112 protein-coding genes, 1 pseudogene and 1 riboswitch (1 of these 114 running past the window's edge) are annotated in these 112,307 nt (G+C 71.0%); of the genes and pseudogenes, 60 read left to right on the forward strand and 53 right to left on the reverse strand.

Translation table 11 applies throughout. The annotated features are described in order from the left end of the window. Positions 1-371: zinc ribbon domain-containing protein (locus ABD340_RS23690; protein ID WP_344591684.1), on the forward strand; the 371-nt coding region annotated here is incomplete at its 5' end. 42 nt (positions 372-413) lie between these two features. Here ABD340_RS23690 and ABD340_RS23695 read toward each other — a convergent pair. The 5 genes from ABD340_RS23695 to ABD340_RS23715 form a co-directional block, all read right to left on the reverse strand. Beyond that, positions 414-1,109, reverse strand: a complete 696-nt coding sequence (locus ABD340_RS23695; protein WP_344591685.1) for a response regulator transcription factor — start codon at positions 1,107-1,109, stop codon at positions 414-416. A 51-nt stretch (positions 1,110-1,160) separates the two neighbouring features. Then, positions 1,161-1,643, reverse strand: a complete 483-nt coding sequence (locus ABD340_RS23700; RefSeq protein ID WP_344591687.1) for a hypothetical protein — start codon at positions 1,641-1,643, stop codon at positions 1,161-1,163. An 80-nt stretch (positions 1,644-1,723) separates the two neighbouring features. Next, positions 1,724-2,590, reverse strand: coding sequence for an NAD(P)H-binding protein (locus ABD340_RS23705; protein ID WP_344591689.1), 867 nt, complete (start codon positions 2,588-2,590; stop codon positions 1,724-1,726). A 212-nt stretch (positions 2,591-2,802) separates the two neighbouring features. Beyond that, positions 2,803-4,746 (reverse strand): DNA helicase RecQ, encoded by a 1,944-nt coding sequence (gene recQ, locus ABD340_RS23710; RefSeq protein WP_425547428.1) that lies wholly within the window; start codon positions 4,744-4,746, stop codon positions 2,803-2,805. A 46-nt stretch (positions 4,747-4,792) separates the two neighbouring features. Next, positions 4,793-5,458, reverse strand: a complete 666-nt coding sequence (locus ABD340_RS23715; RefSeq protein ID WP_344591690.1) for an HAD family hydrolase — start codon at positions 5,456-5,458, stop codon at positions 4,793-4,795. A gap of 200 nt (positions 5,459-5,658) precedes the next feature. Here ABD340_RS23715 and ABD340_RS23720 point away from each other — a divergent pair, with 200 nt between their 5' ends. Further along, positions 5,659-6,168 (forward strand): hypothetical protein, encoded by a 510-nt coding sequence (locus tag ABD340_RS23720; RefSeq protein ID WP_344591691.1) that lies wholly within the window; start codon positions 5,659-5,661, stop codon positions 6,166-6,168. A 122-nt stretch (positions 6,169-6,290) separates the two neighbouring features. Here ABD340_RS23720 and ABD340_RS23725 read toward each other — a convergent pair whose 3' ends face one another. Both ABD340_RS23725 and ABD340_RS23730 read right to left on the reverse strand, forming a co-directional pair. Further along, positions 6,291-6,971 carry a response regulator gene (locus tag ABD340_RS23725; RefSeq protein WP_344591692.1) on the reverse strand — a complete coding sequence of 227 codons (681 nt, stop codon included), beginning with the start codon at positions 6,969-6,971 and terminating at the stop codon, positions 6,291-6,293. Then, positions 6,941-8,272 carry a sensor histidine kinase gene (locus tag ABD340_RS23730; RefSeq protein ID WP_344591694.1) on the reverse strand — a complete coding sequence of 444 codons (1,332 nt, stop codon included), beginning with the start codon at positions 8,270-8,272 and terminating at the stop codon, positions 6,941-6,943. The genes ABD340_RS23725 and ABD340_RS23730 overlap by 31 nt, the downstream gene beginning before the upstream one ends. A 110-nt stretch (positions 8,273-8,382) precedes the next feature. On the opposite strand from ABD340_RS23730, the gene ABD340_RS23735 reads away from it, so the two are divergent. Genes ABD340_RS23735 through ABD340_RS23745 form a run of 3 tightly spaced genes read left to right on the forward strand, consistent with a single transcriptional unit; the run spans position 8,383 to position 12,323 of the window. Beyond that, on the forward strand, positions 8,383-9,672 hold the full coding sequence (locus tag ABD340_RS23735) for an SGNH/GDSL hydrolase family protein (protein WP_344591695.1): 1,290 nt from the start codon (positions 8,383-8,385) through the stop codon (positions 9,670-9,672). A 50-nt stretch (positions 9,673-9,722) separates the two neighbouring features. Continuing rightward, positions 9,723-10,403, forward strand: a complete 681-nt coding sequence (locus ABD340_RS23740) for an ABC transporter ATP-binding protein (protein ID WP_344591910.1) — start codon at positions 9,723-9,725, stop codon at positions 10,401-10,403. A 3-nt stretch (positions 10,404-10,406) separates the two neighbouring features. Further along, the gene (locus ABD340_RS23745) at positions 10,407-12,323 is read left to right on the forward strand and encodes an FtsX-like permease family protein (protein WP_344591696.1); all 1,917 of its coding nucleotides are present in this window, start codon (positions 10,407-10,409) and stop codon (positions 12,321-12,323) included. A gap of 187 nt (positions 12,324-12,510) precedes the next feature. On the opposite strand, the gene ABD340_RS23750 is transcribed toward ABD340_RS23745, so the two are convergent. The 3 genes from ABD340_RS23750 to ABD340_RS23760 form a co-directional block, all read right to left on the reverse strand. Further along, positions 12,511-12,897 carry a Pycsar system effector family protein gene (locus tag ABD340_RS23750; RefSeq protein ID WP_344591698.1) on the reverse strand — a complete coding sequence of 129 codons (387 nt, stop codon included), beginning with the start codon at positions 12,895-12,897 and terminating at the stop codon, positions 12,511-12,513. 492 nt (positions 12,898-13,389) lie between these two features. After that, a complete protein-coding gene (locus ABD340_RS23755; protein WP_344591699.1) occupies positions 13,390-13,872 on the reverse strand; it encodes a hypothetical protein in 483 nt (160 codons plus the stop codon). A gap of 223 nt (positions 13,873-14,095) precedes the next feature. Further along, positions 14,096-14,641 (reverse strand): 2OG-Fe(II) oxygenase family protein, encoded by a 546-nt coding sequence (locus ABD340_RS23760; protein WP_344591700.1) that lies wholly within the window; start codon positions 14,639-14,641, stop codon positions 14,096-14,098. A gap of 402 nt (positions 14,642-15,043) precedes the next feature. Between ABD340_RS23760 and ABD340_RS48030 the strand changes: the two are divergent. From ABD340_RS48030 to ABD340_RS23775, 3 genes and pseudogenes are all read left to right on the forward strand, one after another. Then, positions 15,044-15,424, forward strand: a pseudogene (locus tag ABD340_RS48030) (methyltransferase domain-containing protein); the annotation flags it as partial. 15 nt (positions 15,425-15,439) lie between these two features. Further along, positions 15,440-15,622 (forward strand): hypothetical protein, encoded by a 183-nt coding sequence (locus tag ABD340_RS23770; RefSeq protein ID WP_344591703.1) that lies wholly within the window; start codon positions 15,440-15,442, stop codon positions 15,620-15,622. Positions 15,623-15,652: 30 nt separating this feature from the next. Beyond that, positions 15,653-15,850 (forward strand): hypothetical protein, encoded by a 198-nt coding sequence (locus ABD340_RS23775; RefSeq protein WP_344591705.1) that lies wholly within the window; start codon positions 15,653-15,655, stop codon positions 15,848-15,850. A 90-nt stretch (positions 15,851-15,940) separates the two neighbouring features. On the opposite strand, the gene ABD340_RS23780 is transcribed toward ABD340_RS23775, so the two are convergent. Next, positions 15,941-16,411, reverse strand: a complete 471-nt coding sequence (locus ABD340_RS23780) for an RICIN domain-containing protein (RefSeq protein ID WP_344591706.1) — start codon at positions 16,409-16,411, stop codon at positions 15,941-15,943. 216 nt (positions 16,412-16,627) lie between these two features. On the opposite strand from ABD340_RS23780, the gene ABD340_RS23785 reads away from it, so the two are divergent. Further along, positions 16,628-17,044, forward strand: coding sequence for a phage holin family protein (locus tag ABD340_RS23785; protein WP_344591708.1), 417 nt, complete (start codon positions 16,628-16,630; stop codon positions 17,042-17,044). Here ABD340_RS23785 and ABD340_RS23790 read toward each other — a convergent pair. The 3 genes from ABD340_RS23790 to ABD340_RS23800 all read right to left on the reverse strand — a co-directional run bounded on the left by ABD340_RS23790 (position 17,031) and on the right by ABD340_RS23800 (position 22,820). After that, positions 17,031-19,121 carry a coiled-coil domain-containing protein gene (locus tag ABD340_RS23790; RefSeq protein ID WP_344591709.1) on the reverse strand — a complete coding sequence of 697 codons (2,091 nt, stop codon included), beginning with the start codon at positions 19,119-19,121 and terminating at the stop codon, positions 17,031-17,033. The genes ABD340_RS23785 and ABD340_RS23790 overlap by 14 nt on opposite strands. 1,280 nt (positions 19,122-20,401) lie before the next feature. Continuing rightward, entirely contained in the window at positions 20,402-21,409 is a 1,008-nt protein-coding gene (locus tag ABD340_RS23795) for a hemolysin family protein (protein ID WP_344591710.1), read from the reverse strand. Between the two features lie 73 nt (positions 21,410-21,482). Continuing rightward, entirely contained in the window at positions 21,483-22,820 is a 1,338-nt protein-coding gene (locus ABD340_RS23800; RefSeq protein ID WP_344591711.1) for a hemolysin family protein, read from the reverse strand. A 314-nt stretch (positions 22,821-23,134) separates the two neighbouring features. Here ABD340_RS23800 and ABD340_RS23805 point away from each other — a divergent pair, with 314 nt between their 5' ends. Further along, a complete protein-coding gene (locus ABD340_RS23805) occupies positions 23,135-24,370 on the forward strand; it encodes a hypothetical protein (protein ID WP_344591713.1) in 1,236 nt (411 codons plus the stop codon). A gap of 19 nt (positions 24,371-24,389) precedes the next feature. Here the strand turns inward: ABD340_RS23805 and ABD340_RS48035 are convergent, their stop codons facing one another. Next, positions 24,390-24,785: a hypothetical protein gene (locus ABD340_RS48035; RefSeq protein WP_425547429.1), complete on the reverse strand. Its 396-nt coding sequence runs from the start codon at positions 24,783-24,785 to the stop codon at positions 24,390-24,392. On the opposite strand from ABD340_RS48035, the gene ABD340_RS23810 reads away from it, so the two are divergent. From ABD340_RS23810 to ABD340_RS23835, 6 genes are read left to right on the forward strand one after another with little or no spacing between them, the layout of a single operon-like run. After that, positions 24,721-26,838, forward strand: coding sequence for a serine/threonine-protein kinase (locus ABD340_RS23810; RefSeq protein ID WP_425547430.1), 2,118 nt, complete (start codon positions 24,721-24,723; stop codon positions 26,836-26,838). The genes ABD340_RS48035 and ABD340_RS23810 overlap by 65 nt on opposite strands. Then, a complete protein-coding gene (locus tag ABD340_RS23815; protein WP_344591716.1) occupies positions 26,839-28,161 on the forward strand; it encodes a PP2C family protein-serine/threonine phosphatase in 1,323 nt (440 codons plus the stop codon). After that, the gene (locus tag ABD340_RS23820; protein WP_344591717.1) at positions 28,158-29,558 is read left to right on the forward strand and encodes a VWA domain-containing protein; all 1,401 of its coding nucleotides are present in this window, start codon (positions 28,158-28,160) and stop codon (positions 29,556-29,558) included. Before ABD340_RS23815 ends, ABD340_RS23820 begins: the two co-directional genes overlap by 4 nt. A 4-nt stretch (positions 29,559-29,562) precedes the next feature. Next, positions 29,563-30,375, forward strand: a complete 813-nt coding sequence (locus tag ABD340_RS23825) for an FHA domain-containing protein (protein WP_344591718.1) — start codon at positions 29,563-29,565, stop codon at positions 30,373-30,375. Continuing rightward, positions 30,372-31,925, forward strand: coding sequence for a hypothetical protein (locus ABD340_RS23830; RefSeq protein ID WP_344591719.1), 1,554 nt, complete (start codon positions 30,372-30,374; stop codon positions 31,923-31,925). The genes ABD340_RS23825 and ABD340_RS23830 overlap by 4 nt, the downstream gene beginning before the upstream one ends. A gap of 24 nt (positions 31,926-31,949) precedes the next feature. Then, positions 31,950-32,774, forward strand: a complete 825-nt coding sequence (locus ABD340_RS23835) for a glutamate ABC transporter substrate-binding protein (RefSeq protein WP_344591720.1) — start codon at positions 31,950-31,952, stop codon at positions 32,772-32,774. Positions 32,775-32,785: 11 nt separating this feature from the next. Here the strand turns inward: ABD340_RS23835 and ABD340_RS23840 are convergent, their stop codons facing one another. Beyond that, positions 32,786-33,142, reverse strand: a complete 357-nt coding sequence (locus ABD340_RS23840) for an STAS domain-containing protein (RefSeq protein WP_344591722.1) — start codon at positions 33,140-33,142, stop codon at positions 32,786-32,788. Between the two features lie 413 nt (positions 33,143-33,555). Here ABD340_RS23840 and ABD340_RS23845 point away from each other — a divergent pair, with 413 nt between their 5' ends. The 7 genes from ABD340_RS23845 (at position 33,556) to hisC (ending at position 39,035) form a co-directional block, all read left to right on the forward strand. Next, positions 33,556-34,230: a lysophospholipid acyltransferase family protein gene (locus tag ABD340_RS23845; protein WP_344591723.1), complete on the forward strand. Its 675-nt coding sequence runs from the start codon at positions 33,556-33,558 to the stop codon at positions 34,228-34,230. Between the two features lie 76 nt (positions 34,231-34,306). Beyond that, positions 34,307-35,023, forward strand: coding sequence for a hypothetical protein (locus ABD340_RS23850; RefSeq protein WP_344591724.1), 717 nt, complete (start codon positions 34,307-34,309; stop codon positions 35,021-35,023). 78 nt (positions 35,024-35,101) lie between these two features. Next, positions 35,102-35,302 carry a hypothetical protein gene (locus ABD340_RS23855; RefSeq protein ID WP_344591725.1) on the forward strand — a complete coding sequence of 67 codons (201 nt, stop codon included), beginning with the start codon at positions 35,102-35,104 and terminating at the stop codon, positions 35,300-35,302. Positions 35,303-35,446: 144 nt separating this feature from the next. Continuing rightward, positions 35,447-36,781 carry an SPFH domain-containing protein gene (locus tag ABD340_RS23860; protein ID WP_344591726.1) on the forward strand — a complete coding sequence of 445 codons (1,335 nt, stop codon included), beginning with the start codon at positions 35,447-35,449 and terminating at the stop codon, positions 36,779-36,781. Between the two features lie 83 nt (positions 36,782-36,864). Continuing rightward, entirely contained in the window at positions 36,865-37,539 is a 675-nt protein-coding gene (locus tag ABD340_RS23865) for an NUDIX hydrolase (protein WP_344591728.1), read from the forward strand. Between the two features lie 76 nt (positions 37,540-37,615). Next, positions 37,616-37,930 carry a DUF6401 family natural product biosynthesis protein gene (locus tag ABD340_RS23870; RefSeq protein ID WP_344591729.1) on the forward strand — a complete coding sequence of 105 codons (315 nt, stop codon included), beginning with the start codon at positions 37,616-37,618 and terminating at the stop codon, positions 37,928-37,930. A gap of 31 nt (positions 37,931-37,961) precedes the next feature. Further along, entirely contained in the window at positions 37,962-39,035 is a 1,074-nt protein-coding gene (gene hisC / locus ABD340_RS23875) for a histidinol-phosphate transaminase (protein WP_344591730.1), read from the forward strand. Between the two features lie 341 nt (positions 39,036-39,376). Here the strand turns inward: hisC and ABD340_RS23880 are convergent, their stop codons facing one another. Both ABD340_RS23880 and murA read right to left on the reverse strand, forming a co-directional pair. Then, positions 39,377-40,705: a transcriptional regulator gene (locus ABD340_RS23880; protein WP_344591732.1), complete on the reverse strand. Its 1,329-nt coding sequence runs from the start codon at positions 40,703-40,705 to the stop codon at positions 39,377-39,379. 763 nt (positions 40,706-41,468) lie between these two features. Then, positions 41,469-42,755 (reverse strand): UDP-N-acetylglucosamine 1-carboxyvinyltransferase, encoded by a 1,287-nt coding sequence (gene murA, locus ABD340_RS23885; RefSeq protein WP_344591912.1) that lies wholly within the window; start codon positions 42,753-42,755, stop codon positions 41,469-41,471. Between the two features lie 282 nt (positions 42,756-43,037). Between murA and ABD340_RS23890 the strand changes: the two genes are divergently transcribed. After that, positions 43,038-44,072, forward strand: coding sequence for a suppressor of fused domain protein (locus ABD340_RS23890; RefSeq protein ID WP_344591733.1), 1,035 nt, complete (start codon positions 43,038-43,040; stop codon positions 44,070-44,072). A gap of 87 nt (positions 44,073-44,159) precedes the next feature. Here the strand turns inward: ABD340_RS23890 and ABD340_RS23895 are convergent, their stop codons facing one another. Next, complete coding sequence (locus tag ABD340_RS23895) at positions 44,160-44,624, reverse strand: hypothetical protein (RefSeq protein WP_344591735.1); 465 nt, start codon at positions 44,622-44,624, stop codon at positions 44,160-44,162. Between the two features lie 202 nt (positions 44,625-44,826). On the opposite strand from ABD340_RS23895, the gene ABD340_RS23900 reads away from it, so the two are divergent. After that, the gene (locus tag ABD340_RS23900; RefSeq protein WP_344591737.1) at positions 44,827-48,216 is read left to right on the forward strand and encodes an AAA family ATPase; all 3,390 of its coding nucleotides are present in this window, start codon (positions 44,827-44,829) and stop codon (positions 48,214-48,216) included. Between the two features lie 113 nt (positions 48,217-48,329). Here the strand turns inward: ABD340_RS23900 and ABD340_RS23905 are convergent, their stop codons facing one another. Further along, a complete protein-coding gene (locus tag ABD340_RS23905; protein ID WP_344591738.1) occupies positions 48,330-49,241 on the reverse strand; it encodes an NmrA/HSCARG family protein in 912 nt (303 codons plus the stop codon). Between the two features lie 94 nt (positions 49,242-49,335). On the opposite strand from ABD340_RS23905, the gene ABD340_RS23910 reads away from it, so the two are divergent. Beyond that, positions 49,336-49,893 (forward strand): TetR/AcrR family transcriptional regulator, encoded by a 558-nt coding sequence (locus ABD340_RS23910; protein ID WP_344591739.1) that lies wholly within the window; start codon positions 49,336-49,338, stop codon positions 49,891-49,893. Between the two features lie 509 nt (positions 49,894-50,402). Here ABD340_RS23910 and ABD340_RS23915 read toward each other — a convergent pair. Then, positions 50,403-51,299, reverse strand: coding sequence for a B12-binding domain-containing radical SAM protein (locus tag ABD340_RS23915; RefSeq protein WP_344591741.1), 897 nt, complete (start codon positions 51,297-51,299; stop codon positions 50,403-50,405). Between the two features lie 205 nt (positions 51,300-51,504). On the opposite strand from ABD340_RS23915, the gene ABD340_RS23920 reads away from it, so the two are divergent. After that, complete coding sequence (locus ABD340_RS23920; protein WP_344591742.1) at positions 51,505-51,999, forward strand: hypothetical protein; 495 nt, start codon at positions 51,505-51,507, stop codon at positions 51,997-51,999. Here ABD340_RS23920 and ABD340_RS23925 read toward each other — a convergent pair. The 4 genes from ABD340_RS23925 to purD are packed head-to-tail and all read right to left on the reverse strand — an operon-like array spanning position 51,992 to position 56,230. Next, the gene (locus tag ABD340_RS23925; protein ID WP_344591744.1) at positions 51,992-52,846 is read right to left on the reverse strand and encodes a phosphoribosylaminoimidazolesuccinocarboxamide synthase; all 855 of its coding nucleotides are present in this window, start codon (positions 52,844-52,846) and stop codon (positions 51,992-51,994) included. The two genes, ABD340_RS23920 and ABD340_RS23925, sit on opposite strands and share 8 nt — an antisense overlap. Further along, complete coding sequence (locus ABD340_RS23930) at positions 52,843-53,610, reverse strand: MOSC domain-containing protein (protein WP_344591745.1); 768 nt, start codon at positions 53,608-53,610, stop codon at positions 52,843-52,845. Before ABD340_RS23930 ends, ABD340_RS23925 begins: the two co-directional genes overlap by 4 nt. 4 nt (positions 53,611-53,614) lie before the next feature. Beyond that, on the reverse strand, positions 53,615-54,925 hold the full coding sequence (gene purB, locus ABD340_RS23935) for an adenylosuccinate lyase (protein ID WP_344591746.1): 1,311 nt from the start codon (positions 54,923-54,925) through the stop codon (positions 53,615-53,617). A gap of 48 nt (positions 54,926-54,973) precedes the next feature. Beyond that, the gene (gene purD, locus ABD340_RS23940) at positions 54,974-56,230 is read right to left on the reverse strand and encodes a phosphoribosylamine--glycine ligase (RefSeq protein WP_344591747.1); all 1,257 of its coding nucleotides are present in this window, start codon (positions 56,228-56,230) and stop codon (positions 54,974-54,976) included. Positions 56,231-56,655: 425 nt separating this feature from the next. On the opposite strand from purD, the gene corA reads away from it, so the two are divergent. Beyond that, on the forward strand, positions 56,656-57,753 hold the full coding sequence (corA, locus tag ABD340_RS23945) for a magnesium/cobalt transporter CorA (RefSeq protein ID WP_344591749.1): 1,098 nt from the start codon (positions 56,656-56,658) through the stop codon (positions 57,751-57,753). Between the two features lie 12 nt (positions 57,754-57,765). Here corA and ABD340_RS23950 read toward each other — a convergent pair whose 3' ends face one another. The 6 genes from ABD340_RS23950 to fbaA form a co-directional block, all read right to left on the reverse strand. After that, complete coding sequence (locus tag ABD340_RS23950; protein WP_344591751.1) at positions 57,766-58,692, reverse strand: glycerophosphodiester phosphodiesterase family protein; 927 nt, start codon at positions 58,690-58,692, stop codon at positions 57,766-57,768. Between the two features lie 68 nt (positions 58,693-58,760). Beyond that, on the reverse strand, positions 58,761-60,044 hold the full coding sequence (locus ABD340_RS23955; protein WP_344591753.1) for an adenylosuccinate synthase: 1,284 nt from the start codon (positions 60,042-60,044) through the stop codon (positions 58,761-58,763). A gap of 101 nt (positions 60,045-60,145) precedes the next feature. Then, positions 60,146-60,568, reverse strand: coding sequence for a DUF3151 domain-containing protein (locus ABD340_RS23960; RefSeq protein ID WP_344591755.1), 423 nt, complete (start codon positions 60,566-60,568; stop codon positions 60,146-60,148). A 25-nt stretch (positions 60,569-60,593) separates the two neighbouring features. Further along, positions 60,594-61,094, reverse strand: a complete 501-nt coding sequence (locus ABD340_RS23965) for a GNAT family N-acetyltransferase (RefSeq protein ID WP_344591756.1) — start codon at positions 61,092-61,094, stop codon at positions 60,594-60,596. A gap of 63 nt (positions 61,095-61,157) precedes the next feature. Beyond that, positions 61,158-61,613 carry a winged helix-turn-helix transcriptional regulator gene (locus tag ABD340_RS23970; protein ID WP_344591757.1) on the reverse strand — a complete coding sequence of 152 codons (456 nt, stop codon included), beginning with the start codon at positions 61,611-61,613 and terminating at the stop codon, positions 61,158-61,160. A gap of 124 nt (positions 61,614-61,737) precedes the next feature. After that, complete coding sequence (fbaA, locus tag ABD340_RS23975; RefSeq protein ID WP_344591758.1) at positions 61,738-62,760, reverse strand: class II fructose-bisphosphate aldolase; 1,023 nt, start codon at positions 62,758-62,760, stop codon at positions 61,738-61,740. 293 nt (positions 62,761-63,053) lie between these two features. Here fbaA and ABD340_RS23980 point away from each other — a divergent pair, with 293 nt between their 5' ends. Both ABD340_RS23980 and ABD340_RS23985 read left to right on the forward strand, forming a co-directional pair. Continuing rightward, entirely contained in the window at positions 63,054-63,776 is a 723-nt protein-coding gene (locus ABD340_RS23980; protein WP_344591759.1) for a DedA family protein, read from the forward strand. Between the two features lie 105 nt (positions 63,777-63,881). After that, positions 63,882-64,271, forward strand: coding sequence for a RodZ domain-containing protein (locus ABD340_RS23985; protein WP_344591760.1), 390 nt, complete (start codon positions 63,882-63,884; stop codon positions 64,269-64,271). Positions 64,272-64,288: 17 nt separating this feature from the next. Here ABD340_RS23985 and pyrE read toward each other — a convergent pair whose 3' ends face one another. Then, entirely contained in the window at positions 64,289-64,834 is a 546-nt protein-coding gene (pyrE, locus tag ABD340_RS23990; RefSeq protein WP_344591762.1) for an orotate phosphoribosyltransferase, read from the reverse strand. Positions 64,835-64,932: 98 nt separating this feature from the next. Here pyrE and ABD340_RS23995 point away from each other — a divergent pair, with 98 nt between their 5' ends. Beyond that, on the forward strand, positions 64,933-65,466 hold the full coding sequence (locus tag ABD340_RS23995) for a hypothetical protein (protein WP_344591763.1): 534 nt from the start codon (positions 64,933-64,935) through the stop codon (positions 65,464-65,466). Between the two features lie 59 nt (positions 65,467-65,525). Here the strand turns inward: ABD340_RS23995 and ABD340_RS24000 are convergent, their stop codons facing one another. The 5 genes from ABD340_RS24000 to ABD340_RS24020 all read right to left on the reverse strand — a co-directional run bounded on the left by ABD340_RS24000 (position 65,526) and on the right by ABD340_RS24020 (position 74,053). Then, the gene (locus tag ABD340_RS24000) at positions 65,526-66,167 is read right to left on the reverse strand and encodes a tetratricopeptide repeat protein (protein WP_344591764.1); all 642 of its coding nucleotides are present in this window, start codon (positions 66,165-66,167) and stop codon (positions 65,526-65,528) included. Between the two features lie 90 nt (positions 66,168-66,257). After that, complete coding sequence (locus tag ABD340_RS24005) at positions 66,258-67,970, reverse strand: NYN domain-containing protein (protein ID WP_344591766.1); 1,713 nt, start codon at positions 67,968-67,970, stop codon at positions 66,258-66,260. 563 nt (positions 67,971-68,533) lie between these two features. Continuing rightward, positions 68,534-69,982 carry a sigma-70 family RNA polymerase sigma factor gene (locus ABD340_RS24010; RefSeq protein WP_344591768.1) on the reverse strand — a complete coding sequence of 483 codons (1,449 nt, stop codon included), beginning with the start codon at positions 69,980-69,982 and terminating at the stop codon, positions 68,534-68,536. 284 nt (positions 69,983-70,266) lie between these two features. After that, positions 70,267-72,006: an alkaline phosphatase D family protein gene (locus ABD340_RS24015; RefSeq protein ID WP_486303565.1), complete on the reverse strand. Its 1,740-nt coding sequence runs from the start codon at positions 72,004-72,006 to the stop codon at positions 70,267-70,269. 250 nt (positions 72,007-72,256) lie between these two features. Further along, entirely contained in the window at positions 72,257-74,053 is a 1,797-nt protein-coding gene (locus ABD340_RS24020; RefSeq protein WP_344591770.1) for an acyl-CoA dehydrogenase family protein, read from the reverse strand. A 73-nt stretch (positions 74,054-74,126) separates the two neighbouring features. Between ABD340_RS24020 and ABD340_RS24025 the strand changes: the two genes are divergently transcribed. Then, positions 74,127-74,864 carry a PaaX family transcriptional regulator C-terminal domain-containing protein gene (locus ABD340_RS24025; protein ID WP_344591771.1) on the forward strand — a complete coding sequence of 246 codons (738 nt, stop codon included), beginning with the start codon at positions 74,127-74,129 and terminating at the stop codon, positions 74,862-74,864. Positions 74,865-74,978: 114 nt separating this feature from the next. Then, entirely contained in the window at positions 74,979-76,451 is a 1,473-nt protein-coding gene (locus tag ABD340_RS24030) for an amino acid permease (RefSeq protein WP_344591772.1), read from the forward strand. On the opposite strand, the gene ABD340_RS24035 is transcribed toward ABD340_RS24030, so the two are convergent. The 3 genes from ABD340_RS24035 to ABD340_RS24045 are packed head-to-tail and all read right to left on the reverse strand — an operon-like array spanning position 76,448 to position 78,177. Continuing rightward, complete coding sequence (locus tag ABD340_RS24035; protein ID WP_344591773.1) at positions 76,448-77,575, reverse strand: zinc-dependent alcohol dehydrogenase family protein; 1,128 nt, start codon at positions 77,573-77,575, stop codon at positions 76,448-76,450. The two genes, ABD340_RS24030 and ABD340_RS24035, sit on opposite strands and share 4 nt — an antisense overlap. Then, positions 77,572-77,988: an acyl-CoA thioesterase gene (locus tag ABD340_RS24040; RefSeq protein WP_344591775.1), complete on the reverse strand. Its 417-nt coding sequence runs from the start codon at positions 77,986-77,988 to the stop codon at positions 77,572-77,574. Before ABD340_RS24040 ends, ABD340_RS24035 begins: the two co-directional genes overlap by 4 nt. Before the next feature lie 30 nt (positions 77,989-78,018). After that, positions 78,019-78,177 (reverse strand): hypothetical protein, encoded by a 159-nt coding sequence (locus ABD340_RS24045; protein ID WP_344591776.1) that lies wholly within the window; start codon positions 78,175-78,177, stop codon positions 78,019-78,021. Positions 78,178-78,342: 165 nt separating this feature from the next. On the opposite strand from ABD340_RS24045, the gene ABD340_RS24050 reads away from it, so the two are divergent. After that, complete coding sequence (locus ABD340_RS24050) at positions 78,343-78,936, forward strand: hypothetical protein (RefSeq protein WP_344591777.1); 594 nt, start codon at positions 78,343-78,345, stop codon at positions 78,934-78,936. Positions 78,937-78,988: 52 nt separating this feature from the next. Here the strand turns inward: ABD340_RS24050 and ABD340_RS24055 are convergent, their stop codons facing one another. Then, a complete protein-coding gene (locus tag ABD340_RS24055; RefSeq protein WP_344591778.1) occupies positions 78,989-79,441 on the reverse strand; it encodes an ATP-binding protein in 453 nt (150 codons plus the stop codon). 99 nt (positions 79,442-79,540) lie between these two features. Between ABD340_RS24055 and ABD340_RS24060 the strand changes: the two genes are divergently transcribed. Both ABD340_RS24060 and ABD340_RS24065 read left to right on the forward strand, forming a co-directional pair. Further along, positions 79,541-80,350, forward strand: a complete 810-nt coding sequence (locus tag ABD340_RS24060; protein WP_344591779.1) for a helix-turn-helix domain-containing protein — start codon at positions 79,541-79,543, stop codon at positions 80,348-80,350. Beyond that, entirely contained in the window at positions 80,347-80,538 is a 192-nt protein-coding gene (locus ABD340_RS24065; RefSeq protein ID WP_344591780.1) for a DUF397 domain-containing protein, read from the forward strand. The genes ABD340_RS24060 and ABD340_RS24065 overlap by 4 nt, the downstream gene beginning before the upstream one ends. Positions 80,539-80,639: 101 nt before the next feature. Here ABD340_RS24065 and ABD340_RS24070 read toward each other — a convergent pair whose 3' ends face one another. Together ABD340_RS24070 and ABD340_RS24075 are read right to left on the reverse strand one after the other, a co-directional pair. Beyond that, positions 80,640-81,890 carry an alpha/beta hydrolase family protein gene (locus tag ABD340_RS24070; RefSeq protein WP_344591782.1) on the reverse strand — a complete coding sequence of 417 codons (1,251 nt, stop codon included), beginning with the start codon at positions 81,888-81,890 and terminating at the stop codon, positions 80,640-80,642. 163 nt (positions 81,891-82,053) lie between these two features. Continuing rightward, the gene (locus ABD340_RS24075; RefSeq protein ID WP_344591784.1) at positions 82,054-82,671 is read right to left on the reverse strand and encodes a TetR/AcrR family transcriptional regulator; all 618 of its coding nucleotides are present in this window, start codon (positions 82,669-82,671) and stop codon (positions 82,054-82,056) included. Positions 82,672-82,752: 81 nt separating this feature from the next. Between ABD340_RS24075 and ABD340_RS24080 the strand changes: the two genes are divergently transcribed. From ABD340_RS24080 to ABD340_RS24100, 5 genes are all read left to right on the forward strand, one after another. Beyond that, positions 82,753-83,667 carry an alpha/beta hydrolase gene (locus ABD340_RS24080; RefSeq protein WP_344591786.1) on the forward strand — a complete coding sequence of 305 codons (915 nt, stop codon included), beginning with the start codon at positions 82,753-82,755 and terminating at the stop codon, positions 83,665-83,667. Between the two features lie 20 nt (positions 83,668-83,687). Continuing rightward, positions 83,688-83,954, forward strand: coding sequence for a hypothetical protein (locus ABD340_RS24085; protein ID WP_344591787.1), 267 nt, complete (start codon positions 83,688-83,690; stop codon positions 83,952-83,954). A gap of 505 nt (positions 83,955-84,459) precedes the next feature. After that, complete coding sequence (locus ABD340_RS24090; RefSeq protein ID WP_344591788.1) at positions 84,460-84,777, forward strand: hypothetical protein; 318 nt, start codon at positions 84,460-84,462, stop codon at positions 84,775-84,777. Positions 84,778-84,863: 86 nt separating this feature from the next. Beyond that, entirely contained in the window at positions 84,864-85,610 is a 747-nt protein-coding gene (locus ABD340_RS24095; RefSeq protein ID WP_344591789.1) for an FkbM family methyltransferase, read from the forward strand. 40 nt (positions 85,611-85,650) lie between these two features. Next, positions 85,651-86,157 (forward strand): pyridoxamine 5'-phosphate oxidase family protein, encoded by a 507-nt coding sequence (locus ABD340_RS24100; RefSeq protein ID WP_344591790.1) that lies wholly within the window; start codon positions 85,651-85,653, stop codon positions 86,155-86,157. On the opposite strand, the gene ABD340_RS24105 is transcribed toward ABD340_RS24100, so the two are convergent. The 3 genes from ABD340_RS24105 to ABD340_RS24115 all read right to left on the reverse strand — a co-directional run bounded on the left by ABD340_RS24105 (position 86,147) and on the right by ABD340_RS24115 (position 87,490). Next, positions 86,147-87,046, reverse strand: a complete 900-nt coding sequence (locus ABD340_RS24105; protein ID WP_344591792.1) for a phosphotransferase enzyme family protein — start codon at positions 87,044-87,046, stop codon at positions 86,147-86,149. The two genes, ABD340_RS24100 and ABD340_RS24105, sit on opposite strands and share 11 nt — an antisense overlap. A gap of 6 nt (positions 87,047-87,052) precedes the next feature. Continuing rightward, the gene (locus tag ABD340_RS24110; RefSeq protein ID WP_344591793.1) at positions 87,053-87,241 is read right to left on the reverse strand and encodes a hypothetical protein; all 189 of its coding nucleotides are present in this window, start codon (positions 87,239-87,241) and stop codon (positions 87,053-87,055) included. Positions 87,242-87,346: 105 nt separating this feature from the next. Then, positions 87,347-87,490 (reverse strand): hypothetical protein, encoded by a 144-nt coding sequence (locus tag ABD340_RS24115; RefSeq protein ID WP_344591794.1) that lies wholly within the window; start codon positions 87,488-87,490, stop codon positions 87,347-87,349. Between the two features lie 12 nt (positions 87,491-87,502). Between ABD340_RS24115 and ABD340_RS24120 the strand changes: the two genes are divergently transcribed. From ABD340_RS24120 to ABD340_RS24160, 9 genes are all read left to right on the forward strand, one after another. Continuing rightward, positions 87,503-87,781, forward strand: a complete 279-nt coding sequence (locus ABD340_RS24120) for a dihydrofolate reductase family protein (RefSeq protein ID WP_344591796.1) — start codon at positions 87,503-87,505, stop codon at positions 87,779-87,781. 196 nt (positions 87,782-87,977) lie between these two features. Next, the gene (locus ABD340_RS24125; RefSeq protein WP_344591797.1) at positions 87,978-88,373 is read left to right on the forward strand and encodes a DUF6069 family protein; all 396 of its coding nucleotides are present in this window, start codon (positions 87,978-87,980) and stop codon (positions 88,371-88,373) included. Positions 88,374-88,392: 19 nt separating this feature from the next. Further along, positions 88,393-88,749, forward strand: coding sequence for a YciI family protein (locus ABD340_RS24130; protein WP_344591798.1), 357 nt, complete (start codon positions 88,393-88,395; stop codon positions 88,747-88,749). 6 nt (positions 88,750-88,755) lie between these two features. Continuing rightward, entirely contained in the window at positions 88,756-90,447 is a 1,692-nt protein-coding gene (locus tag ABD340_RS24135; RefSeq protein ID WP_344591799.1) for a sigma-70 family RNA polymerase sigma factor, read from the forward strand. A gap of 228 nt (positions 90,448-90,675) precedes the next feature. Then, positions 90,676-92,253: an MFS transporter gene (locus ABD340_RS24140; protein WP_344591801.1), complete on the forward strand. Its 1,578-nt coding sequence runs from the start codon at positions 90,676-90,678 to the stop codon at positions 92,251-92,253. Positions 92,254-92,311: 58 nt separating this feature from the next. Continuing rightward, a complete protein-coding gene (locus tag ABD340_RS24145) occupies positions 92,312-92,458 on the forward strand; it encodes a hypothetical protein (RefSeq protein ID WP_344591803.1) in 147 nt (48 codons plus the stop codon). 50 nt (positions 92,459-92,508) lie between these two features. Next, positions 92,509-92,916, forward strand: a complete 408-nt coding sequence (locus tag ABD340_RS24150) for a nitroreductase/quinone reductase family protein (protein ID WP_344591805.1) — start codon at positions 92,509-92,511, stop codon at positions 92,914-92,916. A 203-nt stretch (positions 92,917-93,119) separates the two neighbouring features. After that, on the forward strand, positions 93,120-93,491 hold the full coding sequence (locus tag ABD340_RS24155) for a PH domain-containing protein (RefSeq protein WP_344591807.1): 372 nt from the start codon (positions 93,120-93,122) through the stop codon (positions 93,489-93,491). A gap of 386 nt (positions 93,492-93,877) precedes the next feature. Next, a complete protein-coding gene (locus ABD340_RS24160) occupies positions 93,878-94,297 on the forward strand; it encodes a hypothetical protein (RefSeq protein WP_344591808.1) in 420 nt (139 codons plus the stop codon). A gap of 113 nt (positions 94,298-94,410) precedes the next feature. Here the strand turns inward: ABD340_RS24160 and ABD340_RS24165 are convergent, their stop codons facing one another. After that, on the reverse strand, positions 94,411-95,406 hold the full coding sequence (locus ABD340_RS24165; protein ID WP_344591810.1) for a ribonucleotide-diphosphate reductase subunit beta: 996 nt from the start codon (positions 95,404-95,406) through the stop codon (positions 94,411-94,413). After that, complete coding sequence (locus tag ABD340_RS24170; protein WP_344591811.1) at positions 95,406-97,619, reverse strand: ribonucleoside-diphosphate reductase subunit alpha; 2,214 nt, start codon at positions 97,617-97,619, stop codon at positions 95,406-95,408. The genes ABD340_RS24165 and ABD340_RS24170 overlap by 1 nt, the downstream gene beginning before the upstream one ends. 107 nt (positions 97,620-97,726) lie before the next feature. Further along, positions 97,727-97,982, reverse strand: a riboswitch (cobalamin riboswitch). Positions 97,983-98,088: 106 nt separating this feature from the next. On the opposite strand from ABD340_RS24170, the gene ABD340_RS24175 reads away from it, so the two are divergent. The 3 genes from ABD340_RS24175 (at position 98,089) to ABD340_RS24185 (ending at position 100,318) form a co-directional block, all read left to right on the forward strand. Beyond that, positions 98,089-98,700, forward strand: coding sequence for an MFS transporter (locus ABD340_RS24175; RefSeq protein ID WP_344591813.1), 612 nt, complete (start codon positions 98,089-98,091; stop codon positions 98,698-98,700). A gap of 163 nt (positions 98,701-98,863) precedes the next feature. Continuing rightward, complete coding sequence (locus ABD340_RS24180) at positions 98,864-99,433, forward strand: copper resistance CopC family protein (protein WP_344591815.1); 570 nt, start codon at positions 98,864-98,866, stop codon at positions 99,431-99,433. 117 nt (positions 99,434-99,550) lie between these two features. Next, positions 99,551-100,318, forward strand: a complete 768-nt coding sequence (locus ABD340_RS24185; RefSeq protein ID WP_344591817.1) for a group II truncated hemoglobin — start codon at positions 99,551-99,553, stop codon at positions 100,316-100,318. A 7-nt stretch (positions 100,319-100,325) separates the two neighbouring features. Here ABD340_RS24185 and ABD340_RS24190 read toward each other — a convergent pair whose 3' ends face one another. Continuing rightward, complete coding sequence (locus tag ABD340_RS24190; protein ID WP_344591819.1) at positions 100,326-101,669, reverse strand: MFS transporter; 1,344 nt, start codon at positions 101,667-101,669, stop codon at positions 100,326-100,328. Between the two features lie 94 nt (positions 101,670-101,763). Here ABD340_RS24190 and ABD340_RS24195 point away from each other — a divergent pair, with 94 nt between their 5' ends. From ABD340_RS24195 to ABD340_RS24210, 4 genes are all read left to right on the forward strand, one after another. Next, positions 101,764-102,420, forward strand: a complete 657-nt coding sequence (locus ABD340_RS24195) for a TetR/AcrR family transcriptional regulator (RefSeq protein WP_344591821.1) — start codon at positions 101,764-101,766, stop codon at positions 102,418-102,420. Positions 102,421-102,503: 83 nt separating this feature from the next. Next, complete coding sequence (locus tag ABD340_RS24200; protein ID WP_344591823.1) at positions 102,504-104,186, forward strand: AMP-binding protein; 1,683 nt, start codon at positions 102,504-102,506, stop codon at positions 104,184-104,186. Between the two features lie 202 nt (positions 104,187-104,388). Then, positions 104,389-106,035: an AMP-binding protein gene (locus tag ABD340_RS24205; protein WP_344591824.1), complete on the forward strand. Its 1,647-nt coding sequence runs from the start codon at positions 104,389-104,391 to the stop codon at positions 106,033-106,035. Positions 106,036-106,193: 158 nt separating this feature from the next. After that, positions 106,194-106,646: a hypothetical protein gene (locus tag ABD340_RS24210; protein ID WP_344591825.1), complete on the forward strand. Its 453-nt coding sequence runs from the start codon at positions 106,194-106,196 to the stop codon at positions 106,644-106,646. A 25-nt stretch (positions 106,647-106,671) separates the two neighbouring features. On the opposite strand, the gene ABD340_RS24215 is transcribed toward ABD340_RS24210, so the two are convergent. Further along, positions 106,672-107,886: an RNA-guided endonuclease InsQ/TnpB family protein gene (locus ABD340_RS24215; RefSeq protein ID WP_344591827.1), complete on the reverse strand. Its 1,215-nt coding sequence runs from the start codon at positions 107,884-107,886 to the stop codon at positions 106,672-106,674. Positions 107,887-108,061: 175 nt separating this feature from the next. Further along, positions 108,062-108,457, reverse strand: coding sequence for a hypothetical protein (locus ABD340_RS24220; RefSeq protein ID WP_344591829.1), 396 nt, complete (start codon positions 108,455-108,457; stop codon positions 108,062-108,064). 104 nt (positions 108,458-108,561) lie between these two features. Here ABD340_RS24220 and ABD340_RS24225 point away from each other — a divergent pair, with 104 nt between their 5' ends. Both ABD340_RS24225 and ABD340_RS24230 read left to right on the forward strand, forming a co-directional pair. Further along, positions 108,562-109,371 (forward strand): alpha/beta fold hydrolase, encoded by an 810-nt coding sequence (locus tag ABD340_RS24225; protein ID WP_344591831.1) that lies wholly within the window; start codon positions 108,562-108,564, stop codon positions 109,369-109,371. A gap of 100 nt (positions 109,372-109,471) precedes the next feature. Next, on the forward strand, positions 109,472-109,666 hold the full coding sequence (locus ABD340_RS24230; RefSeq protein ID WP_344591832.1) for a hypothetical protein: 195 nt from the start codon (positions 109,472-109,474) through the stop codon (positions 109,664-109,666). Positions 109,667-110,364: 698 nt separating this feature from the next. Here ABD340_RS24230 and ABD340_RS24235 read toward each other — a convergent pair. Beyond that, on the reverse strand, positions 110,365-110,814 hold the full coding sequence (locus ABD340_RS24235; protein WP_344591833.1) for a hypothetical protein: 450 nt from the start codon (positions 110,812-110,814) through the stop codon (positions 110,365-110,367). A 418-nt stretch (positions 110,815-111,232) separates the two neighbouring features. Between ABD340_RS24235 and ABD340_RS24240 the strand changes: the two genes are divergently transcribed. Further along, positions 111,233-111,565 carry a hypothetical protein gene (locus tag ABD340_RS24240; protein WP_344591835.1) on the forward strand — a complete coding sequence of 111 codons (333 nt, stop codon included), beginning with the start codon at positions 111,233-111,235 and terminating at the stop codon, positions 111,563-111,565. A gap of 318 nt (positions 111,566-111,883) precedes the next feature. Here the strand turns inward: ABD340_RS24240 and ABD340_RS24245 are convergent, their stop codons facing one another. Beyond that, positions 111,884-112,307: the end of a TPR end-of-group domain-containing protein gene (locus ABD340_RS24245; protein ID WP_344591836.1), read on the reverse strand. 2,099 nt of this gene lie beyond the right edge of the window; 424 of the gene's 2,523 nt are visible here — the last part of the coding sequence; the start codon falls outside the window, past its right edge — the gene reads right to left on this strand; the stop codon is at positions 111,884-111,886.

Genomic DNA, 112,307 nt, shown 5'->3' on the forward strand with positions numbered 1-112,307 from the left:
GGCCGGGACGCAACGTCGCCGCCAAGGCGGGGCTGAACCGGGGCATCCTGGCCGCCGGTTGGGGGATGCTGGTCGAGCGGCTGGAGCACAAGGCCCCCGGCCGCGTCCACAAGATCGATCCCGCCTACACCTCGCAGCGCTGTTCGGCGTGCGGGACCACGGATCGGGAGGCGCGCGAGAGCCAAGCGCGTTTCCGGTGCCGGTCCTGCGGCCACGCCGGCAACGCCGATGTGAACGCGGCACGCAACATCGCCCACGAGACCAGACTCGGACTCGTGTGCACGACGGCCGGACCGGCCGCCGCTGCGCGGGGACGCTCCGGATCGCCGGGGCGGACGAACCGCGAACCTCAACCTGTCCCCCTCTCCTGAGGCCACGGGTTGGAATCCCCCTCGTTCACGAGGGGGAGGAGGTCAAGGGCGGAGGGCGTACCCGACGCCGCGCCGGGTGTGGATAAGCGGCGGGCCCAGCGGGTCGAGCTTGCGCCGCAGGTAGCTGATGTAGGTCTCCAGGACCTGCGCGTTGCCGTGGTGGTCCCAGCCCCAGACGTTCTCCAGCAGCTGCGTCCGGGTGAGGACCTGTCCGGAGTTGCGCATCAGGTAGGCCAGCAGTTTGAACTCTGTGGGCGACAGCTCGATGTCGACGCCCGCGCGCCGCACCGTCCAGCGGGCCTCGTCGAGTTCCAGGTCGGCGACGCGCAGCGCCCCGTCGTCCGGCTCCGGGGGCGGGTCGTGCGCGGCTGCGCGGCGCAGCACCGCGCGGACTCTCGCCACCAGGGCGTCGATCGAGAACGGCTTGGTGACGTAGTCGTCGCCGCCCAGGGTGAGCCCGGTGACGGTGTCGGACGGGGTGTCCCGCGCGGTCAGGAAGATCACCGGCACCTGGTCGCCCCCGGTCCGCAGCCGGCGGCAGACCTCGAACCCGTCGATGTCGGGCAGCATGACATCGAGCAGGATCAGGTCCGGCCGCCGGCCGCGGGCCTCCCGCAGCGCCTCGGCCCCCGAGCGCGCCAGGCAGGTGTCGAAACCGTGGAACCGCAGGGCGGTCTGGATCAGGTCGCGGATGTTGGCCTCGTCCTCCACGACGAGCACCCGCCGGCTCTCGCTCATGGGCTCCCGCATGTCGTCGATCCGGTTCGTTCCGCGGTCGACGGTACTGCCCTACTTCTTCTTGGGCACCACGACGATCTTGGCGGTGCGGGTCGTCCCGGCGCGCTCGCCGATGACCATGACGCGGTCGCCGGCGGCGAGGGCCGCGGCGTTGGACTTCTTGCCGTTCTCGCGCACCCTGGTCTTGCCGTCTGTCGTCCACGTCCAGGCGACGCCGTCGGCGCTGCGCACCGTCAGGCCGGCGCCGGACCGGCCGGTGATCTCGCCGCGCTGCCAGGTGCGCACACGGAACGCGTTGTCCTTGCCGCGCACGGTCGCCTCGCCGTGCACGCCGCGGGCGGCCCACCGGGCCCGGTGCCGCCAGGGCCGCTGCTCGCCGTGGCGGCCGTCCTTCGGCTTGGCGGACGTGGTCGTGCCCGGCGACGGCGACTGATCGGCGGAGGCGGCCGGCACGGCGAGGTACAGCCCGAGGCCGAGCAGGCTCGCCGCGCCCAGCCCGGCCGCCAACGACTTCCTGTTCACTTTGGCTCGCATGATCCCCATCCCATCGGCGGCGCCTGGCAGTAGGCCATGGAGAAACCTGGGAGAAGGCTGGGAATCGGCTGCCCGTCCCCTCAGCGGAAGCCGTCGGCGTGCTCGCGCGCCCATTCGGCGAACGTGCGGGCCGGACGTCCCGTGACCGCCTCCGAGGTGGGCAGCGGCCCGTAGGCCGACAGGTCGATGTCCTTGGCGTCCGCCGGGTCGGCGTCGCCGCCGGAGTAGTCGGTGAAGCCGAGCAGGAAATCGGCGTTCTCGGCCGCGAAGCCGCCCTGCTTCCGGTAGGACTCCCGCGCCTCCTCCGGGGTGACGACCTCGAAGCCGACCTCCTCGCCGAGGGCCGCGGAGATCGTGCGGACCTGGTCGCGGTACGAGATGAACTCCGGCCCGTTGAGGTCGTACGCGGCGCCCGCGTGGCCGTCGTCCAGCAGCGCGACGGCCGCGACGTCGGCGATGTCCCGCTCGTGGACGGGGCACCAGGCCGCGTCCGGGTTCGGGTCGCGGACGACGCGTTCCGCCCGGATGGACGGGCCCCACAGCCACAGCTTGTTGAGCATGAACTCGCCGGGGCGCACGTGCGTCCAGTCCATCCCGGACGCCTCCACGGCCTGCTCGACGGGCAGGTGGAAGTCGGTGTCGAACCCGCCGGTCACCGCGCCCGACGACAGCACCACGACGCGCCGGACCCCGGCCTCCTCGGCCAGCCCGACGACGTCCCGCGCGGTCTTCGCGACGGGGAAGAGGTACATGCGGTCGACGCCCCGAAGGGCGCCGGCGAGCGTCTCGGGCCGGTCGAGGTCGCCCGCGACGACCTCCACCGAAGCGGGGAACGCCGCCTTGGACGGGTCGCGGGTCAGTGCCCGCACCTTCTGGTCGTCTTGGACGAGCCGCTCCACCACAAGCCGGCCGACGCCACCGGTCGCGCCGGTCACCAGGATCGTCATCGCGTCCCCCTCGTTTCGGGCATGACGACAAAGCCCCAGGTCAGGGCGTTTGTCGGGAAGAGGCCTCAGCTTGCCCGGAGCGCGCGCGGAAAAGCAAACGCGAACATGACGTTCACATTCGCTCGTGACCTGCGTCCTCGCGCTTTCCGGCGAATACGCGAAAAGCCGAAAACCGGGCGCTGAGCTGGGCCTTCGAAAAAAGTCGGGGAATTTCAGTCGGTGCCGTTGAGGGTCTCCAGGATCTGCTCCCCGTACTTGGCGAGCTTGTTCTCGCCGACCCCGTTCACCTTGCTCAGCCCGGCCAGTGAACCCGGCCGCGCGGTGGCGATCTCGCGCAGCGTCGCATCGTGGAAGATCACGTACGCGGGCACGCCCTGCTCCCGGGCCGTCGCGCCCCGCCAGGCGCGCAGCCGCTCGAACACCGGCACCGCCTCCTCGGGCAGCTCGACCGGCGCCTTGCGCTCCCGGCCGCCCTTGCCCGACCCGGCCCCGGCCTTCGCCGGCTTGGCCCGCTCGCGCTCGCGCCGCATGGGCACCTCGCGCTCGCCGCGCAGGACCGCGGCGCTCTCCTCGGTCTCCACCAGCGCGCCGAAGTTGCTCTCCACCGCCATCAGCCCCTGCGCGAGCATCTGCCGGACGACGCCGCGCCACTCCGCCTCGCCCAGGTCCGCCCCGATGCCGAACGTGCTCAGCTCGTCATGGTCGAACTGGATGATCTTGGCGTTCTTCTTCCCGCGCAGGATGTCGATCACGTGCCCGGCGCCGAACTTCTGGCGCCGCTCCCGCTTCAGCCGCACCACCGTCGACAGCACCTTCTGCGCGGGGACCGTGCCGTCCCACGTCTCGGGCGGCGACAGGCAGGTGTCGCAGTTGCCGCACGGCCCGGACTCCTGCCCGAAGTAGTCCAGCAACCGCACGCGACGGCACGAGGCCGCCTCGCACAGCGCCAGCATCGCGTCCAGATGCAGGGTCGACCTGCGGCGATGCGCGTCGTCGCCCTCAGAGGACTCGATCATCTTGCGGAGGTTGACGACGTCCTGCAGCCCGTACGCCAGCCACGCCGTGGACGGCAGCCCGTCGCGCCCCGCCCGGCCCGTCTCCTGGTAGTAGCCCTCGACCGACTTCGGCAGGTCCAGATGCGCGACGAAACGCACGTCGGGCTTGTCGATGCCCATCCCGAACGCGATCGTCGCCACCACGACCAGGCCGTCCTCGCGCAGGAACCGCGACTGGTTCGCCGCCCGCGTCGCCGCGTCCAGGCCCGCGTGGTACGGCACCGCGTCGATCCCGTTCGAGGTCAGGAACTCCGCGGTCTTCTCCACCGAATTGCGCGACAGGCAGTAGACGATGCCCGCGTCGCCCGCGTGCTCGGTCGTCAGCAGCCGCAGCAACTGCCGCTTGGCGTCGGACTTCGGCTCGATCCGGTACTGGATGTTGGGACGGTCGAAGCTCGCCACGAAATGGCGCGCGTCCTTCAGGTCCAGCCGGGTCGCGATCTCGTCGCGGGTCGCCTGGGTCGCGGTGGCGGTCAGCGCGATCCGCGGCACGTCCGGCCAGCGCTCGTGCAGGCCCGACAGCATCAGGTAGTCGGGGCGGAAATCGTGCCCCCACTGCGCCACGCAGTGCGCCTCGTCGATGGCGAACAGCGACACCGTGCCCCGTTCGAGCAGGCTCACCGTCGCCTGGACGCGCAGCCGCTCGGGCGCCAGGTAGAGCAGATCCAGCTCGCCCGCCAGGAACTGAGCCTCCACCATGCGGCGCTCGTCCAGGTCCTGGGTGGAGTTGAGGAACCCCGCCCGGACGCCCAGCGCCCGCAGCGCGTCCACCTGGTCCTGCATCAGCGCGATCAGCGGCGAGATGACGACGCCGACGCCCTTCCTGACCAGCGCCGGGATCTGGTAGCACAGCGACTTCCCGCCGCCGGTCGGCATCAGCACCAGGGCGTCGCCGCCGTCGATCACGTGGTCGATGATCTCCTGCTGGCCGTCCCGGAACGCGTCGTAGCCGAACACCCGCCGCAGCGTCCCGAGCGCGTCGCCGCCCTCGAACACCGGGCCCGGCGCGAAACCGTCCTCGGGGACCGGTTCGTACTCGGGCTCGTACTCGTGATCGTAGAACTCGGGCTCGGGCGGGAGCTCGCTCTCGGGGGAAACCACTGATTCATCCTAGGGACTCCGTCCGACACTCGGCCCCGGGACGGCCCTATGCGGCTGCGAGGATCTTGGTGACCAGCCCGGGGGTGACGGCGTCCAGGTCCGCGGCCGTGTACGCGGCGAGGGCCAGCGCCTCGTCCGCCGGCGGGTAGTGCGGCCGCGGCACCGCGATCACCCGCATGCCCGCCGCGTGCGCGGACCGCAGCCCGTTGCTGGAGTCCTCGATCGCCGCGCACCGGACGGGCGGCACGTCCAGCTGCGCCGCCACGGTGAGATACCCGTCCGGTGCGGGCTTGCCCTGGTCGACCTCCTCGGTCGACACGGTGGCGCGGAAAAGGGACGCCACCCCGATCTCCCCCAGCACCAGATCGATGAGCGCCCGCGGGGACGAGCTGTTCAGCCCCAGCGTGAACGGCTCCGCCATCCGCCGCACCGCGTCCACCGCGCCCGGCAGCAGCGGCACCTCCTGCGCGTACCGGCGCCGCATCCGGTCGATCACCTCGTAGGCGACATCCTCGGCGGACGGGCCGTCCAGCAGGTCCTCGGCCAGGTACGCCGCCCACTCCTCGGTGCTCATCCCCATCAGCCGCTCCTGCGTGTCGGGCAGCCATCGCCCGCCCGACTCGGCGACGTAGCCGCGGCGGACCTCCTCCCACACGGGCTCGGAGTCGATCAGTACGCCGTCCAGATCGAAGACGACCGCGTGCGTGCCCATGGACCACTCCCGGCTCGAGTTCCTGATCTTCCGCATCGAACCACTACCCAATGAATACAGGCAGATTCCGACAGTTGCCCCAAGTAAACGGGGTCTGACCAGGATAAACAATGCAATTGCGGCAAATTTCGGTCAGGTCTGGCATGGTGGTTGAACCCCGCCCCGCCTCCGGAGAGTAACTGGACTGGAGAGGAGAACGAATGATCTTCATTGGACTGCTCCTGGCCGCCGCGGCCGTGACCGCTGGAGCCGGCATCGTCATGGCCAACGACGGACCGGCTCAGCTCACCGCCTTCGGCTACGCCGTCCCGGGAGTGAGCACGAACTGGCAGGTCTTCCTCACCGGCGCCGCCGTGGCCGTCGTCTTCATGCTCGGCATGATCATGACGGTCGCCGGCTTCGGCCGGCGCCTGCGAAACCGCCGCGACCTGCGCTACCTCCGCGAGGAGCAGGAGGAGTCGCGGACCGCCCTCGAAACGGAGAAGCGCCGCCTCCAGCGCGAGATCGCCCAGCTCCGCCGCGGCGGCCCCGCACAGCCCCGCGCCCCTCGTCCCGAACCCGCCGCCACCACCCGGCCGCAGCCGCAGCAGCAGCGGCCCGCCCCGGCCGCCGGGCCGGCGCAGGGCGGCGCCCCCCAGCCCGCCCCGACCCGCCAAAGCCCCCTCGCCAGCGCCGCCGCCCGCACCAACTTCTTCGACCGCACTGACTGAACGCCTCGCCCGATCCGGTGGGAGCGCCGCTCCGCTCCCACGGGCGACGGAGCCGCCATAACTCCGATTTGACAGCTTGGACCGGAAGGAGGGCGTCCGAACGAGGGTGGTGGAAGAAGGGATCAATCCGGGGTCGCGGCTCGGCCGCGGAGGTAGACCAGCACGGCGAGGACTCTGCGGTGGGTGTCCTCGGTCTGCGGCAGGTCGAGCTTGCTGAGGATGCTGCGGACGTGCTTGCCCACGGTCGCTTCCGTGACGACCAGCCGCCTGGCGATGGCGGCGTTGGAGTGGCCCTCGGCGATGAGCGCGAGGACCTCTCGCTCGCGCGGGGACAGCTCGGCGAGCGGGTTCCGCCGCCGGTTGATGAGCTGGCGGATGACCTGCGGGTCCACCACCGTGCCGCCGTCCACCACCTGGCGCAGCGCGGCGACGAAGTCCTCGACGTCGACCACCCTGTCCTTGAGCAGGTAGCCGACCCGGCGGCCGCCCCCGGAGTCCAGCAGGTCGACCGAATAGCTCAGCTCGACGTACTGGCTGAGCGCCACCACCGCCAGGTCCGGGTCGGCGCGGCGCAGCTCCACCGCCGCGCGCAGGCCCTCGTCGGAGAAGTCCGGCGGCATCCGGATGTCGGTGACGACCAGGTCGGGACGGTGCTCGGCGACGGCCGCGCGCAGGGCCGCGGCGTCGTCCACGGCGGCCACGACGTCGAACCCGAACCTGGTCAGCAGGCCGGCCAGGCCCTCCCGGAGGAGGACGCCGTCCTCGGCGAGGACTACCCGGACGACGGATCGTTCAGACCGCAAGGAAGCTCCACACGTACGAGGGTCGGTCCCCCGGCGGGGCTCGACACCAGCAGTCTGCCGTCGATCACCGCCACCCGGTCGGCCAGACCGGTCAATCCGGTGCCGCGGCCGGGATCGGCGCCGCCCGCGCCGTCGTCGGTGATCTCCAGGGTGAGGACGCCGCCGGCCCAGCGCGCGGCCACCCCGGCCCGGCCGGCGCCACTGTGCTTGGCGGCGTTGGTGAGCGCCTCGGCGGCGGCGAAGTAGGCCGTGCTCTCGACCTGGCGGGGCGGCCGTCCGGGCAGGTCGGCCTCGACCGTGACCGCCAGCGGCGACCGGTCGGCCAACTCGCCCAGCGCCGCCTCCAGTCCCCGGTCGGTGAGCACGCGCGGATGGATGCCGTGGACCAGTTCCCGCAGCTCGGTCATGAGCTGCTTGGCCTCCTGGTGGGCATCGGCGACGCTGCCGGCCGCCGGGGATCCGGGCGGCAGGTCCACGCGGGCGATCCCGAGCTTCATGGTGAGCGAGAGCAGCCGCTGCTGGGCGCCGTCGTGCAGGTCGCGCTCGATCCGGCGGCGTTCGGCCTCGAACGCGTCGACCAGCCGGGCCCGGGACCGCGCGACCTCGACCAGCTCGGCCTGGAGCCGTTCGCCGGAACCGCTCTGGAGCAGTGCCCGGGCGAGCACGGCGTGCGCAACGGCGATCAGCGCCGGCAAGTACGGAAGGGCGGGCAGCAGCGCGAGGCCGGCGATCGCGTACGGCAGCGCGGCCTCCGCGGTGGCGACCTTCACCGGGCCCAGCGCCATCGGGCCGTCGCCGCCCAGGAGGATCAGCGGGCTGGTGATGGCGCCGAGCAGGAACACCAACGCGGACAGCAGCGCCGTGTACACGACGGGAACGACTACGGCCAGCAGCAGGAAATAGCCGAGTTCGCGCCAGGTCGCCGGTTCGGTGTAGCGGGTGCGCAGCCACGAGCCGAAGCCCCGATCCGGCGGCCGCCGATGCCCCGATCGCGTCGGACGGGCGTCCACCAAGCGCAGGCGGCGCCGCTCCAGCCAAGCCAGCGGTATCGTCGCCGGCGGCCCGAGACCGGCGATCAGCAGGGCGCCGAGGACGCCGAGGAACGCCCGCTCGCCCAAAGTGGCATCCGGGGAGACGGCTAGAAGCCACGGCAAGCCCAGCAGCACCAGCGGCATCCCGGCCGTAAGCACGACCGGCACGGTCGACAGCAGGAAGCCGACTGCGCGCCAAGGCCAGGCCGTCAGCAGGAACCCGCGGCGCCCGATCGCGGCCAACAGGGTGGGCGGCGGGTCGTTCGGCACAGGCGAACGGTAGCCGACCCACCGGCGCGCGGAGGTAGTGCTGGGCATACCCCGAAGTTGGTGGATCACCGTGATGCGGCCGGCGGTGCCGCGGCGGTGGGATCTAGCGCATGAGACGACAGTTTTCCGCACGGGTGACCGTCCCCCTGGCCGGCGCGGCGCTGGTCGGCGGGCTCGTGTACGCCTCGTCCAGCGCGCCCGGGGCTTCGGCACGGGCGGCGTCTTCGCAGTCCGCGACCTGGTCCCAGAGTTGGGGGGCGGCGATGCAGCGTCCCGTCGCCGGCGGCGAGGACGAGGGGCCGAACTGGTCGACGGAGGGCTTCGGCGACCACACCCTGCGCCAGGTGGTCCGGCTGAGCACGGGCGGGACCAGGGCACGGATCCGGCTGTCCAACGTCTACGGGACCGGCCCGCTGCGGGTCACCGCCGCCGCGGCCGCCCGGTCGGCGGGCGGCGCCAAGGCATGGCCGGACACCACGGCGGCGCTGACGTTCGGCGGAGCCCGCTCCGCGACCGTGCCGCCGGGCGCCGAGATCGCCAGCGATCCGGTGCCGCTGTCCACCGCACCGCTGGAGCGGCTGGCGGTCACGCTGCGGTTCACCCAGGCGACGGGACCGGCGACGTTCCACCGCTTCACCACCCAGCCCGCCTACCGCGCTTCCGGAGACCACCTGTCCGACGCCGGCTCCGACGCCTTCACCCAGTCCACCGACGCGCTCTACTACCTGGCGGGCGTGGACGTCGCCGGAGGGAACGGCGACGGCACGGTGGTGGCCTTCGGGGACTCGCTGATCGACGGCGTCGGCGCCACCCGCGGCGCCGACGCGCGGCTGCCGGACGCGCTGGCCGAGCGGCTGGCCGGGACGGGCCGCCCGCTCGGCGTGGTGAACGCCGGGATCGGCGGCAACCGGCTGCGGTACGACTCGGCGTGCAGCGGGGACAAGGCCACCGCGCGGTTCGCCCGCGACGTCCTCGGCCGCCCCGGCGTCCGGACGGTGATCGTGCATCTGGGCGCCAACGACATCCGCGACACCCCGGGCGACCCCTGCCTGCGGCCGGGCGGACCGGCGACCGCCGAGCAGGTCATCGACGCCCACCGGCAACTGATCCGCGCCGCCCGCGCCCGCGGCCTCAAGATCGTCGGGACGACGGTCCTGCCCATGAAGGGGGCCCTGTTCCCCGTGTGGACCCCGCAGGTGGAGAAGGAGCGCGACGCCGTCAACGACTGGATCCGTACCAGCGGGGAATACGACGCGGTCCTGGACGCCGACAAGATCCTGGCCGACCCCGCCGACGGGGACCGTCCCCGGCTGTCCTACGTGTACGAGGACGGGCTGCACCCCAACGACGCGGGCTTCCAGGCCCTGGCGCGCGGCATCGACCCGGATGTCCTTCGGTGACGGCGCCTGTCGCACCGGTGCAGCTGCACCAGGTGACCAGGCATTACGGAATGGGCGAGGCGCGGGTGAACGCGCTGTCGGAGGTCAGCGTGACCTTCCCTGCCGGTTCCTGGACCGCCGTGATGGGCCCGTCGGGTTCGGGGAAGTCCACCTTGCTGCACTGCGCCGCGGGCCTGGACCGGGTAAGCGCGGGCCGCGTCCTGCTGGCCGGGCAGGACATCACCCACGCCACCGACACCGCGCTGACCAGGCTGCGGCGCCGCACCCTGGGCTTCGTCTTCCAGGACTTCAACCTGATCGGCTCGCTGACCGCCGAGCAGAACGTCGCCCTCCCGCTCAAGCTGGCCGGTGCCCGGCCATCGCGCCAGGACGTGCGGGCCGCGCTGGCCCATGTGGGGCTGCAGGACCGCGTGCGGCACCGGCCGCGGGAACTGTCGGGCGGGCAGCAGCAGCGGGTGGCGATCGCCCGCGCGATGGTGACGCGCCCCTCGGTGCTGTTCGCCGACGAACCCACCGGAGCCCTGGACACGAATTCGGCCCGCACGGTCCTCGCGCTGCTGCGCCGCATGGTCGACGGGGCCGGGCAGACGGTCGTCATGGTGACCCACGACCCGGTCGCGGCGGCGAGCGCCGACGCGGTGGTGTTCCTGTCCGACGGCCGGATCGCCGACCGCCTGCCGCGCCCCACCGCCGCCCAGGTCGCCGAACGGCTCACCCGATTGGAGGGCTGACCCGTGCTGCGCGTCTCCGCCTGCACCGTCCGCGACCGCTGGCCGCTGTTCACCGGAGCGCTGCTGACGGTCACGCTGGGCGTGGCCCTGGTCCAGTCGTCGGTGCTCGTGCTGGTCTCCACGGGCGAGCCGAAGATTCCACCGGGGACGTCCGGCCGGGCCGCCGAGCAGATCAGGGAGGGGTACGTCGGGGCCGCGACGCTGCTGGGGATGGCGACGCCGCTGGCCATGTTCCTGGCCGTGTTCATCGTGGGCTCGACGTTCGCCTTCGCCGTGGAGCAGCGACGTAAGGAACTGGCCCTGCTCCGCATGCTCGGCGGGAGCCGCCCTCAGCTGATCAGGCTGCTGCTGGGCGAAGCATTCCTGCTCGGGCTGGCCGGCAGCGTCCTCGGCATGCTGCTGGGCATGCCGGCGACCTGGGTCCAGGCACGTCTGCTGGTCGGGATCGGGCTCCTGCCCGGCGACTTCTCCGCGCGCTGGTCGAACGGGGTGCTGCTGCTGTCGCCGAGCGTGGGGATCGGCGTCGCCGTCTTCGGGGTGCTGTCGGCCTCGTACCGGGCGGCCCGGGTGCGCCCGCTGGACGCCCTGCGGAACAGTCCCCGGGCCGCCCGCGTCATGACCGCCGGCCGCTGGCTCTTCGGGGTGTCCTCACTCGCCCTGACCGTCCTGCTCGTCGCGGCAGGGCAGTCGGCGGACCTGCTGGGCGCCCTCCTGATCGCGATGGGGGTCTCGGTCTTCGGATCGATCGCGCTGAGCGCGCTGAGCCCGCTGGCCGTCCCGCTGGCCGGCAGGCTGCTGGGGGCGGTGCTGCGGACCGGCGCGCTCGGCGAACTGGCGCAGGCCAACCTGCGCGACGCGGTACGGCGCAGCGCCTCGACGGCCGCGCCCGTCATCGTGCTGGTCGGCCTGCTGGTCGGCCTTACCGGAGCGCTGAACTCGCTGGCCCGCGCCACCGGCGCGGACCTCGAACGGATCACCGCCGCCGACCTGGTGGTCGAGTCGACCGGCGCCGCCGCCGCCCGGGTCCCGCGGATCCCCGGAGTCGCCTTGGCGTCCCCGCAGAGCCAGGTGGAGATGTCGGTGACGGCCCGGCACCGCGTGGGCCACCGCTCCTACCGGCAGACACACCATTCAGGGATCACGGCGGTCGACGCCGCCGCGTACCAGCGCACCCACCGCCTCACCCTCCGCTCCGGTTCCCTGGACGCACTGCACGGCCGCACCATCGCGATCGGCCCCCGGCTGGCCGGCCAGGGCGTCCGCGGCGGCACGGTCACGGCACGGATCGGCGCGCACAAGCTCAAGCTCCGCGCCGTCGCGCGCCTGCCAGAAGTCCTGGAGAACGGCAGCGACAACTTCCTGGTGCCGCGCGACCTCGTCCCCGCCGCGATGCTCGCCGACGCGCCGACCGAAACCCTGGTGCGGGTCGCCCCAGGAACATCACCGCGGGCGGTCGCCGACCGGATCCGCGCGGCCGGAATCGGCGAGGTCCGCACCCTTCGCCAATGGGCCGACGCCAGAGTGGCGGCCCAACAGCGCGGCACCATGGGGATCATGGCCGTCCTGATGGGCATGTCCGGCCTGTACGCCGCGATCGCGGCGGTCAACGCCGTCGTGATCGCCTCCGCCGAGCGCCGAACCGAGTACGCGGTCGCCCGCGCGACCGGCCTGAGCCGCGGCCAGGTCGTCCGGATGACCGTCATAGAGTCCGCCGCGGTCACCCTGATCGGCCTGTTCCTCGGAGCCCTGGTCGCCGCGGCCGCGCTGGCGGGCTTCCACCCGGGACCAGGCGGCGCGCGCATCCTCGCCGTGCCCTGGACCCTCCTCGGCCTGCTGACCGCGGCCTCACTCGCCGTCACCGCCGCCGCCGGCGCCCTGACCGCCCTGGCCGCGACCCGGCCGTCCCCCAGCGACAACTGAAACCCCGAGAACGGCGGCTCCGTCTCGAACTCGACCCCCGTCGCGGATTTGCACGCGGTCACCACCAGCGCCTGCGCCGACCAAGAGCGCGACACGGTGTTCATCAGTCCTGGATGTCCACCGCATAAGGGTCAGCCTCCGCACCGCTGGGTGCAGAGGCCGTGATTGGGGGGTGAGGACGCCGTTGTCAGCCGGCGACCCTCACGACCATTACGACTGGGGCCAGTGATATGGCGACCATGAAGATTCTGATCGCGTGCCGCACGCAGCGGTACTTGGTGAGTACGATCTTCGTCAGATAGTTCACCTCTGGATCGTCGTCCGAGACGTTCCCGAGGTTTCCGGTCCGGGGGAGGACGGCCAGGCAGAGGAGATCCGCCGTCGCGGCCACCACGAAGCCGGCGACGCATATCAGGATCTGGACCGCCAACGGTCCCTCCGAGACCTTGTCGAACAAGAAGCCGAGAATGGCCAGGTTCATTGCGATGAACATGCTGGCCTTGCTGTCTGCTTGCAGTGTCTGGCCCCGCAGGCAATCCGAAGACAGAGACGAGGAGGTCTGGTTTGTGGTCATATCAAACTCCTTAGCGTGCTTTGACGGACCCGCCTGCGGGGGTGGACCGGCTCGATCCCTGATGAATCGAACGATGAAGACCGTCCGGAGAAGTGCTGAACGGCAACCAACCGCTCACGGCAAAGTCCGGCCACGTTCACCAGGCGCCCAGAGCGGATTGGAGTGCGGTGGTCAATCCCCAGAACAGCGCGGTGAGGCCGCGGAGGTCGATCCGGCCGACACCTTCATCTCCCGGGCGGTGGACGTGGGGTCGTGCGGAATCGTCGTCCGACCTCCCGTGCCAGACGGCCGCGTTCCGGCAGGTCACCGCACGCATCGGTAAGAAAGACATTGGGATTACCGGCCCCAGCTCGGTATTGGCGATGACGCGGCAGCGGGCAGCTGTCTCACGACGACGTACGGCACCTGATCACATCAGCGGCCAGGCCACTCCGATCTCGGAGGCGGGATTCCGCTCGGATTCGGAGGGGCTGAACGCCAGGCGGCCGGAGCTCATCGCCGATGCGACAGATCCCGGCTCACACGGATCTCGGGTAGTCCTGGCACCGGCGCCGTAGCCGCGTAGAGCGTGAAACGATCGTCTTCATCGTCCATCGCGGCGAGCAGACGCTCGCCGTCCGCCAGGACCACCGTCCACAGTCCTGGCGGTTCGGTATCGCCGTACAGTACGAACGCACCGAAGTGAGCGGCGAACCGGGCGGCGAACTCCAGGCGACCGACCCGCTCGGCCAGACCGCCCTCGATACCGACGCTGATAGTCATCGCGAAATGGCCGAACACCTGTCCGTGGGTGCAAAATGCGGCGAACACCTTCTGTGGGGCGTCCCGCAAGTCCTCGTGGACTTGATCGATACGGCCTACGAACAACTCACCGTTGGTGATGCCGAAGCAGTCCAGCAGGAACGCCCGCAGCTCGATCTCCGGAACATCGCGAGATGACAGCAGGTCGTAGCCGGTGGCCTTCGTCTCCGTCACGACGCCTCACCCTAGCCGCGCCTTTGCCGGCCGGCCCGGCCCGTCGACGCTCACCAGCAGTCGGCCACCTGGACGCGAGCGTGCCGGTGCTGGACCGGGTGCGGCTCTCCCTGATGTGGGCTCGCTGAACCGCACACCGACAGAGAAATTGAACTCGTCGCGCTGGTGCTTCGCTTCTGGGTGCCTGGAGGGCGTACAGCCTGCTTGCCGGGTTCCGGCTGGTCTACTGGGCTGGGGCGAACAGCTTCTGTGTTTTCATGGCCATCCACTCTCCGGCGATGACGGTTTCGGGTAGTTGCTGGTCGGGTGCGGGAGCGAGGGGCGGCAGCGGCTCGACGACGGCGTCGTGGTTGGGCTGGAAGAAGAACGGGATGGACAGGCGTGAGGAGGTGTCCGCCCGATCGGGGTTGACCACCCGGTGCATGGTCGAGACCCACCGTCCGCCGGTCCACAAGGCCATCAGGTCGCCGATGTTGATCACGAAGCTGCCGGGGATGGCGCGGACGTCGCGCCAGGCGTTCTCGCCCTGGAGGACCTGCAGCCCTCCGGCGTTGTCCTGCTGGTACAGGACGGTCAGCCCGCCGAAGTCGGTGTGGGCGCCTCTCCTGAGTTGGCCCGGCAGCGGCTCGTCCATCTGGGGGTAGTAGTAGTTGGCGACGAGTGAGGAGACGTGCCGGTCGAACTTGTCGTCGAAGTGGTCTTCGTTCAGTCCGAGGGCGCGGGCGCACAGGCGAAGCAGGTCGGCCGACAGCACGTGGAGCGCGGTCATGTACTCCTGCCAGACGTCCTTGAAATCGGCTGGGTCCTGTGGCCACAGGTTGGCCAGCTTCCAGGTCGCCCAGTAGTCGCCGAGCGCTTCTCGTTCCCGGTCGCCGAGTTCTCCCGTGACATGCGCGCCGAAGGATTCGCACAGATCGGGCGGTGTCCTGCGGTTGAGGCAGCCCTGTGGCCAGCGCGAACCAGTTGGTAACCCTCGAACGTGCGGTCCAACCTTCGACAGGGTCAGCCTCCTTGGCCTCGGCGACCCGGCTACCGAACACTCGCCGCCGATTTGCGGAAGCGCGGCGTCGGGTTCCGGTCGCTGCACGAGGCGCGCGCCTTCGGTCGCGTGGGCGGAACCGCATACGGGTCCGCGCTACAGGATCAACGCCCGCAAGGACCCCGCTCGCTGGTGGCAGGCGGTGTACGAGCCGGGCACGGCGATCCTCACCCAGTTCGACGACGGGGCGTCCGAGGACGGGCCGCGCAACCCCACCTCGTCGTTGTCGGCGCCGAACATCGTGTTGCCCTTCCTCGAACTGCTGCACCGTTCGGCGGGCAGCGGGTCCTGGACATCGGAACGGGCACGGGGTGGACCGCGGGCCTGCTGTGCGAGCGGGTCGGTGAGCAGCACGTCGTATCGATCGAGATCGACGAGCAGGTCGCCCGGCAGGCCGCCGCGAACCTGGACGACGCCGGGTACAGTCCCGAGCTGGTTACGGGGGACGCCGTCACCGACATACCCGAGGGCAGGGCGTTCGATCTGGTGCACGTGACGTGCGGCGTGACGGCGCTCCCGTATGAGTGGGTGGAACGACTCCGGCCAGGGGGCGCGATCGTGTTCCCGTGGATGCCGCACTTCTCCTACGGCTACCAGGTCCGGCTGGACGTGCTACCCGATGGTGTGGCGATCGGACGTCTGGCCGGGTCCGCCGCTTACATGATGCTGCGGTCCCAGCGCGGTCACCGTGCGACGCCTGTACGGGAGTGAACCGAGGCCATCACCGGACTCGTCCCAGGGGTGCGCGCCGACCTGTTCCACGACACCGAACCCACCGGGGAGGCCACCTTGTGGCTGCTGGCGCGCGGCGCTTGGGCCTCGGTGGACTACGTCCCCGGCAAGGACGCGTTCGTGGTGGAACAGGCCGGCGAGCGGCGGCTTTGGGACGAGGCCGAGGCCGCCTACTTCCAATGGGTGCGGTGGGGTCGCCCCGATTGACCCGATTCGGGCTGACCGTAACTCCGGACAGTCAGCAGGTGTGGCTCAACGAACCCGGCAACCTCATCGGGCGCTGAAAATCGCGTGCTGTCAGTTGTGCCAGCCGTCCCAGTAGGCGAGTTCCAGTCCCGCGCGGACGGCGCCGTCGCTCTCCGCGCGAAGCTTCTTGGACCAGATGTTGGTGAAGAACCCGGACGGCTGGTTGTAGTGGAACCTCTGCCCGTCGCGCCACACGCAGTCGCTCGTCCAGACGGCGTTCGCGTTGTTCTTGTTGTCGGTGGCCAGGCAGCGGCCGGTGGCCCTGTTCTTGAGCTGGGCGTACGTTTCGCCGTTGCTGTCGTGGACCCAGTCCCACTGCTGGTAGCTGCTGCCGTTGCAGGAGCTGGCAAAGGCGACCTCGGTCCTCCCTGCCGTGAGGCACGTCCCGTAGGCCGACTTGAACTGCCAGTAGACGGCCGCGGCCTGGGCCGGGGGTGCGGCCATGACCGAAGCGGCGGCGACGCCGGCGATGCCGAGGGTGGCGGTTGTGACGGCGCGCTTGCGCAGAGTGGGAATTCGCATGCCCACAAATCTGCCGACCAAGATCAAACTTTAGAGGACAAAGATGATCTTTGTAAATGGCGTATAAGCGAACACTTCTTAAAGGCCGAGGTCGCATGATCAACCCGGTGAAATGGTCACTGTCAGCGTACTAAATGTCACGCACATTCGGAGAGTCGTCGACCCGGCACGCCGGCCGTCCCTCTAAGTGATGAGGGCGGTCCGGCGGATATCCCCATGTGGGCTGATGGTGAACGGAGCGTCACCGCGCAGGATCGTGATGTGCGGATATTTCTCAAGGTAGCCATCACCGCGGCCGCGCTGTGGGTCGCCACGCTGCTGATCGCGGGGATCGACGTCGAGGGCGACTCCGCCGGCCGCCGGGCGCTCACCCTGGCCGCCGTCGCGGTGATCTTCGGCCTGGTCAACGCCATCATCAAACCCATCGTCAAGACGCTCGGATGCGCTCTCTACGTGCTGACCCTGGGCCTGATCGGGCTCGTGGTGAACGCGCTGCTGCTCCTGCTCACCAGCCGCATCGCCGAAGAGTTCGAGCTGCCCTTCCACGTCGACGGGTTCTGGCCCGCCTTCGCCGGCGCCATCGTCGTCGCCGTGGTCGGCTGGGCCCTCGACCTGCTGGTCAAGGACGACTGAACAGAGACCGTCGCAACCGGTCCCCGCCCGCGTACTCCGGATACGCGGGCGGGGACTCGTCCGCGTACCCCAGCAGGATCCACCGCCGGGCCCGCACCGCGCCGACCAGGAACTCAGCCTCGTTCACCGCCCCGGCCCCCGCCACGATCAGCACGTCGAACCCGCCGTCCGGGGCCGCCGCGCCCACCGTCGCGGGCGTCCCGCACACCAGGTCCGCCGTACGCAGCAGAACGTTGCCCGCCCCGTCCGAAGGCGCCATCTCGGCGTGCTCCAGGTAGTGGGTCAGCCGCTCGATCCGCACCATCGCCCGGCTCTGATGCGTGGCCAGCAACTCCATGTCGACCGGCTCCCCGCCGCAGACCTCCTGCACCTGCTCCCGCGACCGGGCCTCCGCCTCGGTCGCCTCCTCGAACTCCGCCGACCGCGTCGACTGCTCCTGCTCCACCTCCGCCCGGCGCCGCGCCAGCAGCGCCTCGGTCTCCGCCAGCCCCGTCCGGGCCGCCTCCGCGTCCGCGCCCGCACGCTCGTAGGCGGCCCGCGCCGCGTCGTGCGCCTGCCGGGCCGCCGTGTGCCGCCCCTCGATCTCCTGCGCCACCCGCTGCGCCTCCACCGCCAGCGCGCTCGCCCGCGTCGCCCGCTGCGCCGCCTCCGCCACCAGCGCCGCCGTCTCCTGGTGGTCGGCCGCCGCGGCTTCACGCTCCGGCGTCAGCCGGGCCAGCTCCGCGCCCAGCTGCCGCTGCGCCTCCTGCAGCGCCGCCAGCCGCGCACCGCCCTCGTTGATGAACGCCTCAAGCTGCGTGCGGTACCCGTGCGCCCGATCCGCGCCGTCCTTCAACTGCGCCGCCCGCTCGGCCGCCATGTCCGCCTCCCGGCTGAGCGCCTTCACCTCCGCCCGCAGATCCTTGATCTCCGCGGGCGGCGGCGCCACGTGCAGCCGCTGCCCCAGCGACATCTTCCGCCGCCGCGCCGCCAGCGCAGACTCGGCCGCCGCCAGCCGGTAGTAACGGGCGTGCCCGTCGGCGTCCGCCGCCGCGGACTCCGCCACCAGCCGGTCGGCCTCCTCGACCGCGCGCGGCAGATCGTCCTGGGCCTGCCGCAGATCGGCGGCCAGCGTCTCTTCCTGCTGCCGCGCCGACTGCACCTCCGCGCGCGCCTGCGCCTCCCGCTGGTCGAGCGCCTCGCACCGCGCCCAGGTGGCCTCCGCGGTACGGGTGAGCCGCCCGGCCTCGTCCGCCGTCGCGTCCGCGTCCGCCTGCAACCGCTGCGCCTCCGCCAGCGGCCCGGCCAGCTCCGCCGCGACCCGCGCCTGCTCGGCCGCCAGCCGTTCCGCCTCCTCGGCCGCCGCCGCCCCGGCCCGCTCGGCCTCCTCGACCGCGCCCCGCGTCTCCTCGATCCGCGCCGCGACCCCGGCGAGCTCGGCCTCCAACTCCTCCTCGCGCCGCCGCCGTGCGTCCCGCAACCCCTCCAGCGTCGCCAGGTCCCTGGGCCACTGCTCAAGCCACACCAACCCGCGCTGCAGCATCTGCGTCTCGGTCACCCAAGCCTGCCGCCAGGCGTCCCCCACCGGACGTACGACGGCCCCGCGCAGCCGAGCCTCCGGCGCGCGGACCTCCTCGTCGACGACGGTCTCCGGTTCGGGCTCCGGCTCCGTGTCGGGCCGCAACGCCTTGAACTCGACCGTCCCGTTGGACCCGAACTCACGAAGCGGCGGCTTCTCGGCCCCGGGAGCCGAATCCCCTCCCACCAGAAGCCCGAAGACCTCGTCGCCGACCCCCCGGACGACCTCCTCGGCCCGCTCCTCCGTCGGCGCCAGGACCAGCGTCCGCTCCCCAGCGGCCAGCATCCGCTGGACGACTTCACCGACCGACTCGTCCCACGTCACGTCCGAGGCATCCGCGTCGACCAGCAACCGGGCCAACTCGTCCCAGTCCCCCGCGACGTGCCGATCCCGCATGGCCCGCAGCGCCGCCAGCTGCCCCTGCCAGCCGACGGCCCCGGCATCACGTTCCCGGAGCCGCCCTTCGAGCCCTTCATAGAGCCCGATCAACTCCTCGCAGACCGCTTCCGCGGCCGGCACGGAAGTCTGCTCAACAGGGTCGGTCGCCACAACCGGCGTCGGCCGCGTGGGCGCTGCCGGCATGGACGAGACGTCGTCCGCACCGGAATCCGTCTCGTTGACCTGCTCGGCCGACGCCGTGTCGTCCGTCCGAGAGGACGCCTCGCCAGCCACAACCGCCGATGCGGTGTCGTACGCGCCTTCGCCCGGGGGGTCCTGTAGCGCCGCCGGCGACGAATCGTCCGCCAGGCTGTTCTCGTCCGTCTCGGCCGGCGTTTCGCTGGTGGAGGTGGCGTTCTGTGTTGGTGGTGGTGTTTCGTCCGCTCCGGCGCCTGTTTGCGGGGAGGGGGTGCCTTCTTCGGCGGACGTCGGGAGCGCGCCCGATGCGCTCTGGGCTTGCGCCTCGGGCGGCTCTTCACTCGAGCCTGCTATCGGCGTTGGTGGTGCCGTGTCGTCCGTGAGCGGTGTTGGTTCGGACGCGGGATGGTCACCATCCGTCTGGGGGGAGGCCTCGCCGACCACGACGATCCGCTCGGGCCGCGTCAGGACGGACGGTGCGGTCTCGTCCGCGTCTTCGCCCAGGGGGTCCTGTACCGTCGGCGACGAATCCAACACCGGGCCGTTCGGGTCCGTCTCGCTGGCGGAGATGACGTGCTCGGGCGGTGGTGGTGTCGCATCCGAATCTGAGTTGGAGGCGGGGCGTTCCACGTCCGTTTCGGCGGGCTGCTCCACCTCTTGCGTCGAGGCCGCGGGTGGTTCGGCCGTGCTTTCGGAGTCCTGAACGTCCGTCGCTACAACCGGGACGGGCCGCGTGGGCTCCGCCGGGCCATCGTCCCTCGGTGTCGCGGCATCGGCGTCTTGTGAGACTGCCGCCGTTGATTCGGACGCGGAAGGGGCGGCCTCTGTCCGGGGTGAGGCCCCGCCGGCCGGGGTGCTGGGCTCCTCGTCGGTTGCGGACGCTTCGGCGGGGACGGGGGGCAGGGCCATGGGGCGGGTTGTCAGGTCGGCGCCGGCGTAAGGGCCGGTGGCCGGTGACGATTCTTTGGTGAGGTGGCCGGGGTCCTCGTCCGGAAGGTCGTCGTCCGGCCTGTCCGTCTCTGGTGAGTGCTCCACGCCGTCTTCCCGTTCCATCGGTTCTTTCTCGGACTAACGTCTCATACGCGATGCGCGGTGAGGGGGCATGGCGGTCAATGCCGTCGTGAGGCGGGGGAGGGCGTGGAGGACGGCGCCCACGGCGAGGGAGGTCCAGATGCCTTCGGCGCTGGACTCCCTCGCGTGGCGAGTGCGTCCTCCCATGTGCGTCAGTGCGGGTTGGTCGCCAGGAGCTCGGCCAGCAGGTCGTCCAGGGTGACGATGCCGCTGAACGCGCCCTGGGCGTCGTTGACGACGGCGAGCTGGGCGCGGTCGCGGCGCATGCTGGTGACCGCGTCCAGGACGGTCGTGCCCGCGGTGAGGACCGGCGCCGGGTGCGCCAGCTCGGCCGCGCGGCGTTCGCCGTCGGGTTGGCCGATCGCGGCCCGCACGTGGACGATCCCGGCGACGCCGCCGCCGGTGTCGCGGACCAGCAGGCGGCTGTGCCCGCTGGCGGTGGCGGTGCGCCGGATCCCGGCGGCGGTGGCGTCGGCGTCGATCGTGGTCACCGCGGTGGCGGGGACGATGAGGCGGCCGACGGTCACCTCCCGGGCGGAGATGGCGCGCCGCAGCAGCTCGTGGTCGTGCCGTCCGATCAGGCCGAGCCGGCGGGACTCGCCGAGCAGGTGGCCGAGCCGCTGCGGGTCGGTGTGGGCGTCCAGCTCGTCCTTCGGGGTGATCCGGATCAGCCGGAGCATCCCGTTGGTGACGCTGTTGAGGGACGCCAGGATCGGCCGGGACACCTTCGCGAACGCGCGGAACGGCAGCGCCAGGATCAGCGCGGACCGTTCGGGGTGCGCGATGGCCCACGACTTCGGCGCCATCTCGCCGATGACCATGTGCAGGAACGTGATCACGGCGAGTGCGATGGCGAGCGCGATGGCCTTGGAGCCGGCCTCGGGGACGCCCAGGGCGTGCAGCGGCGGTTCGAGGAGGTGCTCGAACGCCGGTTCGGTGACGATGGCCAGGCCCAGTGAGCACATGGTGATGCCGAACTGGGCGCCGGCCAGCATCAGCGACAGCTCGCGGGTGCCGGCGACGGCGGCCGCGGCGGGACGGCTGCCGCGGGCGGCGGCGCGTTCCAGCTGCGGGCGGTTGGCCGCGACGAGCGCGAACTCGGCGGCGACGAAGAAGCCGTTGCCGACCAGGAGCAGCACGGTGATCAGCAGGGTCGTCATGACGCCTCCTTGTGGGGGGACGACCCCCCACACCCCGCGGCAACTGCAGCCGTCATGCCCTCGCTTCGCTCGGTCATGACGCCTCCCCGCCCGCCGGCACCAGGGCCGGGACGATGCGCAGCCGCACCTCGTCGGGGACGCGGCGGCGCACGGTGACGACCTCCAGTTCGACCTGGGTGTCGTCGTCCAGGTCGATGGTGGTCCGGTCGGCGGGCGCGGGCAGCCGGCGCAGCCGGGCCATGACGAGCCCGCCGAGGGTGTCGTAGGCCTCGCCTTCGGGCAGCGCCAGGCCGGTGAGCCGGCCGACCTCGTCGACGCGCAGGCCGGCGTCCACGACCCAGGAGCCGTCGGCGGCGGCGGTGGGCGCGGCCTCGGCGGCGTCGGTCTCGTCGGTGATCTCGCCGACGAGTTCCTCGGCGACGTCCTCGAAGGTGAGGATGCCGGCCAGGCCGCCGTACTCGTCGACGACGCAGGCGAACTCCTCGCCGGTGTCGCGCATCTGCTCGATCACCCCGTACAGCGGCTGGCTGCCGGGGACGAGCAGCGCCGGCCGGGCGATGCCGCGGATCGGCGCGGACAGGTCGAGGGTGTCGTCGGCGACCTCGCGGGCGCCGGCGACGCCGATGACGTCGTCGACGTCCTGGCCGTACACCGGGTAGTTGGTGTGGCCGGTGGCGGCGATCAGCGCGGTGAGTTCGGCGACGGTGGCGTCGCCGGGCAGCGCGTCGATCTGGGGTCGGGGCACCATGACCTCGTCGGCGGTGCGGTCGCCGAAGGACAGGGCGCGGTCGAGCAGCCCGGACAGGTCGGCGGGCAGCAGCCCGGCGCTGTGCGAGCGGCCGATGATCTCGCCGAGTTCCTCCAGTGTGGCGCCGCTGTGCAGCTCCTCGACGGGTTCGACGCCGACGGCGCGCAGCAGTTTCTCGGCGGAGCGGTCGAACAGCCGGATGATCGGGCCGAAGACCGCGAGGTAGACGAGGGTGGAGGCGGCCAGGGTGCGGGCCAGCTGCTCGGCGCGGGCCAGCGCCAGGTTCTTGGGGAACAGCTCGCCGAGCAGCATCTGGATGAGGGTGGCGAGGACGAATCCGGTGGCCAGCGCGATCGCGCCGGTGGCGCCGCGCGGTACGCCCGCGACGCGCAGCAGGGGCTCGATCAGCTCGGCCAGGGCGGGTTTGGCGATGAATCCGACCACGAGCGTGGTCATGGTGATGCCGAGCTGGGCGCCCGACAGCATGAAGGAGAGCCGTCCGATGACCTTCAGGGCGCGCCGCGCGGCGATGTCGCCCCGGTCGGCGGCCTCGGTCAGCCGCGCCCGGTCGGCGGCGACGAACGCGAACTCCTGGGCCACGAAGTATCCGGTCGCCGCGGTCAGCACGAACACGGCGAGGATGCCCAGAGACGCGGTCAGCATGACGCGCCCCCTCGGGGGGTGACGCGTCCTTCGTTACCGGGTCTATGACTGGGGTCCGACACTGCGGACTCTCAACTCCTCTCGGTAGGCGGTTGTTCCTTTATCGCAACGCCACCTCATACCAGGTGGTTCCCGGTTGGCAAGCATTGCCGCGGTGATGGCGGCCTCATCGGGCCGGAGGCAGGGGGTCGAAGCGGCTGCCAGGTGGCTTGTCCTGAAAAGTGTCACCGATCACACTAATGAATGGGCATACACCGGATCCTGGGGCCGGACCAGACCCCCTGACCGACGGGGACCATGAACGCGGGGCTGAGTTGAACGAGAGCGGGGCCGGCGCCGCCGCGCCCATGAGCCGCGAGGGGATCGACCATGCCCTGCGCGGCCTGCGGGAGGAGAAGGACAAGATCTCCGCCGCGCTGCTCGACCTGGAGGGGCATGACGGCAACCGGCTGCTGAAGGGCGCCCGGCTGGCGGGCGAGACCTGGCGCCGGTGGGAGGAGGCCCGCGCGGACATCGCCGCGGTCTGGCGGCTGTACGACGCGTACCAGCGGGTGCTGGCGGAGGCCGAGGAGCTGCGCGCCCGGCACTCCCGGCCGGCGCCGCCGGTGCTGGTGGAGCTGACCGGCCTGCTGGTGGGCGAGTCGGTGGAGGTGCCGGGCGGTGAGGTCCCGCTGGAGCGGCGGACGCTGCTGGGCGAGACCCGGGAGCGGATCACGCTGGACGAGGCCGTCGCGCAGATGTCCACCGGGTACGAGCGGGCGGCCGAGGTGGTCGCGGCCGCGGACGCGGCCTGGACGGCGCTGCTGGTGCCGCTGGAGGACGTTGAGGAGACATGGCGGGTGGCGGCGCGGCTGGCGCAGGCGCTGGACGGTTCGCGCCATCCGGAGCTGGACCGGCTGGGCCGGGAGCTGACCGCGCTGGGGCGGGTGGCCCGTACCGATCCGCTGTCGCTGGTGCGCGACGGCCGTCCCGACACCGCGCGGCTGGACCGGCTCCGGGACGCGCTGGAGGCGCTGCGCCGGTCGCTGGCGGAGGCGGAGCGGCTGCGGGACGGGTACGAGCAGCGGCTGGCGGCGGTCACGGCGTCGATCGGCGACGTGGAGGAGGCCGAGCGGCGGGCCCGGGAGGCGCGCACCACCGCGTCCCTCAAGATCGAGGCGGTCCGGTTGCCGGAGCCGCCCGCGCTGGGCGGCGGGCTGCGGCACCGGCTGGCCGATCTGGAGGCACTGCGGCGGGCGGGCCGCTGGGCGGAGCTGGTGGGGCGGGTGGCCGAGCTGGATCGGGCGACCGGCGCGGCGCTGGAGCAGGCCCACGACAACCTGAGGCTGAGCACGGGGCTGCTGGACCGCAGGGGCGAGCTGAGGGGGCGGCTGGAGGCGTACCGGGCGAAGGCGGCGCGGCTGGGGTTCGCCGAGGACGAGCGGCTGACCGGCCTGTACGGGCGGGCGCGGGAGCTGCTGTGGACGGCGCCGTGCGATCTGCGGCGCTCCACCGCGGCGGTGTTCGAGTACCAGCGTGCGATCAAGGAGTGCGAGGGCGGGGGCCGGTGACGTCGATGGCGCCGTGTGATCAGGCCGGCTGTCCGGGCAGTGTCCAGCCGGACGGTTTCTGCGACGAGTGCGGGATGGCGCCCGCCGCCGCCGGCTCGGCGGCGTCCGCTCCGGTGGCGGCGGGCCCCGTGCTGCCGGGCCCCGTGCTTCCGGGCCCCGTGCTTCCGGGGTCGGCGCCGCCCGAGGCCGGTTCGGTTTCGCCGACGACGCCCGCCGCGATGGCGTCGCCCGGTTCCGAACCGTCCTCGGGGCCGAGCGGGTCCGGGTCCCGTGGGTCGTCCGGGCGTACGGCGACGCGCGGTACACAGGGCAGCGGCGGGACGGGGTCCACCGGGTCGGCGCGGCGCGGGATGCTGGGCGCGGGGCTGGTCGAGGTGCCGCCCGTCCCGTACCGCGACCCCGCCTCGGCGATCATGGAGCGGCCGGAGGTGCCGGAGAGCCGGCGGTTCTGCAGCCGCTGCGACGCCCCGGTCGGGCGGGGACGGGAGGGGCGGTCCGGCCGGACGGAGGGTTTCTGCAAGAACTGCGGGCATCCGTTCTCGTTCACGCCGAAGCTGAACCCGGGGGACTGGCTCGGCGGGCAGTACGAGGTCCTGGGCTGCCTGGCGCACGGCGGGCTCGGCTGGGTCTACCTGGCCCGCGACCACAACGTCAGCGGCCGCTGGGTGGTGCTGAAGGGGCTGCTGGACACCGGCGACTCCGACTCGATGGCCGCCGCGACCGCCGAGCGGGCGTTCCTGGCCGAGGTCGAGCACCCCAACATCGTCAAGATCTACAACTTCGTGCGGCACGGCGGGTCCGGCTACATCGTCATGGAGTACGTCGGCGGCCGGTCGCTTAAGGACATCCTGCTGGGGCGCCGCCGGGAGGAGGGCGAGGACGCCGCGCTCCCGCTCGGCCAGGTGATCGCCTACGGGCTCGAGGTGCTGCGCGCCTTCGGGTACCTGCACGGGGTGGGGCTGCTCTACTGCGACTTCAAGCCCGACAACGCGATCCAGTCGGAGGAGCAGCTCAAGCTGATCGACCTGGGCGGGGTGCGGCGCGCGTTCGACGTCAACAGCCCGATCTTCGGCACGCCCGGCTACCAGTCGCCGGAGATCGCCGACCAGGGCCCCTCGGTGAGCTCGGACCTCTACACGGTGGGCCGCGCGCTGGCGGTGCTGAGCTTCCCGTTCCGCGGCTACACCGGCCGCCATCTGCGCAGCCTGCCGCCGCGCGGCGAGGTGCCGCTGCTGGTCCGGTACGAGTCGTACTACCGGCTGCTGCGGCGGGCCACGCACATGGACCCGGCGCGCCGGTTCCAGAGCGCCGAGGAGATGGCCGAGCAGCTCACCGGGGTGCTGCGGGAGGTGCTGTCGGCCGACGACGGGAAGCCGCGCCCGGCGCCGTCGGCGCTGTTCGGGCCGGAGCAGCACGCCGCGGGCACGGAGATCGTGAGCGGCCTGGCCGCCGGCGCGTCCCGCACCCGGGTGAACGGCGCCGCGCCGGTCGCGCGGAGCGAGGGCGGCGCGGCCGCGGCCCTTCCCGCCGGGACGGGCCCGGTGCTGGCGCCGCTCGCGCCCGCCGCAGCGGCCGCCGCGCTGCCCGTGCCGCTGGTGGCGAGCGCCGATCCGGCGGCGGGTTTCCTGGCCGGGCTCACCGCCCGCGACCCCGACGAGCTGGCCGCCGCGCTCGAAGCCGCCCCGATACCGTCCACCGAGGTGAGCCTGGCGCTGGCCCGGGTCCGCGTCGAGCTGGGCGAGCCGGCCGGGGCGGAGCGGCTGCTGGAGGAGATCGCGGCCGGCCAGCCGGACGACTGGCGGACCGACTGGTATCGGGGCGCGGCCGCGCTGGCCGCCGGGCGGTTCACCGACGCGGTGGCGATCTTCGACGATCTGTACGACCTGATGCCGGGCGAGACCGCGCCCAAGCTGGCGCTGGCGTTCTGCCACGAGTGCGCGGGCGCGACCGCCGACGCCGACCGCTGCTACGAGACGGTCTGGCGCACCGATCCGACGTTCGTGAGCGCCGCGTTCGGGCTGGCCCGGGTGCGGCTGGCGGTCCGCGACCGCAAGGGCGCCGAGGAGGTGCTCGACTCGGTCCCCCGCATCTCCAGCAACTACCTGGCCGCGCAGCTCGCCGCCGTCGGCGCGGCCGTGCGCGGGCGGCCGCCGGAGGAGCTGGACGCCGCCGTCCTGGCCGGTGCGGGCGGGCGCCTGGAGTCGCTGCGGCTGGACACCGAGCGCTACAACGTTTACGCCGCCGAGGTGCTGGAGGCCGCGCTGGCCTGGCTGAAGTCGTCCGGGACGGACCCCGCGCAGGGCGGCGGCGCGGCCGGCGAGCTGCTCGGCACACCGCTGACCGAGCCGGCGCTGCGCCGCAGGCTGGAGGAGATCTACCGGCTGCTGGCCAAGCTCGCCGATGGTCACGGCGACCGGCACGCCCTGGTCAAACGGGCGAACGCCGTACGTCCGAGGACGCTGTTCTGAATGGACGGCGACCGGAGCGGCGGCATGGGCGATGACATGGGCGACGGCGACGTCGCGCTGTCCTGCGGGTGGTGCGGCGAGCCGCTCGAACCGGGCGACCGGTTCTGCGAGGCGTGCGGGAAGGCTCCGCGCGGGCCGCGCGCCGTCATCGAGATCCCGGAGATCCGTCCCGAGGCGGTGCTGGAGACCTCGTCGCGGCGGACCCGGAGCGAGCCGGCCGCCGAATGCGCCGACTGCGGCGGTACCGGGATCGACGCCGACGGCTACTGCGACGGGTGCGGGCTGCGCCAGCCGACCGGGAACGAGCATGTCGAGATCGAGCTGGCCGGGCCGCTGGTGGCGGAGGTGCGGGCCGCCGGGGTCAGCGATCTCGGGCATCGCCGGGGCCGCAACGAGGACGCGATCGCCATGGCCGCGCTGCCCCGCACCGTCTGCGCGGTGGTGTGCGACGGCGTGGCGTCCGCGCCGGGGTCGGACCGGGCCGCCCAGGTCGCGGCGGACACCGGCGTGGTGGCGCTGACCGAGCGGCTGGTCGAGGGGGACGGCCCGGAGGCCGCCACGCGCGGCGCCGTCGACCGGGCCAACCGCGCCGTCACGGAGCTCGCCGCCTCGCCGCACAACCCGCCCGCCTGCACCTACGTCTCCGCCGTCGTCGCGCCGCAGGGCGTCACGATCGGCTGGGTCGGCGACAGCCGCGCCTACTGGATCTCCCTCGGCGCCGCCGCCCCCGCGTCCGGCGCGCGGACGAACGGGACGAACGGGCATGGCTCCGCGCTCCTCACCCGGGACGACTCGTGGGCCGACCTGATGATCGCTCGCCGCACGATGACCGCGGACGCCGCGCGGTCCGATCCCCGGGCGCACCTGCTGACCGGCTGGCTGGGCGCGGACGCCGACGTCTTCGCCCCGCACGCGGTCACCTTCCGCCCGCGCGGGCCCGGCATGGTCCTGATCTGCAGCGACGGCCTGTGGAACCACCTGCCCGAGCCGGCCGTCCTGGAGGCGGCCCTGGCCCGCGCCATTGCGGAGACGCCCGCCGCGAACGAAGACCCGGACGCCCGGCCGCCCACCAACGGACGTCACCGCCGGAACCACTGGCGGCACCGGCACCGCCCGGACGACGACACGCCCGGCGCGGGCCTCCTCTCGCTGGCGCGCGGCCTCGTCCAGGCCGCGCTGGACGAGGGCGGGCACGACAACGTCACGGTCGCGCTCATCCCCTACCCGCCGCCACCGCCCGCCATCGCCCCCGCTCCCGCCACCGCGCAGCGTTCCCCCGCCCCCGATGCCCCGGACGGACCCACAAGGGAGCCCCCCAGATGAGCGACCTTCCCGAGTTCAGCATCCGTGTCGACCAGAACCCCTTCCTCCCGGCGGGCGGCCGCGAGATGCACGCGATCGTCACCGTCGAGGCGTCCGGCGCCGTGCCGTCCGCCGCGTCCTCCGCCGAGGCGGCCGAGGTGATCATCATCGACTCCTCGGGTTCGATGTCGTACTCGGGCAAGATGGCGGCGGCCAAGCGGGCCGCCAAGGCCGCGCTGAACGTGCTGCGCGACGGGGTGCACTTCGCGGTCGTGGCCGGCGCCAACCAGCCGCGCATGATCTACCCGAAGGGGCAGCGGCTGGCCCGGGCCGACGCCGAGACCCGGCGGGCCGCGGCGAGCGCGGTGTCCCGGCTGGATGCGGCGGGCGGCACCGCGATCGGGTCCTGGCTGCGGCTGGCCGACCGGCTGTTCGAGGAGCACCGGGACGCCGTCCGGCACGCGATCCTGCTCACCGACGGCAAGAACCAGCACGAGAGCGACGCCGAGCTGGACGCGGCGCTGGTGCGGTGCTCGGGGTCGTTCGGCTGCGACGCCCGCGGCGTCGGCACCGACTGGGACGTGGCCGAGCTGCGCAAGATCTCCTCCGCGCTGCTGGGGACGTTCCTGGACGTGCCCGACCCGCAGGACCTGGAGGCCGACTTCCGCGAGATGACGGCCGCCGCGATGGGCAAGCGGGTCGCCGACGTGGCGCTGCGCGTGTGGACGCCGCGGAACGCCGGCCTGCGCTTCCTCAAGCAGATGGTGCCGACCGTCGAGGACCTCACCGAACGGCGGTCCGGGGACGGGCAGATCGGCGACTACCCGATCGGCGCGTGGGGCGCCGAGGACCGCGAGTACCACCTGTGCGTGGAGATCCCGGCCGGGGACGTCGGACGGCAGATGCGGGCCGCCTGGGTGAAGCTGGTCGTCCCGGGGTCCGGGCCCGACCAGGGCGAGCGCGAGCTGGCCGCGGGGAACGTGCTGGCCGAGTGGACCGACGACGAGGGCAAGTCGACCCGGATCAACGCGCGGGTGGCGATCCACACGGGCCAGTCGGAGCTGGCCGAGGCCATCCAGGAGGGGCTGGAGGCGCGCCGGCAGGGCGACGAGGAGCGCGCCACCGCCAGGCTGGGACGGGCCGTGGCGCTGGCGGGCGAGGTCGGCAACGAGCAGATGGCCGGGCTGCTGGACCGGGTCGTGGACGTCATAGACCGGGAGTCGGGCACCGTGCGGCTGAAGCGGGAGGTGTCCAAGGCCGACGAGATGGCGCTGGACACCCGTTCGGTCCGGACCAAGCGGACCGTGCACCGAACGGGTGAGACGCCGGCCGGAGGGATCGCGGCCCGCGATCCGGACACGCGCGATCCGGGCACCCGCGCCACGCGTCCCACATCACAGGGACCTGGTGAGGGGTGAGGCCATGCCGATCTGCCCGAGCGGCCATACGTCCGGCGCCGGCGACTTCTGCGACGTCTGCGGGGATCTGATCCCGGGGGCACCGCGGGTCCGGCTCGACGCCGATGAGGGCGCGGCGCCGGCCGCCCCGTCCGAGGCCGCGGCGCAGGAGGCGGGGGAGACCTGCCCGCTGTGCGGTACGCCCCGTTCCGGGCGGTTCTGCGAGGAGGACGCCTACGACTTCGAGACCGGGTCGGTGAGCCACACAGCCCAGATGCTCGCCGAACCGCCCGAACCCGCGGCCCCTCCCCCGCCCGCGCCCGCGCCGCCGCGGCGGGCGGAGCCGGCATCCGTCCCGCCGCCTCCGGATCCGGCGGGCCGCCCGCGCTGGACGGTCGTGATCAACGCCGATCGCGCGTACTACGACTCGGTGATCGCGATCGGCGGCCCGGACGCCGCCTCGATCGCGTTCCCGCCGTACTGTCCGGAGCGGCGGATCGGGCTGTCGGGCGAGCAGATCCGCATCGGCCGGCGCAGCGTGTCCCGCGGGACCGTCCCGGAGATCGATCTGAGCGTCCCGCCGGAGGACCCGGGCGTCTCGCACACGCACGCGGTGCTGCTCGCCCAGCCGGACGGCACGTGGACGCTCGTCGACCCCGGGTCCATGAACGGCACCACGCTGAACGGCGGCACCAAGCCCATCGACGTGAACGTCCCGGCGCCGGTCGGCGACGGCGACCGCATCCACGTCGGCGCCTGGACCACGATCACGCTCCGCCTCCAGGGCGGGCCGCCGGACGGTTCGCGGACGGGGCCGGGGGGAGGCTCGCCGACATGAGCCGGCCGCAGACGGCGCCCACGGCCAAGCCCGCGCCGCAGGCGACGCCGCAGACCCCCACCACCCCGCCCGAGGAGGCCCCGGCACGTTCCGGCGCGAAGTCGGCGGCGCGTCCGGGGAGCCTGCTGCGGACGTTCGCCTCCGGCCGCTGGCTGGAGACCGTACCGGGCCGCCTCCGGCTGCACGCCGCGCTCGCCCTGGGCGCGGCGGCGCTGCTGCTGGCCGCGCTCACCATGGCGATCGGGAACGCCCGCGACGGCGTGCAGACCATCGGGCACGACGCGGGCCCGCAGGTCGTCGCCACCGGCGACCTGTTCTTCGCGCTCAGCGACATGGACGCCCAGGTCGCCGACGTCCTGCTGATCGGCCGGGAGCACGGCCTGGGCATCGGGTACGACCGCTCGCTGCAGCTGTACGACCAGCGCCGCCGCGAGGCCGGCCAGGCGCTGGTGCAGGGCGCCCAGCTCGCCGGGCAGGACGCCGACCGGCAGCGCACGGTGCGCGAGACGATGGAGGCGCTCGGCAAGTACGAGCGGCTGGTGGGCGAGGCGCTCGTCCTCGACCGGGAGGCCGGGCACGCGGCCGGGGAGCCGCCGGGCGCCGTCCTGGACGCCTACCGGCAGGCCACCGACCTGATGCGGATGGAACTGCTGCCCCGCGCCTACAACCTCACCCTCGACAGCGGCGCGACCGTCCGGCAGGAGTACGAGGACAAGCGGCAGGCCGTCCAGGACGGGCGGATGTGGGTCGGCCTCGCGGGCGCGCTGCTGCTGGGCGTGCTGATCGTCGCGCAGATCTCGCTGGCCCGCGGGTTCCGCCGGACGATCAACCCCGCGCTGGCGCTGGCGACGCTGGCGACGCTGCTGCTGACGGGGGCGGGCCTGGGCGTGCTGTCCGGGCACGCGAACCAGCTGCGGACGGCCAAGGAGGACGGCTTCGACTCGATGCTGACGCTGTCCCGGGCCCGCGCGATCAGCCACAGCGCCTTCGCGGACGAGAGCCGCTACCTCCTCGACCCGCGCCGCGCCGACACCTACGAGCAGACCTACCTCGACAAGGCGCTCTCGGTGCTCTACATCAACGCGGGGGACCGTCCGCTCAACCTGGAGACGTACTACCCGCTGGTGGACCGGACGGCGCGGGCCTACGCCGCCGACCCCCGCCGGATCGGCTTCCTCGGCTTCTACGCCGACCAGGCGGCCAAGGCGCGGACGCCCGCCGAGCACCGCGCCCTGGCCCGGACGATGAGCGCGTACGCGGTGGTGCTCGACAACGACCGCCGGATGCGGGAGATGGCCGCGCGCGGCGACCGGGCGGGCGCGATCCGGCTGCGGATGAGCCAGGGGAGCGCCGGCGCGATCAGCGCGTTCCAGGAGTACGACCAGGCGCTGGTGCGGCAGACCGCGGTGCACCGCGCCGCGTTCGACGAGGCGATCGGGGCCGCCGACGGGGGCCTGCGCGGCTGGACGGTGCTGCCCCCGGTCGCGGCGCTGGTGATCGCCGGGCTGGTGCTGGCCGGGGTGCGGCCTCGGCTGGCCGAGTTCCGCTGACCGCCGAGGATGGAGGAGCAGACGATGCGCATCTCCCGGACGGCCGCGGCGGCCGTCGCGCTGGCCGCCGGCGCCGCGCTGGGCGGCTGCGGCCTGGACGCCGCCGAGCGCCTGTCGGTCGCCGCCAAACGGTCCCTGGTCATCGGCGTGAAGGCCGACCAGCCCGGGCTCGGGCTGCGGGACGGGACCGGCGCGTACACCGGCTTCGACGTCGAGGCGGCGGTCTACGTCGCCGGGCGGCTGGGCGTGCCGCGGGACCGGGTCACGTTCCGGACGACCCCGTCGTCGATCCGCGAGCGGGCGCTGGCCGGCGGCGAGGTCGACATGATCTTCGCCACGTACTCGATCACCGCGCCGCGCAAGACCGAGGTCACCTTCGCCGGCCCGTACTACGTGCCGCACCAGGACACCCTGGTCCGCGCGGACGACGACTCGATCCGCAACGTGCGCGACCTCAAGGGCAAGCGGCTGTGCGAGGTCGCCGGCTCGAACTCCTGGCGGCGGGTGATCGAGGAACGCAAGATCCCCGCGGTCCGGGTGCGGTCGCCGACCTACAGCCAGTGCATGACCATGCTCGCCGACAAGCGGATCGACGCGGTCTCCACCGACGACCTGATCCTGGCCGGGTTCGCCGCGGGCCGCCCGGTGAAGATCATAAACGCTCCGTTCACCGACGAGAAGTACGGCGTGGGACTGCGCAAGGGCGATCTGGACGGCTGCGAGGCGGTCAACCGGGCGATCACGCAGATGTACCAGTCCGGCCACGCGCAGCGGCTGCTGGACAAGTGGTTCGCCAAGTCCGGCCTGCGGCTGGCCACCAGCGTGCCCCAGTTCGAGGGCTGCTCCTGACCGGGAGCGCCTCAGGAGGGGGACGCGGTGGAGGGCAGTGCGGTGATCGCCTCCCGCAGCGTGTCGTAGATCGGGATGAACTCGTCCACGGCGGTGATCCGGAACACCCGCCGCACCCGCGGCGGCAGCGCGACCAGTGCGATCGCGGTGCCGCGCTCGATGGCGCGCCGGTTGGCCGTGACGATCACGTTGAGGCCCGTGGAGTCACAGAAGGTGACCTGCCGCATGTCGACGACCATGGGGCCGCCGGTATCCAGCGCCTCCGCGATGGTGGCCTCGAACGGCTCGCGGGACACCACGTCGATCTCGCCGCGCACCCGCACGACGGCGCAGCGATCCTGACGGAGCAGATTCACGTCGAAGTCCATGGGCAACCTCCCGCCCCGAGTATGGGCTACCCGCGACCGGCCCTGGTCGCCCCCAGGATCGCGCACCCGCGCCCGCAATCCAAGTCCGCAGGGCAAAGGTCCTGGTCGCCCCGTACGTCCCCGACGTTAACCGATCTTCGCCGGTGCCCGGACCGGGGACGCCCCAATCCGGCCGGTTCGGCTACCGATCGGAAACCTACTTTTGGGTAAGAAATGGTCCGGGGATTGGATCGGCCGTCCAATGTCGATGACTTCCGCCACCCCCTTCCAAGCCTGGCACATCCTCACCCGTCGCCGCGCTGACCTGCGCGGAAACCATTCCGGTGCGCGCGTCGTCGGGAGGATAGACCGATCGCGGTGGGGGATGGATCGGCGCAGACGTTACAGTGGCGGTGCCGAATTCTGGAGGCTGGGTGTTCTACACGTTCATGGCGCGCGTCGTGGCCCCGATCCTGCGCGCGCTTTTCCGGCCGCGGGTCGAGGGGCTCGAGAACGTCCCGCTCTACGGGCCGCTCATCGTGGCCAGCAACCACCTGTCGTTCATCGACAGCTTCATCATCCCGCTCTCGATCCCGCGACCGGTGACGTACGTCGCCAAGGCCGACTACTTCGAGGGCAAGGGCCTCAAGGGCTGGTTCGTCCGCTGGTTCCTGACCACCCTCGGGCACGTGCCGATCCAGCGCGGCGTCGGCCGGGCCGCCATGTCGGCACTTGAGCAGGGCAGGGACGTCCTGGCCAACAGCGGCGCCTTCGCGATCTACCCGGAGGGCACCCGCTCCCTCGACGGCCGGCTCTACCGCGGCCGCACCGGGGTCGGCTGGCTGGTGCTGGCCTCCGGGGCCCGGGTGCTCCCGGTGGCCCTGGAGGGCACCGAGAAGATCCAGCCGATCGGCGCGTCCAGGCCGCGCATCCTCGGGCCGCGGCCCACCATCCGGATCGGCGCCCCGATGGACTTCACCCACTACCGCGACCTCCCGCCCGGCAAGGCCCGCCGCGCCATCACCGACGAGATCGTCGAGACGATCCACAAGATGTCCGGCCAGGAGTACACCGGCACCTACAACGACCGGGCCAACGCCTCCATGTGATCCCGGGTGCCCCGCTTGGTCAAAAGGCGTGTCGCCGGAACCGGATCCGGCCGCGCCCGCCGTAATGTCACCAGGCATGGCCCACAGGCTCCTTTCGACGGCGATGCTCCTGACGGTGACGGCCACGGCCGCGGTCGCGTGCGGCGGCGACGGCGATGACCGGACCAAGCAGGTGAACGCGAACGGGCGGGCCAGGCTCGCCGGTACCTTCTACACCTCCGACCAGCTCGAACAGGCGCTGCTCACCGAACCGGTCGGCTACCGGCGGTCCGGCGACACCGACTCCGGCGAGTACGGGGGCCTGAAGTCCATCCAGAACTTCAACCAGCTCCAGCGCCAGGTCACCCTCGACAAGCCGAAGTGCAGCAACGCCGGCGGCGCCCGTCCCGGCTCGCCGCCGATGGACGAGAGCGCCCCCACCGCGATCGCCTCGTTCGTCAAGGACAACGGGCAGAACGTCACCGAGACGCTCATGGCGCTGCCCGCCGACACGGCCGCCAAGCACGTGAACGCCCGGGTCCCGGCCGGCTGCGTCACGTTCCGGACCAAGGTCGGCGACCAGTGGGCCGAGCACCGGGTGTTCGAGGCCCCGCCCGGCACCATCGGCGAGGGCTCGCGGACGGTAGGGGTCACCACCGTCAGCGGCCAGTCGCACGTCAAGACCTGGTACGTGGTGCTGCGCGGCCGCCGCTACCTGGCCACGATCAGCCTGATCGGCGCCGCCGCCACCCGCGCCGAGGCCGAGCAGCTCGCCCGGCAGGCCGACGCGCAGGCCAATCGCGTCCTGCCCTGATCGCCGATCACAGTCGCGACCCCTTCGGCGGAGCGGATACGGTTCCCGTACCTGACGGCTGAACGAGCGGGGGAGCCCTTGATCGGCAAGGAGGGCCGGGTCACCGGCAAGATCGGACCCGGTCTGGTCGGAGAGGTCATGATCCCGATCCGCGGCGGGGTGGAGGCGTTCTACGCCCACCCCAGCGATCCGCGCGACGAGTACACGGTCGGCATGATCGTGGTGGTCGTCGAGTACCACCCGCCCCGCACCGTGTACGTGGCGCAGGCCATCGTCTGATTCGACAGGGCGTTCGATTTCCGTCCGATATCGGCCGAAAGCAAAACCGAACGTCCGTTTCCTGCGTCAAAGGGGCGACATCGAGGGTGCTCGGTTCCGCCGCCGTCGCGCCGGACCGGCCCTCCCGCTCCTTGAGGAGGTCGTATGCCCGTGATCATGGTGGCGGTCATCGCGGTCGCCGTCATCGTCCTGATCATTCTCTTCAAGATGGTCTGGCGGGTGGCGGAACCGAACGAAGCCCTGATCATCTCCGGGCTGGGCGCCAGGTCCAAGCCGATCGACGGCGTGGACAGCCTCGGCTTCAAGATCATTACCGGTAAGGGCACGTCCGTGCTGCCCGGCTTCCAGGTCGCCCGCCGGCTCCGGCTCGACAGCCGCGCCGCCAACCTCGAGGTCCACTGCGTCACCCAGCAGGGCATCCCGGTGAAGGTGCGCGGCGTGGTCATCTACAAGGTCGGCGACGACCTCGTCTCCATCGCCAACGCCGCCCGGCGCTTCCTGGAGCAGCAGGACTCCGTGGACAACGCCATCCACGAGCTGTTCACCGGCCACCTGCGCTCGATCATCGGCAACCTGACCGTCGAGGACCTGATCCTCAACCGGGAGCGGATGACCAGCGAGACGCGCAGCTCGGCCGCCGACGAGATGAGCAAGCTGGGCCTGGTCGTCGACTCGCTGCAGATCCAGGAGATCGACGACGAGACCGGCTACATCAGGAACCTGGGCCGCCCGCACGCCGCCAAGGTCGCCTCCGCCGCCCGGATCGCCGAGGCCGAGCGGGACCAGGAGGCCACCCAGCGCGAGCAGGAGACCGAGCGGCAGAAGGCCGCGGTGATCCGCGACACCGAGATCAAGAAGGCCGAGTACGACGGCCAGGTCAAGCAGGCCGAGCAGCAGGCCCGCCAGGAGGTCATCCAGCGCGAGACCCGCAACGCCGAGCTGGAGGCCGAGCGCACCGAGCGGCAGCTGGAGAGCCAGGTCCGCAAGCCCGCCGACGCCAAGGCCTACGAGCAGGTCAAGCTGGCCGAGGCCGAGCGCGAGGAGCGCATCGCCTACGCCCAGGCCGCGGCCACCGAGGTCCAGCTCAAGGCGCAGCGCGAGTCCGAGGCCGTCCGCCTGATGGGCGAGGCCGAGGCGGAGGCCACCCGCCGCAAGGGCCTGGCCGAGGCCGAGGCGATCAAGGCCCGTGCCGCGGCCCTGGCCGAGAACCAGGAGGCCGTCATCGCGCAGCAGCTCGCCGAGAACTGGCCCCAGATCGTCGAGGCCGGCGCGGGCGTGTTCGGCAACGTCGACAACATGGTCGTCCTGAACGGCGCCGAGGGCGTGGACGAAATGCTCGCCAAGGCCCTCACCCTGGGCGGAACCGGCCTGGGCCTGGCCCGCTCCCTGCTCAACAACATGAACGGCACCCAGAACGGCCAAGGCCACAACGGCGCCACGGTCCCGGCCGTCCCGGTGACCAAGCCCGAAAACGACTGACGCCGAGAAACCCCGCGCTCCACTGGGAGCGCGGGGTTCGTCTTTGCCCGCCGTGGAAGCCCGCTCCCCATAGTGTTGAGGGCATGTCCGTGCCCCGGCTTGCCGTCACCGTTGATCTCGTCGTCCTGACCGTGCGGGAGCAGCGGCTCAGCGCGTTGACGTGGCGGCGGGACCGGGCGCCGTACGACGGATGCTGGTCGCTGCCGGGCGGGTTCATCCAGCTGGACGAGGACCTGCCGGTCGCCACCTCGCGGATGATGGCGGAGCGGGCGGGGCTGGCCGATGTGCGGATCCATCTGGAGCAGCTGGCCACCTACGGGTATCCGGACCGCGATCCCCGGCAGCGCGTGGTGAGCGTGGCCTACCTGGGCCTGGCGCCCGACCTGCCGGCGTCCAGCCGGGCGCAGGTGCTGTGGACGGCCGTGGACGAGCTCAAGGAGCGCGATCGGGCGGCGTTCGACCACCGGCGGATCCTTTGCGACGGCGTGGAGCGGGCCAGGGCGAAGCTTGAGTACACCTCGCTGGCGGCGGCGTTCTGCCCGCCCGAGTTCACCGTGGCCGAGCTGCGCCGGGTGTACGAGATCGTGTGGGGGACCGGGCTCGACCCCCGCAATTTCCACCGGAAGGTGACCGGCGCGGACCGGTTCCTGATCCCGACGGGGCGGACCACGACCCGGGACGGCGGCCGGCCCGCCCAACTTTACGTTCGGGGCGACGCGGAGCAATTGCGCCCGCCGATGCTGCGTCCCCGCCCCTGACCTGGTCAGGCCAGTCCCGCGGACCGTTCATGCCATTCCTCCGGGATTGCTAGCTTGGGGGGCTATGGATGGCGATTTGTCCGAAGAGCTCGGATTTCTCGTTCGGGACATCGGCGAAGCCGGGATCGCGGAGATGGCCGGCTCGCCGGCCCTGGCGGCCGACGTCGACCAGCACGCCGCGGCCGTCCGCGACCTGCTCGTGGGGCCCGGCGGCTCGCATCCCGAGCCGGACGCGCTGATGACCTACCTGCACGGCTTCGCGGAGGACGCGTTCAAGCGGGGCTGGTGGCCCGACAGCACGCGCGACTGGGAGTTCGTCAGGATCGTCACCGTGTGCTGGATGATGCGGCAGGGCGGACCTCCCCGGTCCGGGGACGACTCCGTAGGCTGAGGCGCACCACCGCAGAACGAGGAGGACAACGGTGTCCGAGGCAACCAGCCCGCGCTTCCGCTCCGTGCTCGACCGGTTCCAGGCGTACAAGCCCGGCAAGGTCGTGGTCTCGCCCGAGGGGCGCTCGTTCAAGCTGTCGTCGAACGAGTCGCCGTTCGGGCCGCTGCCCTCCGTCCTGGCCGCGATCGGCGAGGCCGCGCAACGGGCGAACCGCTACCCCGACAACAACTGCACCGCCCTGACGGAGGCGATCTCCGCGCACTACGGGATCCCCGCCGATCACATCGCGGTGGGCTGCGGCTCGGTCGGGGTGACCCAGATGCTGCTGGAGGCGGTCGCCGAGCCCGCCGCCGAGGTGATCTACGCGTGGCGGTCGTTCGAGGCGTACCCGCTGCTGGTGGCGCTGTCGGGGGCCACGTCCGTGCAGGTGCCGCTGCGGGACGAGACGCACCACCTGGCCGCCATGGCCGACGCGATCAACGACCGCACCCGGCTGATCTTCGTCTGCAACCCGAACAACCCGACCGGGACCGTCGTGCGCCGCGCCGAGCTGGAGGCGTTCCTCGACCGCGTCCCGGCCGACTGCCTGGTGGTGCTGGACGAGGCCTACCGCGAGTACATCCGCGACGCCGACGTCCCCGACGGCCTGGGCCTCTACCAGGACCGTCCCAACCTGGCGGTGCTGCGGACGTTCTCGAAGGCCTACGGACTGGCCGGGCTGCGGGCCGGTTTCCTCGCGGCGCATCCGGTGGTGGCGGAGGCGATCAGGAAGACCTACCTGCCGTTCAGCGTGAACGCGATCGCCCAGGCCGCGGGCGTCGCCTCCCTCGCCGCGGCCGACGAGCTGCTCGAACGGGTTGAGAGCACCGTGAAGGAGCGCGAGCGGGTCCGTAACGGCCTACTGGCGGACGGCTGGACCGTGCCCCCCACCGAGGCCAATTTCGTCTGGCTACGGCTGGGAGAGCGCACCATGGACTTCTCCGCGGCCTGCGACGCCCAGGGCGTCAGCGTCCGCCCCTTCGCCGGTGAGGGCGCACGCGTCTCCATCGGCTCCCCCGAGGAGAACGAGGCGTTCCTGGCCATCGCCAAGGCCTACCGTTGCTAAAGACTGATCATGAGTTGCTCAGCCGAACACCCCGAACGGTCCTGGGTGTTCTGGTCCGCCGCGTTCCTGCCGCGTCCGGCTCCAACGGCGGTTTCGCACCCCCACAGCAGCTAGGGCCCGTCCACAGCGAGCGGCATCCAGGTGCGTGCCGGGGCCGCGCTGATCCCGTGTTGCCTGGCCCCAGCCACCGCGCGAGCGCGCTACCTGGCCGGTGAGACGATGCCGAAGGCGAGCCTCACCGGCCAGATCGCGAAGCGATGTCGCGCTCGCACCAAGCCTGGTCAGGGTGCGAGCCGCTAGGCGAGTGCCCTGGGCCAGGATTGCAATGAACACAGCGGCCGTCAGGTTCCGGCCTTCGGGCCCAGCTTCTCGACGATCAGCCGGTAGAGCTGCCGCGGCCGGCCCGGCTGCGGCGTCCGGTTCGGTGGCAGCGGCCACGCCAGGCCCTCCTCGACCAGGGTGCGCAGCAACCGCCGGGCGGTGCGCGGGGTGACGCCGAGCATCTTGCCGGCGTTCTCCGCGTCCACGATCAGCGGCTGCTCCTGGTCGCCGAGTTTGTCGGCGAGCCGCGCCAGGATCTCCAGGCCCTTCGGCTTGGCCTGCGGCTGCGCACGCGGGGGCGTGCGCGGCGCGGGCACCAGCGCGCGGCCGTCGCGGTCGAGCGCGAAGCCCTGCGCGCGCTGGGAGCTCTGCGAGCGGGCCAGCGCGGCGCGGGCGTGCGTCTCGGCCTCGTGCGCCGTACGGCCCATTCCGATCCCGACCTCGATCGCCAGGCCCAGCTCCTCACGGACCCGTTCCACGAACGGCGGCGTCCGGAAGCCCTCGGTGCTGGCGGTGACCGAGCCCCTGGTGGCGATGACGAGGTAGCTGTGGTCGTCCAGCGGCCACACCGAGGCGTTCATCCGGTGCGCCTCCTGGAGGAGCACCCGGTGCAGCGCCAGCTTCAGCTCGTCGCGCCAGTACCTGGGGGTGACGCGGCGCGGGGTCTCGCGCAGCGTCGGCACGTCCACCAGCACGACCACCAGCTGCGACTCCTCCAGCCGGTGGTGGGCGCCGAGCAGCGCCGCGGTCTGCAGCGAGCTGCGGATCGCCGCGCCGGTCGGCCGGACCCGGATGGTCGGCACCCCGGCCATCTCCATCCGCTCGGCGGTGGCGTGCACGCAGGTCATCGCGACCGTGGTCGCGCCGCGCCGCCACAGCCGCTCGTGGAAGGCGGCCAGCGTGCCCGGCCCGGCGGCCTCCTCGCGCAGGTGGACCTGCTCGGTGCCCAGGCTGATCTCGGCGTAGGCCTCCTCGACCTCGGCCCGGCCGAGCACGTCGATGCTCACCCGGCCCGGATCGAAACGCTCGTCCAGTGAGGCCCGCAGCAGCGCGCCCTGCAGGGCGGCGCCGTTCAGCGGCACGTAGGTGGCCGGCATGGTCAGCACGCCGGCCTTGCGGGCGAAGTCGTACGGCACCGGGCTGGCGAACAGGCATACGTCCACCCCCGAGCCCAGCCGCACGACCTTGTCGGCCGCCTCCTGCTCGTCCCGATATGCGGCGGCCACCAGCCGGCTCGGCACCGGCGTGGGGCCATGTCCCATCAGCATGACCCGTTCGACCAGGTCATGCGGGCCGACGACGCCGATAGTGAGGTCGGGGGTAACCGAGCCCGTTCTCGTGGTCGTCATCGGCGATCGCTCGCTTCCCGACCATCCTCTTGGTGGGGGTCCTGCCCCGGCCATGCGTTCGCGCACGCTCCGCCCAACGGTTGACTCATGGCTTGTCGCCCCTGCCTTCTGACCCTGCACCGCAATCCCGCGATTCGTTCCCTCAGTGGGCAGATCGGGTCAGGGCGACCTGATGTGACGCCCAGACGCGAAATCGAATCAAGAGTGCGGCGAAAAAGTAACCTACGCGACCCCCTAGTCAGTAATTTGTCACCAATCGGTCAGTCTTGATCCTGCATCTTCGGTCGTCCGAAGTTGAAAAACAAGACCCGAAAACGCCGCAGAGCCCTGCCTGTGGCGCCGATGTGCACTACAGGGACCCGTGCGGCGTCCGATTAGTTTACGCAGGGGCCGAAATTCGACCGATCGGCTTCACTGACCCCAGAAACGCGAGTGATCCGCACTTTTTTCGTGCGCGAAGGCTGCGGGACGCGTGCGACCGTAAGTTTCTGCCGGTCATACGGTCGTCCTGGCGGTTGGACGGTTCCAGACCGTTCGTGGCCGCGCGGCCGGCGACGAACGCCCGCGCGACCACCATCGGCCAGCAAAAGTGCCCGTCGCCCGGCTCCGAAGGGCCGGATTGGGGTCCGGGAAGTCAGATGGCGGTCAGAAGGGAGGGTCAGGCCCTCTGTCAGGGCGACCGGCGGACAGCCCGAAAGCCGTCCCGGAGACGCCGCGGCCCGCCCGGAACGTCCGGGCGGGCCGCGGGTCCGTCACAGCACGGTCAGAGGGTCTCGCGGGTGATCTCCGCGCCCAGCTGCGAAAGGCGCTCGGCCGTGTGCGCGTGGCCCCGGTCGAGGTAGTACGCGGAGGTGATGGTGGTCTCGCCCTCGGCGGCCAGCCCGGCCAGCACCAGCGCGCTGCCGCAGCGCAGGTCGTGCGCCTCGACCTCGGCGCCGCGCAGCCCGCCCGGGCCGTTGACCTTGGCCCGGTTGCCGTTGACCTCGATGTCGGCGCCCATCTTGGTCAGCTCGTCGGCCAGCTTGAACCGGCCGTCGAAGATCCGCTCGTAGATGTAGGACGGGCCGTCGGCCAGGCAGGACAGCGCCATGATCGGCGACTGCAGGTCGGTGGCGAAGCCCGGGTACTCGTCGGTGATCACGTTGATCGGGCGCAGCCCGCGCTCCCGGCGCACCTGCAGGACCGCGCCCTGCTGGTGGAACTCCAGGCCCATCTGCTCCAGCTTGTCGGCGGCGACGCCGAGGTGCTCCAGGTTGGCGCCCACCAGGCTGAGATCGCCGCCGGTGATCGCGGCGGCCATCACGAACACCCCGGTGTCGATCCGGTCCGGCATCACGGTGTGCTCGACGGCCGACAGCTCGTCCACGCCCTCGACGGTGACGAAGCCGGTGCCGCCGCCGCTGATCCGGGCGCCCATCCCCTGCAGCAGCTTGATGTTGTCCAGCACCTCCGGCTCCAGCGCCGCGTTCTTGATCAGCGTGGTGCCGCGGGCCAGCGCCGCCGCCATGATCAGGTTCTCGGTGCCGGTGTGCGAGGGGGTGTCGCAGTAGAGCGTGCCGCCGCGCAGGTCGCCGGCCTTGATGTGGATCTGCCCGGCGCCGTTGGCGCCGATCTGCTCGGTGACCGTCGCGCCGAGCCGTTTGAAGCCGTTGTAGTGGAAGTCCAAGTTGCGGCTGCCCAGGTTGCAGCCGCCGACCCCCTCGATCACCGCCTCGCCCAGCCGGTGCAGCAGCGCGGGCACGAACAGGAACGAACCGCGGAAACGCGAGGCGATGTCGGCGGGCAGCACCGGGCTGTCCAGGCTGGAGGCGTCGATCACCAGGGTGCGCTCGGCCTCGTGCAGCTCGGCCTTGGCGCCGACCGCGCGGGCGAGCTCCACCGCGCGCCGCACGTCCTCGATGATCGGGACGTTGCGCAGGACCGTGCGGCCCTTGGACGCCATCAGCGAGGCGCCGATCATCGGCAGGACGGCGTTCTTCGCGCCCTGGATGAAAACGGTGCCGTGCAACCGTCGGCCTCCGCGCACGCGGTAGCGAACCTCGTGGCCCATGCTCATGCCGCTTAACTCCTCACTCAACTGCGGATACGGTCCTGCTGGTTCAAATGACTGCCGGGACACGAGGGTCGGGCGCGTGCCGGACGGTGCCCCCCGCCTGCACGGTCTTCATTGCACTACCCGCCCCCAGTAAACCACCGGGACGGAGGCGAGCAGTCCCGTGCGCACCCCCTTGACGCCAGTCTTGTCTCTATGACCGTTGAATGTAGGGAGAAGTTCAGGTTTTTCCGGCACGTCTCCGCGTACCCACCACCGACGCCCCTATGGTGAACGCCCATGGACGAGTCCAAAGCGGCTGGCTGGGAGGCCATCGACCGCGCCCTCGAACCCGTCTACGGCGACGCCGAGCCGCACCACTGGGGGACGCTGCTCCGCTGGCGATTGGGCGGGAACGACCCCCTCGACGGCATCAGCGCCTACCCGAGGACCGACCACTGGCACTACGTCTCGTACGGCATGAGCGAGCTGTACGAGAAGGACCCCGGGAGCGACCCGGAGGTCTCCGGCTGGGGCTTCGAATTCACCTTCCGGCTGGCCCGCTCAGAGGACACCCCGCCGATCTGGCCCGCGAACCTCCTGCAGAACCTGGCCCGGTACGTGTACACCTCCGGCAACTGGTTCGAGGCCGGGCACCACATGGACGTCAACGGCCCGATCGCCGCCGACCGGGACGACTCCGCGATCCGCGCGATCATGTTCGCCGAGGACCCCGAGCTGGGCACGGCCTCCACCCCGCACGGCCGCCTCCAGTTCCTGCAGATCGTCGGGCTGGCGCCGGAGGAGTACGAGGCGGCCCGGCAGTGGAACACCATGTCGCTGCTGGACGTCCTGGCCCCCCGGCTGCCGCTCTACGTCACCGACATCGACCGGACCTCGCTGCTGTCGGACCCCGAACTGGCAGCGGCCGTACAGGCAGGCATCGAACGCGACGGCTCCAGCAGCGGCATGCTCTTCGTGTCCACCGCCGACTGGCACGAGGAAGACGGCATCACCCTGCGCCTGGGCGCCCTGCAGGCGCCGACGATCCGCCGGCTGCTGCGCGGCCGCCTCCCGTTCGGCCGCCCCCTGGTCCTCCAGTCCGAGAACGCCGTACTCCGCTTCGAACCCACCGACGGCTTCACACTGGAACACCAGGACGACGGCGCCCTGTCGGTAGGCATCCCCGAAACGGCACTGGACGACCTGATCCAGTCGATCCGCCCAGCGGCAGGCCGCACCCCAGTACGGTCCCTACCGGGCCTGACCGTCGAGATCGTCCCAACCCGGATGCGCGACGAGTACGGCCAGGAAACCGGCGAAGTAGTCGGCTGACCCCGAGGCAAGGGCAGCGAGCGGTTGCTCTAAAGGGGGCGGGGCTCCCTCCTCCCCTTCGGGCGAGGAGGGAGGCCCGCAGTTCGATCAAGGCCGCGGTGCCGCGTGCCACCACGCGGAGAGCACCGGTTCCTCGATGATCTTGATGCCGGACACCCGCCAGCACTCGCCGTCGGTTCCGTCCGTCGACCCCTCCAGGACCGCCGTGAATCCGTCGATCCGGTAGCCGTCAACGAAGAACCTCTTGGCGATGGGGGCCACCCTGTCGGCCACCTCCGACCTCTCCTTGACGAAGAAGCCGGACATGGTCAGCCAGATCTCGTTGTCCTTGCTGACGTGGTCCATGGGGTCCTTGGGGGAGGCCACCGTGACGGCCTTCCAGATCTTGCCGTCCGCGGCGGGGGCGTCGCCGGCGAGGCTCGCGATGATGTCGAGTTTCACCTTGACCCCACTCCCGTACCAGCGCGCCGCCGTGGCCTTCGCCACTGCGATGAGCTCCCTCTTGTCGTTGCCGAAGACGACGAACTGCGCGAGCTCACTTGTGGGCTTCATTGAAGTCCTCCGTTTGTGTCGAGTCGACCCTCGTCGGGCCGCAGAGCATCAGGAATACGTGGCGCGTACTCCCTGGTCGGCTACTGTCCGCGCGGCCCGACGAACGGCAAGGGGGCCGGGGCGTACGGCAGGCTTTAGGCTGTTCGGGCCCGATCGATTGGTGTTTTAGGGGTTTGCAGTGGGGTTGCCGGAACATCTGGGGGTGCTGCTGACCGATGAGCCGGTACTCGACCTGTTCTCGCAAGCGCCGTGGCGGGTGCCGGACGGGACGGTCCAGGGCGTCCGGAAGCGGCTCGAAGAGGTCATCGCCAGGTGGGACGGGACGGCCAAGCCCGGTTCCGCCGTGTTCGACGTGGTCCGGCCGCTCGTCGACTTCCTGTGCGGCGCCGGTGCGCTGGGCGGCGCGTACTGCGACCTGGCCGGCGAGATCCTGCGGCCCTATCTGATCTACCCGGCGGCCGAGCCGATGAGATACCACGTGTCCCAAGCCGTGAGCGTCCCGGAACCGCCATGGCTGCGGGAGCGGTTCGGCGTCGAGAAGGCGTTCGAGATCGTCCGGGATCTGCTGGGGACGCTGGAGGGACTGGAGCCGCTGGAGCCGCGCCGGCGGGCGCTCCTGAAGATGTTCGGCGACCCGCCGTCCGGCACCGGGAACCCGTACGCCGACGCCTGGCGGGACCGGTGGGCGGCGCACGTCGGGGACGACGTCCTGGCGGCTGTGCCCGAGGCCGCGGGGCTCGCCGGCTATCTGGAGTGGATCTGCGGCGGCCTGTTCGCCGTGCACCGGAAGCTGCGCGGCACCGTCCCCCGAGCCGAGGACGACTTGCGGCTGGTCCGCAACCTCCTGCTCACGGCCAAGGTCGGAGCCGTGCCGAACGCCCTGCTGTCGGCGGTGCCGCCCGAGCGGTTCGGCGGCCTGATCGACGATTTCGCCGTGGTCCGAGACGCGTTCTCCATCGGGGAGTGGGAGGTGGAGATCCGGTCGTGGCTGCGGCAGGCCCTGTGGAGGGGCGAGGCGGACGCCTGCCGCGCCTGGCTGGACATGGCGGCCCGGTTCGCACTCGTCGCCTCGGCCGCCGCGAACGGGGGTGCGCCGGAAGGGCCGGTGTCCGACCCCTACGTGCGGCTCGTGCGCGATTTCCAGAACGACCTGCGGGAGATCTGGGGTCCCCGCCGCCGGATGCCGGCCAACCCGCTCGCCGCCGGCACGGGGGACACCGCGGGCTCCGACGGCGCGCTCACCGACCTGGCGGACGGGATCATCGACCAGCCCGAGCTGGCCGCGGCCGTCCAGGACGCGGCCGGCGGGTCCGCCCCGGTCCGGCTGATGCTCGCCGGGCCGGACGGCACAGGCAAGCGCCGGGCGGCCAAACGGATCAACGAGCTGGTGACCGGACGGCCGGGGCCTGTGCACGGGCCGCCGTTCTGGATGTCGGCCGACTACCTCAACGGCCAGCAGATCTTCTCCGCCACCGGCTACCTGGCCGACCGCGCGGAGGAGAGCGTCGGGAAGCGGATGCTGATCATCGACGGCCTGGACGCCGTCGCCCGCGAGCCCTACAACGGCGAGGCGGTGATCGAGGAACTGCACCGGCTGATGGACCTGTTCCCCGAGCTGAACATCATCGCGATCTGCGAGAGCGGCGGCGACGAGCGGATCCGGGAGATCAACCCGGCGCTCGCGCTGCGGTTCACGGTGGCGCGGTCCCGTCCGTTCACCGCGGCGGGGTACCGGGAGCTGTTCGACAGGGCGGTACGGCGGCGTGGCGCGCGGGTCACCCGTCCCGCGCTGGACACCGCGGCGGAGCTGCTGTTCCGTACCAGGCCGGTGCGCAACATGCGCAACGCCCGGCTGGCGCACCGGCTTGCCGGAACTGTCGTCGAGACCGCCCGGCGGCGGGCCGGCGACGGTGCGGTCCCGGTGGTACGGCGGCCGGACATCCCGGCGAGCGTCGACGTCACCGGGGCAACCGGTGACCCGGCGGCCGAGCTGGCTGCCCTGACCGGCCTCGCCTCCGTCAAGCGGCAGGTCGAGCTGATCCTGGCCGAGGCGAGAGCGGCCGAGATGCGCGCCGCCGCAGGCCTGACCGTCACCCCGCCGACCCGGCACATGGTGCTGACCGGCAACCCCGGCACCGGCAAGACCGAGGTGGCGCGGCTGCTGGCCCGCTCGTTCGCGAACCTGGGCCTGCTGTCGTCCGGGCATGTGGTGGAGGTGACCCCGACCGACCTGGTCGGCCAGTCGTACGGCGACCCGCGCAAGGTGATCGAACGGGCGGTCGGCGGGGCGCTGCTGATCGACGAGGCGTACGTGCTCGGCAAGGGCGACTCCAATCCGATGGCGGACGCGATCGCCACGCTGGTCAAGCTGATGGAGGACCACGGCGACGACCTGGCGGTGTTCGCGTCCGGCTACCAGCGGGAGATGCAGGACTTCCTGTCCGCGAACCCCGGGCTGGCCTCCCGCTTCCCCGTCACGCTGCACTTCCCGGACTACACCGACGGGGACCTGGTGGAGATCTTCGTCGGGCAGGCGGCGAAGGCGGGCCTGCGGCTGGGCGACGGCGCCCGCGAGAAGGTCGCCGACCTGCTGCGCCGGGCGCCCCGCGGCAAGTCGTTCGGCAATGCCCGGGTGATGCGCAACCTGTGCCAGCGCGCGCTCCCCCTTCAGGCCGACCGCGTGCTGAACGCCGGGGGCGATCTGGCCGTCCTGCTGCCCGGCGACATCCCCGACTCCCTCAGCGGCGTGACCCGGACGGTCGCCGACGGCGACCCGTTCGCCGAGCTGGAGGCCATGGTCGGGCTCGACGACGTCAAGGCCGAGGTCCGCGCCCTGATGGCCGAGGCGCGCGTGCTGGAGGCGCGCCGTTCGGCGGGGCAGCGGGTTCCCACGCCGACACGGCACATGGTGTTCTCCGGCAACCCGGGCACCGCCAAGACGACGGTGGCCCGCCTGATCGCGCGCATATACGCCCGGCTCGAGTTGCTGTCGTCCGGGCACCTGGTGGAGGTGTCGCGGGCCGACCTGGTCGGCGAGTATCTCGGCCAGACCGCGCCGAAGGTCCACCGGGTCGTGGAGCAGGCGATGGGCGGCGTCCTGTTCATCGACGAGGCCTACGCGCTGCGCGAGGACCGCTTCGGGAGGGAGGCCGTCGCGGCGCTGGTCAAGCTGATGGAGGACAACCGCACGGACCTCGTCGTCATCGCGGCCGGATACGAACGCGAGATGTCGGTGTTCCTGGACGCCAACTCGGGTCTGCGCTCCCGCTTCGCCAAGCACCTGCGCTTCCGCGACTACAGCGACGGCGATCTCGTCGGCATCTTCGCGCATGCCGCGTCGGCGGAGGGCTTCACCCTCGCCGAGGGGGTGGCCGACGCCCTGTTGGAGTTGCTGCGCCTGGCCGGTCGCGGACCCTCGTTCGGCAACGGCAGGTTCATGCGCAATCTCCTGGACGCGACGATCGCCGCGCAGGCGCAGCGGCTCGCCGCCGGCGAGCTGCCCGGTACCGGCGACATCGTCACGCTGCGGGTCGAGGACCTCCCCGAGCCGCCCGCCGCCCCGGCCGACGCCCCCGGCGGCAATTACCTGTAGCCCGGGCCCGGCGGGACCTGCTGCTGGACATCGCCTTCGACAAGGAAGCGGACGACCTCCGCGAACTCACCGTCGGCAGATCGGCGGACACCGTCCGACAGCTCCCTGGGCGGTCATCGCATGTGCTTCTTGGCCCAGTTCTCGAAGCTGGTGAGGGGAATGCCCAGGTCTTGCGCGTACTGCGGGCGGGCCGGTTGGCCGGCGGTGTTCATCCACTCGTGTGAGGCGCCCATCGCGGGCATTCCGGCGGCGAGGGCCTCCTCCTCGGTCATGTTCGGCGCGGACAGTCGCGTGCCCAGGGTGCGGGAAAGGATCTCGGCGATCTCCGTCATCGACAGGTAGTCGCTCGCCAACTCCAGTTCGACACCGTCGAACCGCTCGGGTGCGGTGATGGCGGCGGCGGCCGTTGTGCCGATGTCGCACACCGCGGCCAGGGACAGTCGGGTCTCGGGGTTCAGGACGCTCACCAGGCCGCCCTCGATGCCGCGCGGGAACAGGAACGCCATGGACGGCAGGAAGTTCTCCATGAAGAAGCCCGGCTTGAGGAGCGTCCAGTGCGGGAATCCGGACTCGCGGAGCCGGTCCTGGATCGCGGCCTTGGCGTCCAGGTTGGGAACGATCGCGGCCCAGTGGTCGGCCCAGCCGGGGACCTCGGTGTGCCGGCCCGCGCCGGAGACGGACGTGTGCACGAACTGCGGCACACCGGCGGCCTTCGCGCCTTCGATGAGGTTGACGCCCTGGGTCGTCTCCCCTTCGTGGTCGAAGCCTTCCGCCGTCATGGCGGGCATCTGCACGGAGAAGACGGCGCGAGCGCCGTCGGCGGCCCGGGTCACCGAGTCGCGGTCGTGGAGGTCGCCGGCGACCAGTTCGGCGCCCAGGGCCCCGACGGCCTTGGCCCGGTCGGTGGACGGGTCGCGGACCAGGGCGCGGACGGGCACGCCAGCCGCGATCAGGGCGCGGGCGGTGGCGCCGCCCTGCCTGCCGGTGGCGCCGGTGACCAGAACGGGTGCGGAGTCTGCGGACATGATGCTCCCGGGGATTAAGTGGCGGGGGCCGCCGTTTTTCACTTCGGGTACGATACGGCGGGGGCCGCCACTTAACAAGCCTGGAGGTGACACCGTGGCCGAACGCCAGCGTGCGGACGCCCGGCGCAACTATGCGCGCATCCTCGCCGTGGCGGAGGAGGAGGTCGCCGCCCACGGCGCCGCCGCCTCCCTGGAACAGATCGCCCGTACGGCGGGGGTCGGCTCGGCGACCGTGCGCCGCCACTTCCCTACCCGCCGCGCCCTGCTGGAAGCCGTGTCCCACAACCGGATCGAGGCTCTGTGCGTCCGCGCGCAAGAGGCTCTCGGCAAGAGCGACGGCCGGAGCGCGCTGCTGGAATGGCTGGACGACGTCGTCGCCTACTGCGTCGATGCCCGGGGGCTGGCCGCCGCGCTTCTCTACGACGACGACCCGCTGCACGAGAACAGCTGCGCGGCGATGATCGAGGAGGCCGGCGAGCCGCTGCTGCGGCGTGCCGTGCGGGACGGTGCGGTGGCGGCGGACGTCACTGTCGCCGACCTGATCAGGCTGATCGTCGGCATCGTCCTCGCGACGGAGCGCCACCCGGACCCTGGCGCCGCGGCGGACCGGCTGTTCCGGCTGGCCGTGATGGGGCTCGGCCAGGTCAGGTGAAGGCACCAGCCCGTTGCCGCCGGGGGCCTTGTTCAGATGAAGGCGTGGCCGGTGAGCCGGTGCGCGAGGGCGGCGAGCGGTTGATCCAGGGCGCCGATGTCGGGATGGCAGCGCAGTTGGATGATCACGCACATTGGCCCGCCGGCTGTTCACAGCCGTGGGATGCTCTGGCTCTCACAACGCTCCAGCATCGGCCACGTCCGGTCATGGCCACGCGCCAACTGTTCGGGCAGGTGCTGAGCGCGCTGCCCGAACCCGCCCGGACGCTCCCGGCCGCGCAAGAACTCCGCGCACTCACCGTCGGCGCCTGATCGTCCCGACGTGGAGCGCGATCGGCAAGGAAGTCGCGAGCTTGATCAAATCGCACCGCTGGAGCGGCATATCAAGCGGGTCACGCGTACCGCGCGGCATGTTCTTGACGCTGTACCCGAGCGGGCGCGGTCGCTTCCGGCCGTTCGGGAACTCGCGCTGACTACCGGTGCGTGACCCGGGGCGACGCTTGATCAGGCTCAGCGGGCGGGGCGGGTGCCGAAGCCGGTGAGGATCGTTTCCAGGAGGGGGAGGGCGCGGCCTGCTTTCTTGGCTCGTATGACGAGGTCCCAGGCAGGCTCGAACTTCTTCCAGCCGCCCGCGTATGCGGCATGGCGGGCCTTGCCGCGGAGGGTGGGCTTGGTGCCCGCACCGCGGAGGATCGAGCCCCACTTGTAGAAGTCGCGGTAGGCGCGCCAATAGCCGTCCTCAAGTTCCCGGCCGCTCATCCGTGCGGGCTTGAAGACCACGGTGCGGGTGTCGTAGCGGTCCCAGTCGGAGTGCAGGAGCCGTTCCGCCTTGGCCATGCGGTCATAGAGGCGGGTGCCGGGATAGGGCGTCAATATGTGGAACGTCGCTGTCTCGATGCCCTGTCCGACGGCCCACTCGACCGTGCGGTCGAAGACGCTCGGGTCGTCCTCGTCCATGCCGAAGACGAAACTGCCGTTGACCATGACGCCGTTGTCGTGCAGGCGGCGGATGACCGCGCCGTAGTCGCGGTCGATGTTCTGCCATTTGCGCTGCTCGGTGAGGTTGCCCGCGTTGACGGTCTCGAAGCCCACGAAGAGGCTGCGCAGCCCTGATTCGACGGCCTTCTCCAGCAGGCCGGGGCGCAGTACGGCCTGGACGGTTCCGGCGGCCTGCCACAGACGGCCCATGCCGCGCATCCCGTCGAACAGGGCGGTGGCGAAGCGGGCGTTGCCGAAGAGATGGTCGTCCAGGAAGTACAGGTGGCGGCCGGGCAGGCGCTCGATCTCGGCCAGCGCGGCGTCCACGGTCTGGGTGTAGAACGACTTGCCGCCCTCGAAAAATGCCTCCTTGTAGCAGAAGTCGCAGACGTGCGGGCATTTTCGCGACACCACGATCGAGTTGGGCACCAGGTAGCGGCTGTGTTCGATGAGGTCGCGGCGGACGGGTGGGAGCTCGGCCAGGGTCCGCTGCTTGGAGTCGTAGCGCGGGGCGGGGTGCCCGGCGCGGAAGTGTTCGAGGAACCGCGGCCAGGTGTCCTCGCCGGGGCTTTTGTGAGCACTTTGGAGTCTCTTTGTTGGGTCATGGGGGACAGTGTGCGTAATGATAGACTTTATGGCTGATTACCGCGTCCTGCTGGAAGCCGAGACCCCGCTTCCGGACGGGCATATAGCGCTGGCGACCGTGCGTCCGGGGCAGGTCAGATTGGCCATCGATCCGAATCATATTTCCCGCCCTCTAGTAGATGACCTAGAAGAATATTTCCGGCATCTAGCGCATGCGCCCGTTCTGTGCGTGGTACCGGAACGGGTAGGGCAAATCGACAGAGCCGAATGGGACTGTGCTTATGAGCGGGCCGATCCCGACCGGCTGCCCGGTCGGACGTTCGGGCTGAGGATCGGGCAGGATGAGGTGACGGGCCGTCCGTGGTATCTGTTCGTCGTGCGCGCGGACATGATGAGTGCCGAACTATGCGACGAATTTAATAATTGGCTGTTGCCCCGGTATGTCCCGGCGATGCCTTACACGGCGACTTACCACCCGGAATGGCTCCCTCCGCGCGCCAGCCCGATCGTGCATCCGCCTCGGGCGGCGGTCTTGGTCAGGTGAAGGTGCGGGCCGTTATGCGTTCGTAGGCTTCTACGTACCTGGCTCGGGTTTGTTCGACGATTTCGTCGGGGAGGGGCGGGGGTGCCTCGCCGGAGGCTTGATCCCAGCCGGATTCGGGGGAGGTCAGCCAGTCGCGGACGAACTGCTTGTCGAACGACGGCTGGGCGTGGCCGGGTTCCCAGGCGTCGGCGGGCCAGAAGCGGGAGGAGTCCGGGGTGAGGACCTCGTCGCCGAGCACCAGTTCACCGGACGGGTCCAGGCCCAGTTCGATCTTGGTGTCGGCGACGATGATGCCGCGTTCGCGGGCCATTTCGGCGCCGCGCCGGTAGACCGCCACAGTGAGGTCGCGGAGGCGGGGCGCCAGGTCGCCTACGGTTGCCTCCACCTGCGTGAACGTCATTGCCTCGTCGTGTTCGCCCACCGCGGCCTTGGTGGTGGGGGTGAAGATCGGCTCGGGCAGGCGGGAGCCGTCCAGGAGGCCGGCGGGAAGGGCCACGCCGCAGACCGAGCCGGTCTTGGTGTACTCCTTCAGGCCCGAGCCGGTCAGGTAGCCGCGGGCCACGCACTCGACGGGCACCATGTCCAGGCGCCGGACCACCACGGCGCGGCCCGCCCATTCGGCGGGTGCGTCCGGCGGGAGGTCGGCGGAGACGATGTGGTTGGGCAGCAGGTCGGCAAGCCGCTCGAACCACCACAGCGACAGTTGCGTCAGGATCCGGCCCTTGTCGGGGATCGGGGTGTCCAGGACGTAGTCGTACGCCGAGATGGTGTCCCGGGCGACCATGAGCAACTCTCCGGTCGGGAGCTCGTAGAGGTCGCGGACCTTGCCGCTGTGCAGGTGCTTCATTCGAGGACCTCCAAAGGGTCGCCTACGGCGAGTGGGCCCGGGGTACGGGGGATCGCGTTCTGGCCGAAGCGGATGCCCCGGTCGATGGTCCGGTACGAGGCCAGCGTGCGCAGGGGTTCCCGGCCGCGTTCCCCGCTGTTCTGGTCGGTCGTGGTGATCACGCAGCGGGCGCAGGACTTGACCATCTCGATCACCGTGCCGCCGATCCGCAGGAAGCGCACCCGGTCCTCGCCGTACGGACCGAGCCCCTCGATCACCAGGTTGGGGCGGAACCGGTTCATCGGCAGCGGCTCCGCCAGCCGCCCGTTCAGGTCGGCGAGGGATTCGGCGGAGATCACCAGCAGGGGGTAGCCGTCGGCGAACGCCAGTTCGCCGTTGCCGCGGGAGGTCCGACGGCCGCCGGTGAAGCGGACGAGGCGGCACTCGGTGTCGAGGAGCGCGGAGAACCAGTCCGCCGCCTCGTCCCCCTGGTCGATCCCCTGGCACTGGTGCCGGTGGACGGTCACGTCCAGCAAAGGTCCGTCGTCCACGGCCTTGTGGACGAGGGGCGCGAACCCGGCGGCGTTCACGGTGAGGATCTGGCCGTCGTACTCGGGCCGCAGCACCGCCATGCGCCCGTAGTCGCGCTGCGTCACGAACCGGCCCTCCGGGTTGACCAGCATGAACTCGCGGTCGTACCGCAGCCCGGTGGGCAGCAGTTCGGCCGTTCGCAGCGCGGTGCCGCCGCCGCTCTTGAGCGGGTACGAGGTCAGTCCGGTCAGCATGGCGTCAGGTGAGCGCGGCGAGGCGGTCGAAGACCGGGGCGAGGCGCTCGACGAACCGTTCGGGACGGCACACCTCGTCCAGCCGCCCCTCGTCCAGGCTCAGGCTCGCCGCCGCCGCGTGCGCGCGCAGCGTCTCGCGGAACGGGACGCCGGTCTCCCAGGTCTCCATCGCGGCCTTCTGGACGAGCGGGTACGCCTCGTCGTCGCGCGACATACCCGCCTCGACCAGTTCCAGCAGCACCGTCGAGGTGTAGATCAGCCCGCCGGTCGACTCCAGGTTGGCCTTCATCCGGGCGGCGTCCACCACCAGCCCGGACATCAGCCTGTTGGTGAGGTTGAGCATGTAGTCGAGCGCGATGGAGGCGTCCGGCAGCGTGATCCGCTCGGTGGAGGAGTGCGAGATGTCGCGCTCGTGCCAGAGCGGGATGCCCTCCATCACCGGGACGATCTGCGCCCGCACCACCCGCGCCATCCCGGCCAGCCGCTCGGAGATGATCGGGTTCTTCTTGTGCGGCATGGCCGAGGAGCCCTTCTGGCCCTTGCCGAACGGCTCCCACAGCTCCCGGACCTCGGTGCGCTGCCCGTGCCGCACCTCCAGCGCGATCGCCTCGCACACCGTCGCCATGATCGCGAGGGCGGACACCCATTCGCTGATGCCGTCCCGGATGACCACCTGGGTGGACACGTCGGCGCACTGGAGGCCCAGCCGGCGGGCGACATGGCGTTCGATCGCCGGGTCGATGTTGGAGTACGTGCCGACCGCGCCGGAGATCGCCATGACCCCGACGGCCTCGCGGGCGCGGCGCAGCCGGTCGCGGGAGCGGGCCGCCGCGAACGCGAAGTCGGCGACCCGGTGGCCCCACACGTCCGGCTCGCCGTGGATGCCGTGCGTGCGGCCCACGCGCAGGGTCGCGCGGTGCTCGAGGGCGTGGTCGCGCAGCGTGCCGACCAGCGTGTCGGCCTTGGCCAGCAGGATGTCGGTGGCCTCGACGAGCTGGACCGCCAGCGCGGTGTCGAGCAGGTCGGACGAGGTCATGCCGAAGTGCACGAACCGGGCCGCCTCGCGGGGCTCGGTGTTGTCCGCCCAGGCCGACAGGAAGGCGATCACGTCGTGCTGGGTGACCGCCTCGATCGCGTGCACCGCCTCGGGGGTGGGCGGCGGCGCCTTGCGGACGGGCTCCACCACCTCCGCCGGGATCGTGCCGGCCTCGGCGTGGGCCTCGACCACCAGGGTCTCGACCTGGCACCACAGCTCGTACTTGTGCGCGTCGCTCCAGACGCGTCCCATCTCCGGAAGGGTGTAGCGCTCAATCACCCGATGATTGTCCCAGGTGGCGCGAGGTGCTCCCGCCGCGGCCCGCCGTCAGGCGGGTCCGGCCTGCGCGGCCTCCAGGGCGATGTCGGTGCGGTGGTGCGCGCCGCGCAGCCCGATCTTCCCGACCGCCTCGTAAGCGGCGGCGCGGGCGGCGGGCAGGTCGGGACCGGAGCCGACCACGTTCAGCACCCGGCCGCCGGCGGCCACCAGACGGCCCTCGTCGTCCTGCTTGGTCCCGGCGTGCAGCACGTACGCCCCCGGGACCCGCTCGGCCTCGTCGAGGCCGGTGATCACATCGCCCTTGACCGGTGCCGCCGGGTAGTTCTCCGCCGCCACCACGACCGTCACGGCCGCGCCCTCGTGCCAGGCGGGACGGAACGCCGGGTCCAGCCCGCCGATCGCGCACGCCTGCAGCATCGCGGCCGGCGGCGAGGCCAGCCGGTCCAGCACCACCTGCGTCTCCGGGTCGCCGAACCGCGCGTTGAACTCCACGACCCGGACGCCCTTGGCCGTCAGCGCCAGGCCCGCGTACAGCACCCCCACGTACGGCGTCTCGCGGCTCCGCAGCTCGGCCACGGCCGGCCGCACGACCGTCTCCATGACCTCGTCCACCAGGCCCGGCGGCGCCCACGGCAGCGGCGTGTACGCGCCCATGCCGCCGGTGTTGGGGCCCTCGCCGCCGTCGTGGGCGCGCTTGAAGTCCTGCGCGGGCAGCAGCGGGATCGCCGACAGGCCGTCCGACAGCGCGAACAGCGACACCTCGGGGCCGTCGAGGAACTCCTCGATGACCACCCGGCCGCACGCCGCCGCGTGCTCCTCCGCCGCGGCCCGGTCGGTGGTGACGACCACGCCCTTCCCGGCGGCCAGCCCGTCGTCCTTCACCACGTACGGCGGCCCGAACGCGTCCAGGGCGGCGGCCGCCTCGGCGGCGCTCTCGCACACCCGCGCGGCGGCCGTCGGCACGTTCGCCGCCGCCATGATCTCCTTGGCGAACGCCTTGGAGCCCTCGATCCGGGCGGCCTCCCGGTCCGGCCCGAAGCACGGGATCCCGGCCCGGCGCAGCGCGTCCCCGACGCCCTCCATCAGCGGTGCCTCCGGGCCGATGACCACCAGCTCGGCGCGCAGCCGCCCGGCCAGCTCGACCACCGCGACCGGATCGGCCGGATCCAGCCGGTGGTTCTCCGCGATGGCGGCCGTCCCCGGGTTGCCCGGGGCGCAGTGCAGGCCGGTGACGGCGGGGTCGCGATGCAGGGCGCGGGCGAGCGCGTGCTCGCGTCCGCCGGATCCAAGGACGAGTACTCGCACGCCCGGGAGCCTATCCGCCTCGGTGGCGAGGGGCCGAGCCGACGCCCGCACCCGCCGTGAGCCTCGCCACATCCGGCCCGGGTGAACCCCGTGCGGGGCAGCCGCGTCCCAACACTGGGCCCGTTCCGCGGGCTTCTGGGGTGATCAGGGTGGCGACCCTCTGGTAATCCCGGACTGGTAGGCTTCTGTCGGCTTATGGTGCCGATGGTGAAGGGAGGTGGTCGGGATGAGTCCTGGTGATCCTTGCAGTACGCCGGAAATCCCTCACAGTCCGAACTTCCCAGTTCGGAGTGTCCGCCCGTCCGCCTTCGTTCGGCGTCCGGCCACCACCTTCGCGCGCTCCCCTCGCTGATCCCGGGTTCCGCCCGGTGACCATGGGTTGAGCGCGCCCAGGCGCGTGTTTTGGCCGGCGGTTAGGAGCACCCATGGCCATGACACGAGTCCGCCCGGGACGTGCGACCAGGTCGTTGTTCAAGTCGCGCCACCGTCCGCACTCGGTGCCCGTCTCGGGCCGTCCCGACTCCGCCGTCATCGACTGGGCCGCCTACATCGACGGCCACCGCGTCAGCACCGACACCGTCGCCGACGCCGTCCGGCTGATCCGGGACGGGCGGCTGACCGTCGAGGAGGAGAGCGCCGGCTTCGTCTGGGTCGGCCTGCACGAGCCGTCCGCGACCGAGCTGGCCGAGCTGGCGGAGGTCTTCGGACTGCACCCGCTCGCCGTCGAGGACGCCATCAACGCCCACCAGCGGCCCAAGCTCGAACGCTACGACGGCGTCAACTTCTTCGTGATGAAGACGGTCGGCTACGTCCGCAAGGAGCCGATCGGGCCCGAGGTCGTCGAGACCGGCGAGATCATGGTCTTCTGCGGCCGCGACTTCGTGGTCACCGTCCGGCACGGCGCGCACGGCGAGCTCGGCCCCGTCCGGGCCCGGCTGGAGGGCGATCCCGAACGGCTCGCCCTCGGCCCCGCCGCGGTCGTGCACGCCATCACCGACCGGGTCGTGGACGGGTACGTCTGCGTCGCCGACGCCGTCCAGGAGGACATCGACGAGGTCGAGGAGGCGGTGTTCTCCCCCGAGCGCACCGACGAGTCGCGCCGCATCTACCGGCTCAAGCGCGAGGTCATCCAGCTCAAGCGGGCCGTCGGGCCGCTGGCCGGGCCGCTGCGCAACCTCGGCTCGCGGCGCTTCGTCCCGGCCGAGATCAAGGAGTACCTGCGCGACGTCGAGGACCACCTGACCCGCGTCCGCGAGCAGGTCGAGTCCTATGACGAGCTGCTCAACCCGATCCTGCACGCGCACATGACGCAGGTGACGGTCGCCGACAACAAGGACATGCGGAAGATCTCCGCCTGGGGCGCGATCTTCATGGTGCCCACGGCGATCGCCGGGATCTACGGGATGAACTTCGACTTCATGCCCGAGACCGAATGGAAGTTCGGCTACCCGATGATCCTCGGCGTCATCGCGATGGCCTGCCTGTCCCTGTACCGCGGCTTCCGCAGGAACGGCTGGCTCTGACCGGCTCCCCGGTCAGTTCGGGACGGGGATCGTCGCCGGGCTGACGGGCGGCGGCACGGGCAGGCCGTTGGCGGTCAGCACGGTCCGGAGGCGGTCCGGGTAGTCGGTGACGATCGCGTCCACCCCGTAACCGACATAGCGGGTCATGTCGGCGGGATCGTTCAGCGTCCAAACGCAGACCGGAAGGGCCAGGCGCTGGGCGCGTTCCACCAGGAGGGGGGAGGCCAGCTCCATCTCGGGGGCGAGCGCCGTCGCGCCGATGTCCAGCGCGGCCCCGGGCGGGTCGACGTGGTCCAGGCCCGCGAACCAGGCCGTCTCGGGGACGGTCGTGTCGCGGCGGATCAGCGCCACCCGGCCCGCGTCCGGCGCGTACCGGCGGGCCTCCACCAGCACCCGCCAGTCGAAGGCCAGCAGCTTGCTGCGGGCCGTCACCCCGAACGCCGCCAGCACCTCGGCGACCGCGGCGGTGAACCGGGTGACCTCCGGATCGGGCCAGTCCGGATCGGTCTTGAGCTCGACCGACAGGCCCACACCGGGCGCGGCGCTGAGCATGGCGCAGACCTCGGCGAGGGTCGGCAGCGGGGTGCCGGGCACCGGCAGCTGGGTCAGGACGAACGGGTCCTCGTCGTGGTGGCCCCGCCGGGTGCCCGCGTCGACCGTCCTGACCTGGGCGAGCGTGAGGTCCCTGAGCGCCTTGCCGACGTAGGGGAACAGCGGGTCGCCGGGCCGCACCGGGCCGGTGTCGGCCGTGTTCACCGGGGAGAGGAACTGGTCGTGGTTGCAGACCACGACATCGTCGGCGGTCAGCCCGACATCGAACTCGATCGCGTCCACGCCCAGCGCCAGCGCGTGCGCGAATCCGGGCAGCGTGTTCTCCGGTAGGAGACCCCGAGCCCCGCGGTGCCCGTGCAACTCGACGGTCTCCCCGGTGAAAGTCACGGCAGGCACGCTACAGCCGACGGCCGAACGAATCGTGGCCGACCGGTGATTATCGATCGAACGCCAGGTCAGATCAGCGGCCGCAGGGACAGCGTCTGGTCGCGGCCGGGGCCGACGCCGATCGCGGAGATCTGCGCGCCCGACATGTCCTCGATCGCGCGGACGTAGGCCCGCGCGTTCTCCGGCAGGTCCTCGAAGGTCTTGGCGCCGGTGATGTCCTCCTGCCAGCCGTCCAGGTACTCCAGGATCGGCTTGGCGTGGTGGAACCCGGTCTGGGTGGTGGGCAGCTCGTCCACCCGCTCCCCGTCGACGTCGTAGGCGACGCAGACCGGCACCCGCTCCAGGCCGGACAGCACGTCCAGCTTGGTCAGGAAGTAGTCGGTGACGCCGTTCACCCGGGTGGCGTAGCGGGCGATCACCGCGTCGAACCAGCCGCAGCGGCGGTCGCGGCCAGTGGTGACGCCGTACTCGCCGCCGGTCGTGCGCAGGTACTCGCCCTGCTCGTCCAGGAGCTCGGTGGGGAACGGCCCCGACCCGACCCGGGTGGTGTACGCCTTGAGGATCCCGATCACCTTGGTGATCTTCGTGGGGCCGAGCCCGGAGCCCGCGCACGCGCCGCCGGCCGTGGGGCTGGAGGAGGTGACGAACGGGTAGGTGCCGTGGTCGATGTCCAGCAGCGTGCCCTGCGCGCCCTCCAGCAGCAGGACCTTGCCGTCGTCCAGGGCCTTGTTGAGCACCAGGGTGGTGTCGGCGACGTACGGGCGCAGCCGCTCGCCGTACTCCAGGTACTCCTGGACGATCGGCGCGGTGTCGATCCGGCGCCGGTTGTAGACCTTGGTGAGGACCTGGTTCTTCTCGCGCAGCGCCAGGTCGAGCTTCTGGGTGAGGATGTTGGCGTCGAACAGGTCCTGCACCCGGACGCCCATGCGGTTGATCTTGTCGGCGTAGGCGGGCCCGATGCCGCGGCCCGTGGTCCCGATCCGGGCCTTGCCCAGGTAGCGCTCGGTGACCTTGTCCAGCGCCCGGTGGTGCGGCATGATCAGGTTCGCGTTGGCGGAGATCAGCAGCCGCTCGCAGCCGACCCCGCGCGCCTTGAGCCCGTCGATCTCGTCCAGCAGCACCGCGGGGTCGATCACCACGCCGTTGCCGATGACCGGGACGACGTCCGGCGAGAGCACGCCCGAGGGGAGCAGGTGCAGCGCGTAGCTCTGCTCGCCGATGACCACCGTGTGGCCGGCGTTGTTGCCACCCTGGAAACGGACGACGTAGTCGACGTCGCCGCCCAGTAGGTCGGTGGCCTTGCCCTTGCCCTCGTCTCCCCACTGGGCTCCGACAAGAACGATGGCCGGCATGCCGTTACACCTCTCCCACGACGAAGGCCCCTGCTCGCAAGCGCGAAGGGGCCTCTTGCGAGCAAATGGTACCTGGCCGCGGCGCTGGAAGAAACCCGGGGTCAGCCGTGGTTGAGGACGTCGGCCGCGGTGGGGCTGCTGTCGCGGAGGAACGTGCGGCAGCGTTCGGCCTCGTGGTCCTCGCCGATCGCGGCGGCGGCCCGGCCCAGGGCGTGCAGGGCGCGTAGGAAACCGCGGTTGGCCTCGTGCTCCCACGGCACCGGCCCATGACCCTTCCAGCCCGCCCGGCGCAGCTGGTCGAGGGCGCGGTGGTAGCCGGTGCGCGCGTACGCGTACGACTCGATCACGCTGCCGGCGGTGAAGGCGCGATCCGCCAGCGCGGCCCACGCGCCCGGGTACTCCGGGTGGCGCGCCGCCACCTCGACCGGGTCGGTGCCGGCGTCCAGGGCCTCCCGGGCCTCGACGTTGTCCGGCAGTTCGGTCGGTGGCGGGCCGCCGAGCAGATTCTGGGTCATGCGGGTCATGTTAAGTGGCGGCGGGACGACACGCTCAACCCGGGGTCGGGGCCGGGATCGGCAGGGGGAGGTCGTAGCGCGCGGCGCCGTCCGCGCCGACCGGGCGGACGGCGGGCCAGCCGTGCTGGATCGCGCCCATCGCCCCGCGGTTCTCCAGGATGACCTCGGCGTCGAAGCCGGTGATGCCGCGCCGTTCGGCGAGCGGCGCCAGGTAGGCGACGAGGGCGCGGGCGAGGCCGTGCCGCTGCCACGGGTCGGCGACCAGGACGGCCAGGTCGGCGCGCCAGGGGCGGGCCCGGTCGCGGGCGTACTCGGCGATGCCGATCAGCTCGCCGTCCAGCAGCGCGATCATCGCCTCCCGGTCCCAGTGGTCGAGGGCGGCGAGGGTGGCCAGGTAGTGCTCCGGGATGCGCGGGGTGCCGGACCAGAACCGCGTGTAGAGGCTCTGCGGGGAGAGCCGGTCCGACATCCCGCGCAGGCGTTCGCGGTCACCGATCCCGTACGGGCGGAAGCGCACATCGGCGAGTTGCTTCATGAAACCAATTGCACCGCAGTAGGTTTTGTGACGCAACTACGCGGGAGGTAATCGGCGCGGGGGTCAGAGTCCCGCGCCGGGGCCGGGACGGGCCTCGACCTCGTTCGGCTGCAGCCGCTTGCCGCAGGCGTCGCAGGTCAGATTCTCGCCGAGGGCGCCGGTGCAGCCGAGGTGCGAGACGACCACCGGCGGGCCGGAGGGGGCGTAGTGCCGGTCGCCCCACCGCATCAGGGTCATCATCGTGGGCCACAGCTCCACGCCCTTGCGGGTCAGCCGGTACTCGTAGCGGTCGGGACGCTCCTGGTAGCGCACTCGCCGCAGGATGCCCTCTTCGCAGAGCCGGGTGAGCCGGTCGGTCAGCACGTTGCGGGCGATCCCGAGCACGTCCTGGTAGTCGTCGAAGCGCCGAACGCCCTCGAAGGCGCTGCGGACCACCAGCATCGTCCAACGGTCGCCGACGACTTCCAGGGAGCGCGCGATCGAGCAGTTCTGGGAGTCGTAGTTGCGGGGCAGTACCACGCGCCCGAGCCTATCCGGGTTGTGTCAGACAACGAACCCTTGGACGGGGGCGAAACGGGTAACAAAGGGGCCAAGACGGGCATCGGCCGGCGGGCCGCGCGGGTCCGCCGGCCGGTCCGCGGGACTACTTGATCTTCTGGCCGGCCGACAGCAGGTTCTGGCAGGCCTCGACCACGCGGGCGGCCATGTTCGTCTCGGCCGCCTTGCCGTAGGAGCGCGGGTCGTACTGCTTCTTGTTGCCGACCTCGCCGTCGACCTTCAGCACGCCGTCGTAGTTGCGGAACATGTGCTCGGCGATCGGGCGGGTGAAGGCGTACTGGGTGTCGGTGTCGATGTTCATCTTGATCACGCCGTACGACACCGCCTCCCGGATCTCCTCCAGCGTGGACCCGGAGCCGCCGTGGAACACCAGGTCGAACGGCTTGTCCTTGCCGTACTTGGCGCCGACCGCGTCCTGGATCTCCTTGAGCACCTCGGGACGCAGCTTGACCGAGCCCGGCTTGTAGACGCCGTGCACGTTGCCGAACGTCGCGGCCAGGATGTACCGGCCCTTCTCGCCCACGCCGACCGCCTCGGCGGTGGCCAGGGCGTCACCGGCGGTGGTGTAGAGCTTCTCGTTGATCTCGTTGGCGACGCCGTCCTCCTCGCCGCCGACCACGCCGATCTCCATCTCCATGATGATCCGGGCCTTGGCACACTCCTCCAGCAGCTCCGCGGCGAGCTGGATGTTCTCCTCCAGCGGCACCGCCGAGCCGTCCCACATGTGCGACTGGAACAGCGGCTCCTCGCCGCGCGCCACCCGCTCCTGGGAGATCTTGATCAGCGGGCGCATGAACCCGTCCAGCTTGTCCTTGGGGCAGTGGTCGGTGTGCAGCGCGATGTTGACCGGGTATTTGGCGGCCACCACCCGGGCGAACTCGGCCAGCGCGGTGGAGCCGGCCACCATGTCCTTGACGCTGGAGCCGGACAGGAACTCGGCGCCTCCGGTGGAGACCTGGATGATCCCGTCGCTCTCGGCCTCGGCGAAGCCGCGCAGCGCCGCGTTCAGCGTCTGGCTGGAGGTGACGTTGATGGCGGGGTAGGCGAAGCCCTCCTGCTTGGCGCGGTCGAGCATCTCCGCGTAGACCTCGGGCGTTGCGATGGGCATTTTTCGTCCTTTCTTACGCAGCGGTGCCTTCGGGCATCCGTCCACACCCGCCATGAAGGGTGGGCTCCACAGCCGCCAGTATCCCGGATAACCCGGCCCGGCGTCCGCCATGCCCCCGCCCGAACGGCGCAGAAGCGCGGAGGTGCGCCGGGACGCGCTCGGACGACCCCGGACATGGCGGGCACTCCCAACGTTCCCCGCAGAGGCGTACAAAAGCGTACAGACCGCATCCGGCAGGCCGGGGGAGCCTCGGCTCAGGGATTCCCGGCAGGCCGCGGGGTATTCTCGCAGGTGTGGAGCTCATTCCTCTGGACATCACCGAGTGGCTGCACCCCACCGCATGGCTCCAGCTGTTCGGCACGTTCGCCACGGCCGGCGTGCTGGCCATCATCTTCGCCGAGACCGGGCTGCTGTTCGGCTGCATCCTGCCGGGTGACTCGCTGCTGTTCACGGCGGGGATCCTCACCACCGTGTCCACGGTCAACGGCCAGGAGTTCCAGCCGCTCTCGCTGCCCTGGCTGCTGATCGGCGGGCCGATCGCGGCGGTGCTCGGCGCCCAGCTCGGGCACTGGCTCGGCGCCCGCTACGGCCGCCGGCTCTTCGACCGGCCGGACTCCAGGATCTTCAAGCACGAGTACGTCGAGAAGGCCGAGTTCTACTTCCAACGCTTCGGCCCCGCCCGCGCCGTGGTCCTGGCCCGCTTCATCCCGATCGTGCGGACCTTCCTCAACCCGCTCGCCGGGATGCTCGACATGGGCCGCCGCCGGTTCTTCGTCTGGAACGTCGTCGGCGCCCTGATCTGGACCGAGGCGCTGTTCCTGGCCGGGCACTTCCTCGGCGAGTCGGTGCCCGACATCGAGCGCTACATCCTGCCCGGCGTCGCGGTCGTCCTGCTGCTGTCGGTCATCCCGATCGTCCGCGAGATGCGGCGCGGACGCGGCCGGAGGGGCAACGGTACGAATAAGAATGGCTCTGAAGAGTCACGTCCGTCGCTCAGCAGTGACAGTTATCGCTAACCTCCCCATGTGGGACGTCATCGGTCGGACCCAAGAGGTCTTGCGCGCATACTCATAGCGGCCGTCGCCGTGCTGCTCGCTTTAGGGCTATTGGCAGCGGGTGGTATGGCGCTGGTGAACGCGCTGACCTCCAGCTCCAGTGATTCCGGCTCGGCGGATCCCGCCGGGGCGACCGACCCTGGTCGGCTGGAGCCCACGGTGAGCGAATCGGCCTCCGCCCGCACCACCGGGACGGCCCGGGCCGGAGCGGCGTCCACGACGCCGCTGCTCATCCGTGTCACAGGAGCGGCCACCCAGGTCTACGTGCGGGTCTCCGGCGGTGGCGAGGTGCTCCAGCAGGGCATCCTCAACACCGGCGAGGTCCGCCAGTACGAGCAGGCCCCCCTCTCCGTCGTCGCGGCCAACGCCGGCTCGGTGGAGGTCGTGATCTACGGCAGGAAGCAGCCGGGAAAGGCCGCCGGTCAGCGCGGCGAGTGGTTCGTCCCGGACCGCTGACCGGCACCGCCCTTCGATCAGGTCGTGCCCGGCACGCCCAGATCGGCGACCGTGTACGGATGGCGGTACGCCAGCCCCGCCGCGGCGATCCGGTCGGCGGCGCCCCGCTCGACGATCGTGGCGACCCCGACGACCTCGGCCCCCGCCTCGCGCAGCGCCTCCACCGCCGTCAGCACCGAGTTCCCGGTCGTGGAGGTGTCCTCCACGGCCAGCACCCGCCGCCCGGCGACGTCCGGACCCTCGATGCGGCGCTGCAGCCCGTGCGCCTTCCCGGCCTTGCGGACCACGAACGCGTCCAGCGCGCGCCCGCGGGCGGCGGCGGCGTGCAGCATCGCGGTGGCGACCGGGTCGGCGCCCAGCGTGAGCCCGCCGACGGCCTCGAAGTCCAGGTCCGCGGCCGCCTCCAGCATCACCCGGCCCACCAGCGGGGCCGCGGCGGCGTCCAGCGTCACCCGGCGCAGGTCCACGTACCAGGACGCGCGCTTGCCCGACGAGAGCACGAAATCGCCGTGCACGACGGCCTTGGACTTGATCTCTTCCAGCAGGTCATCACGTTCGCTCACACCCTGCACCCTATTGGGCGCCCCGGACGTTCCGGTGGGGACGGGCATGCCCTCGGCGGCCGTCACACCGCGCGGTACCGTGGCTCACGGGAGGTGACGTGACCCCCGGAACCCTCGTGCTGCTGCACGCGCCGTACGCCCGTCCCAGCGCCTGGGGCGACCTGCCCGAGATGCTCCGGCTGCACGGCCTGGACGTGATCACGCCGGACGTCCCCGACAGTTCGGGGCCGCGGTACGTGGCCCGCGCCTCACTGGTGATCTCCGCCACCGCCCCCACCGCGCCGCTGGTCCTGGTGGCGCACGGCGGCGCCGGGCCGCTGCTGCCGGGCATCGCCCTCGCGCAGCGCGCCGCGCACCGCAAGATCGGCGGCTTCGTCTTCCTGGACGCCGAGCTGCCCCGCACCGCCCGGCACCGGCACGATCACGACGAGGCCGCGGTGCCGGTGCCGCCCGACTGGCCCGAGGCGCCCTGCGGTTACCTGCGCGGCCTGAAGGACGGCGGGGACGCCAGGGGCGGCGAGAGCGACGATCAGGCCGTACGGGAGGCGCGGCTGCGCGGCTGGCCGGTCGCCGAGCCGTCCCGGGGCATCTCACTCGCCCGCGCCCTGAAGGACCTCATCGCCTCTCTCTGAGCCCCAGGCCGAGCCCCAGGCTGCCCGGCCCGGTCCGTGTGCCCTGGAAGGGACGGGAGTCAGGCGTTCTTCAGGAGGTCGTCGAGGAGGGCGTCGTAGTCGTCCTCGTCGCGGCCCAGGTCGACACGCGCCCGGTAGCGCAGGCGCAGCAGGGCCTCCAGGCTGTCCTCGGCCAGGGCCACGTCGTCCGGGCCCGGTGTGAGCGAGGCCTTCTCGTCCTCGGGCGTGGTGTCGGTGCCCGCGCCGATGCCGACCGCGCGGTCGCGCAGGGCGAGGATCACGTCGGCGCCGGTGGTGGCCCACTCGTGCGCGCCCACGGCGTCGCCCTGGGCGTACAGCACCTCGGCGACGGCCCGGTAGACCTCCGGGTCGCGGGGCTTGTCGGCGCGGATCTGCTCGACCAGCTTGCGCGCCTCGTCGGCCTGGCCCAGCTCGAACAGCGCGTCGGCGAGGTAGGCGCGCGGGTCGCCGTAGGTCTCGCCGCCGTCCTCGATGGCCGTTCGGTAGAGCTCGGCGGCCCGGGCGTGATCGCCGGCGTGCTGCCACTGCTCGCCCGCCCGCAGCAGCACGTTGGCACGGGACACCCCGCCGGACACCGATTCGGCGAGTTCGGAGAGCCGCCGTGCCGCCGAGATGTGATCGCCCGTGCGCAGGGTGTCGAACTCCAGGTCGTCGAGATCGTCTTCCGTCACATGCGTCACGCTTCAACGCTACCCGTCGCTCGGCGAGCGAAGCGGGTGAATCGAGGAGGATCGCGAATTACCTACGCGTACTGTACGAGTGGTCAAGGATCACCTGCGGGAACGTTCGAGGGCGTCCCAGAAGCCGCGGCGCAGCGCGTGCCGCACCTCGTCGTGCAGCAGGAAGTCGATGGGGAGCGAGGAGCCCTGGAGCAGCCGCGCCTCGAGATCGGACGGCATCCGCGGCTTGCGGGCCAGCACGGCCTCCAGCCACAGCGCGGGCGCGTCGCGGGCGACGGACTCGCCGAAGTCCTGGCCTTCCTGATGGGCGGCCTTGACCGCGTCGGCCAGCGTGGGCGAGTTCTGCTGCACGGCCGGGATCGGCGAGACCTGCTGCGGCCCGGTGTAGGGACCGGACGGCCGCACGGGCGGCTGCTGCTGCGGTGGCGTGGGCGGCAGGTACTGCGGGCCGCTGCCCGTCTGCGGCGGCGGCGCGGCGGTGGCGGGGCCCGTCACGGACGGTCCTGAGAGAGGCCCGGTCGTGGACGGCCCTGAGAGGGGGCCGGTGGTGCTGGGGCTGGACGTGGGCGCGGCGTGCAGCGGCGACGACGACAGGGGCGGGAGCTGTGACGCGCCGGAACCGTTGGAACCGATGCCGTTGCCCGCGCCCGGGAGCGGGTTCGCGCCCGTGCCGGTGCCCGGCACTGTGCCCGGAAGCGGGTTCGCACCCGTGCCCATGCCCAGCCCTGTGCCCGGGAGCGGGTTGGCACCGGTGTCGAGGCCGGAGTTGGAGCCGTTGAGGCCGCTGTGGCCGAGGTCGGAGTTCGTCGCGCCAGGGCCCAGACCCGGATTGGAGGGCGAGCCGTAACCGGAGCCGGTCGTGCCCAAGCCGTATCCGCCCCGGGAGTCGCCGGTACCGGTGCCGAAGCCGGGGTTGGAACCGGTGTCGTAGCCCGAGCCGGAGCCGGCGGAAAGGCCGTAACCCGAGCCGGTGTCGGATCCATAGGCCGAGCCGTAGGCCGAACCGGAGCCCAGACCCGAGCCCAGGCCGGGGCCCGAACCCGTGCCGGACGGCGCGGGTTGCTCGGCCGGCGACAGCGGCCCGGTGAGCGGCGTGGACGGGGGCGGGCTGTTGTGCGAGCCGGTGCCGTGGAGCGGGCCGATCGAGGAGCCGGAGCCGTGCCCGTTGGAGAGCGGGGCGGCGGTCGGCACGGAACCCGCGCCGAGCGCGCCGATGGCGCCCGCCCCGGTGCCCGATCCGGTGGGCGCCGCGATGGCCGGGCTCTCCCCGGCCAGCACGCTCACGTAGGGCCGCAGATGCCCCGGCCCGATCTCGATCAGGTCGTCGCACTCCTGGCGGAGCGACCGCGAGATGGTCCAGTTGCCGTCCGTGGCGACGTGCAGGATCGTGACGCGGACGCCGAAGTCCTGCGCGTCGAGCACGATCTGGGAGATGTCCTCGTCGCCGCTGACCACCACCGCGTCGGCCAGCGCGCCGTTGCGGGCCAGCGTCATCAGATCGCGGTGGATCTCGGAGTCGACGCCCTCGCGCCGTCCGGGACGGATCCGGCCCAGCCGCAGCTTGACCCCGGGCAGATCGGCCAGCGCCTCGTGCTCGGGGCCGCGCCGCCCCTCGACCGTGGCCTCGTACCAGTAGCAGCGCAGCAGCGGGAGGCCGGTGCGCTCGCGGGCCAGGTTGCCGAGCAGCTGCAGGAGGCCGCCGAAGTCCCACGAGACGGTCTCACGATGGCGGGTTCCGTGCACCGCCATAGCGCCGTCGGCCAGCAGGTAGCCGGCGTCTACGAACAGCGCGCAGCGATCCATCCGACATCGCCTTTCCTCAACACGGGACCTCTCTGGAAGCCCACTCCTCGGTCAGGGTCGCGCGGGTGACCATCTTCAGGCGGTCTCCCCTTCCTGCTCTGGGGACGTGGGCCGGAGAAAGACCCCGGGCCCCTATAGCGTAGTGAAGCCCGTAAGCCTCGTAGGCCAATACGGCGATTCGCCACTCTTTCATGACACTTAGCCATGCGCGAGTCACCCATACTCGCAAATCCGCGCCCTGCCCTGGTACTCGCCAGTGGCGGACGAGCGCCGCGGGTCCGGGTCGCGCCAAGCCGTGCGATGCCGCGCCACGGCACGGCCTCGCCCCATGATCGTTCGGTTCCTGATCGAGGTGTCAGGCGGACGCTACCAGCCGTTCCGGTCTGTCCCTAATGAGTGCACATGATTTTTACATGATGCTCAGCCGCACATCGGTGACATGACACCTTGGTGATCAGCCATCGCGCCGGGTGACGGGCGATGAACCGCGTCTAATACCGGGCCCCGGCCGGGATAGTCGGCGAAATCCGCCCGAAAGTCGGCGCGGGCCGATCCGGCCGTTCTCACCGGGGCCGAGGCTTGTGACCGTGCCCATGTCCGTGATCGGACTCGTGTCCGTTCCCGTTCCCGTGCCCGTGTTCTTGCTGGTGCCCGCGTTTTGGCTTCGGCTTGGCCTTGGAGTGGGGTGGCCCGTCCTTGCGTCCCCTGGGGGGCTTGCCGGGACGGGCGTCGCCGTGCTCCGTCCCGAGGCGCCTGCCGGGAGGTCCGCAGCGGCCGTCGGGGCGTCCGCCGGGACGGTGGCCGCGTTTCTTGTCGCCCTTGGAGGCCTTGCGACCGTCCCGGGAAGGCTTGGCGCCAGGAGTGCAGGCCCCGCCGTCGGGGGCGGCGGCCGAGGGCCCGGGGGAGACGGATGGGATCGCGGTGACCAGAGGGCCGCCGGGACGGCCGTTGAGGGCCGCCGGCGGTCCTGCGGGCAACCCCCCGGCGTTCCTGGAGGCGGCCGCCGAGGGGACGGCCATCGGCGGCGACGCCTGGCCGATGGGATGATCGGCCGCCATCAGGACCATGGTCAGCGCGACGGCGCCCGCGGTCGCCGCCGTTCCGGCGCCCATGCCCGTGCGGCGTTCGGCCACCCACCGCAACCACGGCCACCAGCCGAACGCGCCGCCCGCGGTCACGCCGCTCTTGGCGGCCAGGAAGGCGACCGACGCCGTGCCGAGGACGAGCGGGCCGACCGCGTCCCGCAGCGCCGTGTTGACGTCGGTCAGCTCGGCGTGGATGCCCTTGCAGCGCTCGCAGCCGTCCAGGTGCCGCTCGACGGTGCGCGAGTCGCGCCTGGCGAGGCCGCCGCGCACGTACGCGCCGAGCATGTCGAGGACGGGCCGGCACCGCCCGTCGACCGCCGCCGCCGTGGCCCCGGGGTCGGATCCGGCGGACGGGTCGTCCAGGTGCATCTGGAGGTACGCCTGGCGGAGCCCCTCCCGCGCCCGGTACGCCAGCGCCGCGACGCCGTTCGGCGACAGGCCCAGCAGCGGCCCCACGTCCGCGGGCTTGGCGCCCTCGATCTCGGTGTGCCACAGCACCGCCTGCCAGCGCTCGGGAAGCGACTGGAAGGCCCGGGCGACCATCGAGCGCTCCAGCCCCTCCAGCGCCGGGTCGACGAACGGCACGCCCGGGTCGTACATCTCGATCCGGTCGGTCGACTGCAGCCGCCGCTCCCTGCGGTGCCGGTCGTAGACGGTGCGGCGGACGGCCGTGAGCAGGTACGGCCGGAAGCCCGACCGCGGCCCGCCGCCCCGCCGGAGCACATCGAGGATCTTGGCGAAGGTCTCGTGGACCGCGTCCTCGGCCGCCTCGCCCTCGGCCAGCTGCCGGGCCAGCCTGCGCGCGGCGCCGGCATGCCGCTCGTAGAGCGTCCCGAACGCGTCGACTTCACCGGCCCGGATCCGGGAGATGAGCACCGCGTCGCTGGTCTCCGCCAAGGGCAGGTTGGACGCGGCCTCGCTCAACATGACTCCTTACCGTCTTGCCCGGAAAATGGCTTGCCCATTGTTACTACATGACCACCCACCGTCGCGAAAGTCGATTCCGCAAACCGCGTCATGATCGGTCCGGACCGCCGTCAGAAGGTGCATGCGGCGGCCGCTGAACAGGGGCGCGGCCGCCGCACGTGCGGCCTTGAAGAACGCCGTCGGCGCCCCGTGCCCCCTCGGAGGGGCCGGGGCGCCGATGGGCCGACGAGGTGCGTCCGCTCCGTCGAGGGGGCGGAGCGGACGCCCTCGCGCCGGTCGTCCGCTCAGGAGATGTGGGCGCGGCCCATCTCGACGAGTTCGGTCGCGGTGCTCGGGGTGTCCCAGCGCACGTGGCAGCGGCGGCCGCTGAGCTCGACGGTGGCGATGGAGTTGTCGAACCAGGGGCCGTCGGTGATCTTCCACTTCATCGGCGGCACGGGCACCTTCGCGCTCTTGGCCAGCATGCGGAACATCCCCGGGAGCAGCGGCGTGCCGGCGACCTTGTTGGCCTTGCGGAACTTGCCGGCCAGCGGGTTGCGCAGCGGCGAGCACACCACCTGCGTGATCGCCGTCCCGCCGATGGCCCTGCCCGCCGCGTCGGTCCCGCCGGTGTCGGGCTTGGTGACCCGCGCGAGGTAGGAGTAGTGGATGTCGCCGGACAGGAACGAGATGCTCACCGGGGCCGTGCCGCGCTCGCCCCGCGCCACGGCCAGCACGTACTCGGACACCGTGCGGAACGAGCGGTCGAACGCCGCCCAGTGCTCCAGGTCGGCGGCCTGCCGGATCCCTTCGGCGACCTGGGCGCTGCGCTTCCCCCACGCCCCCGCGGCCATCGCCTCGTTCCACGCCTCGGCGTGGTGGATGGAACGCGGCAGCAGGAAGGGCAGCGAGCTGGCGATCAGCAGGTGCTCCATGCCGCCCTGGACCCGCCCGTCCAGCCAGGCGAACTCGTCGTCGTCCAGCATCCCGCGGCGGTCGGCGGTCAGCAGCCGCGAGGCCCGGCTGTCGACGACGATCAGGCGGGTGCCGCCCCAGTCGTGCGCGTAGCTCCAGCGGGCGGTGGCCGGCTCCCGGTCGGCCCGCTCCGCGAACTCGTCGATGATCTTCCCGACGTCCGCGCCCTGCGCGGCCGCGGCGCGCACCGCCGCGTACACCGGGTCGGCCGCGCGCCCCTCGGGGGAGAGGTTGCCCAGGTGCTGGTAGACCCAGTACGAACCGATGCCGCCGGTGATCCGGGCCCGCCACCAGGGCTGCCTCCACATCTCCTGGCGCCAGGCGTGCGAGGTGTTCCAGTCGTCGCGGACGTCGTGGTCGTCGAAGACGGTGAACGTGGGCAGCGTCGACAGCAGCCACCGCACGGCCGGGTCCTCGTGCCAGGCCAGCTCGTAGAGCTTGGTGTACTCCTCGAAGTCGGCCACCTCGCCCTTCGGCTCGGTGTCGGGGCCGCGGCGCTCGTCCAGATAGGCGAGCATCTCCTCGCCGAGCTCGTCGGCGTAGATCTGGTCGCCGACCATCAGCAGCGCGTCCGGCCACACCGCGCCGTCCCCGGCGGCCACGCCGCTGGACGGGACGCCGGGCACGGCACCGGCGGTGGACGCCAGGCGGTAGGCGAACGCGGACAGCGCGTCCAGGCCGTGCACCCCGGCCCGGTCGGGCGAGCGGCGGCACGACCCGAAGGAGATCCGCACCATCCCGACCGGGGCCATCGTCCGGATCTCGCTGGCGGGGAACGGCGAACCGGCCTCCGGCCACACCGTCTCGCCGTCCAGCGCGACCGTGTACGGGATCCGGGCGCCCGGCTCCAGCCCGTCGACGTCGACGAGCGCGTAGTGGTGGCCGTGCGCCGTGAAAGTGCGCGCGGCGGCCTCCACGCCGTGCGCCCCGGTGGACACGTGGACCTCGCAGGGACGGTCGGTCTCGACCCAGATCGTGGCCGTCCTCTCGGACACGTGCCGGAGCAGGGGACCCAGTACCAAAGCGGTCATAACAGGTTTCTCTAGCGGACGGACGGTGTCGGCGTCCATCGTTTCAGTGGTTCCGACCCAGTGTGCCCCCCTGCCGTACCGGTGGCGGTAACGGCTCCTATACCTTCGCGGCAAGCCGCGACGACGACGGCCCCCTTCCCCGGGTGAGTCCAGGGCCTGTGTCGAAGTGGCACCAGGCACGCGCGCGAGCGCGCTACCTGGCCGGTGGGGCGATGCCGGAGGCGAGCCTCACCGGCCAGATCGCGAAGCGATGTCGCGCTCGCACCAAGCACGGTCAGGGTGCGAGCCGCTAGGCGAGCGCCCTGGGCCGGGATTGCAAAAAAACACTGCCGTCCGCCAGGTCCTTGAAGCGGTCGAGGTCCTCGGACGGCGCGTCGATCCCGCGCAGCGCGCCGCGGTCGGCCAGCCGGGCGCCGGCGTACAGGCGCGCGACCAGGGCCTTCCGGTCGGTGCCCAGCTCGGACCGCTCCCACCCGGCCTGCTCCAGCAGCAGCGCCGCCGCGTACACGTCGGCCATGTACTGCGCGAGCGGGTAGAGGCGGGCCTCGGCGGTGGCCCGGTCGAGGCCCTGCCATTGCTTGATCGCCTCGCGCAGGTCGCCGATCCGCCGCTGGACGAGGCCGGCCGTCGCGCCGTCGCCCTCGGGGGCCCGCCCGGCGGCCTCCTCCAGCCGGTCGAGGAAAGGCAGGTGCGCCTGTTCCCGTTCCATGGCGCGCCGCACGTCCAGGCAGAGGATGTTGTCGCCGCCCTCCCAGATCGGGTTGACCTGGGCGTCGCGGAGCAGCCGGGCCACCGGCCACTGCTCGATGTAGCCGTTGCCGCCGTGGATCTCGATGGCGTCGCTCGCCGCCGTGACGCCGAGCCGGGCGGCGCGCAGCTTGATCAGGGCGGCGCCGATCCGCAGCCGGGGCCGGCTCAGGTAGCCGTCGAAGACGAGGGCCTGGGCGGCCTCGGTCTCGACGATCAGCTCGGCCAGCTTGCGGCGCATCAGCGGCTGCTCGTACAGCGGTGCCCCGAACGCCTCGCGGGCCCGCGCGTAGCACAGCGCCTCGACCAGCGAGCGGCGCGCGACGCCGAGCCCCATGGTCGCGATGCCGAGCCGGGCGCCGTTGGTGAGCTCCATCATCCGGGCCAGGCCCTTGCCGTCGCCCGCCTGGCCCTCGACCGGGGCGCTGGAGGACGGGGCGAGCAGGAACGCCTCGGCGTCGGTGAACTCGATCTCGGCGGACGCGACCGACCGGGTCCCGAGCTTGTCCTTGAGGCGGCGGATGCGGATGCCGTTGCGCGAGCCGTCCCGCCGCTCCCGCAGGACGAGGAACGGCGCGATCCCGCGAACGCCGTCCACCCCTCCTTCCGGTTTGGCCAGGACGACGAACGCCGAGCCGTTGGCGTTGGAGGCGAACCACTTGAAGCCGTTCAGCCGCCAGGAGTCGCCGTCGCCGGGCGTGGCGGTGGACTCCAGGGCGCCCAGGTCGGAGCCGCCGGAACGCTCGGTGAGCAGCTGCGCGGCCTCGCCGGAGAACTCCCCGGCGGCGAACAGCTCCCGGACCCGGGCCTTGACGTCCTCGGGGGCGAACTGCTCGGTGAGGCCGACGACCATGTCGCCGCCGGTGCCGAGCGCGCACGCCATCCCGATGTCGGCCTGGTCGAGCAGGTAGCTCCAGGCCACCGAGAGCGGGGCCGGGTCGACGTCCGCCGCCTTGGCCTCGGCGCGGAAGTCCGGGCGGGTGAAGCCGGTCGCCACCAGGTCGGCGCGGGCGGCCTCGAACGACGGCGGCATCACGACCTGGCTGATGTCGCGTCCCCAGCGGTCGTACTTCTCCAGGCGGGGCGGGTTGCGGTCGGTCTCCTCGGCGCGTTCGGCGATCGGCCCGCCCATCAGCGCGCCCAGTTCCACCAGCCTGGGCTCGGCCCATTCCAGCCCGCCGGCGCCGAGGTGGCGGCGCATGAGGAAGCGCAGCGTGGGGTCGCAGGTGTACCAGTTGAGGCCGACCGCCCCCTGGTAGCGCTCGGACGCGTACCGGCGGGCCTTGTCCGGGCCGCCGAACGGGAGCCGGTCCACGGGCTCGATCAGATAGGACGCCATACCCGGACATTACACTTTTACTACAGGCAAAGAAAGTCTGTAACTTCCATGAGCGGGTAAGGTCCTCCCCCAGATGGCGAACACTCTCGAACTCAGGCCGCTGACCGCGCGCTCGGTCGTCCTCAGCACGCTCCTCGGCCTGCACCCGCCCCGGATCGGCGCCCGCCAGGCCGTCCGCGTCGGCGACCTGTTCGGCATCGCCGAGGGCACGATCCGGGTGGCGCTGTCGCGGATGGTGGCCTCCGGCGACCTCGTCCAGACCGACGGGCACTACGAGCTCACCGACCGGCTGCGGCGCCGCCAGGCCCGGCAGGACGAGAGCCGCTTCCCCCGCACCCGGCCCTGGGACGGCTCCTGGGAGATCGCCGTCATCACCGCCGAGCGCCGGTCCCCCGCCGACCGCGCCGCGCTCCGCCAGACGATGTCCGCGCTCCGCCTCGCGGAACTGCGCGAGGGCACCTGGCTGCGGCCGGCCAACCTGAGCCGTGCCGGACGGCCCGAGATCGTCCAGCGGCACTGCACCTTCCTGGAAGGACGCCCCGAAGGGGACCCGAACGCGCTCACCGCCACCCTCTGGGACCTGGACGCCTGGTCCGCCACCGCCGGCGACCTGCGCGCCGCCCTCGACCGGGCGGACACCCTCGCCGAGCAGTTCACCGTCTCGGCCGCCGTCCTGCGGCACCTGCTGCGCGACCCGCTGCTGCCGCCGCCGCTGCTCCCCGCCGCCTGGCCCGGCCCCGGGCTGCGCGAGCACTACGAGCACTTCGAGGCCGGCTTCGAACGCCTCCTCGCCAGGCACATCTTCGCCTGACGGCACAGCCCTAACAAGAGCTTGCTCCAATCGTGATCGGCCTCCGCCGTCCCGGCCGTCCCGACCGGGGAAGGAGAAGTGGGTAGGTCGGGGGTCTCCGGAGGAGGTACCGCCATGGCCGCCAAGACACTGCAGGGGCTGAACCGCCTACTGCACGGACTGATCCGCCGCAAGCCCATCGACCGCATCGAGGACGACACCGGCGAACCCACCGGGCTGAGCCGGACGCTAGGCCTCTGGCAGCTCACCGCGATCGGCATCGGCGGCATCATCGGCGCCGGGATCTTCTCGCTGGCCGGCGCGGTCGCCAACGAGAAGGCCGGACCCGCCGTGCTCATCTCGTTCCTGGTGGCGGGCATCGCCAGCGCCGCCGCCGCGCTGTCGTACGCCGAGTTCGCCGGGCTCATCCCCAGGGCCGGATCGGCCTACACCTACGGGTACGTCGTCCTCGGCGAGTTCGCGGCCTGGTTCATCGGCTGGGACCTGCTGCTGGAGTACACCGCCATCGTCGCCGTCGTCGCCATCGGCATCTCCGGGTATTTCAACGACCTGCTCGGCTTCATGGACGTCGAACTGCCGCTGTGGATGGTCGGCGCGCCCGGCACCGAACCCGAGGGCGTCGCGTCCGGCAGCTACAAGGTCAACCTGTTCGCCGCGCTGCTGTGCCTGCTCATCGCCTACGTCCTCAACCTGGGCATGAAGAGCGCGGCCCGGTTCGAGACGGCGCTGGTCTACCTCAAGGTCGGCATCGTGCTGCTGGTGATCGTGGTGGGCGTCTTCAAGATCAACACCGCCAACTACTCGCCGTTCTTCCCGTTCGGGTGGGGCGGCGCGTTCACCGGCGCGGCCACGGTGTTCTTCGCCGTCTTCGGCTACGACGCGATGTCGACGGCGGCCGAGGAGTCCCACGACGCCCGCCGGCACATGCCCAAGGCGATCGTCTACTCGCTGGTCGTCTCGATGGTCCTGTACGTGCTGGCCTGCCTGGTGCTGACCGGCATGGTCGACTACCGCGACATCAACCCGAACGCCGCGTTCTCCTCGGCGTTCGACTCGGTCGGCATGCAGACCGTCGGTCTGATCATCGCGGTGGGCGCCATCCTCGGCATCCTGACCGTCCTGTTCACGTTCATGATGGGCGCGGCCCGGGTGTGGTTCTCGATGAGCCGGGACGGGCTGCTGCCCGGCTGGTTCGCCAAGACCCACCCCACCCGCAAGGTCCCCACCCGGATCACCTGGATCCTCGGCGCCGGCTCGGCGCTGATCGCCGGATTCCTGCCGATCGGCGAGGCCGCCGAACTCACCAACATCGGCATCCTGCTGGCGTTCATCGTGGTCTGCATCGCGGTGATCGTGCTCCGCTACCGCCGGCCCGACCTGCCCCGGGAGTTCCGCACCCCGTTGATGCCGGTGGTGCCGGCCGTGGGCGTGGTCTTCTCGATCTGGCTGATCACGTTCCTGGAGACGCAGACCTGGCTGCGGTTCGCCATCTGGTTCGCGATCGGCCTGGTGATCTACTTCTTCTACAGCCGCCGCCACTCCCTGCTCGCCACCGCCCCGCCGGAGCGGGACGAGCCCCCGCACTAAGGGACGATGATCTGCCGGACGGCCTCGCCGGCGTGCAGCCGGTCGAAACCCGCGTTGACCTCGTCCAGCGTGAGCCGGTGCGACAGCAGCGCGTCCACCGGCAGGGCCCCGGAACGGTACATGCCGATGAAGCGCGGCACGTCCCGCCGGGGCACGCTGGACCCCAGGTAGCTGCCGCGCAGCGTGCGCTCCTCGGCGACCAGGCTGAGCGCCGGCAACGACACCGGCTTCCCGGGCTCAGGGAGCCCGACGGTCACCGTCGTGCCCCCGGGCCGGGTCGCCGCGTACGCCTGCTCCAGCACCGGCACCACACCGGTGCTGTCGATCACCTTCTCCGCGCCGCCGCCGGTGAGCTCGCGCACCTGCTCCACCGCGTCCTCGCCGCCGGTGACCGCGTGCGTGGCGCCCAAGCCCAGCGCGAGCTCCAGCTTGGACGGCACCACGTCCACCGCGACCACCGTCCCGGCCCCCGCGGCCTTGGCGGCCAGCAACGCCGCCAAGCCCACACCGCCGAGCCCGAACACCGCGACGCTGTCGCCCGCCTGGACGCCCGCGCTGTAGAACGCGGCCCCGGCCCCCGTCAGCACCGCGCAACCGAACAGCGCCGCGATCTCGTACGGGAGGTCCCGATCGACCTTCACCGCCGACCGCGACGACACGACCGTGTACTCGGAGAACGCCGACACGCCCAGGTGATGGAACGGGCGGGTGCCGTCCTCGGCGGTGAACCGCATCCCGCCGCCCAGCAGCGTCCCCGCGCCGTTGGCCCGCGCCCCCGGCCCGCACAGCGCGGGCCGCCCGCCGACGCACCGTTCGCAGCTCCCGCACGCCGGGACGAACGCCAGCACCACATGGTCACCGGGCTCGAACTCGGCGTCCTCCCCGGCCGCCACGACCTCCCCGGCCGCCTCATGCCCCAGCGCCATCGGCAACGGCCGCGGCCGCGACCCGTTGATCACCGACAGGTCCGAGTGGCACAACCCCGCCGCCCCCACCTTGACCAGCAACTCCCCCGGGCCAGGCGGGTCCAGCCGCAGCGTGGCGATCTCGATCGGCGCGGACTCCGCGTACGGCAAGCCCCGCCCCGACTCCACCAGCACCGCCGCCCGTGTACTCGTACTCACAAGGCCCTCAGCAGTTTCTGCATCTCTTCGCGGATCTGCTCGGGGACGGCGATCGGGCGGCGGGTCTCGCGTTCGACGAAGACGTGCACGAAGTATCCCTCGGCGATCAGTGTGCCGTCCGAACGGTACAGCCCGATCTCCCAGCGGACGCTGGAGCGTCCCAGCTTGCCGATCCGCAGGCCCAGCGCGAGCGTGTCAGGGAAGGACACCTCCGCCTTGTACGAGCAGTGCGACTCCACGCACAGGCCGATCGCCTCCGCGGCGCGCGGATCGAAGCCCGCCGCGGTAATCATCCACTCGTTGATGGCGGTGTCCATCAGCGAGTAGTGCACGACGTTGTTCACATGCCCGTAGAGATCGTTGTCCTTCCACCGCGTGGGGACGGTCACCCAGTGCGAGTAGTCGTCGTTCACGGCCACCAGCATAGGAACCGCAACGCGAGATCAGTGGTGCTTGCGCCCACCGCCCCGGAACCGGGCGAGCAGCCCGCGCACCTTCGCCTGCGTGCGCGGATCGCGTGCCATCCGCTCGGCGCGGGCGCGCGCCTGCCGGCCCTGCGGGCCGTTCAGGAAACGCTTGAGCCGGTTGACCATTGAAGCCATCTCTACTCCTCCGCCAGAAGTGTCGGGCGCGCGGGGCGGATCCAGCGGCCTCATCTGGACAACGAATCCACCTCCCCGAAGGTTGCAGGCGTCCTGTCCCAACCAGCGGCCGCCGATCTACGTCTGAACGATCAATGGGATTCACCAAATCTCGGAAGGAGCGGGATGAAAATCCCCTACGGCCTGGGCAGCGCCGGGATCCTGCTGATCGTCGCCCCGGTGCTGGTCTGGCTCAACCCGTTCCGCTGGATCGTCCTCGGAGACCTGCGCTGGGCGCTGCCGTTCGTCGTGGCATGCGGTCTGGGCGTCCTCGGGTTCGCGGGCATCCGGGCGGCGCTGACGGTGGACGGGTGGCGGCGCTGGACGGTGGCGGCCCTCGCCATCTGCACGGGCCTGGCGGCCCTGCCGTCCGTCGGGCTCGGCCTGTTCATCCTGATGTTCCGCGACGTCGACCAGCGGGTGGCGGCGGTGTCGCCCGACGGCCGGTTCCGGATCGTCGTGCACGATACGGCGAACGTGATTGACCCGGTGGAAGGCGTGTACCTGCAGACCACCGAAGGACCGTTCAGCCGGCGCGCCTATTTCGGCTGCTTCAACCTGGACGCCGGGACACCGATCCAATGGGTGAAGTTCAGCGGCCCGAACACGGTCACCGTCCAGGCCGAGAAGCAATGGACTTTGCGGTTCGATCCGGATGACATGCGCGCCGTGGACACCCTCCCGGACGACATGTGCGCCAAGGGCCTCTACACAGATTGACCTGTTCCCCGGGGGCCCGCTGTGTCGACCACGCCCCCCGTTCCCAACAACATCATCTGGCTCTGAGACGCGTCCACACCCATTTGCCGAGCGGCTCCGTCCGCCATACTCCGCACTCGTCCGAGAGCGCCTGGACGATCGGCAGCCCCCACCCGCCCGTGCCGTCGTCGTGCCCGTCGTCCAGGGCCCGCGCATCCGGCTCGATGTCGTCCAGGGTCAGTTCCTTCACTGGTGAGACCACCGGCATCGCGTCGGACGAGTCCCACACCGCCAGCAGCACGGCAGCCTCCTCGCGCGCGAACTGAACGCGGATCTCCCGCTCCGGCGTGCACGCCACCGCGTTCGCGACCAATTCCCCGGCGATCAGAACCGCGTCATCGACCAGCCGCCCCAGCCCCCACGCCGCGAGCCGATATTCGATCAACGACCGAACCTGCCCCGGCGCCGTCCAGGCGGCAAGACAGCACATGTCCAATTCGCCACTAATTTCGACTTTGCCGCTCATGTCCCTCATCCCTTTCTTCTCTTCCGTGGGACAAGATTGACCCCGCCGACGTAAATTGGCTATGCGAGATAAGCAAGCTCAACACGGGGAGGAAAAGGGATGCGTACCCGGCCCAACTTCGATCCGGACGGCAACCTGTGGGACCTCATAGCTGTTGAGCTGCGGAGACAGCGTCAGGAGCGCGGCCTGTCGCATGCTGCCGTGGGTGAGATCATCGACCGCGATCGATCACTGGTCGCGCATGTTGAATCCGGCTTCACGCGTCTTCAGACCGCACACGCGATCAAGCTCGACCGGGCATGGAACCTGAGCGGGCTCTTCCAGCGGCTAATCAAGATCGCCAAGGCGAGACACGACGGCGAATGGTTCAAGACCCACCTGGAACACGAAGCTCAGGCGACGTATCACAAGATCTACGAACTCGGCTGGGTGCCCGGCCTCTTTCAAACCGAGCGCTACGCCCGTGCCATGTTCGAAGCGGCTGGGATAGAGAACGTAAAGGACGCGGTCCAGGCTCGTGTGAGTCGTCAGGCGTGCCTGCAGAAGCGATCTCGGCCCAGAGTATGGGCGATACTCGACGAGGGTGTCCTGGATCAACCAGTCGGTGGGCCTGAAGTCATGCAGGAACAACTCGCCCACCTGGTCGAATTGGCCCAACTACCCAACATCACCATACGAGTTGCACCAAGATCTGTGGGAGCTCATCCGGGTCGAGATGGCTCCTTCAAGATCATGTCGGTGGACGGTGCTGACGTGGTCTACACCGTTGCCCCAGGGGGAGGTCGACTCATCCAGGATGCAGGAGAGATATCTTCGTTTAGAGTGTGGTTTGATCTCATTGGAGACATCGCTCTCCCCAGGGACGCAGCCTTGCGATTGCTGAAAGCGGCTATGGAGCGGTACTCATGATCACATGGCGTAAGGCCAGCCACAGCGGGAGCACCACGGCCCAGTCCGACTGTGTTGAGTTGGCGCAGGTCGATGGAGCCGTCGCCATCCGTGACAGCAAGGCGCCCGATGCCGGACACCTGATCCTCGCAGCGGACGCTTTTGCCAGGCTCGTTATTCGCGTCAAGCAGGACGACGCGATCGTGTGACCTGCTCAGCAGGGCAGCGGCCGTGTGTACTTCAAGTGGCGCCGGAGGGGAAACGTTGTCACTTGCGTAAGTCCTGGACCGCCAGCGGCCGGACTCGTCCGCTAAGGGACGAAGCGGACGTCCGGATGTTGGGGTGAGGGCCGGTCGAGGAGACGTCCGGGCCGGTTCCGCAGGTGCCGGTCGAAGAACGCGGTGACGTAGGCCCGCTGCGAGGTCATGACCCGTTCCGGGTCCACGGTGCCGATGAAGTTCCTGCGCGCCTCCACCGGGATGTCGAGCCGCTCGTCGAGGACGGGCAGTATGGCTTGCAGGTCGGTGAAGGTGTAGTGGCTGCCCGCCGGGACGTTCAAGTCGCGCTTCCAGCCGGTCGAGCGCTCCCAGAACGAACTCCAGGACGGGGAGGTCAGATGGGTCTGCGGAGACCCGCCGGTGGCCGCGCCCATCAGCATGAACGGCCGTGACAGGCCCTGCTTGGCGACTGGGACGAAGTCGTTCTCGGCGTACTGCATGGTGCCGTCCATGTCGATGCCCGCGTCCACCCGCCCGTCCACTCGCATCGCCTCGGCGGCCTGGATCCCCCCGGCGGAGTGCCCGAACATACCGATCCGCGACAGGTCGAGCGTCCGGCCGAGGCCGCGGGGCAGCGGCCGCGCTCCGGCGTCGGGGTTGGTGCCGGCGTGCAGCGCGGCCAGCCGGTCCAGGACGAAGCGGGTGTCCTGGACGCGGGTGGCCAGGGCGGTCCTCAGACGTTCGGGGCTCTGCGGGGGAAGCCGCTGCGGTTCGACGCGCCCGCCGGGGAACTCCACCGGGGCCGTCTCGAAGGTGTGGTCCATCGTCACCACGACGTAGCCGCGGCTGACCAGTTCCTCGGCGAGCGTGGTGCCCAGCACGCGGGGCACGCCGAAGCCGGGGGAGTACAGCACGACCGGCCGGGCGGCGCCGCGCGCGTCGGCGGGCACGGCCTCAGCGGCGTGCGTGCGGGCGCCCGTCCAGTCGACCTGGCCCGGCTTGAAAATTCCGAGGGCGCCCTGCCGGTCAAGGGTCGCGGCGACCCCGGGACGCAGGTACGGGGCCGGGCGGGCGCGCCGGTCGGCCGGGTACCACACGCTGACCATGAGCTCCCGGGTCCGGCCCGCCACCCAGGGGTCGGTCCGGCTCCGGTCGACCAGGTGCAGCTCGGTGGTGCCGACGGCCTGTCGCCCGGTCGGCGGGGGCAGCGTGAACCGGGCGGGCCCGGCCGTGGCGGCCGAGCGTGCGGCGGGGACGGCCCTGGCGGAGTCGCAGGCCGCCACCATTGCCATCAGGCAGGACGCCCCGGCGGCCAGGGCGATGGTGCGCGTCATGGTTCGCATAGGCCCACCCTGGCGGCCCGGCCCCGCGCGCGATCATGCCCGAACGGCACCCGCCGCCCCCGACTTTCGGCAGGGGTGGATCATGGGAGCGGTACCTCGTCCACCAGGTCGGCCAGGACTCATCGGTGCGGCGGCAGGTGATGGGGGCCGGGCCCGCGTTCGCTCAGGCGTCGAGTCCGGCGATCACGATCTTCATCCCGGCGCGGAACTCACTTTGCGGATCGCTGCCGCCCGCGGCCTGTGAGATCTCGACCAGGTGCGGAAACCGATCCTCGGATAGTCCGGCCACCCGCGCGGTGACCGTCTCCGCGCCCTCCGGTGGCCCGTCGAGCTCGGCCTGCGCCAGACCGATGATGAAGCCCTGCACCACCCGGAAGGCCACCAGCAGGTCGGTACCTGAGCGGCCGCTGGAGGCAAGGGCCGTCAGCAGGGCTTCGGCGGGCCGGAGTATCCCGGTGTCGAGACTGCGCCGGGTCAGGATCAAAGGGATGGTGCCCGGATGGGCGCGCACCGCCCGCCACATCGCCTCAGCGATGGCCTCGACCTGCGCCCGCCAGTCGGCCGAGGGGGCATCGACCCAGTGCACCTGGGTCATCACGGCCTCGGTGACCAGGCCCTCAAGCCCATCGCGGCCGTCAACGTAGTTGTAGATCGTCATCGGGCCGGTGCCCAGCTTGCCGGCGAGGCTCCGCATGGTGAGAGCCTCCAGCCCTGCCTCGTCCACCAGGTCGAGCGCGGCGGCCTGCAACTGCTCTCGGGTGAACTTCCGGGGTGCGGGCACGCGACTCCTCCTTGATTACGTACTAGGTACGTGATTAACTCTCACTCGAACACGTACACCGTACTTGAATGGAGCGGGCGGATGGCGACGCGTACGTCCTTTGTCTCAGACGGTGACCAGGTCGCCGCCTGGCTGACGGTTCCCGAACGGGCCGGATCCCACCCGATCGTCGTGCTCGTGCACGGCGGCGGGGCAACGCACGAGATGATGCTCGACCAGTACGAAAGGTGGTTCTCCGGCGCGGGCCTGGCGGTGCTGGCGTTCGACTTCCGGCACCTGGGAGAGTCCGGTGGGCAGCCCCGTCAGCTCGTAAGTCCGCGCCGGTACGCACGCGACATCGACGCCGCACTGGCCTTCGTGAAGTCACGACCCGAACTCGACGCCGACCGGACGGCGCTGTGGGGAACCTCCTTCGGCGCAAGCCATGTGGTCGCCGCGGCCGCACGCCATCCGGAATTGGCAGCCGCGGTCGTGCAGTGTCCCGTGCTCAACGGCCGCGCCATCGCCACCCGCGCCGGGCTGCGACACCTGGCCCGGTTCACCCTGCCGATCGCCGCGGACCTGGTGCGCGCGGCGTCCGGTCGGCCGCGCCGGTACGTTCCGCTGGTCGGCCGTCCCGGAGAGCTGGCCTTCGTCAACCAGCCGGGCGCACTGGAGGGATGGAGCTCGGTCTGTCCTCCGGGCTATGAGTTCGACAACCGGGTCGCTGCCGCCGCCGGGCTGGAGATGCTGTTCTACAACGCCTCCGCCCACGCGTCCCGGGTCCGCTGCCCGCTGCTGGTGTGCCAGAGCGACCGGGAGAACCTCATCGACCCCCAGATCGCGGTCAAGGTCGCCACCTCCGCACCGCGCGGCGTACTCAAGCACTACGACGCCGACCACTTCACCGTCTACCACCCGCCCATGGTCGAGCGGCTCGTCGCCGACCAGATCGAGTTCCTCACCACCCACCTCGGCGGCGCGGAGCCGGCTGTGAGGCCGGTCGAGCCTGCATGAGGACGAATCCAGGTGCTGCGTTGACCACGGGCAGCAGCACGTGGGCGCAGGGCCTCGACGTCATTGTGGAGGGCGCCGCCGTCCGAGTGACCGACCGTCATACGCTTCAGCGGTTGCCTGACGCGTACGAGGACAAGTACGGCAGTGAATGGCATTTCGATGTCGGCGACGGCGTTTTCGTTTCGGGCGGGAATGCGGCTGCGGTGTTCCGGATCGAACCGGCCAAGGTGCTCGCGTTCGCCAAACAACCGCACGCCCAGACCAGGTACCGGTTCACCACACGGTGATCCTTGGAGGATGCGTCAGCTCTTGAACCGGGTGTTCCATCTGCGCCGACCCGACTTGCTCAGGCGTGCGGGGGCCTGGGTTTGAGAGCGAAGAACGCATCCACTCGGCGTTCGTGGGAGTCGCGGCAGCCTGTTGTGCTTCCATGTCCACCGTGCCGCAACCCTTGTACGTCCCCCCAGGAATGGCCGAGGTCCCGCAGGACGACGAACACGTCATCCGGGTGATGGGAGCACGCGACGACGCGTCGCGGCCCGGATCATCGACCTCCTGGCCACCTCCTCGCGTCGTTCAGACGGTGGGCGATTCCCAGAAACGCGCAAAGCATCCCTTTGCTGAGCGACTTCTGGAGGCATAGGAAGGACAAGCGGTTCGGACAGTGCGTCCACGACCAGAAGGCCGGAACGGTCGTCATCCTGGCCCAGGCCCCGGACGACGCCACGGCGCCGGAGTGGGAGCGGCGCGAACGCAATCCCCGGTTCCGCCCTGGGTATCCTCGGGACGGCCGTGCTGGTCACCCCGCTCGCACTGGGAGCCAGGGCAGCCGCCGGCCCGGCGTTCGAGGTCGACACCTTCTACGACAGCCACGTCCTGAAGTTCCCCGACCGGGCCGCCGCCGCGACCGTCCGGCAACGCCTGAAGTACACCGACCTGCGCTTCACCAACGTCCCAGATGACTCGCTCACCGGTGATGTCGGTGACGAGGACCGCTACGTCGTCGTGACCGCCGCGGTCTCACCACCGCAGCAGGACGCGTCCGCCAAGGCAAGAAACGCATTCGCCCTGATGCACGCTCCCGTCCTCAACACCATCGGCTGGCTCTGAGAGCACCATCGGGATTCGAGTGCCTTTCGAGACGTCGGCGACACCCTGGAGGGCGACTGCCCGTCCTGCATGAGAGTGGTGAGCGTATGGGTGACGTGAGCCTGGTGTCCCTCGATGACGAGTTCCGTTTCTACACGCCGACCGACCCGGCGGGGGACTATCTCGAACTCAAGTGGATTTTCCGCGAGGTGTTCGAGGAGGACATGTATCGCGCGATGTTCGCCGAGGTTCCCCCCGATGGCGTCGTGCTCGACGTCGGGGCGAACGTGGGCCTGTTCACGCTGTTGCTGAAGCGGGAACGGCCGAACGCGGTGGTGCACGCGTTCGAGCCGGCGCCCGATTGCGTCGAGGCGCTGCGCCGGAACGTCGACCTGCAGGGGCTGTCGGACGTCACCGTCCATCCGGTCGGAATCGGTGCTGAGGGCCGTTCGTCGGTCCCGTTCACCTACTACCCGCGGGCCTCGGGCAATTCCACGCGCTATCCCGAGCAGAAGAAGAACTACGGACACGGCCTCCTGAAGGAGTCCAGCACGATCGAGGTCGAGGTCCAGACCCTGTCGGCGGTCCTCGCCCGCTGCCCCGAGCTCGCCCGCATCGACCTGCTCAAGATCGATGTGGAGGGCGCCGAGGAAGACGTCCTCCTCGGCCTCGCCGAAGCGGATTGGAAGAAGGTGAACGCACTCGTCATCGAGGTCGAGGACCTCGACGGACGGCTCGGCCGGATCGAGAGTCTGCTGGCCGCCCAGGGGTTCAGCACGACACGGGAATACGTACCGATGGTGCCGAAAGAGCACCGGCTCTTCATCGTCCGCGCCACCCGTCCGCCCGCATGAGCATGAATCCGTAGGGTACCGACCGTCAGGGAGGTACCTCATGGGCGGCGTCCAACCCGAACTCGACGGCAGGTTCAGTGATCCCACGGCCGGGCCGACGCCCTGGGCCGACACGGTTCAGGTGCTGGAAGAGGCCGAGTCGTACTGGCTCACAACGGTGCGTGCGGATGGCCGTCCGCATGTGACTCCGCTGATCGGGGTGCTGCAGGACGACGTCATGCACTTCTGCACCGGGCTTGGCGAGCAGAAGGCGCACAACCTCGAAAAACATCGGCAAGTGGCGTTGACCACGGGCAGCAGTGCGTGGGCGCAGGGCCTTGACGTCATTGTGGAGGGAGCCGCCGTCCGGGTGACCGACAGTCGTACGCTTCAGCGGTTGGCTGATTCGTACGAGGACAAGTACGGCAGCGAATGGCATTTCGATGTCGGCGACGGCGTTTTCGTTTCGGGCGGGAATGCGGCTGCGGTGTTCCGGATAGAACCGGCCAAGGTGCTCGCGTTCGCCAAACAACCGCACGCCCAGACCAGGTACCGGTTCACGGTTTGAGAGCGAAGAACGCCTCCACGCGGCGTTCGTGGTAGTCGCGATCGTCCTCGTCGTGGACGGCGCCGCGTTGCCGGGCCAGCTCGAAGTAGGCGGCCTCGCGGCGCAGGCGGTGGCGGATCAACTGGGTCACCGTCACGTCGTCCATGGGGCCCGCGGTTCCTCCGGCACGGTGGTAGGAGTCGACGAACTCCCGGCGTTGCCGCGTGGCGTCGCCGTCTTCGTCCGACCATTCCAGCGCGGCCGACGCCACTTCGACCTCGGGCGCTCCGACGACGGCCTCGTCCCAGTCGAGTACGGCCACCAGGCGGCCGTCGCGGGCGAGGGTATTGCCCGCGTAGAAGTCGCCGTGCAATGGGTGGCGGCGCCGGTTCCGGCAATGGAAGCCGGCGAGCCACTGGTCGAGGTCCGGGTCTGCCAGCTTGGGCGCGTCGTGCGGCGGCCGCCCGTACAGGCCGGTCTCCAGGAAGGAGGCGACCGGGCGTGGCGGCGGTGTGTACGAGGACAGCGCGCGATGCAACCGTGCCAGCAGGCGCGCCGCCTCCTCGCGCATGTGCGGCAACTCGGCGTCGGGCCATTCGCCGCTGACGTACCGCCACAGGGAGAGGACCCGTTCCTCCGCGAGGACGCAGGTCGTCCCGTCGCGGGTACGTAGTGGCGCCACCGCCTCGGGCATGGCCGAGGCGGCGTGCGCGGCGATCGCGTGGCACCACTCCGTCTCCGCCTGGCCCCGCCATGTGGTGCCCACGCGCACCACCAGGTCACCGATCCGGTACGCGGCCGATTCCTCGCCGCCATAGAGACGTACTGCAGTGCCATCGAGCGCCTTCCCCCAGGCTTCTCGCGCAGCATGCAGCATCGGGCCGGTCAGAGAGGTTTCGGAGAAGGGCATGTGTGATCAATCGTCCGTGGCGGTGATGCTCCACTTGCCGACATCGTTGTAGTCCGAGTCGTAGATGGGGGAGCCGTCGCCGGGTTTCATGTCGTAGTGGTGAAGGTTCCCGCCCCAGTAGCGCAGGATGCGGCCGAGTTCCTTGTCGGCCTTTCCGTCGAAGCCCGTCAGGTCCACCTCTAGAACGAATTTCATCCAGTCCTCCTTGCTTCAATCATCTCATTGAACTCCCTTTTGAGGCTTTCGGAGGAAAGTAGACGGTTCTCGCAGGGGGTCGGTTTTGAAGTCTCAAAAGCGAGGTCAGGGGACGATGCGGTCGACGGTGGTGCTGACCAGGTCGGCGATCTCGTCCTCGGGGAAGACGTCGGGGAGCGTGAGGCGCTCGACGATCAGCCAGTTGAGCGCGAGGTAGAGCAGGACGACGGCGTCCCTGTCGCCCGGCATGCCGGACGACTCGTGGAAGTCGATGTTGGCCTTGAGGTCGACGACCCGGCGGGTTTCGTCCAGGAACTGAAGCGGCAGGACGGCCAGGACATCTGGCTGTGCGGCGGCGGCAACCTGGCCGCCCACCTCCTCGGAGAGATCGACGATCTGGTCCTCAAGCGGAACCCGATCGTGCTCGGCGACGGGATCCGCCTGTTCGACGGCCCGTTCGCGGCGCATCGCTTCGCCCTCACCGACGCGCGGCCCTTCCCCTCCGGAGTCACCGTCATGAGGTACGCGAAGAACCCATGAGCGGGGACCGGCGCGGAGCCCGCACGACCGCGGATCCGCTCTCGTGGTTCAGAGTCGGTCGCTGTGTGTTGGTTGCTGGTGGGTCGGTCCTGCTTTTCTGATTTTTTTCTGCGGGGGTGTCGAATGGCGTCGAGCCCGTTCGTAGCCAAGGTGAGAGGCCGGCAACGGGCCGGTCGCCACTCACCGGAGGCCCACGATGTCCACCATCACCTTCGCTCCCGCGAAGCCACTGATCACCGGCGGTGTGACCGCCGCGGCCGTCGCGGCCGCGGCGACCGCGGCCGTCGCCGCGGCGGGTGAGTTCGCCGGGATCAGCCTCGCTGTCGGCGGCGCGCCGATCCCGGTGTCCGGGTTCGCCGTGCTGACCGTCATCTTCTCCGTGGTGGGCCTGATGCTCGCCCTGGTACTGGCCCGCACGGCCGGCCGTCCGCGCACGGCGTTCGTCCGAACCACGGTCGTGCTCACCGCGTTGTCACTGGTACCGGATGTGCTCGCGGACGCGTCCGTGGCCACGAAGATGCTGCTGATGCTGACGCACGTGGTCGCCGCCGCGATCGTGATCCCGGCCATCGCCCGACGCCTGTCCGCCTGATCCTCCGAAGGAGTTCGCCATGAAGAAGTACCTGCTCGCCGTCCAGTTCGACGAAAGCGCGCCGTCGCCGTCCGAAGCGGAGACGCAGGAGCAGCAGGACCGGACGGCCAAGGTCACCGCCGAAATGCAGTCCGCCGGTTCGTGGGTGTTCGTCGGCGGCCTGCTGTCCTCGCCCGCCACCACGGTCGTCCGCCCCGGCAACGGCACGACCACGATGACCGACGGCCCGTTCGCCGAGACCAAGGAGCAGCTCGGCGGATTCTGGGTGATCCAGTGCGGCGACCTCGACCAGGCGCTGGCCTGGGCCGATAAATGCGCGCTGGCCTGCGGGGCCCCGATCGAGGTGCGCCCGTTCCAAGATGCGCAGTGGAAATGAGCACGAATGGATCTGGACAGCGTCTACCGGTCGGAGTACGGCCGGTGCGTGGCCACGCTGACGCGCCTCCTCGGTGACATCGGGCTCGCCGAGGAGGCCGTGCAGGACGCGTTCGCGGTGGCCGTCCACAAGTGGGACGAGACGCCGCCCAATCCCGGCGCGTGGATCGTGACCACCGCCCGCAACCGGGCGATCGACCGCCTGCGCAGGGAGTCCACCCGCGAGGCCCGCCACGCGCAGGCGCTGCTGCTGCACCAACCCGACGAGTCAGAGGAGGTGGGACCGGTGCGCGACGACCAGCTCCGCATGATCTTCACCTGCTGCCACCCGGCGCTGTCGCCGCTCGCGCAGACCGCGCTCACCCTGCGCCTGCTCGGCGGGCTGGAGGTGGCGGAGATCGCGCGGGCCTACCTGGTGCCGGAAGCGACCGTCTCCCAGCGGATCGTCCGCGCGAAGAAGAAGATCCGCGACGCCGGCATCCCCTACCGGGTGCCCGACGCCGCCGAACTCCCCGATCGGCTGACATCGGTGCTCACCGTGCTCTACCTGGTCTTCAACGAGGGATACACCTCGACTTCCGGGGAGCTGCTGCGGACGGACCTGTGCCTGGAGGCCGTCCGCCTGGCGAGGGCCCTCGCCGAGCTGATGCCCGACGAGCCGGAGGTGATCGGGCTGCTGGCGCTGCTCCTGCTCACCGAAGCCCGGCGGCCCGCGCGGGTGGGGCCTTCGGGTGAACTGGTGGTGCTCGCCGAGCAGGACCGGTCGCTGTGGAACCGGGAGCTGATCGCCGAGGGACATGAGCTGGTACGGCGGTGCCTGCGCCGTGATCAGCCGGGGCCGTACCAGTTGCAGGCCGCGATCAACGCCGTGCACACCGACGGGCCGGCGACCGACTGGGCGCAGGTGCTGGCGCTCTACGACCAGCTGCTGCAGCACACCCCGACCCCGATCGTGGCGCTCAACCGCGCGGTCGCCGTCGCCGAGGTGCACGGACCGGCGCCGGCGCTGGCCACCATCGATGAGCTGGACCTGCCGGGCTACCACCTGCTGCCCGCCACCCGCGCGGACCTGCTCACCCGCCTCGGCCGTACCGCCGATGCCGTCGCCGCCTACGACGAGGCGATCACCCTGGCCACGAACGACACTGAACGAACCTTCCTGGAGACGCGACGGGCGCGCCTTGGGCGCGAGGTCAGAGATGAGATGACAAGGAGCGTGCACGCCGTGGACCAGGAGAACGTGAGCGCCACCTTGACCGTCGCCGTGCCCGCCGCGAGGGTGTTCGCGGTGCTGGCTGATCCGACGACCCATTCCGCGATCGATGGCACCGGCTGGGTTCAGGAACCTGCCGACCGGGCGCCGCTGACCGAGGTGGGGCAGATCTTCCGGATGGACATGTATCACCCCAACCATCCAGACGGTGACTACCAGGTGGCCAACAAGGTCCAGGTGCTCGACCCGCCACGCGCCATCGGCTGGCTGACGGGGCAGGAGAAGGATGACGGCCACCTGGAGTTCGGCGGGATCTGGCGTTACGACCTTGCGCCGCTCGGTCCGTCCGAGACCGAGGTCACGCTCACCTACGACTGGTCGGCGGTGCCGCAGTCCATCCGGGAGTACCTCCAGTTCCCGCCGTTCGGCCCCGAGCATCTCACCAACTCGCTGCACCACCTGGCCGAGCTTGTCTCCGGTAGGTGATGTCGCCGACCAAGATGACCATCAGTCAACCTCGCAACAGCCCGTTAACGCCTGGGGGCCTGCGTCTCCACGTCTGGGCCTGGAACCGCGGACGGGGACGCCGCCCGGGCCCGACCAGCCGCCGTGCCGCAGTGGACCCGCCCTGGCGCTCCGGCGACCGATCGCGCCGCCACAACAACCGTTCGACAGCGCGTCACCACAGGTGCGCGCCTACGACAGGACCAGATCGTGACCACTGCGAACACGAGGCCCGGAGCCGGGCGGCGGGAATGGGTCGGGCTGGCCGTGCTCGGCTTGCCCACATTCCTCGTCACGATGGATTTCTCCGTGCTGTACCTGGGCGTTCCGCACCTGACCGCCGACCTCGCGCCGAGCGGCATCCAGCAGCTGTGGATCGTGGACATCTACGGCTTCCTGATCGCGGGCTTCCTGGTCACCATGGGCACCATCGGTGACCGGATCGGCCGGAAGAAACTGCTGCTCATCGGCGGCGCCGGGTTCGGCATCGCCTCGGTAGCCGCGGCGTTCTCCACAAGCCCGGAGATGCTCATCGCCGGCCGTGCGCTGCTCGGCGTCGCGGGTGCCGCGGTGATGCCGTCGGTGCTGGCCCTGGTCACCGGTATGTTCACCGACCAGAAGCAACGCAGCCGCGCCCTCGCCATCTATCTGACCTGCTTCATGGGCGGGACGACGCTCGGCCCGCTCGTCGGGGGCGTACTGCTCGAGTACTTCTGGTGGGGTTCGGTGTTCCTGGTGGCCGTGCCGGGGATCGTGCTGCTGCTGGTGTTCGGTCCCTCCCTGCTCCCCGACCAGCGTGCACCGCAGGCCGGCAAGCTCGACCCGGTCAGCGTCGTGCTGTCCCTCGCGGCGATCCTGCCGTTCGTCTACGGGCTCAAGGAGCTGGCCCGCAACGGCTGGGAGTGGTTCCCCGCCGTGGCGCTGGTGTTCGGCATCGCGGCAGGGGTGGTGTTCGTCCAGCGTCAGCGGCACCTGGAGCACCCGCTGCTCGACCTGCGCATGTTCGGCGACCGCACGTTCAGCTCCGCACTGACCTTGATGTTCGTGACCGCCGTGGTGGGCACCGGCACCCTCCTGCTCGTCACGTTGTACCTGCAGAACGTCACCGGCCTCACCCCGCTGGCGGCCGGCCTGCTCCTGGTGGTGCCCAACGTGCTGATGATCGTCGGCAATCTGTCCACCCCACCGCTGGCGAACCACATCCGTCCGGCGTACCTGATCGCGGGCGGACTGTTCGTTGCGGGTGCCGGCTACATGATCTTCACGCTGGCCGACTCGACGTCCGGCCCCATGATGATCTTCATTGCGATGTGTGTCGCCATGCTCGGCACCGCGCCGCTGGCCGCGCTCTGCAACCACCTCGCCATGGGGGCCGTGCCGCCGGACAAGGCCGGCTCCGGGGCGTCGATCGTGCAGACGACCGCAGAATTCGGGCTCGGGCTCGGCATCGCCACGCTCGCCACGCTCGGGACCGCGGTGTACCGGAGCAACGTGGAGGGCGCGCTCGGCCCGGTACCACCCGACGTGGCGGACGCCGCCCGGGAAAGTATCGACCGCGCGGTCGGCGCGGCCGGTCAACTGCCCGCAGAACAGAGCAGCGACCTGCTGGCCGCGGCCCGCGACGCGTTCACCTCCGGCGTGCAGGTGGTGGGCATCGTCAGCGCCATCTTCTACGTCGGCCTGGCCGTACTCGCCCTGCGGGCGTTCAGGCACGTGCGGAACTCCCACGGCGGCGATGACGACACCACGAACAAGGACCAGCGGACCGACCTGGTACCCGAGGCCTAGACCGGCACACACGGCAAAGCCCGCACAGGTAATATAGTTAAGTGCGTGTACAGTATGCTTGCTTAACGATTATGTCGAGGTCCGGGGCCGCATCGGCTCCGCCGAGATCCGAACGTTCCGCGACGTGCGGGCCGGGAACACCAAGGTCGCCTTCGTCATCGACGACCGCATCAATAGCGACGCCCAGCTCGGAGAGACGACATGAGCTTCGATACACCTGCCGGAACCCGCGGTGCCCGTCAGCCGGCCGGGAGGATGCTCCGCTTGCTGAACACGCTGGTCGCCAAGCGAATCCGCCGAAAGGGCAAGTTCGGGGGCTTCAACGCCCTGATCCTGACGACCGTCGGCCGCAAGAGCGGACTCGAACGCACGACTCCGGTCGGCTGGTGGCCCGGGGGCGACGGCAACTGGCTGATCGTGGCGTCGGCGGCCGGGGCGCCGGGGAATCCCGCCTGGTACCACAACCTCGCCGCCCACCCCGACAAGATCAAGATCGAAGTCGAGGGCCGCGAGGTGGCGGTGGTCGCCGAGCAGCTCCACGGGGCGGAACGCGCGCAGGCCTGGGAGCAGATCATCGCGGCCGCGCCCCGTTTCGCCCAGTACCAGCAGAAGACCGACCGGGAACTGCCGATCATTCGTCTGGTGCCCCGATCCGGCGGCTGAAACCGAGTCGGCGGAGGAGATGCCGGGCCGGCGCGACGGCCGCCAGCGCACACACCCGTCCAGTCGAACCGGGTGTAGGCGTGGGTGCCCAGCCAAGAGCCCCCGGCGAAGCGGACGTGGCCCGCGAAACCCGTTATCGCGGAACGGTGCGGACGCCGCGCGCGTCGTACGAAAATGCGCGGCACGACTCACGGGAGGCTCATATGGGGCGCGGCGGGGTTCCGCACGACAGGTCGGGGCAGCTCAAGCAGATCGAGAGCGGACTGCTCCCCGGCGAGCAGATCATCGCGGTGTACGACGCCGTGGGCGCCGGGACGGGGTTCATCGGGCTCACCGACCGGCGCGTGATCATCCAGGACAAGTCCTTTGTCGGCAAGAAGATCGCGATCACCAGCATCCCGTACTCGCGGATCAGCTCGGTGAGCGTGGTCAGCAACAAGTCGTTCGCGGGCTCGTTCTTCTCCTCCGGCGCGATCGCGATCCACGTCGGCACCCAGCTCTACGAGGTGGAGTTCCGCGGCGAGGACAAGACCCACCACGTGCACAACGTGATCATGCACCACATCTCCCTCTGACCCCGGTACCTGCCCGTCCTCGGAGGCGCTGCAGTCGGCCGGGGCGAAGAGGAGGGAGGCCAGGCCGCGATTATCACCTCCACCTACTGATGGAAGGACAAGCTCGAACACGACAAAGAATTCGTCATCATGATGCAGACGATCGACGAGCGTCTCGATGCTCTGGTGGACAGCATCAGGCCAATTACTTATACGACACCCCCAGAATGAGCCGCCCCGACCACGTCGAGCGACTTGGTCGACACCGAGGGCAGTCGCAAATCCGGGTCTGGCCGGTTATCCATTCGCGTTGTCTTACTGATCGCATATCGCTATAGTGCGGAGACTTCAAAGATCACCTCGCCCCATACCGGGCAATCCCCCTTCCTCCAGAGATTGGACTTTGCGTGAAAATCAAGGCGTTGCTGGCCCGCGTCCTTCCCGTGGCCGCTGTGGCCATGGCCTCGGTAACCCTGGGCTCCGGTACCGCATCGGCCGCCACTTGGGAGTACGGCCCGTGGAACGACGAGACCAAGGGGGCGAGGGCGTACTTCACGAAGAAGGGCGACCACCTCAAGATCTGCGACACCAAGTCCGATGGACGTTGGGCTATTGCGTGGGTGGAAGTAGGGGAAGGCAGTAACGCTCGCTACCGGTTCGACCTCCCGGACACCAAGAACAACGGGAAGTGCAGCTATTCCAAAGCTTCGATGGGGGGCGTGTACAACCTCCCCGAAAAGAAGTGGATCCAGGTGACCGTATGTCGGTCGGTCGGTAACGGGTGCGATAACGGTGCCCGGACCTACGAGATCTACAACAATCGCTGAGCCTGGATCCACCAGCTCGGGCGGACGTGACCAGTCACGCCGGAGCCGGGGCCCTGGACGCACAGGGCCTCCCTTGGAAGCGGTGGCCGCCGGGTGCGGCCGCCGCTTCGTGGTTAGAAGGGTTCGTCTAGGGTTACGGTGCCTTCGGTGCCTATCTGGTAGGCGGATACTCGGCGTTCGAAGAAGTTGGACAGTTCTTGGACGTCCTGGAGTTCCATGAACGTGAACGGGTTGGACGAGCCGTAGCGGACGGGTAGGCCCAGGCGGGTCAGGCGTTGGTCGGCCACGTATTCCAGGTAGCCGCGCATGTCGTCGGCGCTCATGCCTGGTAGGCCGTCGCCGCACAGGTCATGGGCGAACTCCAATTCGGCCTCCACGGCTTCTTCGAGCATGCGGGTCACCTGTTTTGTCATTTCGGTGTCGAACAGGCCGGGTTCCTCGGAGCGGACGGTGTCGACGACTGAGAAGGCGAAGTCCATGTGCATGCTCTCGTCCCGGAAGACCCAGTTGGTTCCTGAGGCCAGGCCGTTGAGGAGGCCGCGGGAGCGTAGCCAGTAGACGTAGGCGAAGGCCCCGTAGAAGAAGAGGCCCTCGATGCACGCGGCGAAGCAGATGAGGTTGAGAAGGAACGAGCGCCGGTCGGTGGGCGTGTGCAACTCGTCCTGGGAGCTGATGGAGTCGATCCAGCGGAAGCAGAACTCGGCCTTGGCCTTGATGGACGGAATGTGCTCGACTGCCGCGAACGCGCGTGCGCGCTCGTCGGCGTCGGGGAGGTAGGTGTCCAGCAGGGTCAGGTAGAACTGGACGTGCACGGCCTCTTCGAACAGCTGCCTGGATAGGTAGAGCCTGGCCTCGGGGGCGTTGATGTGCTTGTAGAGGTTCAGGACGAGGTTGTTGGCCACGATCGAGTCGCCGGTGGCGAAGAACGCGACCAGCCGGTTGACCAGGTGCAGTTCTTCTGGGGTGAGCCGGTTCAGGTCTTGGAGGTCTGAGGCGAGGTCGACCTCTTCTACTGTCCAGGTGTTGCGTATGGCGGCGCGGTAGCGCTCGTAGAAGTCGGGGTAGCGCATGGGGCGCAGGGTCAGGTCCATGCCCGGGTCCAACAGCATTACTGGCACGCCTCGCAGGTCTCGGGGTTCTCCAGGGAGCACATGAGCGTTGTCTGGGCGATGCGGGTTGCCGGACGGGAGCGCAGGTAGTAGGTCGTCTTGAGTCCGCTGCGCCATGCGTAGGCGTACATCGAGGAGAGCTTGCCGATGGTGGGCGTCTCCATGAAGAGGTTCAAGGACTGGCTCTGGTCGATGTAGGGCGTGCGTGCGGCGGCCAGGTCGATGAGTGCCTTCTGGGGGAGTTCCCACGCGGTGCGGTAGAGGTGGCGGAGCTCGGCTGGGAGGTCCAGGCCTTGGACCGAGCCGTTGGAGCGCTTGATCGCGTCTCTGGTGGCGGGCGTCCACAGCCCGAGGCGCTTCAGGTCGTCCACGAGGTAGCCGTTGATCTGCAGGAACTCGCCCGACAGCGTCTCGCGCTTGAAGAGGTTGGACACCTGCGGCTCGATGCACTCGAAGCAGCCCGCGATGGACGCGATCGTAGCGGTCGGCGCGATGGCGATCAGCAGCGAGTTGCGCAGCCCGACCTCGGCGACGCGGGCGCGCAGGGCGTCCCATTCGGCGGCGCGGGCGGGCGCGGCGTCCGGGAAGTGGTCCGGGTGCAGCATGCCGCGCGCGGTGCGGGTGTGCTCGAACGCGGGGAGCGGCCCCAGTTCGGCGGCCAGGTCGGCGGACGTCCTGTAGGCCGCCAGCGCGATCTCCTCGGCGATCAGCGTGGACAGTTCGCGCGCCTCCGCCGAGTCGAACGGCAGCCGCAGCTTGAAGAACACGTCGGCCAGGCCCATCACGCCCAGCCCGACCGGCCGCCACCGCCGGTTGGCGTCCGCGGCCTCCTCGGTCGGGTAGAAGCCGCGGTCGATCGTGCGGTCCAGGAAGCGGACGGCGGTGCGCACGGTGGCCCGCAGCCGCTCCCAGTCGATTCCGTCCGGAGTGGTGTGGGCGGCGAGGTTGATCGAGCCCAGGTTGCACACCGCGGTCTCGCGGTCGCCGGTCACTTCCAGGATCTCGGTGCACAGGTTCGACAGGTGGACGACGCGGCCCGGCTCGGCGGTCTGGTTGCAGGCACGGTTCGCGGCGTCCTTGAACGTCATCCAGCCGTTGCCGGTCTCGGCGAGCGTCCGCATCATCCGGCCGTAGAGGCGGCGCGCCGGAACCTGCCGGACGTACCGGCGCTCCGTCTCCGCGCGGCGGTAGGCGGTGTCGAAGTCGTCGCCCCACAGGTCGGTGAGCTCGGGCACCTCCTTGGGGTCGAACAGCGACCAGGTGCCGTCGGCCTCGACCCGCCGCATGAACTCGTCGGGGATCCAGTTGGCGAGGTTGAGGTTGTGGGTGCGGCGCGCGTCCTCGCCGGTGTTGTCGCGCAGTTCCAGGAACTCCTCGACGTCGGCGTGCCAGGGTTCCAGGTAGACGCAGGCGGCGCCCTTGCGCCTGCCGCCCTGGTTGACGGCGGCGACGGACGAGTCGAGGGTGCGCAGCCAGGGGACGATCCCGTTGGAGTGCCCGTTGGTGCCGCGGATCAGCGACCCGCGCGCCCGGATCCGGGTCCAGGAGATCCCGATCCCGCCGGCGTACTTGCTGAGCCGCGCGACCTGCCCGTACCGCTCGTAGATCGATTCCAGCTCGTCGCGGGGCGAGTCGAGCAGGAAGCACGACGACAGCTGCGGGCGGCGGGCGGCGGAGTTGAAGAGCGTGGGCGAGCTGGGCAGGTACGACAGCGTGCTGAGCAGCCCGTACAGTTCGGCGGCCTCGCCGATGTCCGCGGCCAGCCCGCAGGCGACGCGCAGGAAGAAGTGCTGCGGGCGCTCCAGGGCGCGGCGGGTGCTCGGATGCCGCAGCAGGTAGCGGTCGTAGAGGGTGCGGAGCCCGAAGTACTCGAAGCGGTCGTCGGCGTCATCGTCGATCAGCGCGTCCAGCTCGGTGGCGTGGGCGGCGACGAACGCGGCGGGCGCGTCGGCGAGGAGCCCCTGCGCGTGCGAGGCGGCGACCGACTCGGAGAAGGCCCGCACCCCTTCGGCCGCGGTCTCGTCGGCGATCTTCAGGCTCAGCAGGCGGGCCGCGACCTTGGCGTACGCGGGCTCCGCGGCGACGAGGGCGGCGGCCTCGGCGATCGCCTGGTCGCGGTCTTCCCGTCGCACCCGTGCCGGGTCGGCTTCGGGCAGGCCCGCGCAGGCCTGCTCGACCTCGGCGGCCAGCCGGTCGATGACTTGCTGTGTCACGTGTTCTGCTCTCTCCGTCGCGAGCTGCTCGCCTCGCCGGGAGCGGGCACGCGAACGGGGGCGCGGCGGCATGCCGCGCACCGTCCACCGGCCCTCCCGCGAGGCCTGGACGAACATCGGTGCCGGCAGGTCTTCGGACTCGCGGGCACCGCGCCGTCCGGACGTCCGGACGGCGCGACCTAGTGGCCGTCGCTTCCCGGCGCTCACGCGCCAGTGCCTATGACGGCGGTCGTTCCCGCTCACCGCTGCGGGGCAGTCCCGGAATTGGCGGCGCCGATGGCGGCAGCGCACGTCGCACCGGGTTCCCTCTTACGACGCCCGAGCCGTTGGCGGCACGGGCGAACCAGCACGGGCAAGACCCTACATCTGGGTGGACCGGTTCGCGACACCACAACATGTTGGGCGTGTCGCGTCCTATCCGGGGGGAGGTATAGAGATCACCGGACCGGAGTGGGACGATGAACGGGCCATGTCCCCGCATCCGCTCTTCCGGACCTCGCGGGCGGCCGCCTTCGCCGCCGTCTGCGTGTCGCTGGCGACCCTCGGGCACACCCTGACCTCCACCGTCACGGTCCCGGTCTGGGCGATCGCCGCGGGCTTCGGCGGGGTGCTGGCGGTGGCGCTGGTGCTGGCGGGCCACGAGCGTTCGCTGGCGACGATCCTGGGCGGGCTGCTGGGCGGCCAGTTCGCGCTGCACAGCCTGTACGCGGCGGCCACCGCGCCGCCGCTCCCCGCGCTCCCGGCCGACCCGGCCTCGGGGCACCACCAGATCGCGTCCGTCCCCGGGTACGAGTCGAGCCTGGCGATGACGCTCGCGCACGTGGCCGCCGCCGTCGTCTCGGCCTGGTGGCTGCGGCGCGGCGAGCGGGCGGCCTGGACGCTGGCCCGGCGGGTCGCCGCCCTGGCCGACCGGTCGCTGCGCGTCCTGCTGGTGCTGCTGCGGGTCGAACCGGCCGTCCCTCCGGCGCGTACATCTCCGGTGACGGCGGTGATCGCGACCGGCACCGCCGGCCGCGTCCTGCGGTACCAGGTCGTACGGCGGGGCCCGCCCCGGCGTTCGAGGGCGCTCGCGCACGCCTGACCTGTCCCGATCAGGGGCCGGACGGGCTCGCGGACGGGCGCCGAGCGCCACCGGACGCCGAACACGCGGCGCTTCCGGTTTTCCCGTACGCCTCGAACGTCCAATGGAGATCTCTCATGTCCGTGCTCGCCTCATCCGGAGTCACTCGTGCGAGGAGGCCGTCATGACCATCCGTTCCATCCTGGCCAGGACCGGGCTGGCGGGCGCGCTCGCGGCGGCGACGCTGACGCTGGGCGCGGTGCCCGCGGCGGCGCACACCGCGCTGAAGTCGACCGACCCGAAGGCGAAGGCGGAGGTCGCCCCGCCCCGCGAGATCACGCTCACCTACACCGAGAAGGTCCGGCTGCCCCGGATCGTGCTGACCGGCCCGGGTGACGCCCGGATCGAGAGCGCGCCCGCGACGGTGTCCGGCGACAAGGTCACCCAGCCGGTGAACGGGACGCTCGCGAACGGCACCTACACCGTCGGCTGGCGGGTCGTGTCCGCCGACGGGCACCCGATCTCGGGCACGTTCAAGTTCACGGTGAAGGGCTCGACCGCTTCCGGCCAAGGACAGGCTCCGGCGGCGAACGCGTCCGGCGCGCCCGCTTCGACGCCTTCGGCGAGCAACGCGGCGGGGCAGGAGGAGGCGGAGTCCTCGTCGTCCGGATGGGTGTGGATCGGCGCTGCGGGGCTGGTCGTGGTGCTGCTGATCGGCGGCGTGGCCTGGGCGCGCCGTCCCGCCAAGGACTGAACTCGAGGCGGTGGCCCCTCCGCGGTCGCCCGTCCGGATGACCGCGGAGGGGCCACCGCCCTGGCATGATTACTCCATTACAGCATTACGCTTCTCTCGATACGAGGGTGTGAGACCGTGATCGTCGAGTACATCCGCTACCGCGTCGACCAGGCCGACGCCAGCGAGTTCGAGGCCGCCTACGGGCGCGCCGCCGTCCCGCTGGCGGCCGCCCCCGAATGCGTGGACTACGAGCTGTCCCGGTGCGTCGACGAGCCCGGGTGGTACGTCCTGCGGATCACCTGGACCTCCGCGGACGACCACCTGCAGGGCTTCCGGAACGGCGAGCACTTCGGGGCGTTCTTCGCCGAGATCCGCCCGTTCGTCCAGCGGATTGAGGAGATGCGCCACTACGAGCGCACCGCCGTGCACGGCACCGGCTCCTCCGTACCCACCCTGTACGAGTGGGCGGGCGGCGCCGAGGCGCTGGAACGGCTCACCGAGGCGTTCTACACGCAGGTGCTCCAGGACGACCTCATCGGCCCCCTCTTCGCGGGCATGGACCCGGGCCACCCCAAGTACGTCGCGATGTGGCTGGCCGAGGTCTTCGGCGGACCGTCCCGCTACAGCGACGAGCGCGGCGGCTACCAGCACATGCTCACCCAGCATCTCGGCAAGGGCATCACCGAGCCGCAGCGCCGACGCTGGGTGAGCCTGCTGATGGACGCCGCCGACCAGGTCGGCCTGCCCGACGACCCCGAGTTCCGCGCCGCGTTCTTCGGCTACATCGAGTGGGGCACGCGGCTCGCCTTCGCCAATTCGCAGCCCGGCGCCGAGCCGCCCACGCAGGCTCCCGTCCCGCGTTGGGGCTGGGGCGTCGCGCCGCCGTACATCCCGCACAGCTGAGCCGAGTTCAAGGGCGCACCTTGGCGGCCTCCTCCGTTCGCGTCCGCCATAGGACGAGGAGGCCGACGGCCCCGGCGCATGCGGCGATGGCCATGCCCCAGCGCATGCCCGGCGGCCTGTACCCCGACAGCGCCCACGCGGCCGTGGCCAGCGCGGGGCCGAACGCGAAGCCGAGCTGCCGTGCCAGGCTCTGTGCCGCGCCCGCCGTCCCCGCGAGCGCGTCCGGAGCCCTGGTCATGATCATCATGAAGTTGGGGCCGGCGAAGAGCCCGACGCCCGCGCCCGCGACGGCCAGCCGCCAGCTCAGGTCGGACGGCTCCCATCCGGCGTCGAGCGGGACGAGCAGCAGGGTGCCAGCCGTCGCCACGATCAAGCCCAGCAGCGTGGTGCGGGCGGCGCCCCAGCGGTCACCGAGCAGCCCGCCCAGCGGACCCGCGAGCACCATCCCCGCCGGGAACGCCAGGATTGCCACCCCCGCGGCCGCGGCCGTCAGTCCCAGGACGCGCTGCAGGTAGAACGGCGCGAGGAACTCCACCATCGAGATCGCCACGGCGTTCAGCAGCACCAGGACGACCGGCCCCGGCACGCCCGGCACGCGGACCAGCTCCCGGAACGGTGCGCTCGGGCCGCTCCGCCACCAGGCCAGGACGGGCGGGATCGCCAGCGCGGCCAGTCCGAACCAGTGCGTCCCGTGGCTCGCGCCCAGCGACAGCCCCAGCAGCAGCGCCGCGGTGGCCGTCCCGAGCAGCACGCTCTCGCCGAGGAACGAGTGGCCGGGCGGACGCACCCGCGCGTCCGGCGGCATCTGGGCCAGCGCGATCGCGATCACCAGCAGCCCGACCGGCACGTTCAGGTAGAAGATCCACGGCCAGCCCCACGTTCCGGTGACGATCCCGCCCACCGCCGGTCCGCTGACCGCGCCGAGCGGGCCGAGCGTCATGACCAGCGCGGACGCCCGTCCGACGTGCTCCGGGCGGACCGCCCGCGTCGAGATCATCGGGACCAGCGCGAACAGCAGGCCGGCGAACGCGCCCTGCACGAGCCGGGCCGCGACCAGGGCGGCCAGGACGGGCGCGGCCCCGGCCGCCAGGCTGCTCGCGGTGAAGCCGCCGATCGCGAAGATGAGCGCGGACCGCGCGCCCACGCCGTCCAGCCACCGCCCGGCCGGGAGGGTGAGGGCGACCAGGGGCAGCAGGTAGCCGAGGACGACCCATTCGGTGGCGGCGGTGCGCACGCCGAAGTCCCGCTCCAAGGCGGGCAACGCGACCGCGACGACGCTGGTGTCGAGCGTCGCCATGAAGACGACCAGCGCCGTTCCCGCCACCAGCCACCAGCGATCACGTCCGTCCACACCGACCTCCAAGAACTACACGTCATGTGAAGTTAAAAAGTACACAACCTGTGTAGATACTTCAATGGGCGGGGAAGCTGGAAGCATGTCCGGCATGGCCAAGCCGATCGAGGAGCCCCGGAACGCGCGCGGCCGCCGGTCCCGCGCCGCGCTGCTGGCCGCCGCCCGGGAGATCGTCGAGACGGACGGCGTCACCGCCGCCACGATGGCCGCCGTCGCCGAGCGCGCCGGCGTCACCCGGCGCGCCGTCTACCTGCACTTCGCCTCCCGCGCCGACCTGATCAGCGCGCTGTTCGAGCACGTCAACGAGGTCGAGGACATCCAGGGCCGGTTCGCCCCCATCGGCGACGCGCCGGACGCGGTCACCGCACTGGAGGAGTTCGCGCGGCGGCACGCCGAGTACATGCCGCGCATCCTCGCCGTCGCCCGCGCCGTCGAACGCGTCGCGCCCACCGACCCCGACGCCGCCCGGCACTGGCAGACCGCCATGTACTGGCGGTACGAGACCAACCGCGCCCTCGTCCGGCGGCTCGACGAGGAAGGCGTCCTCGCCCCCGGCTGGACGGTCGACACCGCCGCCGACATGCTCCTGGCCCTCATCTCCAACGGCGTCAGCGAAACCCTTCTCGTCGAACGCGGCTGGACGCCCGTGCAGGTGGGCGAGCACATGGCCCGGCTACTGCGCGCGACCTTCGTCGCCGGCGCCGTTTCGGGCCCGTCCGGGCGCTCGAAAAAGGCCGGCAGGGGGTAGGAAGAGCGCGTCAGGGAACGTGGCCCGGGGGCTCGGCCAACGATCCTCCTGACAGGGTGGCTTTCCGGCTACGAGGAGGAACCATGGCGGCAGTTGAGTTCCGTGCGGCGCGCGACTTCTTGCTCGCCCATCGCGATGACTACGCGACGGCGTACGAGAAGTTCCGCTGGCCCGTGTTGACCGGGTTCAACTGGGCACTCGACTGGTTCGACAAGATCGCTGAAGATAACGACCGGCCCGCGTTGTGGATCGTGGAGGAGGACGGAACGGAGGAGCGCCACTCGTTCGCCGACATGTCGCGGCGCTCCAACCAGGTGGCCAACCGGCTGCGCGCCGCCGGCGTGCGCCGCGGCGACCGCATCATCCTCATGCTCGGCAACCAGGTTGAGCTGTGGGAGACGATCCTGGCCGCGATGAAGCTGGGCGCCGTCCTCATCCCGACCACCCCGCTGCTCGGGACGGCGGACCTGCGCGACCGGCTGGCCAGGGGACGGGCCAAGCACGTGGTCGTCCGCTCGGACGCGGCCGCCAAGTTCGCCGACATCCCCGGCGACTACACCCGGATCGCGGTGGGCCCCGAGGTGGACGGCTGGCTGCGGTACGACGAGGCGTACGACGCCGACACCGCCTTCACCCCGTACGGGATCACGTGCTCCACCGACACGTTGCTGCTGTACTTCACCTCGGGCACGACCGCCCGTCCCAAACTGGTGGAGCACACCCACGCCAGCTACCCGGTCGGCCACCTGTCCACGATGTACTGGATCGGGCTGCGGCCCGGCGACGTCCACCTCAACATCTCGTCGGCGGGGTGGGCCAAGCACGCCTGGAGCAACGTTTTCGCGCCCTGGAACGCCGAGGCGTGCGTCTTCATCTTCAACTACACGCGCTTCGACGCCGACCGGCTGCTGGACGAGCTGGAGCGCTGCGGCGTCGCCAGCTTCTGCGCGCCGCCGACCGTGTGGCGGATGCTGATCCAGGCCGATCTGAGCCGGTTGTCGTCCCCGCCGCGCGAGGTGGTGGCGGCGGGCGAGCCGCTGAACCCGGAGGTCATCGAGCGGGTCCGCGAGGCGTGGGGGGTGACGATCCGGGACGGCTTCGGGCAGACCGAGACGACCGTGCAGATCGCCAACACGCCCGGCCAGGAGGTCAAACCGGGCTCGATGGGACGTCCCGTGCCCGGTTACCAGATCACGCTGGTGGACCCGGCGACCGGGGAGCCGGCCGAGGAGGGCGAGATCTGCGTCGACCTCGAAGAGCGCCCGCTCGGGCTGATGACCGGCTACCACGGCGACGAGGAGCGCACCGACGAGGCGATGGCGGACGGCCGCTACCACACCGGCGACATCGGCGCCGTCGACGAGGACGGCTACATCACCTACGTGGGCCGGGCCGACGACGTCTTCAAGGCGTCCGACTACAAGATCTCCCCGTTCGAGCTGGAGAGCGTGCTGATCGAGCACGAGGCGGTGGCCGAGGCCGCGGTCGTGCCCTCGCCCGATCCGGTGCGGCTGGCGGTGCCCAAGGCGTACATCACGCTGGCCGCGGGCTGGGAGCCGACCGCCGAGACCGCCGCGGCGATCTTCGCGCATTCGCGGGCGCAGCTGTCGGCGTTCAAGCGGATCAGGCTGCTGGAGTTCGCCGCGCTGCCCAAGACGATCTCTGGCAAGATCCGCCGGGTGGAGTTGCGCGCGAGCGAGGTCGACAAGCATCCCGACCCCTCCGCCCGCCCGGAGGGCGAGTACCGAGAGGCGGACCTGCGGTGACCGAGCGAAGCGAGGGCAGCGCGGCTGCTGTGTCGGGGGGTGTGGGGGGTCGTCCCCCCGCAAGTGGCAAGGTGACCGAGCGAAGCGAGGGCGGCGCGGCTGCTGTGTCGGGGGGTGTGGGGGGGCGTCCCCCCGCAAGTGGCAAGGTGACCGAGCGAAGCGAGGGCGGCGCGGCTGCGTTTGTTGGGGGTGCGGGGGCAAGGTGACCGGACTGTCTTACGTGTCAGGGACGTCGGGCAGGCCGCTGCTCGGGGACACCATCGGCGCCAATTTCGCCCGGACGGCGGCCGCGTTCGCCGATCGCGACGCCCTGGTCGAGTGCGCCACCGGACGGCGGTGGAACTACGACCGGCTCGCCGCCGAGATCGACTCGGTCGCGCTGGGCCTGCTCGAGATGGGCGTGACCAAGGGCGACCGGGTCGGGATCTGGGCGCCCAACTGCGCCGAGTGGGTGTTCGTCCAGTACGCGACGGCGCGGATCGGCGCGATCCTGGTCAACATCAACCCCGCGTACCGGGTGCACGAGCTGGAGTTCGTCCTGAACCAGTCGGGGGTGCGGACGCTGGTGGCCGCGCCGTCGTTCAAGACCTCCGACTACGCGGCGATGATCGAGGAGGTCCGGCCGCGCTGCCCGGAACTGCGCGACGTGGTGCTGATCGGCCGCGAGTCGTGGGACACGCTGCACGACGCGGGCTGGGTCGGCGATCCGGCGCGGCTGGCGGAGGCGGGCGCCGGGCTGAGCGCCGACGACCCGATCAACATCCAGTACACCAGCGGCACGACGGGGTTTCCCAAGGGCGCGACCCTGTCCCACCACAACATCCTCAACAACGGTTTCTTCGTCGGCGAGCTGTGCGGCTACGACGAGGAGGACCGGATCTGCGTGCCGGTGCCGTTCTACCACTGCTTCGGCATGGTGATGGGGAATCTGGCGGCAACCAGCCACGGCGCCTGCGTGGTGATCCCGGCGCCGTCGTTCGATCCGGCGGCGACGCTGGCGGCGGTCGCGGCCGAGCGCTGCACCTCGCTGTACGGGGTGCCGACGATGTTCATCGCCGAGCTGAACGACGACTCCTTCGGCGACCACGACCTGTCCTCGCTGCGCACCGGGATCATGGCCGGGTCGCCGTGCCCGGTCGAGGTGATGAGGCAGGTCATCGAGCGGATGGGGATGGCCGAGGTGGCGATCTGCTACGGCATGACCGAGACCTCCCCGGTGTCCACGCAGACCCGCGCGGACGACTCGCTGGACCGCCGGGTGTCGACGGTCGGGACCGTCCACCCGCATCTGGAGGTCAAGGTCGTCGACCCGGTGTCGGGCGTGACCGTCCCGCGCGGGACGCCCGGCGAGCTGTGCACCCGCGGCTATTCGGTGATGCTGGGCTACTGGGAGGAGCCGGAGCGGACGGCGGAGGTGATCGACGCGGCCCGCTGGATGCACACCGGCGACCTGGCAGTGATGGACGGCGGGGGCTACGTCAACATCACCGGCCGGATCAAGGACATGGTCATCCGGGGTGGTGAGAACGTCTACCCGCGCGAGGTCGAGGAGTTCCTCTACACCCATTCCGACATCGTGGACGCGCAGGTCATCGGCGTCCCGGACGAGAAGTACGGCGAGGAGCTGATGGCCTGGATCCGGCTCCGTCCCGGCGCCGCGCCGCTCACCGCCGAGTCGCTGCGCGAGTTCTGCTCGGGGCGGCTGGCGCACTACAAGATCCCCAGGTACGTGCACCTGGTGGACGAGTTCCCGATGACCGTCACCGGCAAGGTCCGCAAGGTTCAGATGCGGGAGGAGGCGATCGGGATCCTCGGCCTGGACGAGGCCGCCCGCTCCCGGCACGCCTGACGGCACCGCACGACACGTCCTGCCAAGTTGACCCGAAACGGTCGCCGTTCTTGCTTGACTTCTGTCAAGATCATTGGGAGCTGATCGTTCACGCCGGTTCCGGCGCGCCTCAAACGAGATCGAATTCCGACGGGATGCAGGATCGACGAGAGGACGCCGTGTCCGAGAGTGAGAACGCTCCCGAGGACGCGATGGCACGCGACTTGGCCGAGGCGATGAAGCAGCATCTGGCGCGGCTCGGCGAGATCGTCCGCTGGCAGGACACCGCGATCGGCCGGGCCCCGAGCCCCAACCTGCTGGTCAAGGCGGGCTGGGCGAACGGCAAGGGGCTGACCGAGCTGGAGATCTCCGAACCGGCCATGGCCATGGACCCGGCCTTTCTGGCCGCGACGATCAGAACGGCGACCGGTCAGGCCCGGCGGGATCTGCTGCGCCAGGCACAGGAGATGGTCGCCGATTTGCGTCGCGAGGCCGAGGAACTGCTGGACCGTCTCGACGCCATACCGAAGGTCGGCTTCACCGGAGATGCCCGCGCGACCCTGCTCGACACCCGCGACTGGTGGCGGGGCTACGTGGAGTCCCTGCACAAGTTGACCTTCTCCCCCTCGTGAACGAGGGGGATTCCAACCCGTGGCCTCAGGAGAGGGGGACAGGTTGAGGTTCGCGGTTCGTCCGCCCCGGCAACCCGGAGCGTCCCCGCGCAGCGACGGCCGGTCCGGCCGCCGTGCACACGAGTCCGAGTCCGGTCTCGTGGGCGATGTTGCGTGCCGCGTTCACATCGGCGTTGCCGGCGTAGCCGCAGGACCGGCATCGGAAACGCGCTTGGCTCTCGCGCGCCTCCCGATCGGTGGTCCCGCACGCCGAGCAGCGCTGCGAGGTGTACGCGGGGGCGATCCTGTGGACGCGGCCGGGGGCCTTGTGCTCCAGCCGCTCGACCAGCATCCCCCAACCGGCGGCCAGGATGCCCCGGTTCAGCCCCGCCTTGGCGGCGACGTTGCGTCCCGGCCTCTCGATGGTGCCCTTCGCCGAACGGGTCATGCCCCCGATGCGCAGGTCCTCGACACCGATCACGTCGAACTCGCGGGCCAGCATCGTGGAGGTCTGCTCCACCCAGTTCTTGCGGCGGTCGCTTTGACGGGCCTTGAGGCGGGCGAGCGCGGCTTTGAGCCGCGCGCGGCGGCGCGAGCCTCGGCGGGCACGCCCCAGGTTGCGGGCCAGCAACTCCAGGCGTCGTGTCTCTCCGGGGGTGAGGCCGGGGACCTTCAGCAGATCCCCGGTCGACAGGGCGGCGCTGACGGCCACGCCCCGGTCCACCCCGACCACGGTCCCATCGCCGGGGCCAGGGACCGGGGGCGGGAGGTGCGCGAACGCCACATGCCAGCGCCCGGCCCGATCACAGGTCACCCGGTAGGACTTCACACCCTCCGGCACCGGCCGCGACAGGCGGAACCGCACCCATCCGCACTTGGGCACCAGCACCGCACCCCACTTGCGCGACAACCGCTCGACCTGGTGCGGTTTGACGCCGACCTGCCGGAATCCCTCGTGCACGCCCTGCTTGCGCCAGGTGGGGCGGCGGTGGGTACCGGCGAAGAAGTTGCCCATCGCCTGCGCGAAGTCACGCAGCGCCTGCTGCTGCACGGTCTGGGAACCGGCCCGCAGCCACTCGAACTCGGCGCGGGCCTGGGTGAGCTGCCGGGACTGCTCTTTGTAGCCCGGCGCCCCGCCCCGGTACCGGGACCAGAAGAGGTATTGCTCGACGGCCAGGTTCCACACGTACCGGGCGTGCGCGCAATGCGAGAGCAGGGCTTGCTCCTGCTCTGGGGTGGGGGCCAGGCGGTAGCGCGGCACGGGGCGATCGTAGCGTGCACGCTCGAACACAGGGACGAAAACGTGCTGGATAGTGCCTGGTCAACCGGCATTCGCCCGGGCGGCGAATGTCGGTTCCTGCCCTGCTCCGCAGGGGTCCGATTCCTCCCCGGCCTGAAGGCCGGGGTTTCCTCGGAGGTTCTTCGATGAAGAGCGGCTAACCCGCCGAGGTTCGCGCGCGATCGGAAACCAGCACCGAGGCCATACCGATCGCGCAGCCGCCGACCGTGAGAACGCCGATGCCGACGAGGCCGACTCCGATGACCCAGAAGCCGTCCTCCGCCCAGTCCAGGGCGGCGGCCAGGGGAGTTCCCAAAGATGCGCCGAGCCAGACGGCGACGGCGCGGCGCTGCCACACGGCCAAGCCGCCCAGCACCAGCAGCGTCACCACCAGGCCGACCACCTGCCACGCCTGGTACGGCCCGGTGACCCGCCCGTCGGGATGCTCGTCGTAACGCTGATCCCAGCCGAGCCACGCCAGCCAGGCGAGCATGCTCACCGCGAGGGCCAAGATTGCCGCGCCCAGATGCCGGGAAACACCGCGAATGCTCATGCGGCCACCCTTCCCCACCCCGTCCGGCAGGCCCCAGAGCGCGACTACTCAACCGTCCTGAGTATCCGCGATGAGTTTTCCCGCCGTCCCAGGTCTGCCCTTTCATGACCACAACCCACACTCTCGAAACACCCGGCGCGCGCCTGCACTACGAGGTCCGCGGCTCGGGTCCGCTGCTGCTGGTGACGGGCTCGCCGATGGCGGCCTCGGAGTTCGCGCCGCTCGCGGACGCGCTCGCGAGCGATCACACCGTCGTCACGCACGACCCGCGCGGCATCTCGCGCAGCCACGTCGACGACCCCGAGCAGGACTCCACACCCGAGCTGCGCGCCGACGACCTCGCCGCCATCCTGGACGCCCTCGGCGCGGAATCCGCCGACGTGTTCGGCAGCAGCGGCGGCGCGGTGACGGGCCTGGCCCTGGTCGAGCGGCACCCCGAACGGGTGTGGACGCTCGTGGCGCACGAGCCTCCACTGCTGGAACTGCTGCCCGACGCCGCCGACCGGCGCGCCACGACAGAGGACATCATCGAGACCTTCCACCGCGACGGCGTGGGCGCGGCGTGGATGAAGTTCATGACCACCGCCGGCTTCGACCTGTCCGCCGACGACGCGCCGTCCGGCCCTCCAGGAGAGCCCACTGAAGAGGAGCTGGCCAACAGCGCCCGCTTCTTCAACCACGAACTGCGCGGCACCACTCGCTACGTGCCCGACACCGCCGCACTGAAGGCGGCGCCGTCCCGCGTCGTCATCGGCATCGGCGCCGAGTCCAAGGGCCTGGTCACCTACCAGACCTCCCTGGCCCTCGCCGACCTGCTCGGCACGCCCCCGACCGAGTTCCCCGGCGACCACGGCGGCTTCATGGGCCGGCCCAAGGAATTCGCGGAGGCCCTGCACAAAGTCCTCACGGCCTGATGCAGACGGGACGACCCGGCGCCACCCGCGCCGGACCGTCCCGCGCCGATGTGCACTGGGGGCACTCGACGACGATCCGTTCGACCCTCACCTCGCTCTGATGGAGGCCGCGTATCTCGTGCGGACGCGTGAGATCGACGCTGGTCTGCAGCAGGCGCTCACCGCGCTGAAGGACACGCACATCGCCACCACCGCCCGCCTTACCTTGGCCGATATGGTCCTGCGGACTCTCCCTGAGCAGGCGCGGGGCCTTCCGGCGGCGCGGGAGTTGCGGGAGCTGACGACCACCGCTTGAGCCGCAAGCTCCTGGCCAGGCAAGTACTGGGAGCCGTGCCCGAGTAAGAGCGGGACCTTCCGGCGGCGCGCGAGCTGCGGAAGCTGACAACCTGCGCTTGAGCCGCACGTCGGGGCCGGTCTGCGACCGCGCTTGAGGACTTGTCCGACGTCGCCGTCGCCCGGTTGTCGTTGGTCGGCGTGGTCCTGCGAAGTCTTCCCGCTGAGGCACGGTCACTTCCGGTGGCGCGCGAGCTGGGGGAGCTGGCGACCACTGCTTGAGCCGCGAGCGCGTGCGCTGGATCGCCGACGTTCTCGGGTCGTACGCCCGTCCATTGGCAGGACCATCCGGCGCGGTGGACGGAGGAGGGCGGTCGTGAGTCCCAAGACGATTCCGACGGGCGGTCCGAAGAAGAACGAGACGCTCACCGAGTGCGGCATTCGCGGGTGCCGCGAGGAAACCGGTGTGGACGTCGTGGACGCGGGCGACGCAGGCATCTACATTGCGCCTGCTTCCGGTCTCTTGGGAGCCAGGCGTTGGCCTGCCGGGAGCAGCCGAACCGCCGGCGGCGGTACCTGGGCGATCAAGGGAGCCGGCGGGGTCCCCGAAAGAGTCTGGTCCCGCGGCCTCAGCCAGGGAACCAGTCAATACTGGGGACCGGCCTGGTAGCCGGTCCCCTGGTTGCACGCCCCGCAGCCGCCAGGCGGCCCTGCGGCGAGCTAGTTGGCGTCACGCCGACTGCGGAGGACGTGGCGGCAGAGGACGACGACGCCGACGAGGCAGCCGCCGACGAAGGCGCCGACGAAGAAGCCGCCGACGATGCCGAGGGTGCCCGCGAAGAAGCCGCCGACGCCGCCCGCGTCGCCGCCGACGCCGCGAGCGATGAGGCCGCCAACGACGACGGCGATGGCGCTGCCGAGGAAGCAAGCGAACGCGTCGGCGATGTTCTTGGCGGCGCCGCTGATGAGGGCGGCGCGCAACACGTCGCCGCCCATGTTGATCTCGCCGTAGTACCCATGGGTGGCGCAGAAGATGGCGAAGGGGCCGCCGAACATGGCGGCGCCGACGCCGGCGACGGCGACGGCGTAACCGCCGTCGATGACGCCACCGAGGAAGCAACCGAGGACGAGGCCGAGGAAGCCACCGAAGAGGAGGAAGAGAATCCTCATAGGTCCAACTCCTTTGCTTGGCGCCGTGTCTCTTACACAGGCGTCTGGGGGGTGACCGTCCTCTGGCTGCCCCGCCGTGCAACCACCCAGCGGAGCGTGCGAGTTGAGGGAGCGGATCACGGCCGCCTGAGACCGGACGGCGCGGCGGCGAGCCCGCAGGCGTGTGCGCAGAGTGGGCCGAAATAGCGAAGCCCTGGCGAGACGCCCGGGGTGAGTTGGGGTTCTGTGCGGCGGCGGGCAGCGGGCTGGTTTCGGCGGTGACCCGCACCGACGTCTGGTCGTGCGGATGCCGGCGTGGCCTGGACGGTGATCTTTGTGCCTTCGCATCGGGCGGGGGCGCATTGCAGCAGATCGCCGAGCATCCCTGCCCGGCGGGGGCGCAACACAACACAAACACCCTCAACAAAGGAGAGAAGTCATGGCGACCGCGACCATCGACTTGAGCGGCTTCGATCTGGTCGTCACCAGGGACACGCCCCCTGTCGAGGACGGGCGGCTCTTGATCCGGGTCGCCGTCCTCGACGGCGGCGAGTTCAAGGCAGAAATTGTCGACTACAGCGTCACCGTCTTCGGTGGCAAGGCCACCATTGGTGTCATCAGCGTCTTCGGCAACGTCACCGCCTACGACGGCGAGACCCAGGTGGGTACGGTCTTGGACCGCGGGCGCTTCGAGGGCTGCGGCGGCACCAACACCGTCGCTCTGGTCTTCGACGGCGGTCATGTCTGCGGCAACGTCGACCGAATGTGGTAGCCATCACGAGCGGCTCCTACGGCCGCACCGGCCAGCCTGCTGGGGGCCAGAACCACTCGCTGCCGAGTAGGACCTCCTGGTCCGGCGGCGAGCAGAACACCAGGGGCCAGATCGCAATCTGACCTCGCATCGGCCCTCGCACCTCACGGTGCGAGGGCCGACGTCTCGTCGGCTGTGGCGAGAGGAAGGAATGCCAAGCTCGCCGCCCGGGCCGGACGAAGGTGTTCAGAGGCCCGATCTCGCCGAGCCAGGTCGCGGTGTCGTCGGCGTGTTCCCATCCGGAGAGGAGAGGCAGGTCGTCTCGGGTGGCGAAGCCTGTCAGTACTGCCCGATGTAGTGCTGGACGCCGCCACCCTCCGGTAGATGTCGTGCCCACTCCGCGACCGAGCTCGGGGACGGGTCGCCGGACAGGACGGCCATCGCCAGGTTGGGCAGCGTGATGTCTCGCCGCCACAGCTCCAGCCACTGCTCGTACCGCAACGACAGATAGCGCAGACGGCTCATCCGGCCCAGCACAGCCAGGTCCAGTACTTGCGATCCGCCCAGAACCAGCGCGTAGAGCCTGGGCGCCGTGACCAGTGGTTCGAGGTCGACCGCATGGTGCACGCTCACCGTTACCGCGCGCAGCGTCGGATGGTCCGCGAGCGGCGCCAGGTCGACGGCTTCCATGTTCGAGAGCGTCAGCGTCTCGACGGGTGTGTCCCGCAGCGGGTTGAGGTCGGCCGACCGGCACTTGGACAGC

It is taken from the genome of Actinomadura vinacea (assembly GCF_039532545.1).
In the GTDB taxonomy this organism is placed as follows: Bacteria; Actinomycetota; Actinomycetes; order Streptosporangiales; family Streptosporangiaceae; genus Spirillospora; species Spirillospora vinacea.

Bases quoted from the DNA above. Each gene is read 5' to 3' on its own strand.
- ABD340_RS23705 (WP_344591689.1), bottom strand. From the start codon at position 2,590: ATGACGATCCTGGTGACCGGCGCGACCGGTGGCGTCGGCCGGCTTGTG.
- ABD340_RS23750 (WP_344591698.1), bottom strand. From the start codon at position 12,897: ATGACCACAAACCAGACCTCCTCGTCTCTGTCTTCGGATTGCCTGCGG.
- ABD340_RS23865 (WP_344591728.1), top strand. From the start codon at position 36,865: ATGTCCGTGCCCCGGCTTGCCGTCACCGTTGATCTCGTCGTCCTGACC.
- ABD340_RS24045 (WP_344591776.1), bottom strand. From the start codon at position 78,177: ATGGCTTCAATGGTCAACCGGCTCAAGCGTTTCCTGAACGGCCCGCAG.
- ABD340_RS24105 (WP_344591792.1), bottom strand. From the start codon at position 87,046: ATGCCCTTCTCCGAAACCTCTCTGACCGGCCCGATGCTGCATGCTGCG.
- ABD340_RS23720 (WP_344591691.1), top strand. From the start codon at position 5,659: ATGATCTTCATTGGACTGCTCCTGGCCGCCGCGGCCGTGACCGCTGGA.
- ABD340_RS24235 (WP_344591833.1), bottom strand. From the start codon at position 110,814: ATGAGGATTCTCTTCCTCCTCTTCGGTGGCTTCCTCGGCCTCGTCCTC.
- ABD340_RS23780 (WP_344591706.1), bottom strand. From the start codon at position 16,411: ATGCGAATTCCCACTCTGCGCAAGCGCGCCGTCACAACCGCCACCCTC.
- ABD340_RS24055 (WP_344591778.1), bottom strand. From the start codon at position 79,441: ATGAGCGGCAAAGTCGAAATTAGTGGCGAATTGGACATGTGCTGTCTT.
- ABD340_RS24005 (WP_344591766.1), bottom strand. From the start codon at position 67,970: ATGGATCGCTGCGCGCTGTTCGTAGACGCCGGCTACCTGCTGGCCGAC.
- ABD340_RS23825 (WP_344591718.1), top strand. From the start codon at position 29,563: ATGCCGATCTGCCCGAGCGGCCATACGTCCGGCGCCGGCGACTTCTGC.
- ABD340_RS24010 (WP_344591768.1), bottom strand. From the start codon at position 69,982: ATGTTGAGCGAGGCCGCGTCCAACCTGCCCTTGGCGGAGACCAGCGAC.
- ABD340_RS24195 (WP_344591821.1), top strand. From the start codon at position 101,764: ATGGCCAAGCCGATCGAGGAGCCCCGGAACGCGCGCGGCCGCCGGTCC.
- ABD340_RS48035 (WP_425547429.1), bottom strand. From the start codon at position 24,785: ATGATCGCCGAGGCGGGGTCGCGGTACGGGACGGGCGGCACCTCGACC.
- ABD340_RS24115 (WP_344591794.1), bottom strand. From the start codon at position 87,490: ATGCCGGGCGACAGGGACGCCGTCGTCCTGCTCTACCTCGCGCTCAAC.
- ABD340_RS24065 (WP_344591780.1), top strand. From the start codon at position 80,347: ATGATCACATGGCGTAAGGCCAGCCACAGCGGGAGCACCACGGCCCAG.
- ABD340_RS23860 (WP_344591726.1), top strand. From the start codon at position 35,447: ATGCCCGTGATCATGGTGGCGGTCATCGCGGTCGCCGTCATCGTCCTG.
- ABD340_RS23820 (WP_344591717.1), top strand. From the start codon at position 28,158: ATGAGCGACCTTCCCGAGTTCAGCATCCGTGTCGACCAGAACCCCTTC.
- ABD340_RS23715 (WP_344591690.1), bottom strand. From the start codon at position 5,458: ATGGGCACGCACGCGGTCGTCTTCGATCTGGACGGCGTACTGATCGAC.
- ABD340_RS23785 (WP_344591708.1), top strand. From the start codon at position 16,628: ATGTGGGCTGATGGTGAACGGAGCGTCACCGCGCAGGATCGTGATGTG.
- ABD340_RS23835 (WP_344591720.1), top strand. From the start codon at position 31,950: ATGCGCATCTCCCGGACGGCCGCGGCGGCCGTCGCGCTGGCCGCCGGC.
- ABD340_RS24200 (WP_344591823.1), top strand. From the start codon at position 102,504: ATGGCGGCAGTTGAGTTCCGTGCGGCGCGCGACTTCTTGCTCGCCCAT.
- ABD340_RS24180 (WP_344591815.1), top strand. From the start codon at position 98,864: ATGACCATCCGTTCCATCCTGGCCAGGACCGGGCTGGCGGGCGCGCTC.
- ABD340_RS24225 (WP_344591831.1), top strand. From the start codon at position 108,562: ATGACCACAACCCACACTCTCGAAACACCCGGCGCGCGCCTGCACTAC.
- ABD340_RS23815 (WP_344591716.1), top strand. From the start codon at position 26,839: ATGGACGGCGACCGGAGCGGCGGCATGGGCGATGACATGGGCGACGGC.
- ABD340_RS23850 (WP_344591724.1), top strand. From the start codon at position 34,307: ATGGCCCACAGGCTCCTTTCGACGGCGATGCTCCTGACGGTGACGGCC.
- ABD340_RS24230 (WP_344591832.1), top strand. From the start codon at position 109,472: ATGGAGGCCGCGTATCTCGTGCGGACGCGTGAGATCGACGCTGGTCTG.
- ABD340_RS23830 (WP_344591719.1), top strand. From the start codon at position 30,372: ATGAGCCGGCCGCAGACGGCGCCCACGGCCAAGCCCGCGCCGCAGGCG.
- ABD340_RS23695 (WP_344591685.1), bottom strand. From the start codon at position 1,109: ATGAGCGAGAGCCGGCGGGTGCTCGTCGTGGAGGACGAGGCCAACATC.
- ABD340_RS23985 (WP_344591760.1), top strand. From the start codon at position 63,882: ATGGCGCTGGTGAACGCGCTGACCTCCAGCTCCAGTGATTCCGGCTCG.
- ABD340_RS24240 (WP_344591835.1), top strand. From the start codon at position 111,233: ATGGCGACCGCGACCATCGACTTGAGCGGCTTCGATCTGGTCGTCACC.
- ABD340_RS23925 (WP_344591744.1), bottom strand. From the start codon at position 52,846: ATGAAGCACCTGCACAGCGGCAAGGTCCGCGACCTCTACGAGCTCCCG.
- fbaA (WP_344591758.1), bottom strand. From the start codon at position 62,760: ATGCCCATCGCAACGCCCGAGGTCTACGCGGAGATGCTCGACCGCGCC.
- ABD340_RS23930 (WP_344591745.1), bottom strand. From the start codon at position 53,610: ATGCTGACCGGACTGACCTCGTACCCGCTCAAGAGCGGCGGCGGCACC.
- ABD340_RS24130 (WP_344591798.1), top strand. From the start codon at position 88,393: ATGAAGAAGTACCTGCTCGCCGTCCAGTTCGACGAAAGCGCGCCGTCG.
- ABD340_RS24015 (WP_486303565.1), bottom strand. From the start codon at position 72,006: ATGGACGCCGACACCGTCCGTCCGCTAGAGAAACCTGTTATGACCGCT.
- ABD340_RS24020 (WP_344591770.1), bottom strand. From the start codon at position 74,053: ATGGCGTCCTATCTGATCGAGCCCGTGGACCGGCTCCCGTTCGGCGGC.
- ABD340_RS24100 (WP_344591790.1), top strand. From the start codon at position 85,651: ATGGGCGGCGTCCAACCCGAACTCGACGGCAGGTTCAGTGATCCCACG.
- ABD340_RS23800 (WP_344591711.1), bottom strand. From the start codon at position 22,820: ATGCTGACCGCGTCTCTGGGCATCCTCGCCGTGTTCGTGCTGACCGCG.
- ABD340_RS24150 (WP_344591805.1), top strand. From the start codon at position 92,509: ATGCTCCGCTTGCTGAACACGCTGGTCGCCAAGCGAATCCGCCGAAAG.
- corA (WP_344591749.1), top strand. From the start codon at position 56,656: ATGGCCATGACACGAGTCCGCCCGGGACGTGCGACCAGGTCGTTGTTC.
- ABD340_RS23735 (WP_344591695.1), top strand. From the start codon at position 8,383: ATGAGACGACAGTTTTCCGCACGGGTGACCGTCCCCCTGGCCGGCGCG.
- ABD340_RS24030 (WP_344591772.1), top strand. From the start codon at position 74,979: ATGGCCGCCAAGACACTGCAGGGGCTGAACCGCCTACTGCACGGACTG.
- ABD340_RS23965 (WP_344591756.1), bottom strand. From the start codon at position 61,094: ATGAAGCAACTCGCCGATGTGCGCTTCCGCCCGTACGGGATCGGTGAC.
- ABD340_RS23905 (WP_344591738.1), bottom strand. From the start codon at position 49,241: ATGTCCGCAGACTCCGCACCCGTTCTGGTCACCGGCGCCACCGGCAGG.
- ABD340_RS24165 (WP_344591810.1), bottom strand. From the start codon at position 95,406: ATGCTGTTGGACCCGGGCATGGACCTGACCCTGCGCCCCATGCGCTAC.
- ABD340_RS24070 (WP_344591782.1), bottom strand. From the start codon at position 81,890: ATGCGAACCATGACGCGCACCATCGCCCTGGCCGCCGGGGCGTCCTGC.
- ABD340_RS23760 (WP_344591700.1), bottom strand. From the start codon at position 14,641: ATGACCGCGCTCCACGTGCTGTCGGCCGACCTGCTTCGCCTGTGCGCC.
- ABD340_RS23795 (WP_344591710.1), bottom strand. From the start codon at position 21,409: ATGACGACCCTGCTGATCACCGTGCTGCTCCTGGTCGGCAACGGCTTC.
- ABD340_RS23880 (WP_344591732.1), bottom strand. From the start codon at position 40,705: ATGACGACCACGAGAACGGGCTCGGTTACCCCCGACCTCACTATCGGC.
- ABD340_RS24080 (WP_344591786.1), top strand. From the start codon at position 82,753: ATGGCGACGCGTACGTCCTTTGTCTCAGACGGTGACCAGGTCGCCGCC.
- ABD340_RS24155 (WP_344591807.1), top strand. From the start codon at position 93,120: ATGGGGCGCGGCGGGGTTCCGCACGACAGGTCGGGGCAGCTCAAGCAG.
- ABD340_RS24110 (WP_344591793.1), bottom strand. From the start codon at position 87,241: ATGAAATTCGTTCTAGAGGTGGACCTGACGGGCTTCGACGGAAAGGCC.
- ABD340_RS24050 (WP_344591777.1), top strand. From the start codon at position 78,343: ATGAAAATCCCCTACGGCCTGGGCAGCGCCGGGATCCTGCTGATCGTC.
- ABD340_RS23700 (WP_344591687.1), bottom strand. From the start codon at position 1,643: ATGCGAGCCAAAGTGAACAGGAAGTCGTTGGCGGCCGGGCTGGGCGCG.
- ABD340_RS23810 (WP_425547430.1), top strand. From the start codon at position 24,721: ATGCTGGGCGCGGGGCTGGTCGAGGTGCCGCCCGTCCCGTACCGCGAC.
- ABD340_RS24025 (WP_344591771.1), top strand. From the start codon at position 74,127: ATGGCGAACACTCTCGAACTCAGGCCGCTGACCGCGCGCTCGGTCGTC.
- ABD340_RS24175 (WP_344591813.1), top strand. From the start codon at position 98,089: ATGTCCCCGCATCCGCTCTTCCGGACCTCGCGGGCGGCCGCCTTCGCC.
- ABD340_RS24095 (WP_344591789.1), top strand. From the start codon at position 84,864: ATGGGTGACGTGAGCCTGGTGTCCCTCGATGACGAGTTCCGTTTCTAC.
- ABD340_RS24125 (WP_344591797.1), top strand. From the start codon at position 87,978: ATGTCCACCATCACCTTCGCTCCCGCGAAGCCACTGATCACCGGCGGT.
- ABD340_RS23740 (WP_344591910.1), top strand. From the start codon at position 9,723: ATGGGCGAGGCGCGGGTGAACGCGCTGTCGGAGGTCAGCGTGACCTTC.
- ABD340_RS23895 (WP_344591735.1), bottom strand. From the start codon at position 44,624: ATGAAGCCCACAAGTGAGCTCGCGCAGTTCGTCGTCTTCGGCAACGAC.
- ABD340_RS24060 (WP_344591779.1), top strand. From the start codon at position 79,541: ATGCGTACCCGGCCCAACTTCGATCCGGACGGCAACCTGTGGGACCTC.
- ABD340_RS23955 (WP_344591753.1), bottom strand. From the start codon at position 60,044: ATGCCGGCCATCGTTCTTGTCGGAGCCCAGTGGGGAGACGAGGGCAAG.
- ABD340_RS24135 (WP_344591799.1), top strand. From the start codon at position 88,756: ATGGATCTGGACAGCGTCTACCGGTCGGAGTACGGCCGGTGCGTGGCC.
- ABD340_RS23920 (WP_344591742.1), top strand. From the start codon at position 51,505: ATGGCTGATTACCGCGTCCTGCTGGAAGCCGAGACCCCGCTTCCGGAC.
- ABD340_RS23960 (WP_344591755.1), bottom strand. From the start codon at position 60,568: ATGACCCGCATGACCCAGAATCTGCTCGGCGGCCCGCCACCGACCGAA.
- ABD340_RS24220 (WP_344591829.1), bottom strand. From the start codon at position 108,457: ATGAGCATTCGCGGTGTTTCCCGGCATCTGGGCGCGGCAATCTTGGCC.
- murA (WP_344591912.1), bottom strand. From the start codon at position 42,755: ATGGGCCACGAGGTTCGCTACCGCGTGCGCGGAGGCCGACGGTTGCAC.
- ABD340_RS23840 (WP_344591722.1), bottom strand. From the start codon at position 33,142: ATGGACTTCGACGTGAATCTGCTCCGTCAGGATCGCTGCGCCGTCGTG.
- ABD340_RS23890 (WP_344591733.1), top strand. From the start codon at position 43,038: ATGGACGAGTCCAAAGCGGCTGGCTGGGAGGCCATCGACCGCGCCCTC.